A 104240-nucleotide genomic window follows, 5' to 3' on the forward strand; every position below is an offset into this window, starting at 1 on the left:
CGGGGGGGGGGGGGGGTTGGGTGGGGGGGGGGGGGGGGGCCGGGGGGGTGGGGGGGGGGGGGGGGGGGGGGGGCCCCCCGGGGGGGGGCGGCCCCCCCCACCACCGCGCACCACGTGCAACCTCCGCTGTCGGTGCTCCGGCCCCGGTGGCGAGGTGAGGGGCGTCGACGCGCCCGGCCACGGGCGGGGCTGCGGGGGCGTCACGGCACCGATTGCGGAGGCGCCGAAGTATCGGTGGCGGGCTGCCAGGCCGTGACGACTGCGGGCCGCTGGGGCGCCGAGCCACCGAGCCGCCGAGCCGCCGAGGTGTACCCCGCGCTGTCGAGCCACCGGGCCAGTCTTCAGCGGGTGGCGGTCCCGTCCATGGCGGGGGGAGAGGCGGTGCTGACCTGTTCCCGAGTCGTTCCCGTGGATGCAGTCCATGTGAACCCGGCGGGGGGAACGTACGTGCCCCAGGGGGGCGGACTCATGCGGTCTTGTGAGAGGCGGTGGCGCCGCGTCGCGGGGCAAGGACGCGGCGCCTGGGCGGAGGGCCCGGACCAGCGACACAGGACAGGTCTAAACCAATTTCGGATCGGGCCTTGTCACCGAGCCCCCTGGTCTGATGAGCTGTGGGCTGGGACACAACGGACACCCTGGGAAAGGGAGATGTCGTGAGCAACGAAAGCCTGGCCAACCTGCTGAAGGAAGAGCGCAGGTTCGCGCCGCCCGCCGACCTGGCGGCGAACGCCAATGTCACCGCGGAGGCGTATGAGCAGGCCAAGGCTGACAGGCTCGGCTTCTGGGCCGAGCAGGCCCGCCGGCTGACCTGGGCCACCGAGCCGACCGAGACGCTGGACTGGTCCAATCCGCCGTTCGCGAAGTGGTTCGCCGACGGAAAACTGAACGTCGCGTACAACTGCGTGGACCGGCACGTCGAGGCCGGGAACGGCGACCGCGTCGCCATCCACTTCGAGGGTGAGCCGGGCGACAGCCGGGCCATCACCTACGCCGAGCTCAAGGACGAGGTGTCGAGGGCCGCGAACGCCCTCACCGAGCTGGGCGTCGGCAAGGGCGACCGGGTCGCCGTCTACCTGCCGATGATTCCCGAGGCCGTCGTCGCGATGCTGGCCTGTGCCCGTATCGGCGCCGCGCACTCCGTGGTCTTCGGCGGGTTCTCCGCGGAGGCGATCGCCACCCGCATCCAGGACGCCGACGCCAAGCTGGTCATCACCTCCGACGGCGGCTACCGGCGCGGGAAGCCGTCCGCGCTCAAGCCCGCCGTCGACGAGGCCGTCAGCCGGGTCGACGGGGTCGACAAGGTGCTGGTGGTGCGCCGCACCGGCGAGGACGTCGCCTGGACCGAGGGCCGCGATGTGTGGTGGCACGACATCGTCGGACGGCAGTCGGCCGAGCACACGCCGGAGGCGTTCGAGGCCGAGCACCCGCTGTTCATCCTCTACACGTCCGGGACCACCGGGAAGCCGAAGGGCATCCTGCACACCTCGGGCGGCTACCTCACGCAGGCCTCGTACACCCACAACGCGGTCTTCGACCTCAAGCCGGAGACCGACGTGTACTGGTGCACGGCCGACATCGGCTGGGTCACCGGGCACTCGTACATCACCTACGGACCGCTCTCGAACGGTGCGACGCAGGTGATGTACGAGGGAACCCCCGACACGCCGCACCAGGGCCGGTTCTGGGAGATCGTCCAGAAGTACGGGGTGACGATCCTGTACACGGCACCCACGGCCATCCGTACGTTCATGAAGTGGGGCGACGACATCCCCGCGAAGTTCGATCTGTCGTCCCTGCGGGTGCTCGGGTCGGTCGGCGAGCCGATCAACCCCGAGGCATGGATCTGGTACCGCAAGCACATCGGCGGGGACCGCACGCCGATCGTCGACACCTGGTGGCAGACCGAGACCGGCGCGATGATGATCTCGCCGCTGCCCGGGGTCACCGAGACGAAGCCGGGATCGGCGCAGCGGGCGCTGCCCGGCATCGCGGCGACGGTGGTCGACGACGACGCGAACGAGGTGCCCGACGGCGGTGGCGGCTACCTCGTGCTGACCGAGCCCTGGCCGTCCATGCTGCGCACGATCTGGGGCGACGACCAGCGCTTCCTCGACACGTACTGGTCGCGCTTCGAGGGGAAGTACTTCGCCGGCGACGGGGCCAAGAAGGACGACGACGGCGACATCTGGCTCCTCGGGCGCGTCGACGACGTCATGCTCGTGTCCGGGCACAACATCTCCACCACCGAGGTCGAGTCGGCCCTCGTCTCCCACCCGGCGGTCGCCGAGGCGGCGGTCGTGGGCGCGGCGGACGAGACCACCGGGCAGGCGATCGTCGCCTTCGTCATCCTGCGCGGGACGGCTTCCGCCGACGACCCCGGACTGGTGGCCGACCTGCGCAACCACGTCGGCACCACCCTCGGCCCGATCGCCAAGCCCAAGCGGGTCCTGCCGGTCGCCGAGCTGCCGAAGACCCGGTCCGGGAAGATCATGCGCCGCCTGCTGCGCGACGTGGCCGAGAACCGCGAGCTCGGTGACGTCACGACGCTCACCGACTCCACGGTGATGGACCTGATCCAGGCCAAGCTGCCGGCCGCATCCAGCGAGGACTGAGACGGGCCCACCCCGTCGGCCCGACCCTGAGGGGTGCGGGAGCCCCCGCGCGCTCCCGCACCCCTCACGCAGTCCCGCACCCCGCACGCGGCCAGCAGGGTCACCGGGAAGCCCTCTCACGCAGCCCCCGGGGTTGCCGGGATGCCCCCTCATCCCAACCAGCACGCCTCACGCCCGGTTTGGCCGTAATGTGAAGATCCCGCACCGACCCGGCCTCATGTTAGGTAAAGTAAGCAAAGCGTCAAGGCGCGACAAGATCGTTCATGGTGTGCCGGGAAGTCTGGTCGGCGAGTGCTCAGTCCTGCCTGCTCGACCGGAGGTCCTCCTCGTGCCCGCGCTCCCCAGCACCACCACTCGTAAGTTCTTCGGCCGGATGTCCCTGCCCGAGCGGAACTTCGTGGCGGACGCGCTGCGCACCGAAACCGTGGGCGGAGTGCTGCTGCTGATCGCGGCGGTCGCGGCGCTGATCTGGGCGAACACCCTGCCGGACAGCTACGAGACCGTCTCGCACTACCACTTCGGGCCGGCGGCGCTCGGGCTCGACCTGTCCGTCGAGCACTGGGCGGCCGACGGACTGCTCGCCGTGTTCTTCTTCGTCGCCGGGATCGAGCTGAAGCGCGAGCTGGTGGCCGGGGATCTGCGGGACCCGAAGGCCGCGGTGCTGCCCGTGGTCGCCGCTGTCTGCGGCATGGTCGTTCCCGCGGTCGTCTACGTCCTGACCAACGTGTTCGGCGGAGGCTCGCTCCAAGGATGGGCCGTCCCCACCGCCACCGACATCGCCTTCGCGCTCGCCGTGCTCGCCGTCATCGGGACGTCGCTGCCGTCCGCCCTGCGCGCCTTCCTGCTGACCCTCGCCGTCGTCGACGACCTGTTCGCGATCCTGATCATCGCGGTCTTCTTCACCGACTCCATCAACCTCGCGGCGCTCGGCGGGGCCGTCGTGGGCCTCGGCGTCTTCTGGCTGCTGCTGCGCAAGGGCGTGCGCGGCTGGTACGTGTACGTCCCGCTCGCGCTGGTCATCTGGGGCCTGATGTACAACAGCGGCATCCACGCCACCATCGCCGGTGTGGCGATGGGTCTGATGCTGCGCTGCCATCCGCTCGAAGGCGAGGAGCACTCCCCCGGCGAGCACATCGAGCATCTGGTGCGCCCGGTGTCGGCGGGACTGGCGGTTCCGCTGTTCGCCCTGTTCAGCGCGGGCGTCTCGATCTCCGGCGGAGCGGTCCACGATGTGTTCACCCGGCCCGAGACACTCGGCGTGGTGCTCGGACTCGTCGTCGGCAAGGCGGTCGGCATCTTCGGCGGTACGTGGCTGACGGCCCGGTTCACCAGGGCCTCGCTCAGTGACGAACTGGAATGGGCCGATGTCGCCGCCGTGGCCACCCTCGCCGGCATCGGATTCACCGTCTCCCTGCTCATCGGCGAACTCGCCTTCGAAGGCAATACGAGCCTCACCGACGAGACCAAGGCCGCCGTCCTGATCGGCTCGTTCATCGCGGCCGTGCTCGCCACGGCGCTGCTGAAGATGCGCAACGCCCAGTACCGCGCGCTGTGCGAGGCCGAGGAGCGCGACGAGGACCTCGACGGCATCCCCGACATCTACGAGCAGGACAAGCCGGAGTACCACCTGCGCATGGCCGCGATCTATGAGCGGAAGGCCGCGGAACACCGCAGGCTTGCCGAAGTGGCGGGTGGGGCAAGCGAGGGGGACGACGGTCCGGCATGATCTGACAGGACCGTACAAACACATGCAGAAGAGGGAGACAGCGATGAGCGCACCCGACGGCAGCCCGGTCGGCGCCGAACGCAGTATCGGCGAGCTGGTCGCCTCGGCGACGACCGAGATGTCCGCACTGGTGCACGACGAAATCGCACTGGCGAAGGCGCAGCTCAAGCAGGACGTCAAGCGCGGCGCGGTGAGCGGCGGCGCGTTCGGGGCGGCCGGCGCGGTGCTGATCTTCTCCCTGCCGATGCTCAGTTTCGCCCTCGCGTACGGCATCCGGACCTGGAGCGACTGGAATCTCGCGATCTGCTTCCTGCTGTCGTTCGCGGCGAACGTGCTGGTCGCGGCCGTACTCGCGTTGATCGGCCAGATCTTCGCGAAGAAGGTCAAGAAGAGCCAGGGCCCGCAGAAGGTGGCCGCCTCCGTGAAGGAGACGGCGGGTGTTCTGCCGAACGCCAAGCCGCACCCCCGGCCCGAACCGGTCGAGGACGCCGTCAAGGCTGTGGCACGCTCATCCTCATGACGGACCCCGCCACACCTTCGGCGCAACCCACCTCGGTCGTACGGATCGACCTTCCCGGCGGACAAAAAGTGACGCACCGGGACGTGGCCGCCAACGGCGCGCGCTTCCACATCGCCGAGCTCGGCGACGGGCCGCTCGTCCTGCTGCTGCACGGCTTCCCGCAGTTCTGGTGGACCTGGCGGCACCAGCTCGTCGCGCTCGCCGACGCCGGGTTCCGGGCCGTGGCCATGGACCTGCGGGGCGTCGGGGGCAGCGACCGCACCCCGCGCGGCTACGACCCCGCCAACCTCGCGCTCGACATCACCGGGGTCGTACGGTCCCTCGGCGAGCCCGACGCCGCGCTGGTCGGGCACGACCTCGGCGGCTATCTGGCGTGGACGGCGGCCGCCATGCGGCCCAAGCTCGTCCGCCGGCTCGCGGTGTCGTCCATGCCGCATCCGCGGCGCTGGCGTTCCGCCATGCTCTCCGACGTCAAGCAGACGGCGGCGGGCTCGTACATCTGGGGATTCCAGCGCCCCTGGATCCCGGAGCGCCAACTCCTCGCCGACGACGGCGCCCTGGTGGGCCGTCTGGTACGCGACTGGTCGGGGCCCCGGCAGCCGGACGAGGACACCCTGGAGACGTACCGCCGGGCCATGCGCATCCCGTCGACCGCGCACTGCTCCATCGAGCCGTACCGGTGGATGGTGCGGTCCATGGCGCGCCCGGACGGCATCCAGTTCAACCGGCGCATGAAGCGGCCGGTGCGGGTGCCGACGCTGCATCTGCACGGCTCACTCGATCCGGTGATGCGGACGCGGAGCGCGGCGGGCTCCGGCGAGTACGTCGAAGCGCCGTACCGCTGGCGGCTGTTCGACGGGCTCGGCCACTTCCCGCACGAAGAGGATCCGGTCGCCTTTTCCACCGAACTGATCAACTGGCTGAAGGATCCGGAACCCGACCGGTGACGATCCGGAACCCGGCCGGGACATCGGTGGTCACCATCGAGTGACCGCCCGGACGCACCCGGTGCCGCGCCCGGAATGCGGACCGTGAACGCCTGTCCTACGAACAGCCAATTGCCTGACGCATAGGCCAATTGAAGGGCTGGGGCGAGGTTATCGACCTTGGGGCAGGGGCAGACGTCGGGGTATGGGCTGGACGCACGACTACAGTGACGCAGCACGCAATCGCCGCTCGGCCACGGGTCTGAGCTCCCATCAGAGGGGCACCCCGCAGCTGACGGGCACGGATCCTCGCGTGGGGATTCCGCACATTCTGCGCCGCCGGGCCCGCTGGGTCTCCGTGCGGCTGCGCCATCCACGCGGCTGAGGCCCCGCCCACCGGTCAGAGCGCGCAGCTGTCGCTGTCCACCTGCTGGTTGGCCGTACGCCCCTTGGCGATGTCCGGCCGGACCTCGTCGGCGGTGAGCGCGTAGCCGGTCTCGGCGTCGTCCAGCGACTTCGCGAAGACCACGCCGTACACCTTGCCCTCGGGTGTCAGCAGCGGTCCGCCGGAGTTGCCCTGACGGACCGTCGCGTAGAGCGAGTAGACATCGCGGCGCACCGTCTTGCGGTGGTAGATGTCCGGGCCGTTGGCCGTGATGCGGCCCCGCACGCGCGCGGGCTGGACGTTGTACGAGCCGTTCTGCGGGAACCCCGCGACGATCGCGCTGTCACTGCTGCTCGCGTCCTTCGGGCTGAACCGCAGGGCGGGCGCCTTCAGGTCCGGTACGTCGAGCACGGCGATGTCGCGCTCCCAGTCGTACAGGACGACCTTGGCGTCGTACTTCTTGCCTTCGCCGCCTATCTGGACGGTGGGTTCGTCGACCCCGCCGACCACATGCGCGTTGGTCATGACGCGGCGGTCGCTGAAGACGAAACCGGTGCCTTCGAGGACCTTGCCGCAACTCTGGGCGGTGCCCATGACCTTGACGATGGAGTTCTGCGAGCGGGTGGCGACGGGGCTGCCGGCGAGCTGCGGGTCGGGCGGCTGGACCTCTGTGATGGGCTCGTTGGCGAACGGGCTGAAGACCTGCGGGAAGCCGTTCTGAGCAAGGACCGAGGAGAAGTCGGCGAACCAGGTGTTGGCCTCGGAGGGCAGCGCGCGGGAAACCCCGAGCAGCACCTTGGAGTTGCGGACCTCCTTGCCGAGCGTCGGCAGCGTCGTACCGGCGAGGGCCGAGCCGATCAACCAGGCGACGAGCAGCATCGCCACGACGTTCACGAGGGCGCCGCCGGTCGCGTCCAGGGCTCTGGCCGGGGACCAAGTGATGTACCGGCGCAGCTTGTTGCCGAGGTGGGTGGTGAGGGCCTGGCCCACGGAGGCGCAGACGATCACGACAACCACAGCGACGACGGCGGCGGTCGTACTCACCTTGCTGTCGTCGGTCGTCCAACTCCAGATGATCGGGAGCAGGTAGACGGCGACGAGACCACCGCCCAGGAAACCGATCACCGACAGGATGCCGACGACGAAGCCCTGGCGATAGCCCACGATCGCGAACCACACGGCGGCGACCAGCAACAGGATGTCCAGCACATTCACGAAGGTCACCTTGTCACGCGCGCCAGTCGAGCGGGACCTGGTTCTCGCGGTCCCACGGGCGCTCCCAGCCCGCGAAATGCAGGATCTTGTCGATCACTCCGGCCGTGAAGCCCCAGACCAGGGCAGATTCGACCAGAAACGCCGGACCTCGGTGACCGCTGGGGTGCACGGTGGTCGCACGGTTGGCCGGATCCGTGAGATCCACCACGGGCACCGTGAAGACCCGGGCGGTCTCGCCCGGGTCGACGACGCCGACAGGAGTCGGGCGGCGCCACCACCCGAGGACCGGGGTGACCACGAAGCCGCTGACCGGGATGTACAGCTTGGGCAGCACGCCGAAGAGCTGGACGCCGCTCGGGTCGAGGCCGGTCTCCTCCTCAGCCTCGCGCAGGGCCGCCCGCAGCGGCCCGTCCGCCTTCGGGTCGCCGTCGGCGGGGTCGAGCGCGCCACCTGGGAACGACGGCTGCCCGGCGTGCGATCTGAGGGTGCCGGCGCGCTCCATGAGCAACAGCTCGGGGCCCCGGTCGCCCTCGCCGAAGAGGATGAGCACCGCGGACTGCCGGCCCGTGCCGTTCGCCGGCGGCAAAAAGCGGCTCAGCTGGAGCGGTTCCACCGTCTCCGCGGCGTGCGCGACCGGGCCCAGCCAGTCGGGCAGACCGTCCTTGCTGAGCACCGGCCCGCCCTGTGTGTTGCTCTCGTCCTGTGTGTTGCCTGCGCGCTTCATCGCCACCCCCGTTCTGCTGTTCCCAACGCCCGCCGGGGCCGTGTTCGTTCCGTCATCCGGCGCCCAGTGGGGGTGCGGGGATGCCGCCCGCGTCCAGATAGGCCTGCGGCGGGTTGAGTCGCTGGCCGGGGAAGCCGCCCTTCTCGTACTTCAGGAGCTTCTTCGCCTTCTCGGGGTCGGTCTCGCCCTCCCCGTACGCCGGGCAGAGCGGGGCGATGGGGCAGGCGCCGCAGGCGGGCTTGCGGGCGTGACAGATGCGGCGTCCATGGAAGATCACGTGGTGCGACAGCATGGTCCACTCGCTCTTCGGGAAGAGCCCGCCGACAGCCGCCTCGATCTTGTCCGGCTCGCTCTCCGCCGTCCACTGCCAGCGCCGCACGAGCCGCTGGAAGTGGGTGTCCACGGTGATCCCGGGCCGCCCGAAGGCGTTGCCGAGCACGACGAAGGCGGTCTTGCGGCCCACTCCGGGCAGTTTGACGAGGTCTTCGAGGCGTCCGGGCACCTCGCCCCCGAAGTCGTCCCGCAGGGCCTTGGAGAGCCCTATGACGGACTTGGTCTTGGCCCGGAAGAACCCGGTCGGGCGCAGGATCTCCTCGACCTCCTCCGGGTTGGCCTCGGCGAGGTCCTCGGGGGTCGGGTACCTGGCGAAGAGCGCCGGTGTCGTCTGGTTCACCCGCAGGTCGGTGGTCTGGGCGGACAGGACCGTGGCGACGACCAGCTGGAAGGGGTTCTCGAAGTCCAGCTCCGGGTGGGCGTACGGGTACACCTCGGCGAGCTCGCGGTTGATACGGCGGGCCCGGCGGACGAGGGCGGTGTGCGACTCGTTCCGCGGCGGCTCGGGGACGACGGGCTGCACGGGTGCCACCTTCTTGGCGGCGGCCTCATCGGACGCCGCCTTCTTGGAAGCCGCCTTCGTTGAGACGGCCTTCTTCGAGACGCCCTGCTTGGGGGCGGCCTTCTTCGAGACCGCCTTCTTGGAGACCGCCTTCACCGGCGTCACCTTCTTGGCGGCCGTTTTCGCGGGTGTCGCCTTTTTGGCGGTCTGACGGGCGGTCTTCTTCGCGCTCTTCCCGCCGACCGTCTTCGATGCGGTCTTCGTTGCCGCCTTCGACGCGGTCTTCGGTACCGCCTTCACCGGCGTCGACTTTGTCGCTTTTGTCGATTCTTTGGTTCCGTCGGGGGCCTGTTCGCCCACAGCGGAATCGCGACGTACAACCACCCGCCCAGCCCCCTTGGCCTGTGCTCTCACCGGCGTTTTGGACACCCGGCCAGCCTAAAGCCCGACACCGACATCCGCCCCGGACCCCGAAGATCGGCCCCCAATTGGCCCCCTGCCGCACTCGTTGGGACGCCAGTGCGGCAGACTTGTGACTGATCACACTGTTTGGACGGTCCGGCAAGATGGGGAACACGGTCCCCTGGTACCAAGGGGGAGCAAGATCCCCTGAGCAGGTCGACAAGGAGAGAACTCGTGGACGACGTTCTGCGGCGCGCCCCGCTCTTCGCGGCGCTCGATGACGAGCAGGCCGCGGAGCTCCGCGCCTCCATGAGTGAGGTGACCCTCGCGCGAGGCGATGCCCTCTTCCATGAGGGCGACCCCGGCGACCGCCTCTATGTGGTCACCGAGGGCAAGGTGAAGCTCCACCGCACCTCCCCCGACGGGCGCGAGAACATGCTGGCCGTCCTCGGCCCCGGTGAGCTGATCGGCGAGCTGTCGCTGTTCGACCCGGGCCCGCGCACGGCGACCGCCACCGCACTCACCGAGGTCAAGCTGCTCGGCCTCGGCCACGGCGACCTCCAGCCGTGGCTGAACGCGCGGCCCGAGGTGGCCGCCGCCCTGCTGCGCGCCGTCGCACGGCGCCTGCGCAAGACCAACGACCAGATGTCCGACCTGGTCTTCTCCGACGTGCCCGGCCGTGTAGCGCGCGCCCTGCTCGACCTGTCGCGCCGCTTCGGCGTGCAGTCCGAAGAGGGCATCCACGTCGTGCACGACCTCACGCAGGAGGAGTTGGCCCAGCTGGTCGGCGCCTCCCGCGAGACCGTCAACAAGGCGCTCGCCGACTTCGCGGGCCGCGGCTGGCTCCGGCTGGAGGCTCGCGCGGTGATCCTCCTGGACGTGGAGAGGCTCGCCAAGCGCTCGCGCTGACACATTTGGCCGTACGTCGACGGGGTCCCGCCTTCTTCCGAGGCGGGGCCCCGTCGTCGTAACCCTTCCGAGGCGCGACCCCGGTGCCGTAACCCTTCCGAAGCGCGACCCCAGTGCCGTAACCCTTCGGAGGCCGGACCCGGTGTCGTGACCCTTCCGAAGCGGGACCCGTCCTCGGAACCGCCCTCCGGGGCCGGACCCGGCCGATACAGCCGCCCGCGGTTCTCCTCGCCTCGGCCCGTTGTGCCTCGAAGGGCAGCCGTAAATGATCTGCGCCAGGGCTGACCTTCGGGGCACAGTGGGCGTCATGGCCGCTCAGGGACACCGCAGAGGGCTCGACGCCCAGGGGTACATCGAGCGCGAGGGATCGCCCGCGCGCGTCCCGTACGCCTTCAGGCCGGTCGTCGCGGCGGCCCGTGACCGCGTCCTGGACGTCTTCGGGGCCCGGCTGAACGGCGCGTACCTCTACGGCTCGATCCCGCGCGGCACCGCGCGCGTGGGACGCTCCGACCTCGACCTGCTGCTGTCCCTGCGCGACGAGCCGACGGACGCGGACCGCGCCGACGCCCGCGCGCTCGAAGAGGCGCTCGACAAGGAGTTCGCCGAGATCGACGGGGTGGGGACGCTGCTGTTCAGCCGTACACGGCTGCTGAGCGACCTGGAGACGTACGACCTCGGCTGGTTCGTCGCCTGCCTCTGTACGCCCCTCCTGGGCGAGGATCTGGCCGAACACCTGCCGCGCTACCGCCCCGACGGGCTGCTGGCCCGCGAGACGAACGGCGACCTCGCCCTGATGCTGCCGCGCTGGCGCGAGCGGATCGCCGCCGCGGACACCGACGAGGCCAGGCGCCCGCTGGTCCGCTCGATGTCGCGGCACCTCGTCCGCACCGGCTTCACACTCGTCATGCCGCGCTGGAACGGCTGGACCAGCGACCTCGGGGAGATGGCCGAGGCGTTCGGCGCGTACTACCCGGAGCGGGCCGACGACGTACGGAACGCGGCCGTCCGCGGATACGAGCCGACCGGCGAACCGGCCGTGCTCCGCTCGTACGTGGACGACCTGGGGCCATGGCTCGCCGGGGAGTACGCGCGCGTGCACGGCATCAAGGCGCCCCGCCCGTGAAGGCCTCCTCCAGGACCCCGGAAAACGCCGCCGCGACCGGAGCCTGCCCCGGTGCCCGGGGTCTGTCCTAGATGAGCCCGTGCTCCCGCAGATAGTCCATCTGCGCCAGCACCGACAGCTCGGCCGCGGGCCACAACGACCGGTCCACATCCGCGTAGACGCGCGCGACGACCTCGTCCGGCGACCGGTAACCGTTCTCGACGGCGGTCTCGACCTGGGCGAGCCGGTGGGCGCGATGGGCGAGATAGAACTCGACCGCGCCCTGTGCGTCCTCGAGGACGGGCCCGTGACCGGGCAGGACGGTGTGCACGCCGTCGTCGACCGTCAGGGAGCGGAGCCGGCGCAGGGAGTCCAGATAGTCGCCCAGACGCCCGTCGGGATGGGCCACCACGGTCGTACCGCGCCCCAGGACGGTGTCCCCGGTCAGGACCGCCCGATCGGCCGGGAGATGGAAGCACAGCGAGTCGGCGGTGTGCCCCGGGGTCGACACGACGCGCAGCTCGAGCCCACCGACGCTGATCACCTCTCCGGCGGCCAGCCCCTCGTCCCCCAGCCGCAGCGCGGGGTCCAGAGCCCGGACCTTGGTCCCCGTCAGCTCGGCGAACCGTGATGCGCCCTCCGCGTGATCGGGATGCCCGTGTGTCAGCAGGGTCAGCGCGACACGCTTCCCGGCCTTCTCGGCCGTGTCCAGGACCGTGCGCAGATGTACGTCGTCCAGGGGCCCCGGGTCGATGACGACCGCGAGCTCGGAGTCCGGCTCGGACACGATCCACGTGTTCGTGCCGTCCAGGGTCATCGCGGAGGCGTTGGGGGCGAGGACGTTCACCGCGCGCGCGGTGGCGGGGCCGGAGAGGACCGTGCCTCGCGGCCGGCCGGGGAGGGCTGCTGCGTCGGTCATGCGGATGCTCCGCCGGTCGGGATGTGCTTGGTGAACTCGTCGTGTCCCGGCCAGGAGAGGACGACCTCGCCCTCCTCCAGGCGCGCCTTGGCCAGGACGGGGGTCAGATCACGGGCGGGCGCGGCGGCGAGGGCGTCGGCGGCCCTCTCGTACTCCACGATCCCGCGCAGGGTCGCGATGGTGGGCGGCATCATCAGCAGCTCGCCCTTGTCGTAGCCGACGGCCGCGTCGGCCGGACGGATCCACACCGTGCGGTCGGCCTCCGTGGAGGCGTTCCGCGTGCGCTGGCCCTCCGGGAGGACGGCCACGAAGAACCACGTGTCGTAGCGGCGGGACTCGAACTCCGGGGTGATCCAGCGGGCCCAGGCCCCGAGCAGGTCCGAGCGGAGCACGAGCCCCCTGCGGTCGAGGAACTCCGCGAAGGACAGGTCCCTGGCGACCAGGGCCGCCCGGTCCGCCTCCCAGTCGTCCCCCGTCGTGTCGCCGACCACGGTGTCCGGGCTGGGGCCGGCGAGCAGGACGCCCGCCTCCTCGTACGTCTCCCGTACGGCCGCGCAGACGACGGCCTGCGCGGAGGTCTCGTCCACGCCGAGCCTCTGCGCCCACCACGCGCGCGTGGGCCCCGCCCAGCGGATCTGGTGCTCGTCGTCGCGCGGGTCCACGCCGCCGCCCGGATACGCGTACGCGCCTCCGGCGAAGGCCATGGAGGCACGTCTGCGCAGCATGTGGACCACGGGGCCGGCCTCGCTGTCCTTCACCAGCATCACCGTGGCGGCGCGCCGGGGCGTGACCGGCGTCAGCGTGCCCTCGGCGAGCGCCCGAATCCGCTCCGGCCACTCCGCCGGAAACCATTGCCCATTCCCCATGGCCGGAGGCTATCCCGAGCCGGGCGGATGTTCGAGGCCTCACCGCCCCCACAAGCGCTCCTCGGCCCCTCCGTCCTGCCCTTCCCGTCCCTGGGGCTCCGCCCCGGACCCGCTCCTCAAACGCCGGAGAGGCTGAGACGTACGTACGGAAGGGGCCGTGGGGGGGGGGGGGGGGGGGGCCACCACCCCCCCCCCCCCCCCCCCCCCACCCCCCCCCCCCCAAACCCCCCCCCCCCCCCCCCCCCCCCCCCCCCCCCCCCCCGCCCCCCCCCCCCCCCGCGGGGGGGGGGGGGGGCGCGCCGGGGGGCGGGGGGGGGGCGCCCCCCCCGCCCCCCCCCCCCCACGGCCCCGACCCACGACGAACCAGGCACCCGGAAACTCAGCCGGGCACGACGCACGCAAGACGCCCGGAGGCTACGCGTGCGTCAGCTCCACCTGGATCTCGACCTCGACCGGCGCGTCCAGCGGCAGCACGGCCACACCGACCGCGCTGCGGGCGTGCACGCCCTTGTCACCCAGCACGGCGCCCAGCAGCTCGCTCGCGCCGTTCAGCACACCCGGCTGCCCGGTGAAGTCCGACGCCGAGGCCACGAAGCCCACGACCTTCACGACACGCGCGATGCGGTCGAGGTCGCCCACGACCGACTTCACCGCCGCCAGGGCGTTCAGCGCGCATGTACGGGCCAGCTCCTTGGCCTCCTCGGCGGTGACCTCGGCCCCCACCTTGCCGGTGACCGGAAGCTTCCCGTCCACCATCGGAAGCTGCCCGGCGGTGTACACGTACACGCCCGACTGCACGGCGGGCTGGTACGCGGCCAGCGGCGGAACGACACCCGGAAGGGTCAGCCCGAGTTCGGCGAGCTTCGCCTCGACCGCCCCGCTCATGCGGACTTCTCGCGCTTCAGGTAGGCCACCAGCTGCTCGGGGTTGTTCGGTCCGGGCACGACCTGGACGAGCTCCCAGCCGTCCTCGCCCCAGGTGTCCAGAATCTGCTTCGTGGCATGGACGAGCAGCGGCACGGTTGAGTATTCCCACTTGGTCATGTGGCCGACTGTAGCCGCTGAGGACCACCATCTCCCGCCCGAGCCACCCGCTGTCCCACCCTCGAAAGCGCGGCTTGTCCACAGCCTCCTGCTTACTCCGGCGGCGGACTGGTTAGGCTCGAATACGTGAGCAGGCTCCAGGTCGTCAGCGGCAAGGGCGGTACCGGCAAGACCACGGTAGCCGCGGCCCTCGCGCTCGCCCTCGCGACCGAGGGCAAGCGCGCCCTCCTCGTCGAGGTCGAGGGCAGACAGGGCATCGCGCAGCTCTTCGAGACAGAAGCGCTGCCCTACGAGGAGCGGAAGATCGCCGTCGCTCCGGGGGGCGGGGAGGTGTACGCCCTCGCCATCGACCCCGAACTGGCGCTGCTGGACTACCTCCAGATGTTCTACAAACTGGGCGGCGCCGGCCGCGCCCTGAAGAAACTCGGCGCGATCGACTTCGCGACCACCATCGCGCCCGGACTGCGGGACGTGCTCCTCACCGGCAAGGCCTGCGAGGCGGTGCGGCGCAAGGAGAAGAGCGGCCGCTTCACATACGACTACGTGGTGATGGACGCACCCCCCACCGGTCGCATCACCCGCTTCCTGAACGTCAACGACGAGGTCGCAGGCCTCGCGAAGATCGGCCCGATACACAATCAGGCCCAGGCCGTCATGCGTGTCCTCAAGTCCCCGGAGACGGAGGTCCACTTGGTGACGCTGCTGGAGGAGATGCCCGTACAGGAGACCGCGGACGGGATCGCGGAGCTGCGCGCCGCGAAGCTTCCCGTGGGCCGGATCATCGTGAACATGGTGCGCCCGGCACTCCTCGACGACACCGACCTGGCACTCGTGGAGGCCGCTCCCCGTACGGCGATCGCCAAATCGCTCTCCGCGGCCGGCCTCGGCGGCGCGCGGCGCGGCGGACTGGCCGAGCGGCTGGTGGGGCCGCTCCTCCAGCAGGCCGAGGAGTACGCCGAGCGGTACGCCCTGGAGACCGAGCAGCGGAGCGTACTGGCCGAACTGGGCCTGCCACTGCACGAACTCCCGCTGCTCGCCGAGGGCCTGGATCTGGCGGGCCTGTACGAACTGGCCGCACAGCTGCGTAAGCAAGGGATGTCATGAGTCTGGACCCCGCCCGCGTCCTCGATCTCGACCCGCTGCTCGACGACCCGAAGACCCGCATCGTGGTGTGCTGCGGCTCCGGCGGCGTCGGCAAGACGACCACGGCCGCGGCCCTCGGGCTGCGCGCCGCGGAGCGCGGCCGCAAGGTGGTCGTGCTCACCATCGACCCCGCGCGCAGGCTGGCGCAGTCCATGGGCATCGACTCGCTCGACAACACTCCGCGCCGGGTGAAGGGCGTCGAGGGGAGCGGCGAGCTGCACGCCATGATGCTCGACATGAAGCGCACGTTCGACGAGATCGTCGAGGCGCACGCGGACGGCGACCGGGCGGCCGCCATCCTCAACAACCCCTTCTACCAGTCGCTTTCGGCGGGCTTCGCGGGCACGCAGGAGTACATGGCGATGGAGAAGCTGGGCCAGTTGCGGGCGCGCGACGAGTGGGACCTGATCGTGGTCGACACGCCGCCGTCCCGCTCGGCACTGGACTTCCTGGACGCCCCGAAGCGGCTCGGGTCCTTCCTCGACGGGCGGCTGATCCGGCTGCTGACGGCGCCGGCGAAGCTGGGCGGCCGGGCGGGCATGAAGTTCCTCAGCGTCGGGATGTCGATGATGACCGGCACCCTGGGCAAGCTGCTCGGGGGTCAGCTCCTCAAGGACGTCCAGACGTTCGTCGCGGCCATGGACACCACCTTCGGCGGTTTCCGCACCCGGGCCGACGCCACGTACAAGCTGCTCCAGGCGCCCGGCACCGCGTTCCTCGTGGTGGCGGCGCCCGAGCGGGACGCGCTGCGCGAGGCCGCGTACTTCGTGCAGCGGCTGGCCGCTGAGGACATGCCGTTCGCCGGGCTGGTGCTCAACCGGGTGCACGGCAGCGGGGCCACCCAGCTGTCCGCCGAACGGGCGCTCGCCGCCGCGGAGGATCTTGATTCCGTCGACGCGGAAAATCCTGAATCCGTCGCCGCAGAAAATCTTGACGAGCCCGGCATTGTGGATCAGGGGGACGGGAAAGCTGGACTTCGTAACTCTCCCGACACGTACGGCAGTTCAGGATCACCGGCTTCCGAGACATCAGCTCCTGACGAAGGCTCCCCCGCCGCCACGGACAGGACAGCCACCACGGACCGCACCACCGCTACGGACAGGACCGCCGCCACGGACCCCGAGCGATCCATCGACCAACTCACCGCAGGTTTGTTGAGGCTCCACGCCGAGCGCATGCAGTTGCTCTCCCGCGAGCAGCGCACGCGTGACCGCTTCGCCGCGCGCCACCCGGAGGTGCCGGTGGCCGAAGTGGCCGCGCTGCCCGGTGACGTACACGATCTCGCGGGGCTGCGGGACATCGGGAACCGGCTCGCGGCCCACCGGCCGGAGCTGCCCGAAGGCTGAGCGTGCGGGAGCGGCCCTGAGGGGACGCCCTCAGCCCTGCCGGCCTCCGCGGCACCGGACGGGCCCTGGAAGGGCTCGGACGGGCCTGAGAGGCCCGAGGGTGGCGTCCTGTCCCGAAGGGCGAACTCCCCTCAGCCCACCGCCGCGTAGCGCTCGTACACCTCTTCCTCGTCGAGGGGCAGCAGGCCCGCGCCGCGCTCGTACTCCGTACGCGCGGTCTCGAGCAGGCGACGCCACGAGGTGACGGTCGGCCGCCGGCGCAGCAATGCACGGCGCTCGCGCTCGGTCATGCCACCCCACACGCCGAATTCGACGCGGTTGTCGAGCGCGTCGGCGAGGCACTCCGTGCGAACCGGACATCCGGTGCACACTGCCTTTGCCCTGTTCTGCGCTGCTCCTTGAACGAACAGTTCATCTGGATCGGTAGTGCGGCAGGCCGCCTGCGCACTCCAGTCGGTTACCCAGCCCATACCGGCGCCGTCCTCTCCCGAATCGAGGCTCCCCCACGGCGGCAGCGGCATATTCACCGCCGCCAGTTGAGGACGTTACGGAAGGTGGGCACAGCGCAACACCCCCTTCGGGCCCAATCTTGAATGGCCCGAACGGACTATGCGTAAGCGGCAGATCACCCGGGGGAGTGAGCCGAGGACATGTGCGACCATCCCGGCAAACCCGGACAGTTCAGTCGAGTCACAAGGGACGCCATGTGACACACAAGGCTGATTCGGACACGTGCTCCACAGGGACGCGGAATCTCCGGAACGATTCGGGGTCGCCGGACGTATTGATACGTGGCCGCACTGCTGTGACAGTTGAGAGCAGCTTAGGCCAAGGCATATACGCGTGTCCGGCGAATGAGAACGTAGGCTGCCCTCATGCCAAAGAAGCGCTCGGGCGGTGGTCTGTCCCCTACGCAGCAGGCCGCCAAGTTCCTCGGTGTCAGCGTGCTCGCGGGCGCCGTCATGGCCGGAATCGCGCTGCCCGCCGCGGGCGCGCTCGGCCTGGCGGCCAAGGGGTCGGTCCAGGGGTTTGATGACATTCCGGACAATCTGAAAAGTCCGTCGCTGAGTCAGCGGACCACGATCCTGGACAGCAAGGGCGGTCAGATCGCGACGGTCTACTCGCGCGACCGCACAGTGATCGACCTCAAGAACATCTCGCCCTACATGCAGAAGGCGATCGTCGCGATCGAGGACTCGCGCTACTACCAGCACGGCGCGATCGACCTGAAGGGCATCCTGCGCGCGGTCAACCAGAACGCGCAGAACGGCGGGGTGGCCCAGGGCGCCTCCACCCTGACCCAGCAGCTGGTGAAGAACTACTTCGTGGAAGAGGCCGGCGACGACCCGACCAAGGTCGCCCAGGCCACCCAGCAGACCATCGGCCGCAAGATCCGCGAGCTCAAGTACGCGATCCAGCTGGAAGAGAAGCTGGGCAAGAAGAAGATCCTCGAGAACTACCTGAACATCACGTTCTTCGGGGAGCAGGCGTACGGCGTCGAGGCCGCCTCCCAGCGCTACTTCTCCAAGCCCGCCAAGGCCCTGAACCTCCAGGAGTCGGCGCTGCTCGCGGGCATCGTCCAGTCGCCGAGCCGGTACGACCCGGTCAACGACGAGGAGGAGGCCACCAAGCGCCGCAACACCGTGCTGCAGCGCATGGCCGAGGTGCACGACATCTCCCAGGAGCAGGCCGACGCCGCCAAGGAGACGAAGCTCGGGCTGCACGTCAGCGAGCCGAAGAACGGCTGCATCACGGCGATCAAGGGCGCCAGCTTCTTCTGCAAGTACGTGGAGAACGTCTTCCTGAGCGACCCGGTCTTCGGCAAGACCAAGGAGGATCGGGCGAAGGTCTGGAACCAGGGCGGCCTGACCATCCGTACGACGCTCGACCCGCAGTCCCAGGCGTCGATCCAGGCGTCGATAAAGGATCACGTCTACAAGTCCGACAAGGTCGCGGCGGCAGCCACCCTGGTCGAGCCCGGCACCGGGAAGATCCTCGGGATGGGCCAGTCGAAGCCGTACGGCTACGGAAAGAACGAGACCGAGTACAACTACTCGGTGAACTACGACATGGGCGGCTCGAACTTCGGCTTCCCGACCGGTTCGACGTTCAAGCCGTTCGTGGCCGCGGCCGCGCTGGAGCAGGGCCGGCCGGCGACGCAGGAATACTCCTCGCCGAACTCGATGCCGTACCCCAGCCCCGTGCAGACCTGCGGCAGCAAGCCGTGGACGAACCAGGCGAACGAGCAGGTCCCGAACGAGAGCGCGTCGGAGAAGGGCCCGTATCAGCTGAAGGAGGCGATGGCCAAGTCGGTCAACACCTACTTCGTGCAGATGATCTCCGACATCGGCCTCTGCCCGGTGATGAACCAGATCGACAAGCTCGGCGTGGTCCAGGGCAACGGCGACAAGCTCCCCCAGGTACCCTCCATCGCCCTGGGCGCCAAGGGCATCTCGCCGCTCACCATGGCCACGGCCTACGCCGCCTTCGCCTCCCGCGGCATGTACTGCACCCCGATCGCCATCGAGTCGATCAGCCAGCAGATCGGCGGGCGCGAGAAGTCCCTGGACGTACCCAAGTCGACCTGCTCGCGGGCCATGTCCGAGCAGACCGCGGACACCGTCAACAGCCTGCTGAGCGGCGTGATCGACTCCGGTACGGGCCAGCAGGCCGGTCTCACCGACCGCGCCAACGCCGGTAAGACGGGTACCACCGACGAGCGCAAGAACGCCTGGTTCGTCGGCTACACGCCGAACCTCGCCGGCGCGGTCTGGGTCGGCAGCGCCACCCAGCGGGTCCACATGACCAACATCCAGATCGGCGGCGTCTACCACGACAAGGTGTACGGCGGTCAGGTCCCCGGCCCGATCTGGCGGGACCTGATGACGGGCGCTCTCGTGGGCAAGGACGCCCCGTCCTTCAACCTGGTCAACATTCCCGACCCCATAAAGGACAAGGGCAAGGGCGACGGCCAGGACGACGGGAACAACGGCCGCCACGGCGGAAACGGGAACGGCGGGAACGGAAACACCATCACCGGCCAGACCGACGGTGGAGTGGTCTTCCCGACGCCCTCCTTCTCCATTCCCCAGGGATGGATCCAGGGCAACACGAACAGCGGCAACGGGAACGGCGGCCAGCGCAACTGACCCGTACGCCGGGAACGGGCGCGTGAGCGCCTGAACGCTGAACGCCCCGTGGGCCAGGAGTCGATCCTGGCCCACGGGGCGTTCAGCGTGCGGGGTGTTGCACGGCGGGGGTTCCACGGCGGGGCGCTTGTCCGTGACTCGTCGTCCGCGGGACCGGCAGTGGCGTCAGCCGGCCCAGGAACGGGCCGCGGCCTGCCCGGTGACCGGCAGTGGCGTCAGCCCGCGAGCAACTGCTTCACGACGGCGGCGACGCGGCCGCCCTCGGCCAGGCCGGCCACCTTCGGGTTCACGATCTTCATGACCTGGCCCATGGCGCGCGGGCCTTCGGCACCCGCCGCCCTCGCCTCCTCGACGGCCTGGGCGACGATCTGCTGAAGCTCCTCGTCGGACAGTTGCTTGGGCAGATACGTGGCGAGCAACTCGCCCTCCGCCCGCTCCCGCTCGGCCGACTCGGGGCGCCCGCCCTGCGCGAAGGCCTCGGCCGCCTCACGACGCTTCTTCGCCTCGCGGGCGATCACCTTCTGCACCTCGTCGTCGGAGAGCTCGCGCTTGGTCTTGCCCGCGACCTCCTCGTTGGTGATCGCGGAGAGGGTCAGCCGGATCGTCGAGGAGCGGAGCTCGTCGCGCCCCTTGATCGCGGCGTTGAGGTCTTCCTGCAACTTCGACTTGAGCGTGGTCATGCCGTCCAGTGTCGCAGGTGCGGTGATGCGGACGCCTGTTGATTTCGCAGCGCGCCTGACGGGCACCCAGAGGCCGCCCGAGGCCCACCCCACGGTTTCGCGCGAAGGCCTCCCGGGACCCTCCCCTCCCAGCGGTTTCGCTGCGGGTTTCCGGGTTGTCCACAGGCGGGTACGAGGGCTCGTCGGGGTCTGACACGATGGACGTATGCGCGCGCGATACGGAGTACCCCTGGGAATCACGGCGGTGGGCGCCGCCGGTCTGCTGTACTCGGCGGGGTTCGAGGCCCGTTCCTTCCGCCTGCGGCGGATCACGGTCCCGGTCCTGCCGCCGGGGATGCGGCCGCTGCGCGTCCTGCAGGTCTCGGACATCCACATGGTGAGCGGACAGCGCAAGAAGCAGCGCTGGCTGCGCTCCCTGGCCGGTCTGCGCCCCGACTTCGTGATCAACACCGGGGACAACCTCTCGGACCCGGAGGGCGTGCCCGAGGTGCTGGACGCGCTCGGACCCCTGATGGACTTCCCGGGCGCCTACGTATTCGGTTCGAACGACTACTACGGCCCCAAACTCCGCAACCCCGCCCGCTACTTGCTCGAGAAGGCACACGGCCGTCACGGGCTGAACGGCAACAAGCCAGTTGTGGGAGCCATTCACAACCCGTGGCGGGACCTGCGTGACGGCTTCGACACCGCGGGCTGGCTGAACCTGACGAACGCCCGGGGGACGCTGAAGATCGAGGGCGCGGAGATCGAGCTGACCGGTCTCGACGACCCGCACATCAAGCGCGACCGCTACGCGCGCGTCGCCGGCGGCCCATCCGAGTCCGCCGACTTCTCGATGGGTGTGGTGCACGCCCCGTACCTGCGCACCCTGGACGCCTTCACGGCCGACGGCTACCCCCTGATCCTGGCGGGCCACACGCACGGCGGCCAGCTCTGCCTCCCGTTCTACGGCGCCTTCGTCACCAACTGCGACCTTGACGCGGACCGCGTAAAGGGCCTCTCCAGGCATACGGCGGAGGGCCGGACGTCGTACATGCACGTCTCGGCGGGCTGCGGCACGAACCGCTACACACCGGTCCGCTTCGCCTGCCCGCCGGAGGCATCGCTGCTGACGCTGGTGGAACGGAAGTAGAGGTCCTCCGGGCCGCCCCTGGGGCGATATCCGGGTGCGATGCCCGGGTGCGATACCCGGGTGCGATACCGGGGGTGGTGATCTCTCACGGGTAGGCCCAGGGACACGTACGAAGTTCCGCCGACGCGGGCCGGAGGACCGGGCGAAGCTCTGCCCGACGCCGACCGGAGACCAGGCGACGTTCCTCCGAAGCGGGCCGTCACCGCTGCCGGAGTAACCCACCCAGTCGACTCATATCGCCCAAAACGCGCAATCCGCTTAGCGTGGGGCCATGATCACCCCTATGCCCAGGGACATACCCGATCTCCCCGCGATACCGGGCATCCTCCCGTCGACCCGCTCCTTCGTCCCCGCGACGGCGGTGGTGGCTCCCGCGCGTCGCCCGGCCACTGCGGCGTACCGCGTCCTGGTGGCCCTCGCGGCGGCAGCGGGCGTGGCCATCGACATCAAGCTGGGCAACCCGGCCCGGGCGCTGAGCTACTTCACGATCCAGACCAACCTGCTCGTAGCCGCGGTGTTCGCGGTGTCGGCGCGCAGGGCCTGGTCGGCCCGCCGGCCCCTGCCCGGGGTGCTGACGGGCGGCACACTGATCTACATCTTGATCACGGGCCTGGTCTATCACCTGATCCTGGCGAACGAGCCGACCCCGTTCTCCATGACCGGAGGCAACGACACGCTCTCCGGCTGGCACGCGGTCGCCAACATGCTCCTCCACACGGTCACACCGACCGCCGTGGTCCTCGACTGGCTGCTGCTGACCCGCCCCACCCCACTGGCGCTCCGCAACGCGGCGACCTGGCTTCTCTACCCCCTCGCCTACCTGGCCTTCTGTCTGGCCCGCGGTGCGATGCTGTCGCCCGGGACCCCGGCGCGCTATCTCTACCCCTTCGTCGACGTGGACCGGCACGGCTACGGGGGCGTCCTCGGCAACACCGCCATCCTCGGCGTCGCCTTCTACGCCCTGGCCCTCCTCATCGTCGTCCTCGACCACGTGCGCCCCGACCCGGTCCGACGGCGCCTTCGACGCCGCCTCCGACGCCCCGAAAACCGGATTTCGTCTCCGGCCACCAGTGGGCTAAAGTAAACGACGTCGCCGCGAGAGCAGCGACAATCGGGGTGTAGCGCAGCTTGGCAGCGCGCTTCGTTCGGGACGAAGAGGTCGTGGGTTCAAATCCCGCCACCCCGACAGCTAAAACAGCAGGTCAGGGCCGGTTTCCCTTTACGGGAAACCGGCCCTGACTCGTTTCTCGGGGCCTCTGGGGAGTGACCGGGGAGTGGATCAAGGAAATCCACTCCCGGGCTTCACTCCTGGCGCGCTCTCAGCAAGGCATCGAGTGCGCGCACGGGTGACCGCGGGTGCATGGCGGACCGGGCCGCCAACGACTCCTCCCACTGCTCGGTCAGTTCATCCATGAGCCGGTTCCTCATCCGCGCGGTGATGTGCGAGTAGCGCGCCTGTACCGAACCGTCCTCGTGCCCGAGGCGCTCGTCCATGAGCTTGGGCGGGATTCCGAGTTCCTCCATGACCGTCTTGTGAGAGTGCCTGAGCCCATGCGGAGTGAGGCCTCGCGCGATCGGAAGCCAGCACGGCCGGAGTCTCTTTTGCATACCTCGTCTGCCTCGCGGGCTCTCAGCATAGAGGCGTAGTCACATCCGCTGAAGTTCACGCTGGTTCATGGCCGTGGTTGGCGAAGACGGCTCACAGGCCCTGAACGGGCCTGAACCTCCAGAAACGGCGACCAGCAGAATTGGAAAGCGTGTTGGGGGCAACCCCTCACGAGTTCGAATCTCGTATCCTCCGCACCCGCCCACCAGGGCAGAGGAGGGCCCCGACCGCGCAGCGGCCGGGGCCCTCGTCATTCTCGTGGTGGTGGTCATGGCTGCCGTCCCAGAGATCGTGTGTACGTACGCGGAAGCATCACGATCGATAGCCGGACATCGGCCGGTATCCCGTCTGGCAGGACACCCGGACGGTCCGCTCGCGCCACGGACCCCATGGACCGGAACGCCACCCGATTGATAACGGTGAACTGCGCCGCGCGAGTGGAATGTCGCCGGGCTGCCACCAAAATCCCCGCTGGTGAGGACACAGTGACGGGGTGAAGGTTGGCCGCGGCGTTTCGTGGAGGAAACAGGGAGCCTACGACCGGGCTCGGAGGTGGCGAGTCCGCAAGGGCGGGTGGTACGTGCCGTTGCTGGCGCTGACCTTCGCAGGGGCGCTGGTCATGCTCTTCCTGGCGGTGGACGCCATCGTCACGCTGTGGGGCAAGAACGGCGTGAACGACACCCACTTCCGTTCACCCATGGTCTGGATCGACGAGCAGTGCGGCGAGAACAACTTTTCGTGTGGCGTCCTGCAGAACGTCTTCATGCCCTTCCTCACACTCGCCCTGGTCACCGTCGCCTACCTCTTCTTCCGGTTCAGCCGGGTGCGCAGGGCGTATCTGAAGAAGGCCCGGGAGAACCCGCACGAGCTCGTGGAAACAGCGGGCGACGTCTTCGGCGAGGTGGTGGGCCGGGACCAGCTCTGCGCTGTCCTCACGGGGGATCTGCAGGACAGCCGGTTTCGCCGTACGCACGTCGTCGTCGGAGGTATCGGAACGGGCAAGACGGCACTGATCGTGCTGCTGACGCAGCAACTCGCCCGGTACGACGCCGTCCCCATCCCGTTGCGCCTGCGCGGGGTCGATGGAGACCTGGACTTCCACCAGTTGGCGTTCGAGCGGTTTTCCCGGGAGGTGGATGGCAACGTCCGCTCCGGCGCCGAGGCTGAGAAGGTGTGGCGGCGGTTGTGCCAGCAGGGACGGATCGTCGTACTCGCGGACGGGCTGGAAGAGGTGCTGACCGGTGAGGCGCTGGCCGAGGAACGCGACAACATCATCCGGCTGGCCATCCGCCGGGCCAATGAAGAGCGGCTACCGCTCATCATCACCTCACGGCCGCACGACTCGCTTCGGGGATTGGAGGCGTCCCTCACTGACCTGGAGCCGCTGAGCGAAGAGGCGGCCCTGAGGTACATCTCCTCCGGCAACAGATGGGAGGACCGGCAGCGGCTGGACTGGATCGTCGAGAAGGCCGGCATCACCGAGGCGCCCACCTATCTGCAGATCGCCCGCGAACTCCACGAGGCGGGGCTCCTGGAACACGCCCTGTCCGGGCGCTCCGAGGAGGAGGCTGTGGAGACTCGCGGCGGGGACCGGGCCACGCTCCGCTTACATCTGCTCGACGCGTGGCTCAACGCTCTGATCAGCGGCTGTCTCCATCCGGAACTGCCGCTCGGCCCGGACGAGCGGCGGTCGACCATCAACTATCTTTCAGCACTGGCATGCGCAGGACTGGCGTCGGACTCCTCCGAGGTGCGATTCGCCGAGGTGGTCGACGAGCACGACCTCTTGCGGCCCCGCTACCCCGAGATCGTCCGGGAACTGGCGAAAAGGGTCGAGGACAGCCCACTCGACATTCGCCTCGCCGCGCAGTGGGGCTCGCGGATGGGCCTGGCGGAACTCGTCGGGGACCGCGTCCGCTTCCAGCACAGCGTCCTCCAGGCCCATCTCGGATCCCGGTTCATGAACGCGGTGATCCACCCGGGTCTCCCGGCCGAGCCGACGGAAGGGTCCTTCTTCCCCGCAGCGCTGGAGAAGCCGGGGCGCGAGCTGCTGATCGCGATGGTGCTCCACTCCCGCACGCTCGAGGGCTTGTGCATGCACGGGGAAGCGGACGCTGGCCAGGACCCCTGGTGCCCGGCGTCGGCCGCGCGGGATCTGCTCCTGAACGCCGCCTGCCGGGCGCAGACGACCATGGGCGAGCGGCTGGGATCGCCCGACGATGCGCAGGCTCCCGGCGCCGGGGAATCCGTCGCCCGAGCCCGGGCGGTCTTCGGGCGCCTCCCCCATACGAACACACTCGAGCTGTACGCGGCGGCCCTGGATATCGACAGCATCGACGCCGAACCGCAGCAGCACCTCGTCGCGATGCGGCTGTGCACCTCCTGGCCGGACCTGGTGGCCCGGGATCCCCACACCCTGGAGGAGGCCAAGGCGCTGCTCGTGTCTCGTTTCGGCGAGGCGATGCGCAGCGTCGTCCGCAGACAGACCCTGCAACCCGCCTATCTCGAACTGTTCGACATCGCGTGCCAAGAGCCGGCGTATCCCATCCGTGTCGCCATTGCACAGGAGATCGGGGCCGGCGGCGACGCGGCCTTCGCCGCGCTCCAGCCCCGACTGCGCGGACCGCAGGTCATCCGGGGCCGGCGGGTGCAACGCGAGAACGAGAGGGATCTGGTTTTGGAACTGTACGACGGCCAGCAGCCGGAACTCGTCGCCGAACAGGAAACAAGGCGACACCGGCAGGTGGAAGGCGGCGTCGGTCGGATGAAGCGGGAGCTGCGAGAGCGAGAGGAGCAACGGCACGACGAGCGCCGACGGGAGGCGGAGGAACGGGAGGCAGAGGAGAAGAACTGGCGGGACAACACCATGTGCGCGTGGCTGGTCCCTCTGCTCGTGGGTTCGGTCACCACCCATCGCCATCAGGGCACCCCTTACGCATTTCTCGAGAGCTGGGTGCGGCGTGTGGGCGTGCCGGACGAGGACGGGTCCCCCGCTCTCGACCTCACCGTGGAAGTGGCCCTTGCACAGGGCTTCAAGTACGCGGCCAACCGCAGGCAACGTCATCCGCACGCCCGGCCCGAGGCGCGGGAGTATCTGGCCGAGCAGGCCTGGGACATGCTCAAGCGCACCCGGTTCTGGTTCACCCGGCTCACGCTGCTGCACGCGCTGACCCTCTGGAACCTCCCCGACGGCGCCGACGCGACGCGCCCCGTTCGTGGACACGGCTCCGATCCCGCGGAAAAGCTGCGTCAGTGGCTCGCCCTCCCCAGTGGGGAACGGCAGCATCCCTTCGTGGCGGCCGCCGCCGAACTGTGTGTCCAAGCACTGGAATCCCGTCAGCCCGAGCGATTCCTGTGGATCGACGAGTGCGGCATCGCCGCTCATGTCGGCTCGCAGACCGCCCCGCACGGCGAAGCCCGCAAACACCAGCTATGGATCCCGCCTTCGACCGGCTGGAGCACGTTGCACGAGCGCGCCCAGCAACTCCTCGCCGACGTGATCTTGCTGCTCAACCTCGCCGAGCGCGCCGACTGGCCGGAAAGCCGACTCCGCCGCCTTCAGCGCACCAGCCGGTCCGATCTGCCTCCATGTCTCACCCGGGACCGTGGCCCGCTCGACCCGAGCCGCTTCGGCGTCCGTACGGCGGCCTCGCAGCCGGGCTCCAACTGCCTGGACGACTGCGCCTTTGAACTGTGCCCGTACCCGCCCAAAGGCCTCGGCGGACACCGGGTGGAGTTGAGCCAGGCCTTCTGCCGTGCACAGTCCACCTTGCTGTCGCGATCCCGCTCTCCGCTCCGCCCCGAGGCGAGATGGCAGCGGAGCACAAAGACAGGCCAGCTCAGGCAGTTCTGGGAACAGATGGGACAGCGGGCGCAGGACAACACCCGCCCACGATGACGCTCGTGCCTGCGGGGATCGAAGACCGGGCCGGCGCGACCCGGGGGTTTACGCGATCCGGTCCGCCTTCGAGTCACAATTGGGCCCACGAAACAGAACCCTGGACCCTCGCACTCCGGACCGATCGACTCAGCCCAACCGAGTCGGCCAACGCCATCATCGACGTCGTCGCGTCCTCCGCCTCAGCCGAGATCCGGAACGTCCGAGAGTTCGTCGGATGACCGCGCCGCGCACCCCGCCCGACCTGCCGCGTGAACCTCCGTGAACGCCCCCGTACGGCCACGCGGACAGTTGGAAAGCGTGTGGGGGGCGACGCCTCACAGTTCGCGGTGAGGGTTCTTCTGCGCCTCAGCCTTCGTCGTCCTGACGGGTCAGCCCTGGGGAGTGAGCGGGGAGTGGATCAAGAAAACCGTGCGGACAGCCGCCCACGGGAACCAACTCATACCAGCGCCCTGACCTGCGCAGGAGTCAAGTGCACCTGGTCAGCGATCTTTCCGCACACTATTCGGGACGAAGAGGTCGTAGGTTCAAATCCCGCCACCCCGACATTGGGCAGAGGCCGCTTACGGGTATCCGTGAGCGGCCTCTGTCGTGCTCGGGGGCCAAACAGGGGGCCACCGGAACAGAAGACCAGCCGTCATGACTGCGGGTTCGTCCGGGCTCGTCCTCTGCTGGTCTCCCGAGGACCGCGGCGCTTCGGTGATTCCTATGGCTGCGGTCAGGTGGTCACTGCCAGCCGACTGCACTGATCACGGACAGAGCGATGTCAGTAACGGAGCCCGTGCCGGTGTCGCCGCGTGCCACGGATCGACTACGAGCCGCTGGCCGTTCCCGGGTCTGGTACGCCTTGTGGGCTGCAGAAGCACCGGGCGTCGGCCGGGCGTCGGTGACGGGCTCGGCGGATGCCCGTGCCTCGGCAGCTGCCAGGCCATGCTCTATGTTCCGGTCAGGATGCCCAGCAAGGTGAGGGTGACGAAGGCTGCGCTCCAGGCCATCGCGTGGCGGATGCAGCGGTACTTGATCCAGACCGTTCGGGACAGGATCGTCAGTTGGCTGAGGTCACGGTCCAGTGGGGTGGTGCGGCGTACGGCTTCCTCCAGGTCGGGGACGGAGGCCGTCGCACTCGCGTCGCCGAAGTAGTGGGCTCGGAGGATGCGGGGCCGGCCGACGCGGGGAGCCACTGCCAGACCGAGCAGGACCAGGGCCATGAGGCAGGTGCCGCAGCCGCCCCAGAGCAGGACCTGTGAGATCACGGCATGGCGGCGTGGTTCGATGACGCCGCTGCACATCGTCCCGAGCAGCGCGGTGAGCATGGCGCCCAGGGTCGCCAGAAGGAAACCGGCCTTGTTGTCGGCCTTCAGCAGTTCCTCGCGCGCCTCGACCAGCAAGATGCGGGCGAGCTCTGCGTCACGAACGGGCCCCGCCGTGCCCTCTCCTGTCCCCATGGTTTCCCTTTTCGACTGTCGCTGCGATTGCCGTCGCCGGGCCGCCCCGGTCTGGGACCGGGGCGGCCGCTGCGCCGTTGGCGTACTCCTGTGGCCGGCTGACCGGCCGTCTCGTGGTCAGACGCCGGCCGTGCGACGGAGTTCGTCCTCCAGCGCGTTCACCGCCTGGCGCACGCGGATGTTCATCGCGGCCGTGTGTTCCCGCAGGGCCGCCTCCGACTCCGCGCGGTTGCGGCGGATCTCCTGCTCGATCGCGTCCTGGGCGATCTCGAAGTCGGCCAGGGCGCGCCGTTCGTCGAGGCGGACCTGCTCACCGTAGACACGGACCGCGCTGTTGCTGTGGATGGTGAGCATCTGCTCGTAGGAGTTCTCGCGGCTGAGGAACTTCACCATCACCGGAAGCATGTCGAGCAGGACGAAGAGCAGGCGGATCATCCAGATGCCCACGCGAACAACGGTGTTGCCGCCGGCGAGGTCGTCCAGTGCCTGGATGCGCTCCAGGACGCCGATCTCCTTCTGCTTGGCGCGTTCGTCGGAGATCCGCTTCTCGATCGCCGTGTCACGGGCCTTGGAGAAGTCGTCCCGCGCGGAGGTCAGCCGGCCGCCGAGGCTCTCGATGCGGCTGTTCATGCCTGCCAGCCGGGTCTCGTTCTGTTCGGTGTGGTGCGACGTGCGGTAGTCCTGCGCCTTCGCACGGAGCCGGAGGCATTCGGAGGTCCGCTGGTACAGGCCGGTGCCCGCGATACGGATCAGCTGTCGGCACTCGGCGCGCACCTCCGTGTCGATCGCCTCCAGCCTGTTCGTGTCCCGGTCCACCCGCTTCTGGAGCGTGGCCGCGTCCGACCTCAACGTGCCGAGTTCGTCGGCCTGTTGACCCGGTGCCTCGCTGAAGGAGAGTACGTACGCGGAGGCGCAGTTCTTCGGCGCGGTGACCGTGGTGGTGTCCGGCACGGGGTTGCAGCGGACCAGGTTCGACCTGAGCCGGTCGATGTCTCCGATGCGCTCCCCGGCGACGTGCTCCTCCACCGCTGTCGCGAAGATCCTCAGCACCAGGGGTTCGGCGATGACGACACCGAGCATCAGGGCGATCAGCAGGCGCAGAACAAGGGATCCGGCCTGGCGTCGCGCGTTCGGCTGCGGGGTGACCAGCAGACGGTCGAGGTTGAGGATGAACAGCATCCAGATCACGGTCGGGATCACTGCCAGGACGGACGCCCTGCCGAGCGCCTCCGTCGCGAAGTTCCACATCGAGAACGCCGCGATGACGGAGGTGCCGAACACCACTCCCCCGAGCGCCGTGTACTTGGCGCGTTCGTGCGGTGTCCGGTCCAGCAGCTCCTCGCTGACACCGCTCAGGGCGCGCAGCCGGACGGCGACATCGGCGGACCGGCGCGGGCCGGCGGGACGGGTGCGGTGCTCAGTCAAAGAGATCGTCCTCGTTCTGGACGAAGCCCTCGCGACGGTCCCGGGCTGCCCCGGGCCGGTCCCGCGGCACCGACGCCGGCCGTGCGGACGATGCCGGTTCCACCATGGGAACGTCCCCGGTACCGGAGCCGATGCCGGAGCCGATGCCGGGGCGCCTGCCGGTTTCGCGCAGAACCTGTTCGAGGACCTGCTGGTAGTCGACGAAGTCGTCGTGGGCGCCCATCTGCCGCAGCAGGGTGAGCACCATGTCACGCCGCATCTGCGACTCGGCCGTCTCCTGCGCCTGCGCGTGGGCCTGGGCGGCGGAAGCCGCGGCATGTCTGCGGGCCCCCTCCTCCTCGGCCGTCCGATGGATACGGGCCGCGGCCTGGGGGACGTCGATCTCCTGCCTCGCTATGCCGAAGGCGTCCACATGGTCGGACCCCTGGGACAGCAGATCGGCGATCACTGAAGCGTTCTTGGTCTCCAGGTCGATCTGGTACTGGCTGAGCCGGCCGTTGCGGTGCACGTCGCGCAGCTTCTCCTCCCAGGCGCGAAGGCTCTCCACCGGGCTCACCTCGGCGCTCACGAACTCGAGGCTCATCCCGGCGACCCGCGGCGGCACGACCGCACTGTAGGCGGTCATGCGGCGGGCGACCTCGGCCCGGACCGCGTTGATCTCCTCGACCCGGTGGTCGGCACTCGCCTTGGGAAGGTCGCTGTCGCCGAGCAGATAGGCGCGCAGAGGTTCGAGAACGTCGATGACACCCTGCCGGGCGATGACCGTCGGATCGGTCACCTGGCAGGTGAAGGAGGCGCGGACGGTGAATTGGTCGGCCTCGCTCACCGAGGGGAGCCTGCGTTCGACCTCCACCAGACGGGCCCTGGTGTCCACCAGGCTGACCGAGGAGGCGTCGAGCACGTCGGGATGGGACGGGTCGAAGACCATGCCCTCGGGGAAGCAGCGGTAGTTGCCGCCGACCCTGAAGACGTAGACCGCGCCGGGCGGCAGGGACGGTACATCGTCACGGCGACGGCGCCGTGACCACCAGCTGCCCTGGATCGTGTCCAGGACCTGCTCGGCGATGACTGGATAGTTCACTTGCTTCGGGCTCCTTGGACTGAAGACGGAGACAGAGAAAAGAGGCAGGGCGAGAGGAGAGCGACGCCCTGGGCGGATCTAGGACCTGTCCGAGTGGGGCGCGCCGCGCAGCGATCCGACCAGGACGACGGCCAGTTGACGGGTGCCGGGAACGGCGAAGTCGGGATCCCGCAGGGCGCCGGAGAGCGCGTGGGCCAGGGCGTTCCACTGCCGGTCGCCGGACGCGGCCCGCATCACCTCGCCGAGTCGACGCACGGCATCGATCGCGCCGGGATCCTCCCGCAGGTGCACCAGAGTGCGGCACAGGGCCCGGACCGCACGACGGCGGAAACTGCTGAACAGTACGGCCGCCCACAGCGCTCCCAGCTGCCGGGCGTTGTCGTCGCCCTGCCGCAGCAGCGTGGCGACGACCGGTCCGGGCTCCTCCAGCCTTTCGGCCTCGAGGAGCTGGACGACCGTCCGCAGCGCGTCGGTGTGCTCCTTGGAACGCTTCGCGGTGGCGGCGAGACGGGTACGCACATATCGCAGGGTGAGCAGGGCGCGTTCCGGTTCCTGTTCTGCCGTCTGGAGCAGCAGGACCAGTGAGCGGCGTGCGGCGAACGCGATGCGCTCGCCGCGCCCTGTCAGGAACCAGCACCAGTTGAGCGCCTCCAGGCGGTAGAGCGATCCGAGCTTTCCGGTCAGTGCCATGGCCGTCGTGACGGCCCGGCCGGGTCCGCTGTTGTCCGCCCAGCCGAGCGCGATGTTCAGCGCCTGCGGGGCGAGGTGTTCGGTCTCGCACATGAACTGCAGGGTGAGCGCGGCCGTGACCCGTTGGCTTGTGATCCCCTCGGCCCAGTTGCGCAGCAGGTGTTCCTCGACCTCGGTCAGCGCGTACTGGGCGAGGACCGCCGTGCCGCGGGCGACCTCGGTACGGGCGTCCAGGTCGGGCAGCCGGGACAGGTCGCCCAGCCACTGCCGCAGCGGATACCACAGCTTGTACCCGTACAGGCCGTGCAGTTCGCCGATGACGAGATCGCGGATGCGCGGGGAGGTGAAGACGAGGCGTCGTTCGCTGCGGGCGACGTCCTGGCCGGGGCCGGGACGGCGTTCCACATGTACGAGTCCGACCGCCCTGTCGTTCCAGCGGGCCCTGGACTGTTCGAAGCCCGCACCGTGCGGCGGCAGTGTGGTGACGGCCTCCGGTTCGACCGGCGTCTCACCGGTCAGCTCCCACGTCCGCATACGGGCGAGGAGCAGGGCGCATGCTCCCTCGAAGGTCCGCTCCGGGACCCCTTCGAGAAAGGCGAGGGCAGCAATCGGCAGCAGGTCGTCCGCGGACGGCTTGGCGGCGAACCAATCCTGGACGATCTTGCTGTCCCCGTCCCGGAGCAGTTCGACAGCCTTCCGGGGGTTCTCGGCGAGCGCCTCCGCCGCGGCCACGACATCGGCCGGGCGGCGCTGTTCGGCGATGCCCTCCAGCAGTTCCTTCTCCGTGTCCGGGTCGATCTCGACAGGCGCCAGTCGCTCCCGGCAGTGGCGGAAGAGTTCCAAGGGGTCCGGTCCCCGCCACTGGACGCAGTAGTCGCTGAGCGCCAGGCGCCGAGAAGTCGTGCGGCCCGCGGTGATCACCAGGAACGCACCCTTGCGGCGCAGTTCATCACTCAGTCGCCCGACCCCGTACGCCTGGACCGCCTCGGCGTTCGTCTCGCCGACGTAGTCGCGGATGACGTACGCATGGCCCGCCTCGACGTCCAGAGTGGTGACCAGGTCGGCCAACGCGTTCGCGGGGGACAGACTGCGCAGACTCGCACCGTCGCCGGCGACCTCCCTGAGAAGTGCGAGAGCGCCTGCGCCGCGACCGCATCCATCCTGACCGGTGAGGACGACGAGGGAGTCGCTGGAGAGTCTGCCGAGCGCCTCGTCGAAGCAGGGCTGCGGGCGGACGTAGAAGCGCAGCGCCTGATCCACTGTCTCAGGCTCCACGATGCCCGGCGCGAGGCCGGTCCGCGCCCCCGCTGCGAACCCGAAGGCCGCCCCGGAGGCGTCCACGGACGCGTAGAAGTTGTTGTAGACGCGCTGCTGGACCAGCCGCAGGTCGTCGTATCCCTTCCCGTCCTTCTCCTTCTCGTCCTCTTCTGCCCTGCGTTCCTCATGGAGCCGGGCCTGGGCGTCCTGGTAGTGGGAGTCCTCCGCGGGATCGTCCGCCGCGCCGTCATCGGCCCCGTCGTGCGCCGGAGACGGGAATCCGTTCTCGTCGACGGGTGGAACCGGTGCGACCGGGGTCACGTCGAGGCTGTCGTCCGGGTCCGGCCGGCCGAGGCGGTCGGTGTGGTCGGTGTGGTCAGGCATCGGGGGCACCGAAGCCGAACACGGCCTTCCGCGCGTCCACAGGACCGGTCATGTTGGTGACGCTGATCCGGTCCGCTCGGTATTCGTTGCGCATGCCCGCACCGCTGTCGCTGTTCGCCGGCTCCTGGTCGGCGTCCGCCGCGGTGGCGGGCTCCGGCGGATCCGCGGGGGCGCGGTGCGGTCGGCCGTCGGATGCCCGACGTTCGTCGGCCGAGGACGGCGTGCCGAGCGTGGGCACGGTGAGCCAGGCGGTCGACTTGTACTCCTTGACCTCGACGGCGACCCGACTGAAGTCGGACGGCCGCAGCGTGGTGTGGCCACCGGCCACAAGGGAGCGATAGACCTCGTCGGACAGCATGAGCGCCAGGTCCGCCGTGTCATAGGTCTTCAACGCCTCATACAAAGGGGCGGAGTTGAGCAGTCGCGCGGTGACCACCACCGCGGTTCCGGCGAACCCGTTGTCCGCGAGTTCCACCAGCCCGTGGTGCACGACGGCGCGCAGCCGCATACGGGCCGCCCCTGTCCGCTGCCCGTTGTAATGACGCAGCTCGGACACCAGGTGCCGGAAGTAGTCGTCGACCAGGCGGGGTTCATCACCGTTCATGGGCAGGACGGCGAGTTGCTCATCGCCCTTCGGCTGAATCTGCCATTCCGAACGGTCCAGTCCAGCGCTCCTGGCTGCTCCGTCGAGAATTCTGGGCAGATCGTGTTGCAATTCAGACTGCATTCGATCGTTCTTGCTTCCGTATGACTGTGCGTCCACGGCTATACACGTACAGGGGTGGTACCCGGACCACTCGGCCACTGGATCTTCCTCTCTGAGCAGGCAAGGCCCGCATTGTGCTGCCCAGAGGCTAAGAGAGTCGGCCTGATCCGATCCCGTATCAGTACGGGATCTCACCATCGAGTTTGGCGAATTCCAGCAGCTTCGGAACGTCACAGATTGTAATGTTTCGGTAACTGCGCTGCACAAGTCCCTGCGCTGTCAGGGTGGCCAGGCACTTTTCGGCCGTCGGCAGGGCGAGGCCGGCGAGTGACGCCAGTTCCTTCTGGGTCAGCGTGAATCCGAGCACGCACCGCTTGCCGTCGTCGCCGGGGGCGGGTTGGGCGTACGCCTGACCCAACTCGGCCAGCACACGGGCGAATCGGGTAGGCGCGTCGTACGCCTTGTAGTCGATCCGCCGGCGATTGGCCCAGCGCAGCCGCGCGGACAGCATGCGCAGCATGGCCCTCATCGCATCCGGATGACGGGACAGAAGGCCTTCGAGCACGGGCAACTGAATGATCCGCACCGTCACTTCACTGCACGCCACCACCGTGCCGGACCGAGGCAATTCCTCGAAGGCCGCCATCTCTCCCACGAGATCACCCGCCAGACGGACGGCGAGGAGCACGTCGTATCCGCTCGCGGAACTGGCAGCCACCTTGACCACGCCACTGGTGATCAGCAATACATGACGGCTCGAGTCGCCCTGCTGCAGAAGTGGCTGGTGAGGTGAGTAGTTCTTCTTGATTCCCTGCTGGAGGAACTCGGCCCGGGTCTCACTCCGCAGTCTGCTGAGAAACGTGAAAGGCGGCCACTCGCCATCCATCTCGCACCCCCGAAGATCTCACTCACTCCGCGCGAAACACGCCATTCAGCGACCCGACCATGCTGCCGCTGTGCACCCGGCTGACAAGGCGTCCGACGGCAACATGGCCTGTTGTCGCGCACAAGAGCTCAAATCGATCGAACGCACGGCCTCGACCGGGCCGACGGTCAGCGAGGCGCGAGGCGCGAGGCGCGGGGCGCGGGGCGCGGGCAGGACCGGGGTTCCCGCGGTTCCCCACTGGAACCACCCGTACCCGTGGGGCAGTCTTCTCCTTCGTGGGGAATCTTCCGTCTCAGAGTGTGTCGAGTGACGCCGCCGAGCACATGGTGGTGGCCGGGGATGACGCCCTGGCCCATCGGCTGGCCGCCGAGTTGCGCGCGGTGTACGGCGAGCGGGTGACCCTCGTGGTGCCGCCCGCGCAGGGCGGTGTGCGGCCGCCGGTCGTCGGGCGGACGCGGGCCACGGCCCTGTTCGACCGGGTGTCCGCGGCGGTGAACCGGGCCTCCGGGAACGGGGTCGCCCCTGGGGAGTCCGGGGGTGGCCGAACCGATGAGACTCCCGGTTCCGAGCGGGTGGTGGAGGCCACCGAACTCACCGAGGGCGCGCTCGCCTACGCGGGTGTCGAACGGGCCGCCGCACTCGCGCTCGTGTACGACGACGACGAGACCAACATCCGTGCCGCGCTCACCGCCCGGCGGCTCAACCCGCGGATCCGGCTGGTCCTGCGGCTCTACAACCGGCGCCTCGGGCAGCACATCGAGGCCCTCCTCGACCAGGCCTCGGCACTGGCCGCCGCGGCCGACAGCGCGCTGAATGCCGGGGGCGGCGACTCGAACGCCGCCGGAGGCGCCTCAGGATCGGACGCCACCCGGGCGGGCAGGAGCGTCGAGGCGTACGACGCTTCCACCACCGTGCTGTCCGACGCCGATACGGCCGCGCCCGCGCTGGCCGCGACCGCCGTGGCCGGCACCAGCAAGGTCGTCCAGACCGACGGGCTGATGCTGCGCGCGGTGGAGCGGCCGCCGCCCGGTCCGGGTGAGGTCGCCGATCCGGGGCTCTGCACACTGGCGTTGCTGTCCGCCACGACCAACGACCCCGCCGGCGCCGACGGTTCGGAGAGCAGCGGCGCGCAGGGGCCCCAACTCCTGCCGGACGAGAGGGCGGTGGCCGCCGCGACCGGACGCGGCACCGTAGTCCTGGAGAACGTGTCGTACTCCGGTCCCGAACTGAACGCCGGGCGGGGCGTCGTCCCGTGGTTCGGCTCCCTGCTGTCCCGGCGGCTGCGCTGGTCGTTCGCGGGACTCGTCGCGTGTGTGGTCGGGCTCGCCGTGGCGTCGGTACTGGTCACCGGGGAACCCGCGCTCCAGGCGACGTATCTGACGCTGCTCGATCTCTTCGCCATCAACGATCCGGCCATCGGCAAGCCGCTCGGCCGGCAGATCCTCCAACTCTGCTCCGGGATGGTCGGGTTGCTGCTGCTGCCGGTACTGCTGGCCGCGGTGCTGGAGGCGCTCGGCACCTTCCGCAGCGGAACCGCTCTGCGGAAACCGCCACGCGGGCTGTCCGGGCACGTGGTGCTGCTCGGGGTCGGCAAGATCGGTACGCGAGTGCTGGCGCGGCTGCGGGAGCTGCGCATTCCCGTGGTGTGCGTCGAGGCCGATCCCGAGGCGCGGGGGCTCGCGCTGGCACGGAGGCTGCGGGTGCCTGTGGTGCTGGGGGACGTGACGCAGGAAGGGGTGCTGGAAGCCGCCAAGATCAATCGGGCGCACGCGCTGCTGGCGTTGACCAGCGCGGACACCATGAACCTGGAGGCCGTGCTCTCCGCGCGGACCCTACGGCCCGATCTGCGGGTCGTCCTGCGGCTGTACGACGACGACTTCGCGACCGCCGTGTACCGCACCCTGCGGGCCGCGCATCCCGACGCGCTCACCCGGAGCCGCAGCGTGTCCCATCTGGCCGCGCCCGCGTTCGCGGGCGCGATGATGGGGCGGCAGATCCTCGGGGCGATTCCCGTGGAGCGGCGGGTGCTGCTGTTCGCCGCGGTGGACGTGGGCGGGCATCCGCAGCTGGAGGGGCGCACGGTGGGGGAGGCGTTCCGGGCGGGGGCGTGGCGGGTGCTCGCGCTGGACACGGCGACGCCCGAGGAACGCCGGGCGGCATCGGCGTCGGCCTCGCGCGGCCCCCGGCTGGTGTGGGACCTGCCCTCCACCTATGTCCTGCGGCCCGAGGACCGCGTGGTGCTCGCCGCGACCCGGCGGGGGCTCGCGGAGCTGCTCGGCCGACGGCCCCGGCAGCGGGCCGGGACATAGCCGGCCCGCCGGAGGAGGACCGCCGGAGGAGGACCGCCGGAGGGAGCCCGGCGGAGGGAGCCCGGCGGAAGAGGACCGGCGGAAGAGGACCGGCGGAAGACGACCCGGCCCCTCCGCGTGGGTTGGGGGACCCGGCCCCTCCGCCGGGCCCCCTCCCGCGGGGTTCCGGAGTTACTTCCCCAGGTGCCGTTCCGCGAAGTCCAGTTCCAGGCGGACCTGCTTGATGCGTTCGTCGACGACCAGGGAGCCGTGACCCGCGTCGTAGCGGTAGACCTCGTGGACGGCATCGCGGGCGGCGAGGCGCGTGACGTAGTTGTCGATCTGCCGGATGGGGCAGCGGGGGTCGTTGACACCGGCCGAGATGTAGACGGGGACCTTGACCGCGTCGACGTAGGTCAGCGGGGAGGACGCCTCGAAGCGCTCGGGGACCTCCTCCGGAGTGCCGCCGAGGAGCGTGCGGTCCATGGCCTTCAGCGCCTCCATCTCGTCGTGGTACGCCGTGACGTAGTCGGCGACCGGGACGGCGGCGATGCCGAGGGCCCATGCGTCGGGCTGGGTGCCGACGCCGAGGAGGGTGAGGTAGCCGCCCCAGGAACCGCCGGTGAGGATCAGCCGGTCGGGGTCGGCCAGGCCGGACGTCACCGCCCACTCGCGGACCGCCGCGATGTCCTCCAGCTCGATGAGGCCGACGCGGTGCTTGAGCGCGTCGGTCCACGCGCGGCCGTAGCCCGTGGAACCGCGGTAGTTGACGCGGACCACCGCGTAGCCGTGGTCGACCCAGGCCGCCGGGCCCGCCGCGAACGAGTCGCTGTCGTGCCAGGTCGGGCCGCCGTGGATCTCGAAGACGGTGGGCAGCGGGCCGGTCGTGCCCGCCGGCTTCTGGATCAGGGCATGGATACGGCCGCCGGGTCCCTCGACCCAGACGTCCTCCACGGGGACCGATCCCGGAGACTTCTCGCCGGGCGGGTCCAGGACGATCTCACCGGTCGTCGAACGGACGGCAGACGGCTCGGCGGCCGACGACCACAGGTACTCCACCGTCCCGTCCGGGCGGGCCGTCGCCCCGGAGACCGAGCCGGGCGGGGTCGCGACCTCGGTCAGCTCGCCGGAGGCAAGGTCGTAGCGCCACAGGTCGCTACGCGCCTCGAAGCTGTGGGCGATCAGGAGGGCCGAGCCGTCCGGATACCACTCGGCGGCCACGTCACCGGGAAGGTCGAGGCCCAGGTCGGTCTGCTCGCCGGTGGTCACCTCCCACACCAGGGGCTCCCAGCGGCCGCGCCGCTGGTGCCCGATGAGCAGTCGGGTGTCCCCGTCGACGGGGGCGAAGCCCAGCACCTCGAGGCCCAGCTCGACCGTGCCGCCCTCGGTGTCGTCGAGCTCGGCGACCGTCGAACCGTCCGGGCGCAGCACTCTGAGTGCCGAGTGCATCGCGTCGCCGTGCTCGGTGTGCTCGACGGCGATCAGCGAGCCGTCGTGCGAGAGGTCGCCGACCCCGGCCGACTCGCGGTGCCGGTAGACCTCCACCGGGGCCTCGCCGGCGCGGGCCACATGGATCGTAGAACCGTCGTCGTCCGTCGAGCGGCCCACGATGGCCGTACGCCCGTCGCGGCCGATGGCCAGGCCCGACGGGTAGGAGGGGTCGAGGCCGGGGACCGCCGGCTCGTCGACGCCTCCCTCGACCAGGGCGGCGCCGAACGGGCGGCGCCGCCAGATGCCGAACTCGTCGCCGTCCTTGTCGTCGAACCACCAGATCCACTCGCCGTCGGGCGAGAGGACCCCGTCCGTCGTGCCGTTCGCCCGGTGGGTGACCTGGCGCTGCTCCCCCGTCGCGCGGTCCCATGCGTACAGCTCGTACGTCCCCGTCGCGTTCGACACGAACAGGGAGCGGTGCGGGGCGTCCTCCGCCCAGTCCGGCAGCGACACCCGCGGTGCCCGGAAGCGCTTCTCCCAGTCGGGCATGTCTGCCTGCTGCTGCTCGGTGGACCTGGTGCTCTCAGTCATGGCCCCATAGTGCCTGGCTCAGCCCGCCTCGCGCCGACGAGGTCCCCAGCCTGTGGACAACTTCATGCCCCCCGGCCCGTGTGCGCAGGTCAGGGACGTTGTCAGTGCCGGGGTGCAGACTTTTTCGCATGACCGATCTGCGCAAGACCGTCGAGAGCTACTGGGCCGCCGCGGACGCTCGGGAGTGGGCAGCGTTCGCGGAACTGCTCGCCGATGACGTCGTCTACACCCTGCCGCAGACGCGAGAGCGCATCAGCGGCAGGGAGCGGTACGTCGAGTTCAACCGTGAGTATCCGGGCGACTGGCACGTCCGGATCGAGCGCGTCATAGTCGAGCCCGGTCAGGCCGTCACCTGGACCCACTTCACGGTGGGCCTGGAGGAGATGCACGCGATCACGTTCTTCACGGCGGACGAGGAGGGCCGTATCAACACGGTGACCGACTTCTGGCCCGAGCCGTACGAGCCTCCGGCGGGCCGGGAGCTGCTGGCCGAGCGGTACTGAGCGGGCCCCACGGCCAAGTCCGGCTCGGCCGCCCCGTACCGTGGAAGGCGTGTACCGGTTCCTGCTGACGCCCCGCTGGTGGGGGATCAACGTCTTCGTGCTGTTGGCCATCCCCTTCTGCATCTTCATGGGGTCGTGGCAGTTGGGGCGGTTCGAGGACCGGGTGCAAGAGCACCGGAGGGCGGACGCGGCGGCCTCGACGGCCGAGACGGACCCCGCCCGGCCGCTGGCCGAGATGCTGCCCGTGACCACGGAGACGTCCGGCAAGCAGACCACCGCGAAGGGCCGGTACGGCAAGCAGCTTCTCGTGCCCGGCCGGGAACTGGACGGCAGGAGCGGGTACTTCGTGCTGACGCTCCTGCGGGTCGACGGCGGCAAGGCGCTGCCCGTCGTCCGGGGCTGGCTGCCCGGTGCCCCCGACCCGGCGAAGGTCCCGGCCGCACCCGGCGGCGAGGTCACCGTCACCGGTGCCCTCCAGGCGTCCGAGAGTCCCGGGTCCAACGGTGTCAGCACGGCTGGAGGACTTCCCCCGGGACAGACCGCCGCGATCAGCTCCGCGTCGCTGGTGAACCTCGTGCCGTACACCCCGTACGACGCGTGGATCACCCTCGACAAGGCCGACGCCGGGATGAAGGCGGTTCCTCCGACCGCGCCGGACAACACGGGCCTGGACCTCAAGGCGTTCCAGAACCTCGGCTACACGGGCGAGTGGTTCGTCTTCGCGGGTTTCGTCGTCTTCATGTGGTTCCGCCTCCTGCGCCGCGAGGTGGAGTTCGCCCGCGACGCCGAACTGGGGCTGGTCCCGGACGCCCTTGACGCCCCGGAGAAGCAGTCCGAGGACACCGACACCGGCGCCGCCACTCCGGCGACGCCGTCCGCCACGGCCTGACAGGGCGGGCCGACCGGGCGTCCGGGGCGAGCCCGGGCCGGAGCCCGCACCGCTCCACCCCAGCGCCGCGTACCGCTCCACCCGAGCGGTACGCACCGGCCGGAACGGACGTCGCGTACCGCCGCACCCGTGACCCGCGCCGCACGGCGTGCCCACGGCGGCTCGGGTCACAGGCGTCGCGTGTCCGTCAGGACGAAGCCAGGATCCCCGTGTGGTAGACCGTGCCCGCGCAGGCGTTGGACACCGTGACCGATGCCGTCGCGCCGCCCGTCCCCGCCGTGCTGGAGACGACGACGCTGCCGTCCTGCACACCGTCCGCGACGAAGAGCTGGGGCGAGGTGCCGGTGACCACCGCGTCGGTGGTCGTGCCGCCGCTGTCGGTGGCGCCCTGCGTCGGGGTCGGGTCCGGTGAGGGTTCCGCGGTGGCCGGACACGTCGACGAGGGCACCCAGGCGAACTTCACCACGTACGAGGCGCCCGGCTGGAGGACCAGGGAGGTGACCTCCGTGGAGGGATCGGGCAGCCCGGTGGCCGCGTCACCCGCCCCATGCGTCGCCACACCGATCTTGGTGGCGTCCGCCGCACCCTGGGCGAGCGCGCTGACGGTGCCGGGGCCGGCGACCGTACAGGCGGTGGTGGAGACGTTCGAGACGGTGAAGGAGCCGTAGACCGTGCCGGTGGAGTCCGGGGCGGCGGCGGCACCGGAGGCCCCGCCGAGCTGGTCCGCTGTGCACGTGGTGGCCACCGAGGCGGAGGCCGAGGGGTCGGTACCGCCCGTGGCGGCTCCGCTCGCACCCTTGTCCTTGCCGCCCGGTGTCTCCGTACTGCCGCCGGTGCCGTTGTCCTTGGACGTGCCGGCGGAGCCGCCCTCGTCCTTGCCCTCGCCGCCGTCCGAGCCCTTGCCCTGGCTCGCGCCGCCCTGGGCCTGCGAGCTGTTGGCCGCGATGGACGGGTCGGCGTTCGACCCGGAGGAGTTGGAGACATGGACGAAGGCCGGGATCGCCGTGCCGAGGAAGAGGGCCGCCGCCGCCATGCCGACCACGGCCTGGCGCTTGCGGGCCCGTCGGGCCGGTACCGCACGGCGCAGATGGTCCAGGGTGCCGTCGGTGGGTTCGATCTCCTGGACGGCCCGGTGCAGCAGCCTACGCAGTGCCAGCTCGTCGGAGCCGAGCCCTTCGGAGCCCAGTCCGTCCGTGCCCGGTGTGTCGGGCTGTTCGTCGGGGCCGTGGTTCACAGTTCCGTTCCCAGCGTGCGATTGCTTGTGCTCTTGCTCCGGACGCCCCTCGTCCTCGGGGCGCCGCCGATCCTCGTGCCCGCTCATGCCGAGGCCCCCATGGCGACGCGGAGCGCGGCGATGCCCCGCGAGCCGTACGCCTTCACCGAACCCAGGGAGACACCGAGCGTCTCGGCGACCTGGGCCTCCGTCATGTCCGCGAAGTAGCGCAGGACCAGGACCTCGCGCTGACGGCGCTGGAGTCCCTTCATCGCCTTGATCAGCGCGTCGCGCTCCAACTGGTCGTACGCGCCTTCCTCGGCGCTCGCCATGTCGGGCATCGGCTTCGAGAGGAGCTTGAGGCCGAGGATGCGCCGGCGCAGGGCCGAACGCGAGAGGTTGACGACGGTCTGGCGCAGATAGGCCAGCGTCTTCTCCGGGTCCCGGACGCGTTTGCGCGCCGAGTGCACCCGGATGAAGGCCTCCTGAACGACGTCCTCGCAGGAGGCGGTGTCGTCGAGAAGGAGCGCCGCGAGGCCGAGGAGCGACCGGTAGTGCGCCCGGTAGGTCTCGGTGAGATGGTCGACGGTCGTACCCGCCGCCAGGCTGTTCTCGGCGCCGTCGCGCTGATTCGGAATGCGGGCGGGCCGCGCTGAGGGCATGGGCGCGATCACCGGCATGCCGCCGGACGCGCCGGGGCTGCGGAGTCGGCGGGGTGGACGCAGGGCCACGCCCCTTGTCTGTACCGCGGTGAATTCGAGAACCTCTGCCACGCCAGTTGGACACACGTCCCCCCGGCAGGGTTGTACGCGACAGGCATCACATTTGCGCCGGGTGTCACATGGACGGGAGTCCCGTCCACCGGAACGCCCCCCAGGCCGCCCCCCGGGACGCCGCCGAGTGCGCGCGACAGTGCACTAGATGCCCTCATGCGTAACAGCTCTTCCCCTATGCCCAATGCTCTGCCGCCCCCTGGACGCCCCTGAATGGCGTCCGCAAAGACGCTCCCCGTCCTCCACGCGGTTGCGGAGAGCGGGGAACAAAATCTTCGAACGCCGATGGGGGTCTGTTCAAGTGGTCCGGACCATTAAGTTGATCACTGAACCGAGGAAGATCCTACAAACCCACCGCCCGCAGGGCACCAGGATTACGGCCGTCGCCCGCCGGGAGCGCAGAACATGCGGAACCGGCGGACATTCGGGGCCGGACCTAGCAAGTGGTACCGATGATCTCCGCCGCCACCAGCTCCGCGATCTGAGCGGTGTTCAGGGCGGCGCCCTTGCGCAGGTTGTCGCCGCACACGAACAGTTCGAGGGCCGACGAATCGTCCAGTGCCCGGCGGACCCGGCCCACCCAGGTCGGGTCGGTGCCGACCACGTCCGCGGGCGTGGGGAACTCCCCGGCGGCCGGGTTGTCGAAGAGCACGACGCCGGGCGCGGTGGCCAGGATCTCCCGCGCCTTGTCGACGGTCACCTCGTCCTGGAAGCGGGCGTGCACGGTCAGCGAGTGCGTGGTGACGACGGGGACGCGGACGCAGGTCACGGCGACCTTCAGCTGGGGCAGCCCGAGAATCTTGCGGGTCTCGTTGCGCACCTTCATCTCCTCCGAGGACCAGCCGTCCTCGGCGAGCGACCCGGCCCACGGCACCACGTTCAGGGCGACCGGCTCCGGGAACGGGCCCGTGTCGTCGCCCACCGCGCGGCGAACGTCACCGGGGCTGTTCCCCAGGTCCGTACCCGCGACGAGGGACATCTGCCGGCGCAGCGTGTCGACGCCCGCGCGGCCCGCGCCGCTGACGGCCTGGTACGAGGAGACGACGAGTTCGCGCAGCCCGAACTCGGCGTGCAGGGCGCCGAGCGCCACGATCATGGACAGGGTCGTGCAGTTCGGGTTGGAGACGATCCCGCGCGGCCGCACGCGGGCGGCGTGCGGATTGACCTCGGGGACGACGAGGGGCACTTCCGGGTCCATCCGGAAGGCGCCGGAGTTGTCCACGACGACCGCGCCCTTGGCGGCGGCGATCGGCGCCCACTGGGCGGCCACCTCGTCCGGAACGTCGAACATGGCGACGTCGACCCCGTCGAAGGCCTCCTCCGACAGGGCCACCACCTCGACCTCGACGCCGCGCACGGCCAGCTTGCGGCCGACCGAGCGCGGCGAGGCGATCAGACGGATCTCGCCCCAGATGTCCGCGTGCTGGGACAGGATCTGGAGCATCACCGTGCCGACGGCCCCGGTCGCTCCCACGACCGCGAGCGTCGGTCGTCCAGTCATCGCCCGGTGCCTCCGTAGACAACGGCTTCGTCGCTGTCGGAGTCGAGTCCGAAGGCGCTGTGCACGGCCCGTACCGCCTCGTTGACGTCGTCGGCGCGGGTGACGACGGAGATGCGGATCTCGGAGGTCGAGATCAGCTCGATGTTGACCCCCGCGTCGGTGAGCGCCTCGAAGAAGCCGGCCGTGACACCGGGGTTAGTCTTCATGCCGGCGCCGACGAGCGAGATCTTGCCGATCTGGTCGTCGTAGCGCAGCGACTCGAAGCCGATCACGGCCTTCGCCTTCTCCAGGGCGTCGATGGCCTTGCGGCCCTCGGTCTTCGGGAGGGTGAAGGAGATGTCCGTGAGGCCCGTGGTGGCCGCGGACACGTTCTGCACGATCATGTCGATGTTGATCTCGGCGTTGGCGATGGCGCGGAAGATCGCGGCGGCCTCACCCGGCTTGTCCGGGACACCGACGACCGTGACCTTGGCCTCGGAGGTGTCGTGAGCGACACCGGAAATGATGGCCTGCTCCACCTTCTGGTCCCCTTGCTGCTGTGTCTTTCGAACGAGTGGTGCGCTGCTGACCCAGGTGCCCTGAAGTCCGCTGAAGGACGAGCGCACATGGATCGGGATGTCGTAACGGCGGGCGTATTCCACACAGCGGTGGAGCAGCACCTTGGAGCCGGAGGCGGCGAGCTCCAGCATGTCCTCGAAGGCGATCCAGTCGATCTTCTTCGCCTTCTTCACCACGCGCGGGTCGGCGGTGAACACGCCGTCCACGTCGGTGTAGATCTCGCACACCTCGGCGTCGAGCGCCGCGGCCAGCGCGACGGCCGTGGTGTCGGACCCGCCGCGCCCCAGCGTGGTGATGTCCTTCTTGTCCTGCGAGACGCCCTGGAACCCGGCGACGATGGCGATGTTGCCCTCGTCGAGCGCCGTACGGATACGGCCCGGGGTGACGTCGATGATCCGCGCTTTGTTGTGGACCGAGTCGGTGATGACGCCTGCCTGGCTGCCGGTGAAGCTCTGGGCGCTGTGGCCCAGGTTTTTGATCGCCATCGCCAGCAGGGCCATGGAGATCCGCTCTCCGGCGGTCAGCAGCATGTCGAACTCTCGCCCGCTGGGCATCGGAGACACCTGCTCGGCGAGATCGATCAGCTCGTCCGTCGTGTCGCCCATCGCGGAAACGACCACGACCACCTGGTGGCCGTTCTTCTTCGCTTCCACGATCCGCTTGGCGACGCGCTTGATGCCCTCGGCATCGGCTACGGAGGAACCTCCGTACTTCTGCACGACAAGGCCCACGTGCGCTCCTCGGTCAATCCGTCTCTGCACCGCACAACTGCGGTCGGCTCAGTCTAACGAGCGGCCGGATTTCCCTTCCGAGGTATCACATCGTGAGATGTCCCGCTCACGACGTGATCACTCCGGGCTGTCAGGTCACTAAGGGACATCCGGCCGCTCCGAGACGGCACCTGCCCGCGCCGAAGCCCCGCCACTCCGAAAGTGCCCCGAGTCACACCGGGACCTCGCCGGAGCGCGGCCGACCCCACCGCGGATCTCCGCCGGAGCGCGGCCGGACCTCCGCCGGAACGCGGCCGACTACTTGACCGTGCGCAGGCCGAGCGGCCCCGCGATCTCCTCCGCCATCACCTTGCCGGCCTCCTCCGCGAGGGCTTCCTCGCCGATCTCCTGGTCGGTGTCGAGGCCGTCGAGCTCCTCCAGGGGCTGGTTCAGCCGGACATGGGCCACCACGGACTGCAGGGCACGCAGGGTCGCGGATGCGGTGGAGCCCCAGTTGGAGAAGTAGGAGAACTGCCACCACCACAGGGCTTCCGTGGTGCGGCCCGCACGATAGTGGGCCATGCCGTGGCGCAGGTCGGCCATGACGTCGGCCAGGTCGTCGGAGATACGGGCCGGGACGGGCGCCTTGCGGGGCTCGTAGGGATCGAAGACCTCGGAGTAGACGTCGATCGGCTCCAGCATCACGGCAAGACGCTCGCGGAGTTCGTCCACGTCCCCCTCCGGGCCGAGGTCCGGCTCGTAGCGCTCGTCGGGGACGATGTCCTCGTGCGCGCCGAGACGGCCGCCGGCCAGGAGGAGTTGGGAGACCTCCAGGAGGAGGAAGGGCACGGCCGAGTCCGGCTCGTCGCCCTTGGCCACCTCGGTGACGGCGACCAGGAAGCTCTCGACCTGGTCCGCGATCTGGACCACGAAGTCGTCGGGGTCCGGGCTGGTCTCGTGCAGCGTGGCGTCAGACATCTAGAAGTCGTCTCCCCTCGAAGGCGCGGCCGAGCGTGACCTCGTCCGCGTATTCCAGGTCGCCACCCACCGGGAGGCCGCTGGCCAGGCGGGTGACCTTGAGGCCCATGGGCTTGATCATGCGGGCGAGATACGTGGCCGTGGCCTCGCCCTCCAGGTTCGGGTCCGTGGCCAGGATGAGCTCGGTGACCGCGCCGTCGGCGAGGCGGGCCAGCAGTTCCCTTATCCGCAGGTCGTCCGGGCCGACGCCCTCGATCGGGCTGATCGCGCCGCCGAGCACGTGGTACTTGCCGCGGAACTCACGCGTGCGCTCGACCGCGACGACGTCCTTCGGCTCCTCCACCACACAGATCACCGAGAGGTCGCGGCGCGGGTCGCGGCAGATGTTGCACAACTCCTCCTGCGCCACATTGCCGCAGGTCGCGCAGAAGCGGACCTTCGCCTTGACCTCCAGGAGGGTCTGCGCGAGCCGGCGCACGTCCGTCGGCTCCGCCTGGAGGATGTGGAAGGCGATCCGCTGCGCGCTCTTGGGACCGACGCCGGGGAGCCGCCCCAGTTCGTCGATGAGGTCCTGAACCACGCCTTCGTACAACGGATTGCCTTTCCGAGTGTCCTGGTACCGCCTGGGTCCGTCTTACGTTTCTTCCTGGTGCGTACGGTAGTTGGCCGCCACCGGTCTTAGAAGGGCAGACCGGGAATGCCGCTGCCGCCGCCGAGCCCCTGAGTGAGCGGGCCGAGCGTCTGCTGCTGGAGCGCCTGCGCGTTCTCGTTCGCCGCCTGGACGGCCGCGACGATCAGGTCGGCGAGCGTCTCGGTGTCCTCGGGGTCGACCGCCTTCGGGTCGATCACCAGACCGCGGAGCTCTCCGGAACCCGTCACGGTCGCCTTCACCAGGCCGCCGCCCGACTGGCCCCCGACCTCCGTCCGCGCCAGCTCCTCCTGCGCGTTCGCCAGGTCCTGCTGCATCTTCTGGGCCTGCTGCAACAACTGCTGCATATTGGGCTGGCCACCACCGGGAATCACGATCAGCTCCTGGTTTCGAGTACGGCTGTGTGGACCGTTTTTCCTGTCCAGCACGAGCCTACGTGGTCGACGGGCCCGTCGCCCAAGCACTCTTTCGAGTGACACCGTCACAGCGCCTATACCTGATCAAGACCCTCTTCCAGGCGGAAAAGCCGGTAAACCCGGTCCATCGCCACCCATTGGGCGGTAGGAAGGGGGCGGCGCATTTGCACCACGCGTCACACGACATCACGCAGTGTCATCTGCGCCACCGTCGTCACCGTCGTCAGTCATCACCGTCCATCACCGTCGTCAACTAGGGAGTGCCGGGTGAGTCAGCCGGAGATGCAGCCGGAGGGGCCGCCCCAGGACGGGCGGAGCGAGGGCGCGGCGGGGCTGCGGCCGGGCGACCTGACCAGTCGGCCGTTTCCGCTCGGCGACTGGGGGGAGCCCGCCGAGCGGCTCCATGAGCTCTACCAGTGGGTGGAGCAAGGGGCGCTCGACACGGCCGCCTGGTACCTCTCCGACCGCGTGTGGAAGCGGCGGGGGGCGCGGCTGCTGCGGTGCGGGGCCTCGCTGGGAGCCGTCACCGGGGCCGCGCTGCCGCTGCTCGACCTCACCGGGTCCGTGCGAGGGGCGGCTCCCTGGGGATATCTGGCACTGCTGCTCGCGGTCTCCTGCGTCGCCGTCGACCGGTTCTTCGGAGTGACCTCCGGATGGATAAGGGATGTGGCCACCGCACAGGCCGTGCAGCGGCGGCTTCAGGCACTTCAGTTCGACTGGGCGTCCGAGAGCGTCCGGGAGGTCCTCGGGCCCGCGGACGGGACGGCCAGCGAGGCGGCGGACCGGTGCATCGGGGTGCTGCGCCGCTTCTCGGAGGACGTCACGGAACTGGTGCGCACCGAGACGGCGGACTGGATGGTGGAGTTCCGTACGGGGCCGACGCCGCTGGGGATCCAGTCGTCCTCGGCGGGAGCGCCCCGGCCCGACGGCTCACCCCTGAACGGGCGCGCCCCTCTGCCACCGGGAACCCGCCCGAACATGCCCCGCCAGCGCCCGCCCGAGCCCCGATAGCGGTCCCGCACGGCGCGTGTGCCGGGCTGGCGGGCTGGCGGGCTGGCGGGCTGGCGGGCTGGCGGGCTGCCGCAGCGTCACCCGGCCCCGCAGATCCTCAGCCCGACCGGCGTCCCGCACGGGAGATGGCCGTGGGTGCGGACGACGTCCTGGCCGCTGCCCCGGCTGACGTAGGAGAGGAAGCTGGAGGCGAGGGAGTCGGCGGGCGGCTGTCCATAGGTGTAGGCGTACTCGATCTCGCGGTACGGGTAGTCCGAGGTGCCGTGCTCCAGGTCCTCGACCGAGGCGGCGTGACCGCTGAGGCTGATCCGGTGCAGGCCCTTGTGCCCGGTGGCGTCGTTGAGTTCGCTGTAGCCGATCGCGCCGGGGAGCCTCGCGACCGTGTTCAGCACCTGCTCGGTGGAGTCGAGTTCGCAGCGCACGAGCGGTGCCGTCGCGTCGTCCTTGTGGACGCAGTCCAGCGAGGAGTTGGCGATCTCGCCGCGCCCGAGCACCCGGCACTGGAACACCTGCCGGGTACCGGAGTTGGCGTCCCGGCTGACGAGGAGGACGGGCCTGTCGGGTCCGCCGAGCCGCTTCCAGTTCTTGATCTCACCGCGGTACAGCCGTCGTACGTCGGTCAGCGACAGGTTCCTGACCGGGACGGAGTCGTTGACGACCAGCGTGAAGACCGAAACCGCGATCCGGTTCTCCCGCAGCTGCGGGAAGTCGCCCGGCTTGGGGCCGTCGGAGAGGGCGACGAGGGCCGGGGACCCTTTCTCCGACGCCTTCCCCGCCGTGTCGAGCTCGCGCACGCCGGCCGTGCTGCCGTGGGCGTCCACCGTGATCGTGGAGCCCTGGCAGTCGTGCTCGTACTTCCCGGCCAGTTCGCGCATCACGGGCTCGAAGGCCGTCGAGCCGGTGACGGTCAGCGTGCCCCGCTCGCAGCCGATCGGCGGCGGGGTGTCGTCGCGCAGGACGACGATCAGGGCGAGCGTGACGACGCACACCGTCAGCAGCACGGTGATCAGCCGGGCCGCGCGGCTGAACAGCGGCGGCTGGTCGTCCGGTGTCGTACTGCGGTTGGGCCGGACCTCGCCGTCCCGGATGCCGCCGACGATCCGTATCGGACATCCCACGTCGCCGCCCGACAGCAGGACGAGCAGCTTGAAGTGCTCGCCCCGGTTGAGCGGGACCCGCGGGATGCGCAGTGTGCCGTCCCCGTAGCCGAGCCCGGCGGCCGAGGTGAAATGGTCCATCAGATGGTCGGTGCCGGGCGGCTGGGTCACGGACACACCGCGGATGGTGCGGCCGGTGAACACCGCGGTCAGGCCGTGCCGTTCATGGCTCGTGTAGTCGTCCCCGGCGATGCTCTGCGAGCCGTCGTTCTCGATCCGCAGCAGCACGAGGGTGGCGTCGGACATGCCGGGGACCTCGTCGAACAGCCCGAGCCGTACGCTCGCGCGTCCGGAGCGGACGTCGTCGCCGATCGGATTGTCCATCTGGACGCGGTAGCCGACCTCCCCCACTGCCTCAAGGGCGTGGGGGTGCCCCCAGCGGCGCGGCACCCTTCGCTCGTACCAGACCATCACGGCGGAGGAGACGACACCGATGACGGCGGTCCCGACGGCCACGACGTTCTCTGCGCTCAGCCACTCCACGTGAGCCACTCCCCCGAGCACTGCGGTGCGGTGCGGTCACCGTACGGCTCCGGCCGGAAACAACCCACATACGGGAAGTGAACTTCAACAGCCCTGGACAGCGCGGCAGTCGGCGCCTTCCCCGGGGTCCCCCGGCCACTGCCCGCGGACCCCCGGGCGGGTCCCCCGGCGGGGTTCCGGGCTCAGCCGGTCTTCGTGTAGGTCAGCTCGGCCTCGGCTGCCGAGCCGGTCTTCGCCCGCCGCAGCCGGCCGTCCGGCAGGAGGGTGACCTCGGAGGCGTCACCCGGCTTGCAGGACGGCGGTTCACCGACGGTGACCTGGGAGGGGCCGATCTCCAGCGGCCCCCCGGGCCCCGGAGCCGCGGCGAGGGCGGCCTGGAAGACGCAGTGGTAGGTACTGCCGTCCGCGGTGACCGTCAGCACCGTGTCGCCGACCTCGCCCTGCTGGATGGTCAGGCGACGCGTGTGGTGGCCGGTGGCGTTGTCGATGGCGGCGTCCCAGGTGCCGAGGAACGCCTGCGGGACGGTGCCGCCCTGCGTCGTCCCGGCGCTGGGCAACCCGGAGTCGGCGGTCGGCGTCTGCGACGCGCTCTGCCCCGGTGTCGTCCCGCCGGAGGCCGGGGTGGACGCCTTGGGGTCGTCCTGGCCGCCCCCGCCCGCGCCGCCCTTCAACAGCGCGTACACGCTGCCGCCCGCGCCGAGCGCGACGACCAGGGCCACGACGACGAGGAGGGCGGTGGACCGGCCGCTCCTGCGCGGCGGCTCGGAGCCGAACGGGGCGGCCACGGGGCCGTACGGAGGGGTCGGGCCGTAGGGCGGAGGGGTCGCGCCACCGGGTCCGTACGGGCCCGCGGCGACACCCGGACCGTAGGGAGGCGTCGAGCCGTACGGCGGCTGGGGCGAGCCCCAGCCGGCCTGCGGATAGCCGTACGCGGGGTGGGCCGGGCCCTGGCCGGCGGCCTGCGGGTGCTGCTGCGGGTAGCCGTACGCGGGGTGCGGACCGGCCGGCGCCACCGGAGGAGGTGTCGCGCCCGAGCCCCCGATGACGGTGGGGAGATGGTTCACGGGGCCGGGCTGCCCGGGGGGAGGCGGGGTGGAGCCCTCCTCGGCGGGCGTGGGCGCGTGCTCCGGGGAGGCCTCGGCGGACGCGGCGGGCGCCGAGGAGGAGGCCGAGGGCGTCGAGGAGGCGGCGGAGGCCGAGGAAGCGGGCGAGCCGGCCGGCGGCTTGGAGAAGTCCGGGGCCGGGACCGGCGCCGCGGATGCGGGCGGCAGGGCCGGCCTCGCGGGAGCGGCACCGAGCGCCGGAGCACCGGACCGGGGCTGCGCCTGTCCGTCGTCGGGGTTCTCCCTGTCGAGCAACTGCACCGCGTGGCGCCCGAGCTGGGCCACCAGCGAGCCGGGCAGCCAGGGGTCGAGGGTGCGCCCTTCCGAGACGGTGTCCTCCGCGCCCGTGCGTTCCAGGATCTCGTCGAGACCGGGCCGGGCGCCGGGGTCCTTGCGCAGACAGTCCCGCACGAGGTCGGCGAGGCCCTCGGGCACACCCGTCAGGTCGGGGTCCTCCTGCGCGATACGGAACATCATGGCGTGCACACCGCTGTTGGCCGCCCCGAACGGAAGGGTTCCGGTGGCCGCGTACGACAGGACGGAGCCGAGGCAGAAGATGTCGCACGCGGGCGTGACACGGTCGCCGCGCACCTGCTCGGGGGCCATGAACCCGGGCGAGCCGACGAGCGCCCCGGTGTGGGTCAGGCCGCCGTCGGTCACCGTCTCCAGGGCGCGTGCGATGCCGAAGTCGATGACGCGGGGGCCGTCGATGGTGACGAGGACGTTCGAGGGCTTGAGGTCGCGGTGGATGAGGCCCGCGGCGTGGATGTCCTTCAGCGCGTGCGCGAGGCCCGCGGCGAGGATGCGCACGGAACGCTCGGGCAGTGCGCCGTGGTCGCGCCCGACGACGGCCTGGAGCGAGGGCCCCGCGACATAGCCGGTGGCCACCCAGGGGATCGCGGCCTCGGTGTCCGCGTCCAGCACGGGTGCGGTCCACAGCCCGCCGACCCGGCGCGCCGCCTGCACCTCCTGGCGGAAGCGTGCCCGGAACTCCTCCTGCTCGGCGAGTTCCGGCCGGACGAGTTTGACGGCGACCGTACGTCCCCGGTCGGACCGCGCGAGATAGACGTGGCCCATCCCTCCGGCACCGAGCCGCGCCAGCAGTCGGTACGCCCCGATCTGCTGCGGATCCCCTGCCCCCAAGTTCTCCATGGCCGCGCCCACCCTCCCCCATATGTGTGCAACAGACCGAGGATAGTGCGCCATACGGGGAGGTGGGTGGGGCGGTGTCTACGGTTCCGTCACGACTGATCCCGTTTTAGTAACAGGTCCCGCCGTCGCCTTGACGTCCGCCGCCGGGGGATCGACGAGATGGGGCCGCCGGACGCTCCGGAACGTGTGCCCAGTCCTCGGCCAAGCCCGACAGACTGTCGCGGAAAGCCCCGGACCACAGACAGGACGCCGATACCGCGCCCGGTCCGTGGACATTTACGCTTCGCCGCATGACCCCTCAGCCCAACCCCCAGGCCGGCGCCGCCGTGAAGGCCGCGGACCGCGCGCACGTGTTCCACTCCTGGTCCGCGCAGGAGCTCATCGACCCGCTCGCCGTCGCCGGCGCGGAGGGGTCGTACTTCTGGGACTACGAAGGCAAGCGGTATCTGGACTTCACCAGTGGGCTCGTCTTCACCAACATCGGGTACCAGCACCCGAAGGTCGTCGCCGCGATCCAGGAGCAGGCCGCGACCCTGTCCACGTTCGCGCCCGCCTTCGCCGTCGAGGCGCGTTCGGAGGCGGCCCGGCTGATCGCCGAGCGGACCCCGGGCGATCTGGACAAGATCTTCTTCACCAACGGCGGCGCCGAGGCCGTCGAGAACGCCACGCGGATGGCCCGGCTGCACACCGGCCGCCCCAAGGTGCTCTCCGCCTACCGCTCGTACCACGGTGCCACCTCCACCGCGATCAACCTCACCGGCGACCCGCGGCGCTGGCCGAACGACAGCGGAGCCGCCGGTGTCGTCCACTTCTGGGCGCCGTTCCTGTACCGCAGCCCCTTCCACTCCGACAGTGAGCGGCAGGAGTGCGAGCGCGCGCTCCAGCACCTGGAGGACACGATCGTCTTCGAGGGGCCCGCGACCATAGCGGCTCTCATCCTGGAGACGATCCCGGGCACCGCGGGGATCATGACGCCGCCGGCCGGCTACCTCGCCGGAGTGCGGGAGATCTGCGACCGGTACGGGATCGTCTTCGTCCTGGACGAGGTCATGGCCGGGTTCGGCCGGACCGGCAAGTGGTTCGCCGCCGACCACTACGAGGTGACGCCGGACCTGATGACCTTCGCCAAGGGCGTGAACTCCGGCTATGTGCCGCTGGGCGGAGTGGCGATCTCCGCCGCCATCGCCGAGACCTTCGCCAGGCGGCCCTACCCGGGCGGGCTCACCTACTCCGGGCACCCGCTGGCCTGCGCCGCCGCCGTCGCGACGATCAACGCCATGGAGGAGGAGGGGATCGTCGACCAGGCCGCGGTCATCGGCGAGACCGTCCTCGGACCGGGGCTGCGCGAGCTGGCCGAGCGGCACCCGAGTGTCGGCGAGGTGCGCGGCACCGGCGTCTTCTGGGCGCTGGAGCTGGTGAAGGACCGGGAGACCCGGGAACCACTGGTCCCGTACAACGCGACGGGCGAGGCGAACGCGCCGATGGCCGCGTTCGGTGCCGCGGCCAAGGCCCGCGGTCTGTGGCCCTTCATCAACATGAACCGCACCCACGTCGTACCGCCGTGCAACATCACCGAGGCCGAGGCCAAGGAGGGCCTCGCGGCCCTGGACGAGGCACTGTCGGTGGCGGACGAGCACACAGTGTGAGGCCGTAGGGGTTCCCGCCCTTGTGGGGGTCGGTCGCGCGGTTGTCCGGGCCCCTTCGGGGGTGCCGGAGAATCCGTCCGCCGACCCCCACGGCGTAAGGTGGCCTGCTCGAAGAGATACGCGAGTAGAACGCGCACCTACCCACGCGATGGGGGAGTGAGACCACCACCATGGCCCGCACCGGCGGCACGGGCGCCGTAACCCGCAGCACCCTGCGGCAGCAGATCGCGGACGCGCTCCGTGACGAGGTGCTCGGGGGTCGCCTCCGGCCGGGCCAGGAGTTCACGGTGAAGGAGATCGCCGAGCAGTACGGCGTCTCCGCCACCCCCGTCCGCGAGGCCCTGGTCGACCTGTCGGCCCAGGGGCTCCTGGACGCGGACCAGCACCGCGGCTTCCGGGTGCACGAGTACTCCGCCGCCGACTACCGCGGCATGGTCGAGGCGCGCAGCCTGATCACGGAGGGCATGTTCCAGAGCCTCGTGGCCGAGGGCATGCGGCAGGCCGACGACCCCCGCGCGCTCGCCGCCCTCGCGGGCGTCCGGCGCCGTGGCGAGGAGGCCCAGCGCGCGGCCTCCGCCGGCGACCTGAACATCCTCATCGGCTACGACCTGCGCTTCTGGCGCGAGCTCAGCAGCCTCTTCGGCAACACCTACCTCGGCGACTTCCTGCACCGGCTGCGGGTCCAGTCCTGGGTCTGCACGGTCCAGCACCTGCGCCGGGTCGCCGACCTCAGAGGCCAGCTGTGGTCCGGCCACACGGAACTGGTGGACGCGCTCGCGCGCCGCGACGCCGACACGGCGCGGGCGATCGTGGCGGCGTACAACGAGCACGCGCTCGCCCTCATCGAGCGCCTCGACTCCCCCTGAGACGCGGACCGGGACCCGGTTCCACCCGGTCCCGTGTTTGAGGACACCCCCTCCGGGCGATCGGGGGGATGGGGGCCCGGCCCCCAGGCGGCGGACCAACCCCGGCCAACCCGGGGACCTACTTGCGTACCGGCCTCTTCACAACACCGCCACGCGCACTACGCTGCCCTGACCACCCTGCACCCCAAGGAGCAAGAGGAGCCGTCTGTTGGCCTGTGACCTGTGGTTGGTCCCGCTCGTCGACGTGCTGTGCCACACCCCCGACAACCCCTTCGCCGAGGAACTCGCGCTCTACGACAAGGTGCTCGCCGAGGCCGGACTCCCCCCGGTGCCGGTGTACGCGTACATGCCGGGCCTGTCGGGTGACGTGGCCCCGGTCGCCGGCTTCGACTACGACGCGCTGCACTTCCTGCGCCGCGCGTACCTGCTCCAGATGTGCGGGCTCGCGGTCGCGCCGGTCGACGAACTGGGCGGCGACTACGAGCAGTTGCTGGAGATGTTCGAGACGAACGCCCAGCAGTCGCATCTGGTCTGGCACTACGACCACGCGGGGGCGTACGTGCCGGTCGAGTTCCCGCACCCGCTGGCCAACGACGAACTCCTCGCGGGCGGCGGGCCCCTGGGCTCCTCCCACGCCCTCCTGCGCGAACTCGAGTTCGTGGCCCCCTCGATCGGCATCGACCCGGCCAACCCCCCGACGCCACCGCAGCCTCCGAGCGCCCCCACGGAGCTGGAGGAGCCCGCCGCTCCGGCCCCGTACGACTCCAGCCCCTTCGCCCGCGAACGTCACGTCTGGCTGGGCCTGCACGCCGCGGCGACCCGGAGTCTCGCCCAGGGCTCAATGATCATCTTCAGCTGATCCGGATCTCACGGTGCGGGGCCCCGGCCGTACACGGCCCCGCACCGGCGGACACGACACCGGCCCGTCGGGCCAGACCTCCGGACGTCTGGCCGGATAGGGCGGCGCGCCCCGGCCCGGACACGCCTGCAAGTCCGGCCCGGATACGCCTGCGCACCCTGCTCCGCCGTCAGCCCAGCTGGGACAGGCCCTTCTGGAGGTCGTCGGCATTCATGACCGGGGAGAGCTCGATGCGGGCGCCGAGGCTCATGAAGAACGGCTCGGCGATCACCGGGATTTGGCTGCTGTCCTGCAGGTCGAAGACCAGGTAGCAGGCGCGGTTGCCGTCGTTGGTGGTGAAGTAGGCCGCCTCCGGCTTGAGCTTCTCCATCGTTTCCTGCATCAACTGCTGCAACTTCCCGCCGCGGATGAGCTCGTTGGCCTTTTCCGTGTCCATGGTGGCCCTGAGCATCACGCGCATCGCACTCACCTTCTCCATCGGTCGACGCACGCATAAGCACCCAAACGTGCAATTTCAGGCTATGCCCCTTGTCATCCGGGTGCCCGCTGGAACCCCTGGAGCGCCGGGCGCGGGCAGGGACCAGGTCAAAGGCGGGCGGCCCAGGCCTCACCGTCTCCGGTGAGGCCTGGGCCGCGTTCTGTGCGGGACAGGTGCGCCGAGCGCGCCGGATCAGAAGACGGGCGTGCCGTCCTGCGTCAGCTTCCAGTTGGCCACCGCGAAGTCCGCCGGGTTCAGCGTGCCCTTGGCCGTCACGTAGTCGATCATCAGCTGGCGGATCTCGTTGGTGGAGCTGTAGGCGATGTCGGCGGCCGCGATGTGCGGGTAGCCGCTGCCGCCGTTGGCCCGGTAGTTGTTGACGGCGACGACGAAGACCTGGTCGGCGGCGACCGCGGTGCCGTTGTAGGAGAGGTTCTTGATCCTCGACCCCTCCGGCTGCGCGATGTCGATCTCGTAGGAGACGCCCGCCGCCGTGTCGTACATGTAGTCCCAGAAGCTGTTGGCGTTGGTGAGGGTGGCGGTGTCCACCGCCGTGCCGGAGGGGACCTGGTGGTAGTACTTCGCCGCGTACTCCAGGTAGTCCTTGAGCTGGGCACCCGTCAACTTCTTGCCGTACAGGGTGTTGTCGTAGATGTAGAGCCCGGCGACGTCGCGGATGGTGACGTCGCCCTGCGGGATGTCGGCGGTGCGGCTGAAGGGCGCGGCGACGGAGATCAGCGGCAGGGCCGCGTCGGCCGTCGACAGACCGGTGGCGACGGCCGCCATCTGCACCTGGTGGATGAAGTCCATGACGGGGACGTCCTTCCAGCACGCCTCCGCCGCCGAGAGGTCGGCCGTACAGGTGCCGACAGGCGTGTTGACGTACTTGACCACCAGGTCGTGGTCCGCCTTGATCAGCCGGGTGATCTCGGCGTCCTCCTCGACGGTGTTGCTGTTGAGGGTCTGCGCCTTGGTGCTGGTGACCTTCCACTGGCCGCGGACGAGTTCGAGCTCGAAGTCGAAGACGGTCAGCCGCATGCCGTAGCAGTAGGGCTCGGAGAGGACGACGTCCTTGCCGGTCTCGGTGTTGGTGACCGTGTACGACGAGACCTCGGTGTGGGTGTGGCCCACGAGGATCGCGTCGATGCCGGGGACCTGCTGGGCGACGAGGTTGGAGGCGTTCTCCACGTAGGGGAGTTCGCTGCCGTACGACGAACTGCCGTCCAGGCCCGAGTGGTCGGTGAGGAACACGACGTCGCAGCCGAGAGCGCGCATCCGCGGGACGTACTTCTTCGCCTGCTCGACGAGCCCGGTGAACGCCATCTTCCCGGCGACGTTGTCCTTGTCCCACAGGGCGATTCCGGGGTTGGTCAGACCGAGGATGCCGACCTTGATGTCCGGGGCGCCGGGGACGCGGATGCGCTTCACGGTGTACGGCTGGAAGGCCGGGCGCAGGGTCTTCGCGTCCAGCGCGTTGGCGCCGAGCAACGGGAAGTGGCACTGCTGCTCGAATCTGCGCAGCGTCTCGATCCCGTAGTTGAACTCGTGGTTTCCGAGTGCGGCGGCGTCGTACCGCATGGCGTTCATCGCGATGGCCATGGGGTGCTTGGGGCCGCACTTGCCGTCGGCGGCGACGATGGGGTCGACGCGTGCGTAGTAGTACGCCAGCGAGGTGCCCTGGATGATGTCGCCGGCGTCGACGAGCAGGACGTGGTCCTCGCCCTTCGCGGCGCGCTGCTGCTTGACGAGGGTCGCGACGCGCGCGACGCCGACCGAGTTGCCCTTGCTGTCCTTGTACGCCGCGTCCGTGTAGTAGTCCCAGTCGAAGACGTGGCTGTGCAGGTCGGTGGTGCCCAGAATCGAGAACGACCAGGTGCGCGGCGGCTTCGGGGGCTTGCGGTCCGCCGCCTGCGCGGGGGCCGCCGCGACCACGCCGCCGACGGCCACGGCCGCACCGGTGACGGCCGACTTCTTCACGAACTCCCGGCGGTTCAGGGGATTGACGGGCATACGGACTCCTGGGACTGGGGTGACGGGGGCAGGGGGACGTGCCGTGTCGAGGCGTGCGGAACTACACGCGTAGAGCGTGGTCGCCCACCTATCCCCTCCGGAACCAGGAGAAGCCCATCTCCCGGTCAAGTAAAGGTCAGTTCGAGGTTCCCGGGACACAACGAACCGGGGTTTCGAACCGCGTTCACCCCGCCGTCACACCGCGCTGGGGACGACGTCGACCCCAACTGCTGCGCCACTCACCGCGGCACGCGACGCACGCCCGGAGCTGCCGGGAGGCCGGGAGGCCGGGAGGCCGGGAGGCCGGGAGGCCGGGAGGCCGGGAGGCCGGGAGGCCGGAGCCGGAAGGTCGGAGCCGGAAGGTCGGAAGGCCGGAAGCTGAGTCTCCTGTCAGAGTCTCCGATCAGCTCGACTCGCGAACCACCAGCCGGCACGGGACCGTGTGGACGCCCCCCGGCTCCGGCTCCGCGCCGACGGCGTCGATGGCTTCCAGGAGGCGCAGCGCGGCGATCCGGCCGATCTCGGTGAGGTCCATGTCGATGGTGGTGAGCGGCGGGCGGCAGGCCAGCGCCATGGTGTCCCAGTTGTCGTAGCCGACGACGGCGATGTCGCCGGGGACGTCCACGCCCCGCTCGCGCAGCGCGTCGGCGACCCCCCGCGCGATCTGGTCGTTGCCGCAGAAGAAACCGTCGGTGTCGGGGGCCGTGCGCAGCACCGCGTCGGCGGCCCGGCGCCCCCACGCCTCGCTCCACTCGCCGAAGTGCACGCGCCCGGTGGCCAGTCGCAGCGAGGAGCGCCCCAGGTGCTCGGCCGCGTGCCGGGCGCGGTCGCGGGCGGCCGCGTGGTGCTCCGGGCCGGTGACATGCGCGATCCGGGTCCGGCCCGCGGCCAGCAGATGTTCGACGGCGAGCTGGGCGCCGCCCCGGTCGTCGGAGACGACGGAGGTGTCGGCCGGGTCGATGGACGGCGAGAGCGCGTAGACGATGGGGATCGGGTCGACGCCGGTCAGCGGCGGGCGCGGGTCCGTGCGGCGGCCGGTGACGATGATGCCGTCCACCCTGCGGTCCATCAGATTGCGCAGATGGTGCTGCTCCCGGATCGAGTCGCCCCGGGTGTCGCACAGCAGCACGGAGATCTTCCCGGCGCCGAGCGCGTCCTCCGCGCCGAGCAGCACGGGGGTGGAGAAGCGGCCGATGCCGTCCGTCGTCATCAGACCGACCGTCCAGCTGCGACCGGTATGCAGGCTCTGCGCGTGCTGGTTGGGCCGGAAGCCGAGCGACTCCACGGCGTCGAGAACCCGCCGGCGGGTCTCGGGCCGCATCCGTCCGCCGCCGTTCAGCGCCTTCGACGCCGTACCCACACTGACCCCCGCGAGGGCGGCGACATCGGCGAGCTTGGCCCGGCCGGCGGAGGACGAGCGCGGAGCAGAAGTCACGGGCAATCCTTTTCCTTCGCGTCGACCGGGACGTCGTTGTCCCTCGCCGACGACATTAGCGACCCCATCGTGCCAGCGGCCAGAGGTACGGGCCAGAGCCGGAGCAGCGGAGAAAAATCTGCGTCGCGCCCCTTGACCCCTCCGGCCGTCTCCCCTCTACTTTCCGGCAGGAAAACGGTTGCTCAAACGAGTTCCACAGCAGCCGGCCGTACCGCCGTACCCGAGCAGCCGCCGTACCCGTAGCCGTAGTCGAGCGCCCCGCCGCACCCACATCCGAAGGCCCCGCCGCACTCGTTCCCGAAGGCCCCGCCGTACCCGTTCCCGAACGAGGTACGACCTGTCGAACGCGTTCCGACGAGAACCGGAGAACCATGCACCGCACACGCTCCGCCGCCCTCCCCGGCACGGGACCCGTCCACCCCACTCCCGGTGCCCTCGGCGCGCTGCGCCCCGCGCCCGTCACGATCGGCGCCGGTTTCTGGCACACCCGCCGCGAGGTCAACGCGCGCATCTCCATCCCCCAGGGACCTGGCCTGCTGGAGTCTGCGGGCAACCTGCACAACCTGCGGCTGGCGGCGGGCACGGCCGAGGGCGTGTTCCAGGGCGCGTACCCGTTCCTCGACACCGACGTCTACAAGTGGCTGGAGGCCGCCGCCTGGCAACTGGCCGAGAATCCCGCCGGGAGCCTGGCCGCCGACGTGGACCGGATCATCGCCCTGGTCGCGGCCGCCCAGCAGCCCGACGGCTATCTCAACACCTGGTTCCAGCTCCGGAGGAACGGCGAGCGCTACCAGGATCTGCGCTGGGGTCACGAGCTGTACTGCGCGGGCCACCTCATCCAGGCGGCCGTCGCCCACCACCGCACCACCGGACGCCCCGAACTCCTCGACGTGGCACGCCGTTTCGCCGACCATGTCGACTCGGTATTCGGCGCCCCCGGCAGCGGCAAGCCCCTCGACGGCATCGACGGCCACCCCGAGATCGAGACGGCCCTGGTCGAGCTCTACCGGGAGACCGGCGAACGCCGCTACCTCGACCTGGCCGGCTACTTCGTCGACCGGCACGGCCACGGCCTGCTCGGCGGCGAGGCCTACTGCCAGGACCGGGTCCCGCTGCGCGAGGCGACCACCGTGGAGGGCCACGCCGTACGGCAGTTGTATCTGCTGGCCGCGGCAGCCGACCTGGCCTCCGAGACGGCCGACGCCGAACTCCGCGCGGCCACCGAGCGGTTGTGGCAGGCCATGGTGGCGACGAAGACCCATCTCACCGGCGGGCTCGGCGCCCACCACGACGAGGAGGACTTCGGCGACCCGTACGAACTCCCCAACGAGCGCGCCTACTGCGAGACCTGCGCCGCCATCGCCTCCGTCCAGTGGAGCTGGCGCATGGCCCTGCTCACCGGCGAGGCCCGCTACGGCGACCTGATCGAACGCACGCTGTACAACGGCTTCCTGGCCGGAGTCTCCCTGGACGGCGAGCGCTGGCTGTACGTGAACCCGCTCCAGGTCCGCGACGGCCACACCGATCCCGGCGGCGACCAGTCGGCCCGCCGCACCCGCTGGTTCCGCTGCGCCTGCTGCCCGCCCAACGTCATGCGGCTGCTGGCCTCCCTGGAGCACTACCTCGCGTCCACCGACGCCGGTGGTCTCCAGATCCACCAGTACGTCACCGGCGAGTACCGCGCGGACCTGGCCGGCGCCCCCGTCGTCGTACGCGCCGAGACCGACTACCCGTGGCACGGCACGATCGCCCTGACCGTGGAGGAGACACCCGGGACCCCCTGGACCCTGTCCCTCCGCGTCCCGCAGTGGTGCGACGCGTTCCGGGTGCACGACGGCGACCGGACGTACGACGGCACGGACGCGCCCGTCGAGGACGGCTGGCTGCGTCTGGAGCGGACCTGGGCCCCCGGCGACCGGGTGATCCTCGAACTCGCCCTGGACGCCAGGCTCACCGCGGCCGACCCGCGCGTGGACGCCGTGCGCGGCTGCGCGGCGATCGAACGCGGCCCGCTCGTGTACTGCCTGGAACAGGCGGACCACCTCGGCGGCGGCCTGGACGACATCGTCCTCGACACCGCCCGCCCCCTCGCCGTCAAACAGCGCCCCGACCTGCTCGGCGGCGTCACCACCGTGCTGGCCGCCGGCCGCCGCCGCACCCTCGCCAACGACGGTTCCTGGTGGCCCTACCGTCCCGCCGCCGGTCACGACGCCCCGCCGGCCGGCGACCCCGTCGAACTCACCGCGATCCCCTACTACGCCTGGGCCAACCGCGCGGACGGCGGCATGCGTGTCTGGCTGCCCACGTCCTGAATCCGCGCGTCCCTCCGCGCGTCCCTCCGCACGTCCCTCCGCACGTCCCTCCGCACGTCCCTCCGTACGTCCCTCTCCCGACAACGAGGTACCCCGTGAGAAGCACCCGCCGCACCCTGACCGCAGCCATAGCCACCGCCTGTGCCCTCGCCACCGTCACCGCGTGCGGCGGCGGCTCCGGCTCCTCCTCGTCCGGTTCGTCCTCGACGTACACCTTCTGGGACCCCTACCCGCAGTTCGACGCCTCCTCCGACTGGGGCAAGCGCGTCACGGCGTGCGGCACCGAGGCCGGGGTCAAGGTCAAGCGCACCGCGTACGACACCACGGACCTGGGCAACAAGGCACTGCTGGCCGCCCAGCAGGGCAACGCGCCCGACGTGATGCTGGTCGACAACCCGGTCGTCTCCACCCTCGTGGAGGCCGGCATTCTCACCAGGACCAGCGACCTCGGCCTCGACACGGCCGCGATCCAGAAGAACATCATCGGCGCGGGCACCCTCGACAACGCGGCCTACGGCGTCCCCATCGGCGCCAACACCCTCGCCCTCTACTACAACAAGAAGGTCCTCTCCGCCGCGCACGTCGACCCGGCCGGCATCAAGGACTGGCCGTCCCTCACCACGGCCCTCAAGAAGATCAAGGCGGCGGGCAAGAAGGGCATCACCTTCTCGGCGATCAACACCGAGGAGGGCAGCTTCCAGTTCCTGCCGTGGTTCTGGGGCTCCGGCGGCGACCTCACCCAACTCGACTCCCCCAAGGGCGTGGCGGCCCTCACCCTGTGGAAGCAGTGGGTCGACGAGGGCTACGCCCCCAAGGACGTACTGAACAACACCCAGACCACCAGCTGGCAGGAGTTCGCCACCGGGGACTACGCCTTCGGAGAGAACGGCACCTGGCAGCTCGCCAACGCCGAGAAGGCCGGATTCCCGTACGGAATCGTCAACATCCCGGCACAGAACGGCGGTTCGGCACCGGTCCCCACCGGCGGCGAATTCGTCACCGTTCCCGTGCAGAAGGACACCGGCCGCTACGACACCAGCAAGAAGATCGTCGCCTGTCTGACCAGCGCCCGGAACCTGCTCGCGAGCGACACGACTCTGACCTATGTGGCACCCACCGCCGCGGTCCAGGCCCAGCAGGTCAAGGCGAACCCGAAGCTCAAGCCGTGGGTGGAAGCGGTGGCTGCGGCGCGTGGCCGTACCAGCGGTGGCCTGGGCACCAAGTACCCCACCATCTCCCAGCCGATGTGGACCGCCGTGCAGGCGGCCCTCTCCGGTGCCAAGAGCCCCGCCGCGGCCCTGGCCGACGCCCAGACCGCGGCCTCCAGGGGCTGACCTTCCCACCCCTGGGGTTCCGCCCCGGACCCCGCTCCTCAAACGCCGGAGGGGCTGAAATTCCCGCGCCCAGGAGCCCGCATGCTCACCCATCACCGCCGGAGCCAGCTGACGGCGCTCGCCTTCCTCGCCCCGCTGGCCGCCTACCTCGCCGCCTTCTACGCCTACCCGCTCTACCGCAACCTCGATCTGAGCCTGCGCGACTACACCGTCAGATCCTTCGTCGCGGGCGACGCCCCGTTCTCGGGCTGGGACAACTTCCGCACGGTCCTGAACGACCCGTCCTTCGCCCCGGCGATGCGGCACACCATGGTCTTCACCTTCGCGTCCATCGTCGTGCAGTACGCCGCCGGCCTCGCCCTCGCCGTCTTCTTCAACCGCCGGTTCCCGCTGGCCCCCACCCTCCGGGCCCTGTTCCTGATCCCCTGGCTGCTGCCGCTGATCGTGTCGGCGTCGACCTGGTCCTGGATGTTCAACAGCGAGTCCGGCGTGGTGAATTACGCCCTGCACCTGGTCGGCGTCGACCCCGTCGGCTGGCTCACCTCACCGCACTGGGCGCTGACGTCGGTCGTCATCGCCAACATCTGGATCGGCATCCCCTTCAACCTGGTCATCCTGTACAGCGGCCTCCAGAACATCCCGGCCGAGCTGTACGAGGCCGCCGCCCTGGACGGGGCCAACGCCTGGCAGCAGTTCCGCCGCATCACGTTCCCGCTGCTGCGCCCGGTCTCGGCGATCACGCTGCTGCTCGGCCTCGTCTACACCCTCAAGGTCTTCGACCTGATCTGGATCATGACGAAGGGCGGCCCCGGCGACTCCTCGTCCACCCTGGCGACCTGGTCCTACCAGCTCGGATTCGGCACCCTGCTGCCCAAGTTCGGCCCCGGCGCCGCCGTCGGCAACATCCTCATCGTCATCGCCCTCGCCTTCGGGCTGCTGCACGTCCGCGTCCAGAGGAGGCAGGAGTCGTGAAGTCCCGTACGGGCAAGCGCCGTCACACCGTGATCGGCACCGTCCTCATCGCGCTCATGCTCTTCCCGGTGTACTGGATGCTGAACGTGTCCCTCACGCCGCAGCGGAACATGCGCAAGAGCCCGCCCGACCTGTTCCCGCTGCACCCCACCTTCGAGGGCTACCGAGCCGTCCTGAACGATCAGTTGCCCTATCTCGGCACCAGCCTGCTCATCGGCCTCGGCACCGTCGCCCTCACCCTGGTCCTCGCCGCCCCGGCGGGCTACTCCCTCGCCAAGCTGCGCCCGCCCGGCGCGGGACCGCTCTCTCTCGCGCTCCTGGTCGCCCAGATGATCCCCGGCATCGTCATGGCGATGGGCTTCTACGGGTTCTTCCTCGACCTCGGACTGCTCAACTCCTGGTGGGGCCTGATCATCGCGGACTCCACCATCGCCGTGCCGTTCGGCGTCATGATCTTCGCCGCGTTCATGTCGGGCATCCCCGGCGAACTCATCTCCGCGGCCCGCATCGACGGCGCCGGCACCTGGCGGATCTTCCGCTCCGTCGTCCTGCCGGTGAGCCGCAACGCGATCGTCACGGTCTCGCTCTTCGGCTTCCTGTGGGCCTGGTCCGACTTCGTCTTCGCCAACACCCTCGACGGCGGCGGCGACATGCGCCCCATCACCCTCGGCATCTACCACTACATCGGCAACAACAACCAGGAATGGAACGCGATCATGGCCACCGCCGTCGTCGCGTCGATCCCCGCCACTGTCCTGCTCGTCCTCGCACAGCGCTACGTGGCCGCGGGCGTGACCGCGGGCGCGGTGAAGGACTGAGCAGGCGTCCCCCTCTCCCCACCTCCAGGAGGCTCCTCCATGAGCCGCACGAGCCGCACAAGACGCACGAACCACATGAGCCAGTTAGGCCGTACGAGTCGCCCGGACGACCCGGCCCGAACGCGACACGCCACCGCCGCCGGCCCCCGTCGTGCCCGCGCCGTGGCCGCCCTGGGGGCCATCGCCCTGGCCACCACCGCCCTCTTCACCGCATCTCCCGCCCAGGCCGCCCCCACCGCGGCCACCACCCTGGTCGTCAACGCCGACCAGACCCTCCGCTCCGTCACCCATGCGGCGAGCGGCAGCCTGTACGGCCTCGCCGACGCGAGCACCCCGGCCGACAGCCTGGTCACCCCGCTCAAGCCGAACACCTTCGTACAGATGGCACCGGGCGGTTCACAGCTCCCCAACGGCGAACCCGCGCCCGGGGGCGACGCGCTGACCGTGGCGTCCAAGGCCGCGCGGGCCGGCGCCGGGATCGTCGTCCGCATGCCCGACTGGTACCCGAACTTCCCCTACAAGTGGGTGAGCTGGAGCAACTGGCTGTCCGCCGTGGACACCCAGATCGCGTCGGTCAAGTCCTCGTCCGCCACCAACATCCGTGCCTACGAGCTGTGGAACGAACCCGACTGGACCTGGGACACCACCAACGCCGGTACGTTCGAAGCGGGTTGGACGCGCACCTACAAGGAGGTACGCGCCAAGGACGCCACCACCCCGATCCAGGGTCCCAGTCACTCGGCGTGGAACCAGAGCTGGATGAGCACGTTCCTCACGGCCGCCAAGGCAGCCGGGACCGTCCCCGACATCATCGCCTGGCACGAACTCCAGGGCTCCCAGGACATCGCGGCGCACGTCGCGGCGTACCGATCCCTGGAGAGCAGCCTCGGCATCAGCGCGCGCCCGATCTCCATCGAGGAGTACGGGACGCCCACCGAGGTGGGGGTGCCGGGTTCGCTCGTCGGTTACGTCGCCAAGTTCGAGCGGGCGGGCGTCCATGACGCCGAGCTCGCCTTCTGGAACCACTACGGCACCCTCGGCGACACCCTCACCGACACCGGCGGATCGCCCAATGGCTCGTACTGGCTGTACAAGTGGTACGGCGACATGTCGGGCAGCATGGTCCCCACCACGCCGCCGGCCCAGACCGGCATCGACGGAGCCGCGTCCCGTACCGGGGACGGCCGGCAGATCAGCGTCGTCTTCGGCGGCGGCACCGGTTCCACGGCCGTCACGGTGAAGGGCCTCGGCTCGCTGTCCGCGTTCGGCGGCACGGTGCACGCCAAACTGGAGTACACCCCGTCCAAAGGCCGCACCACGGCCGTATCAGCCCCGTACACGATCTCGGAGGCCGACTACACCGTCTCGAACGGGTCCGTCACCGTGCCCGTGGCCATGAACGCCTCGGACGGCTACCACCTGGTCATCACCCCCAGCGGCAGCTCCACCTCGCTCGCCGGGACCTACCGGATCACCAACAAGAACAGCGCCCTCGCCCTGGACACCCAGAACGCGGGCACGGCCCAGGGCACCGCGGTCGTCCAGGCGACGTCCTCCACCGGCACCAGCCAGTCCTGGACCCTCTCCTCCGCCGGATCCGGCCTCTACCGGATCACCAACAAGGCGAGCGGCCTGCTGCTCGGCATCACGAACGCGAGCACGGCGGCCGGCGGGACCGCGCTGATCTGGGCGGACAACGGCACCGCCGACCACCTCTGGCAGATCGTCCCGGCCGGTGACGGCTACTACAAGATCGCCAACTACAACAGCGGTCTGCTGCTCGGCGTGAACGGCATGAGCACCTCCACCGGCGCCCAGGTCCTGCAATGGGACGACAACGGCACCGCCGACCACCTGTGGAGACTGACCTCGCGCTGAGGCCGGCTCCCCAGGTACGGGTACGCCCCCGGATGTCGGCCGGGGGCGCACTCGTGGAAAGAACCGTTTCGGAAACGGCTTCGGAACCGGCTTCACCGCCGCGGAGATCGCCGCGGACATCTGCTGCCGATACCGCTCCGCGCTAGATGAACGAGTTGATCTCGATCGTCTCGTCGCGGCCCGGCCCGACGCCGATCGCGGAGATCGGCGCGCCCGACATCTCCTCCAGCGCCTTGACGTAGTCCTGCGCGTTCTTCGGGAGGTCCGCGAAGGTCTTCGCCTTGGTGATGTCCTCCGACCAGCCGGGGAGGTTCTCGTAGATCGGCTTCGCGTGGTGGAAGTCGGTCTGGGAGTACGGGAGTTCCTCGACGCGCTTGCCGTCGATCTCGTACGCCACGCAGACCGGGATCTCCTCCCAGCCGGTCAGGACGTCCAGCTTGGTGAGGAAGAAGTCGGTCAGACCGTTCACGCGGGTCGCGTAGCGGGCGATGACCGCGTCGAACCAGCCGCAGCGCCGGTCACGGCCGGTCGTCACGCCGCGCTCGTGGCCGATGCGCCGCAGCGCCTCGCCGTCCGCGTCGAAGAGCTCGGTCGGGAACGGGCCCGAGCCGACCCGGGTCGTGTACGCCTTGAGGATGCCGATGACCCGGCTGATCTTGGTCGGGCCGACGCCGGCACCCGTGCAGGCGCCGCCCGCGGTCGGGTTCGACGACGTCACGAACGGATACGTGCCGTGGTCGATGTCCAGCAGCGTGCCCTGGCCGCCCTCGAAGAGCACGACCTTGTCCTGCTCCAGCGCCTGATTCAGGATCAGGACGGTGTCCGCGACGTACGGCTTGAGCCGGTCCGCGTAGCCCAGCAGCTCCTCGACGACCTGGCCCGCCTCGATGGCGCGGCGGTTGTAGAGCTTCGTGAGCAGCTGGTTCTTGACCTCCAGGGCCGCTTCGACCTTCTGGGTGAGGATCGACTCGTCGTAGAGGTCCTGGACGCGGATGCCGACGCGGTTGATCTTGTCCGCGTAGGTCGGACCGATACCGCGTCCGGTGGTCCCGATCTTCCGCTTTCCGAGGAAGCGTTCCGTCACCTTGTCGACAGTGACGTTGTAAGGCGTGATGATATGAGCGTTTCCGCTGATCAGCAGCTTGGAGGTGTCGATGCCGCGCTCGTTCAGTCCGTTCAGCTCGGAGAACAGGACGGACGGGTCGACGACGACTCCGTTGCCGATCACCGGAGTGCACTCCGGCGTGAGGATTCCGGAAGGGAGGAGGTGGAGAGCGTATTTCTGGTCGCCCACGACTACCGTATGGCCGGCGTTGTTGCCGCCCTGGTAGCGCACCACATAGTCCACGGATCCACCGAGCAGGTCGGTGGCCTTTCCCTTGCCTTCGTCACCCCACTGAGCACCGAGCAGCACAAGTGCGGGCACAGGCGTACACCCCTTCCGGGCGGGGCATGTCCAAGGTCGGGGACGTACGCGGCTGGTTCTGCCTACGGCTGCGTACGCCGGCGACCACCATTGGCCGCGACCGTCGGACCGGATGCCCCGGAATAGACGAAGCCCCTGGCGCAAAGGCGCAAGGGGCTCTTGCACAAAGATGCTACCCGAGGAAGCGAGGCAGGACCGAGGTGGCGGCTTCCGACCAGCTCCTGGTGGTCATCGACCCGGTCGCCCGACGGACGGACGGCGAGTCCGTTCGGATCGCGAAAGACGTGCTCAGCGCGGGTGCGGCGACGAAAGTGTGCCTTCCGGAGGGGCCCGAGGAATTCGCTCGGGCACTGATCCGCCGGGGTGCGCGCCGACCCGTCGTCATCGGTGACGACGGTGCCCTGCTGCGGGCGGTGTCCCTGCTGCACCGGCAGCGGGAACTCGCCGCGTGCGCGCTGTCCTTCGTGCCCGTGGGCGGTGTGCTGTCGCTGTCCCGTTCGCTCGGGGTGCCGATGGGGGCCGTCGCGGCGGCCAGAGCGGTCCTCGACGGGGCCGAGCGACGGCTCGACCTGCTCGTGGACGACAGTGACGGCGTGGTGCTCGGCGCGCTGCGCATCCCCTCGCTGCCGTCCCGGCCGCCCGCTCCGGTGCACGCGGGAGCGCCCGGGGAGGTCGGCGCGCATCCCTGGCTCCGCACCTGCCAGTCCCTGGTACGGACCCTCGCCTCGCGGCCGTCCCGGCTCGCCTCCGCACCCGGACCCGGGCCCTCCCGGCTGCGGATCGAGGTCGACGGGGTGTGCGTGGTGGATCTCGACCAGCCCGTGGAAGCCGTGTCCGTGACACCCGGGGAATCGGGAACGGGAGCCGAGATCGAGGTCCGCGGGGTGTCCGTGGGGGCCGAGTCCTCGCCCCTGCGCCTGCTGGGACACAAGGTCACCGTCTCCGGCGCCGACTTCCGCTACCGCGCGGACTCCGTGGTGAGCGGCCCGGTCAGGACCCGGACCTGGACAGTACGGGAGTCGGCCTGGGGCCTGACCCTACCGACCACACACTGACGAGAGAGGCCGTCCCACCCTGGCAGCGCGGGACGCCGATCCAGCCAGGGCGGACGCCGGTCCACCCCGACGGGGAGAGGCCGGTCCATCCTGGCTGGGCGGGACGCCGGTCCAGCCGCACCGGGCGCGCTGGTCCATCCTGACGGGGAGAAGCCAGTCCCCCGCACAGGGCGGGACGCCAGTCCACCCTGACGGGGAGAGGCCGGTCCATCCTGGCTGGGCGGGACGCCTGTCCAGCCGCACGGGCGGGACGCCGGTCCACCCGTACCGGGCGCCGGCCCATCCTGGCAGGGCGGGACGCCCGTCCGCCCGCACCGGGCGCCGGTCCACCCTGACGGGGAGAGCCGGGCCACCCTGGCAGGGCCGGACGCCGGTCCAGCCGCACTGGCGGGACGCCGGTCCACCCAGACGGGGTGGGACGGAACGCGGGACCGGGGTGCCCGGTCCCGTTCGTCACTCGTCGCCGTACAGCGTCTGGCGGTGGGCGCGCCAGCGTTCCATCATCGCGGCGATCTCGCCGTCGATGAACTCGAAGAACGCGAGGGTCTCGGAGAGCCGGCGCCCGGCCGGGGTCGCGGAACCGAGGGAGTCGACGCCGGCGCGCAGGGCGAGTTCCCAGCGCTTGAGCACCGCGTCGCGGTTGGTCAGCGCCTCGTACCACTGGTTGCTGTGCACGCGGTACCGCTCGCGCCGCGAGCCGGGTTCGCGCTCGCGCGAGACCATGTGCTGCTGCGCGAGATAGCGCACCGCGCCGGACACGGCTGCGGGGCTGACCCGAAGCTGCTCGCCGAGTTCGGCGGAGCTCATGGCGCCGGAGTCGGAGGCCAGCAGCGCCGCGAAGACCCGGGCGGGCATCCGCTGCATCCCGGCCTCGACGAGCTGCGCCGCGAAGCCCTCGACGAACTTCGAGACCGCCTCCGGATCCCGCTCCGCCGTAGTCGGTTCCGCCATCTCTCGATCATCTCCCCAGCTCACGCGTCGCCGTCGAGTGTATCCAGGATTTACTTGTTTCCTTAACTTCACAAATTTCTGAAAGAAGCGTACGTTCTGGACCATGACGACGGCAATCAGCGTCGCCGGACTGCACAAGTCGTTCGGCAAGACGCACGCACTGGACGGCCTCGACCTGGAGGTCGAGGCCGGTGAAGTGCACGGCTTCCTCGGCCCCAACGGCTCCGGGAAGTCCACCACCATCCGGGTCCTGCTGGGCCTGCTGCGCGCCGACTCGGGCGCGGCACGGATGCTGGGCATGGACCCCTGGGCGGACGCGGTGGAACTGCACCGCCGGGTCGCCTACGTCCCCGGCGACGTGACCCTGTGGCGCAACCTCTCCGGCGGCGAGGTCATCGACCTCTACGGGCGGCTGCACAACGGGGGCCGAGCCCGGCGCGGCGGGCAGGACGGCGGACGGAAGGGCGGCCTCGACCCGGCGCGGCGCGCCGACCTGATCGAGCGCTTCGAGCTCGACCCCACCAAGAAGGGGCGCACCTACTCGAAGGGCAACCGCCAGAAGGTCGCCCTCGTCGCGGCCTTCGCCTCGGACGTCGACGTGCTCATCCTGGACGAGCCGACCTCGGGCCTCGACCCGCTGATGGAAGAGGTCTTCCAGCGGTGCGTCCGGGAGGAGCGCGACCGGGGCCGCACCATCCTGCTGTCCTCGCACATCCTGAGCGAGGTCGAGGAACTCTGCGACCGCGTCAGCATCATCCGCAAGGGCCAGACCGTCGAGAGCGGCTCCCTCGCCGACCTGCGCCACCTCACCCGCACCAGCGTCACCGCCGAACTCACCGGTCCGCCGAACGGACTGGCGTCCCTGCCCGGGGTCCACGAACTCGTCGTCGAGGACCTCGACGCCCACGACACCGGGGTCCGGCCGGACGGTGTCCGGTGCCGGGTCCGGCTCCACGTCGACACCGACAAACTGAACGCCGTCCTGCGGTCGCTGACCGACTCCGGCGTACGGTCCCTGACCTCGACCCCGCCGACCCTGGAGGAGCTGTTCCTGCGGCACTACCAGGAGGACGTCCGGGCGGACGGGTCCGAAGAGGCGATGGCACGATGACCGCCACGACCGCCGGCGCCTTCGCCGCACGCGTCGGCGGCTCCCGCCCGCTGGCCGGCACCGGAACCCTGCTGAGGTTCGCGCTGCGCCGCGACCGCGTGATGATGCCGCTGTGGATCGGCGTGAACGCTCTGCTGGTGCTCTCCCTGCCGGCCTCGCTGAAGACCGTCTACAGCACCCCGGCCGAACGGGCCACCCTGGCACGACAGATGCTCACCAACAGCTCCCTGCGCGCCACCTACGGGCCGGTGTTCAGCGACTCGCTCGGCGGGCTCACCGCCTGGCGCATCGGCGGCTACGCGGGAGTCCTCGCCGCCATCATGAGCCTGATCATCGTCGTACGGCACACCCGGGACGAGGAGGAGAGCGGACGGCAGGAACTCATCTCCGCCGCGATGGTCGGGCGGCGGGCTCCGCTGACCGCCGCTCTGCTCGCGGCCCTCGTCGCCAACGGCGTCCTCGCCCTGATCATCGCGGGCGGCCTCGCCGGACAGGGCGGTGCCGGGGCCCTGGCGCTGGGACTCGCGATCGGCGCGACCGGGATGGTCTTCGCGACCATGGCCGCGATCGTCGCCCAGCTGACGGAGAGCGCGCGGCTCGCCAAGGGGCTGACGGGCGGGCTGATCGGCGCCGCGTTCGTCCTCAGGGCGGCGGGCGACTCGGCGACCGACGACGGCTCGTCGGTGCTGACCTGGATCTCCCCGGTGGGCTGGCTGGAGAACCTCCGCGCCTTCGCGGACGAACGCTGGTGGGTCCTGCCGCTGTTCGTCGCGGCCGTCGCCGCACAGGGCGCCTCCGCCTACACACTCGCCGGGCGGCGGGATGTCGGCATGAGCTTCCTGCCCACGCGGCCGGGACCCGCGACCGGCCGCCTGGGCACCGCCGAAGCACTGGCCTGGCGACTGCAACGCGGCGCCGTGTTCGGCTGGAGCCTCGGCTTCCTCGCCGCGGGCGCCGCGTTCGGCGGCATCACGAAGGGGGCCGCCGACCTGGTCGGCGGCAACGCCAAGACCCGCGAGATCATCGAGCGGATGGGCGGGCAGGCCGGGATCACCGACGCGTTCCTCGCCGCCATGGTGAACATGCTGGGCATGGTCGCCGCCCTCTACATCGTCTCCTCCGTGCTCCGGCTGCACGGCGAGGAGACCTCGCAGCGCGCCGAACCCCTGCTCGCCGCCGCCGTCGGCCGGCTGCGCTGGGCCGGCGGACACCTCGTCCTCGCCTTCGGCGGCGCGGTCCTCATCATGCTGCTCGGCGGACTGGGCCTCGGTCTCGGCTACGGCTCCGAACTCGGCGCAATCCTCGGAGCCTGCCTGGTCCAGCTCCCGGCGATCTGGACCCTGGGCGGCGTCGCCGTCCTGCTGTACGGCCTCTCGCCCCGGCTTGCCCCCGGATCCTGGGCCGCGGCGGGCCTCGCCCTCCTCCTCGGCTGGATCGGCCCCGCCCTGAACATCCCCCAGGCCGTCATGGACCTCTCCCCCTTCGGCCACCTCCCGAAGCTGCCCGGCGGCACCATGGCCTGGACACCGGTCCTCGTCCTCACCGCAATCGCGGCCGCCTTGACGGCAGCAGGACTGACGTCCCTGCGCCGCCGCGACCTGACGACGTGAGGGGCCGCACGACCTGACGGATGCAGGCCGGGCGGCCTGACAGGGGTGGCAGGCGGCGCGGCCCGACGGGGTGACAGGCGGCGCGGCCCGACGGATGGCAGGCGGGGCAGGAAGAGGCGCGGCCCGGCGGCCGGAGGGGCCGCGCCGTCGTGCAGGTGGCGGCGATGTCCCTCAGACCTCGACCGACAGGCCCTCCAGTCCGCGGATCACGAAGTTCGGTTTGCGGACCGGCTCCTCGGTGAGCCGGAGAGCGGGGGCCCTGGTCAGGAGCGCGCTCATCGACGCCGCCAGTTCGAGCCGGGCCAGCGGAGCGCCGATGCAGTAGTGGATACCCGCGCTGAAGGAGATGTGCGGGTTCTCCGCCCGGGACAGGTCCAGCGTCTCGGGGTCCGCGAACACCTCGGCGTCACGGTTCGCGGACCCGAAGAGCATCGCGATCTCCGCACCCCGGGGGACCGTCGTACCGTCGATCTCGATGTCGTCCAGCACCCAGCGCTCGAACAGCTGGAGCGGGGTGTCGTAGCGCATCAGCTCCTCCACCGCCGTGGGGATCAGGGTGTGGTCCGCCCGCAGCTCCGCCAGCTGCCCGGGATGCCGGAACAGGGTCCACCAGCCGGTCACCGTCGAGTTGACCGTCGCCTCGTGCCCCGCGTTCAGCAGCAGCACGCAGGTGGAGATCATCTCCTGCTCGGTGAGCCGGTCGCCCTCGTCGTGCGCCGCGATGAGCCCCGAGATCAGATCGTCCGCCGGCTCCTTGCGACGGGCCTCGATCAGCCCTCGCAGGTACTCGGTGAACTCCACCGACGCCCGCACCGCCTTCCGCGCCACCTCCTCGGACGGATTCAGCTCGTACATCCCGCAGATGTCCGCCGACCAGGGCCGCAACGGCGCCCGTTCGGACTCCGGGACACCCAGCATCTCCGCGATCACCGACACCGGCAGCGGCTCCGCCACATCGGTCAGCAGATCCCCGCCACCCGCCTCCACCAGCCGGTCGACCAGCTCACCCGCCAGCCCCTCCACATACGGCTTCAGCCGCTCCACCGTCCGCGGCGTGAAGGCCTTCGACACCAACCGCCGGATCCGCGTGTGGTCCGGAGGCTCCAGATCGAGCATCCCGTGATCATTGAGCACATGGAACGGCTCGTGCTCCGGCGGCGGCGCGGTCCGCCCGAAGTCCTCGTGCGTGAATCGGTGCTGATACGTCCGGCCCAGCCGGCGGTCCCGCAGCAGTGCCGACACATCCGCGTGGTGCGCCACCAGCCACTGGTTCGTCGGCTCGTAGTAGTGCACCCGGCCCCGCGCACGCAGTTCCTCGTACGCCGGGTACGGGTCCGCCACGAACGCCGGATCCCACGGGTCGAAGGCCCGCGAACTCTCCAAAGCTGCCATGAACGGACGCTAGCCCGGCCCACCCCCCGCTGAACAGGGCCGTCCTGAACAGCGTGCCGCCGCCTCTCCCTCCCCATCACGCCGGTACGGCCGACTCCCACCAGCCCCTCCGCGCAACCCGCCGTGCCACGGTCACCTGAGTGCGACCCGCCATGTCACGGTCACCTGGGTGTGACCAGGCGCGCCTCGTACGCGAACACCGCCGCCTGTGTCCGGTCCCGCAGGCCCAGCTTCACCAGGATGCGGCTCACGTGGGTCTTGATCGTCGACTCCGCGACGACGAGCCGCGCTGCGATCTCCGCGTTCGACAGCCCCTGCGCGATCAGCACCAGCACCTCCGTCTCCCGATCCGTCAGATCCCCGTACGCCGCGTGCGCCATCGCCGACAGCCGGGGCACGTCCGCGAGCTTGGAGAACTCCGTGATCAGCCGCCTGGTGACCGAGGGGGCGAGCAGCGCCTCCCCGGCCGACACCACCCGCACCCCGTCGGCGAGCTGGCGGGCCGAGGCATCCTTGAGCAGGAAGCCGGACGCTCCTGCCCGCAGCGCCTGATACACGTACTCATCGAGATCGAACGTCGTCAGCACCAGCACCTTCGCGGCGCCGTCCGCGGCGACGATCTCCCGGGTCGCGTCGATCCCGTTCATCTCCGGCATGCGGATGTCCATCAGCACTACGTCCGGCTGCAGTTCACGGACCCGGTCGACCGCCTCCCGGCCGTTGACCGCCTCGCCGACCACCTCGATGTCCGGCATCGCGCCGAGCAGCACGGAGAAGCCCTCGCGGACCATCATCTGGTCGTCGGCGATCAGCACGCGGATCGCGCGGCTCGTGCCGCCCGTCATCCGGTCTCCTCCCCCGACGGCACCGGCAGGAACACCGCCACCTCATACCCTCCGTCGTCCATGACGCCCGTCGTCATCTCACCGTCCAGCATCGTGACCCGCTCGCGCATACCCGTGATGCCGTGCCCCGCGCCGTGCGTGGACTTCTTCAGGATCGTCACCGGCGCGGGGCCGTTGACTATGCGCAGGCCGAGCCCGCCGAGGACATAACCGATCTCGACGCGGGCCGACGCGCCCGGCGCGTGCCGCAGGGTGTTGCTCAGAGCCTCCTGGACTATCCGGTACGCCGACAGCTCGACGCCCTGCGGAAGTTCACGCACCGCACCGGTGACCGCCTTCTCCACGGTCAGACCCGCGTCCCGCACATTGGCGAGGAGCGCGTCGAGATCGGCGAGAGTGGGCTGCGGTGCGTCCGGGGCCTCGTAGTCCTCGGCCCTGACCACACCCAGCACACGGCGCAGTTCGGTCAGCGCCGCCACCGCGTTCTCCCGGATCGTCACGAAGGCCTGCTCCAGCTCCGGGGGCGGATTCTCCACCCGGTAGGGCGCCGCCTCCGCCTGGATGGCGACCACCGACATGTGGTGCGCGACCACATCGTGCAGCTCGCGGGCGATCGTCGTGCGCTCTTCGAGCAGCGTGCGCTTGGAACGCTCCTGTGCCGTCTCCGACTGGTGGGCCGTGACCTCCTGCTCGGCCTCCCTGCGTATGTTCAGGACGGTGACGACCAGGAGGGCCAGCGCGGAGAGGAAGAGCAGCGGGGAGGTGTTGATGCTGTAGTAGCCACCACCGAACAGGGTCTCGGCGAGCAGACTGTACGCCGCGGTCAGCAGCCACATCCACGCCGCGACGCGGGGGCGTGAGCGCAGCGCCACGACCGTGAGCACCGTGACATGCGCTATGAAACTGCCGGGCGCCCACGGCCAGTCGCTCCAGGCGCTGCCGAACACGGCGACGACCGGGGCCGCCGACATCGAGAACCAGAAGGCGCCGACCGGGCGGACCAGGGTCGCCAGGACCGGGAGCAGGGCCAGGAGCCCGCACAGGAGGGGGGCGAGCGTGCCGCCGCCGGCGCTGTAGCCCGCGGCCATGGCCACCAGGCCGGCGGCCGCCACCGTCCCGTGCGGGATCCAGGCCGCCTTTGCGCGCAGGGCTCCGGGGAGGCGGCGGGTGAGAGGGCCGTCCGTGCGCATCGGGGGGAGCGGACGGTAGGCGAAGGCGTCGTGGAACATGTCCTGCCGCAGGCCGCGCACGGCGTCCGCGGCGAGGCGGTACTCCGGGCTGCGGGGCTTGGCCCCGGCACCTCCGGGGGGCTGGGGTGTCGTCTGCGTCTGGGTCGTCTCGGTCACGTTCAAAACGGTAGGCCCGGGTGGGGGGTGTGGTCGTCACCTGCGAGGAGGGTCCTTGAGGGTCCGTCTCAGGTACTACGGGTAGGGCCGGGGTATGGACTCGGCGACGACCTGGACGCCCAGCGCTCGTTGCGGGTCTGGGCCGGGTGCGTTGCGGGTCAAGGGCCGGGTGATTTGCGGGACGGGTGCGGTGCGGGATGGAGCCATGCCAGTGCATCCCGGTCCGGCGCCGCTGGATCAGACGTCGGTTCAAGAGGGAGCCGCTGTTCGATCCGGACGTAGGCGACGGGCATCTGCCATTTCAGGGTGCGGGCGTGCGGGTCAGTAGCCCGTGGGGCGGATCAGGCCTGATTCGTAGGCGAAGACCGCTGCTTGGGTGCGGTCGCGCAGGCCCAGTTTGACGAGGATGCGGCCGACGTGGGTTTTCACGGTCTGCTCGGCCACCACCAGGCGTTGGGCGATCTCGGCGTTGGAGAGGCCCTGGGCGATGTGGGCCAGGACCTCGGTTTCGCGTTCGGTGAGGTCGCCGATGCGTTGCTTGAGCGGGGCGCGCGGGGTGGAACCGAGGCGGGAGAACTCGGCGATGAGGCGGCGGGTGATGCCGGGAGCGAGGAGGGCGTCGCCGGCCGCGACCACGCGGACCGCCTCCGCGAGTTGATCGGCCGAGGCGTCCTTGAGGAGGAAGCTGGAGGCGCCGGCGCGGAGAGCTTCGTAGACGTACTCGTCGAGGTCGAAGGTGGTGAGCACCAGAACCTTGATGTGCGGGGTGTCGGTGGTGATGCGGCGGGTCGCCTCGATGCCGCCGAGTTCGGGCATGCGGATGTCCATCAGGACGACGTCCGGGGCGAGTTCGGCGACCTTCAGGATCGCGTCGAGTCCGTCGACCGCCTGACCGACCACCTCGATGCCCGGGTGGGTGTTGAGCAGCACGGTGAATCCCTGCCGGACCATCTGCTGGTCGTCGGCGATCAGTACGCGGATGGTGCCGCTCACGGTCGTCATGGCGTCTCTTCTCCTGGGATGCCTGTGAAGGTGTCGTCTGGGAAGCCGGTCAAGGTGTCGTCGGTCAGGGCGGCGCCGTCGGTGGGCGCGGTGCCGTTGCCGGGGAGGAAGGCCGCCACCGCGAACCCGCCGCACGACGTCTCCGAGGTCACGAGGGTGCCACCCAGCATCGCGACGCGCTCCCGCATGCCGAGCAGTCCGTGTCCCGCGCCCGGGGACGGCGGAGCGGGGCGCTCGGGCCTCGAGTTGACGACTCTCACCTGGAGGCCCCGCGGGAAGTGCCAGAGTTCCACCTTCACAGCGGAACCCGGCGCATGGCGCAGGGCGTTGCTCAGCGCCTCCTGGATGATCCGGTACGCCGACAGCTCGACGCCCGGTGCCAGGGGAAGCTGTTCCCCGGCGATCTCCGTGGTCACGTCCAGTCCCGCGGCGCGGGTGTTCTCGACCAGGGCGTCGAGACGGCCCAGCGTGGGCTGCGGGGAGTCCGGCGCCACGCCCGCACCCGCACCGAGGCCGTACGGGTCCTCCGGGTTCTCCGAACGCAGCACTCCGAGCACCCGGCGCAGCTCGGTCAGGGCCTCCAGGGCGTTCTGCCGGATGCCTTCCAGGTTCTCCTTCAATTCCTCGGTCGGGTTCTCGACCAGGTGCGGGGCGACCTGTGCCTGAATGGAAATCACCGACATGTGGTGCGCAACCACGTCATGGAGCTCGCGCGCGATACGGCTGCGCTCCTCCAGGACTGTGCGGCGGGCACGCTCCTCCTCGGTCAGGGACGCCTGCTCGACCAGTTGGGTGCGGGCCTCGCGGCGACCGCGCAGCGCCGTGCCGAGAAGGACGACGGCGGCGAAGACGACGACCGCGAGCGCTCCCGTCGGGTAGTACGAGGGTCCCGGGTGATACGACGGTCCAGGGAGCATGCCCGTCGGAGGGTACGACGGTTCGCCGGCCATGCCCTGCAGCACATAAGTGGCCAGACAGGTCAGGGACAGCGCGCCGACGGCGACACGCGTGGGCAGCCGCAGGGCGAGCAGGAAGAGCACGAAGGCCTGCGCCGTCATCGTGGACGTGCTCCATGGCCAGTCCGGTCCCGGGCCCGGTCCCGGGCTGGCCGCCACTATGTCCGAGCGGGCAGCGGCGGCGGCGACCACAGTGGCGCCGAGCGACAGCCACCAGGCCGGCACGGGACGCCACAGCGCGAACACGATCGCCACGCCCGTCGCGAGGCCGCTCACCGTGCCCAGCGGGAATCCCAGTCGATAGCCGTCGCTCAGCTCGTCCATGGCCGCCAGCCCGAGACCGAGGGCGATCAGGCACACCACGACATGCGGCAGCCGACGCAGCCAACGGGGCCGGGACAACGGCGGCAGCGGCGCGGCCGCCGGCACCGCGAGCTCGGCCAGGATCCCGCGCAGGAACGGGAAAGGGGCCTGGGCCAGTGCCTGTACGCGGGTACCTCTGGGGGAACGCGGGCCACGGCTGGTGGGCAAGGAGGTGGTGTCACCCCGGAAGGGTGCGGTAGTGGGGTCACCGCTGATGGGTGCGCTGATGGGTGCGGCTGCGGTGGCGGCGGCGGAGGTCTCGGACACGGTGGCGGCGGCGGCGGAAGTCTCGGACACGGTGGCGGCGGCGGAGGTCTCGGGCACGCCGGTATGGGCAGGGGTCGCGGGCGGGTGTGAGGGGGCGTCAGGGAGCTTGGCGGGCTCGCTGTTCGGGGGCCGGTGCTCCTCGCTGGTCACGCCGTCAACCCTAGGCACGAGGCGCCGCCTCGGGTGTGGCCGGGCCGGAACCGCGGTGGACCCGGTGGACGCGGACGACTCGGGACGGGCGGCCGGTGGGACGACGGGGTCCCCGTTCGTGCGAGTTGAAGGCGCACCAGCACAGGGCGAGGGCGCAGACGAAGACGGGCAGCCAGGCGACCCTCGCGGCCACCCAGGCCAGGGAGTCGGGGCTGGTGTGCAGGCCAGGAAGCCGGCCCGCGAGAAGGCCGAGCGCGGTCACCGCCATCAGGGACGTCTGGTGCCAGAGGAATATCGTCATCGCGGAGAGGTTGGCGAAGGCCGTGCCCGCCCAGACCGCGGGGCGCCGCATCCCCCGGCGCAGCGGCTCGCGCAGCAGCAGGGCGAGTCCGCACTGGGCCAGGCCGAAGGTGACCGCGGCCAGCGTCGGCGGGTTGAGGTTGGAGACGGCGGCCCCCGGTATTCCGACCATGGACGCCGGGTAACCGGCCCACGTCACCAGCACCGCCGTCGCCACCGCGCCACCGCCGAACAGCACCCAGCCGGCGCGCCGGCGCTCCAGCTCGCCGCGTGTCCAGGCGGCGCCCAGGGCGTACGGCACCAGCCAGCCCGCCGCGAGGTTCACCCAGCCGAGCCACGCCGGGCCGCCGAAGCCGAAACGAATGACGTCCACGTGGAGGACGACGGCCAGCGGCCACAGCGGGTTGAGACGGGTCAGCAGTGGTGTCGCCGCGGTCAGTCCGGCGAAGACCACCAGGAACCAGAGCGGGGACAGCGCCAGCTTCACCAGCGTGCGCACGGTGCCGAAGTCCGCGCCGGACGCGAGCAGACAGGCCGTCGCCACCGCCCAGAGCGCCAGTACCGCCGCCACCGGCCTCAGGAGGCGGCCCATCCGGGCGCGGAGCCACTGACCGTACGTCGTGCCGCGCGCCTGTGCCGACACGTAGCTCTTCGTCGCCACATGGCCGCCCACCAGGAAGAACACGGCGAGCGTCTGGAAGACCCAGGAGATCGGGGTCAGCCAGGGCATGTGCTGCAACGGACTCGCCGTGTGCAGCGCGCCGCCGTCCGCGACCAGCGCGGTCACCAGCCAGTGGCCCAGGACGACGCCCAGGGTGGCGAGGGCGCGCAGGGCGTCGACGGCGCGGTCCCGCTCGACGGGGGTGGCGCGGTCGATGCGGTGGATCGCGGTCCGTACGCCGGTCAGCGCGGTCGTGCCGGTCAGGTCACGCACGGGTCACCTCCGAGGTGTCGCCGAGGACGATGCGGGCGAGGTTGGCCAGGGACACCGAGCCCGGTGCGAAGTAGTCGCTGTGGCCGCCGGCGCCCGCCCGGAAGACCTGGGCGCCGAAGGACGGGGACACCGGGTCGGGGCCGAAGCCGACGGTCGTACCGAAGAGGCCGACGCTCGCGTGCGGGACGTGCGCGATCCAGTCGGCGGAGCCGCGGGCGGCCCAGACGCGGGCCGAGGTGCGCATCGCGGCGGCGGAGGGCGCTCCGGTGCCCGGGCTGCCGATGACGACGATGTCGCTCACGTCCAGGCCCGGGGCCGCGCGGCCGCAGACCACCGTGCCGTACGAGTGGCACAGCAGGGACAGGTGCGCCGACCGGCCGACGACGCCGCGCAGTTGGCTCAGGAACGCCCGCAGGAGGTGGGCCGCCTGCTCCGCTCGGTCCGTCGTCAGGACCGTTGTGCTCACGGTGCCCGGCGTCTCGTAGCCGAGCCAGGCGAGGACGGCCCCGCGCGGGCCGAGTCGGTCCCGCAGGGCGACGGCGCCGGCGCGGAATCGGCCGTACGTCTCCAGCGTGGTGTCCGAACCCGGGACCAGGACGGCCACGCGGTCGGCGTGTGCGAGGTCGCCGAAGACCTCGACGGCCCGGCCGGGTCCCCTGCCGTCGAAGGAGAGGAAACGGCGGGAGGGGGCGGCCATGGCGCGGTCGGCGGCGGCCCTGGTGCGGTCGCCGTGGTCCGCGGCCATCCGGGCCGCCTCCGCGGCGTCGGCCCGGTTCGCCTCGTACGCCTTCTCCAGGGTCGACGCCGTCAGCGGTGCGAGGACCGCGGGTGCCGGCGCGGGGATCTCCGGGCGGGCGGCTGCGGACAGGGGGACGACGACCGCGGCCGTGACGAGCGCGGCGAGCAGCGTCCGGCGCAGCCGACGGGCGACCCCGCCTCCAGCACGGAGGCGCGGGGCTTCGGCGCGAGGGCGCGGAGCCTCGACACCAAGACACGGACCCTCGGCACGAGGACACGGAGCCTCGACACCAAGACACGGACCCTCGGCACGAGGACACGGAGCCTCGACACCAAGACACGGACCCTCGGCACGAGGGCGCGGACCCTCGGCACGAAGGCGCGGACCCTCGGCACGGAGGCACGGGACTTCGGTTGCCGCGGGTGGCGCGCTCGGGCTGTCCCGTGGCGGGGCCGCGGGGACGTCCGCTCTCCCTCTGGCGATCGGCTTCGCACGGAAATCCATGGTGTCCGTCCCTCCCCGTCCGCCCGTTCATCGGGCGTCGCTGGAAGGGAAATTACGGATCGTCACCTGTCGTCCGCGTCCCGCTGCGGACCCCATCCGAGAGGTAGCTCTCAGGTACTACGGGTATGACCGGGGTTCGGGAGAGGAGATCAAGAGGGGCCGAGAGGAGGCCAACTCACCAGATTTTCAAGGGACTTGGATGCTCCCGAATATCGAGTGAGCTGACCGGCTACCAGGCCAGTTGGGCGATCTCCTCCGCCACCACGGCACAGGCGTCGGCGGCCGGGTCGATCAGGGGGAAGTGGCCTACGTCATCCAGAAGGGTCAGGCCGACCACCTCGCCGGCCTTGGCGGCCGCGTCCGCGTACGACTCGGCGACCGCCTGCGGTACGACGATGTCGGTACGGCCCTGGACGAGCGTGGTGGCGATGCCGGTGGGGAGCAGCCGCACCGGGTCGGCGTACGGCAGGCGTTCCGCGAACGTGGCTTCCCCGCCCAGGAATTGGCGGGACGCTCCACCGCAGACAGCGAGCTTCTCCGCGACCTGGAAGTCCGCGATCGGGGCGAGGGCGACGACTCCGCGCAGTGACGCGGGACGGTCGGTGTGCCAGGGCGCGTCGGCGGGCAGGAGATGCCGGGCCGCGGCCCACAGGGCCAGGTGACCGCCCGCCGAGTGGCCGGTGATCACGATGCGCCGGGGGTCGGCCTGCGGAAGTGCCTCGCGTACGAGCGCGGGCAGCGCGTCGAGCGCGGCCGCCACGTCGTCGAAGGTGTCCGGCCACCGGCCGGCGACCGGAGTGCTGGTGGCGGTGCCGGTGGCGGTGCCGCTGCCTCCCCGGGCTCCGCCATCGCCTCGGTCGCCGGATCCGTCGGCCCCGGAAGAAGCCACGCCGTCCGGTCCGGAGACGGCGGGGCCGCCCTGTGCGGGGATCGCGAGCGCGCCCGGAGCCGGTGACGTCGCCTCGCCGCGGCGGTACTCGACGTTCGCCACGGCGAATCCGCGGCGGGTCAGGAAGTCGGCGAACGGGGTGATGTGGCGGCGGTCGTACGGGGCACGCCAGGCGCCACCGTGCAGTACGACCACCAGAGGGGTGGGGATCTCCGGGTCCGGCTCACGCGGGGCGTAGAAGTCGATCACCTGGTCGGGGTGGTCGCCGTACGCCATGGTGACGTCGGGGTCCACGGCCGGGTGCGAGAAGGCGGACGCCTCTTCGGCGGCGTCGCGCGCGACGGCCTCGCGCTCGGCGGCACCGTCCCGAGGTGCACCGTCCCGAGGTGCACCGTCCCGAGGTGCACCGTCCCGAGGTGCACCGTCGTGCCGCGCACCGTCGCGTTGTGCGTCCGCGCGGTGCTGCGCCGCGGCGTCGTCGCCGTCCCGGGATGCGGCGTCGTCCTGCATGCTCCGACCTCTCAGCGGTGAAACGGATTTGGCGGACGACACCCGACGGTACCGGGCGCCGCCAGACACCCGACGGTACCGGGCGGGGCCAGAGGGATTTCGCCCTCCGCCCCTGCCCTCCCCCAAAGTCTCGACTTCGCTCGACCGGGGGGACCCCCGTCGTCCCTGAGGCTCCGCCCCGGACCCGCTCCTCAAGCGCCGGAGGGGCTGAATCGGCCGGATCGGCCCCCGGTCAGTTCAAGGTCTCCGCCAGGACCCGTGCCGCCCTCTCCGTGTCCGCGAAGCCCACGTACAGGGGGGTGAAGCCGAAGCGGAGGATGTCCGGGTGACGGAAGTCGCCTACGACGCCGTTGTCGATCAGGCGCTTCATCACGGCGCCCGCGTCCGCGCAGCGCAGGGCCACCTGGCTGCCCCGTTCCGCGTGGGCGGAGGGAGTCACGGACTCGACGCGCCCCTCGGGGACGTACGCGGAGACGCATTCCAGGAAGAAGTCCGTCAGGGCGAGCGACTTGGCGCGGACGCTCTCGATCGACACGCCCTCCCACACCTCCAGCGCCGCTTCCAGCGCCAGCATGGACAGGATGTCCGGCGTGCCGACCCGCCCGCGCAGCGCGCCCGGCGCGGGTGCGTACGACGGGCTCATGCCGAAGGGGTCCGCGTGCGAGTTCCAGCCCGGGAGCGGGGAGTCGAAGCGGTCCTGGAGGTCGGCGCGGACGTAGAGGTACGCGGGCGAACCCGGGCCGCCGTTCAGATACTTGTAGGTGCAGCCGACCGCCAGGTCCACCCCGTGCTCGTCAAGACCGACCGGCAGGGCGCCCGCGGAATGGCACAGGTCCCACACCGATACGGCACCCGCCGCACGGATCGCGGAGGTCAGGGACGGGAGGTCGAAGCGCCGGCCCGTGCGGTAGTCGACGTGGTTGAGCAGCACCGCCGCCGTGCGGGAGCCGAGCGCCGAGGGCACCTCGTCCGGATCGACCGGGCGCAGCTCGCAGCCCGTCATACGGGCCGCCGACGCCGCGATGTACCCGTCCGTCGGGAACGTCGTCGCGTCGACGAGGATCTCGTCGCGCCCCTCGCCCGCCAGCCGTACCGCGCCCACCAGCGCCTTGAAGACGTTCACGCTGGTCGAGTCGCCGACCACGATCTGTCCGGCCGCCGCGCCGACCAGCGGGGCGATCAGGTCGCCGATCCGCTCGGGCGCGGTCCACCACCCGCTCTCCTCCCAGGAGCGGATGCGGAGTTCGCCCCACTGCCTGCGGACGACGTCCTCGACCCGGCCGGGGACTCCGGCCGACAGCGCGCCGAGCGAGTTCCCGTCCAGGTACACCACGTCGTCGAGTACGAACTGCTCGCGCAGTCCGGCGAGTTCGTCCGCCGCGTCCAGTTCCGCCGCCCGCGCGCCCAGCGCGGACTCAGGGGCTCGCTCAGACACTCGCTCAGACATAGGACCTCGCCGTCCACAGCTCGGGGAACACGTTCTTCTGCGCGCGCTTCTCCAGCCAGGCCACGCCGGCGGAGCCGCCCGTGCCGGTCTTCGAGCCCATCGCCCGCCGGGTGGCGACGAGATGGTCGTTGCGCCAGCGCCACACCAGCTCGGCGACATCCGTCAGCGCCTCGCCGAGACGCGCGAGCTCGTCGGTGTCGTCACCGGCGTACAGGGCCGTCCACGCGGCCTCGACCTCGGGCACGGGCTCGTAGCGCCGCGACACGTCACGCTCCAGCACGGCGGCCGGGATCGCGTGCCCGCGGCGCGCGAGCAGCCGCAGCACCTCGTCGTACAGGCTCGGCTCGTGCAGCGCCTTCTCCAGCTCGGCGTACACCCGCGACGCGCCCCGGTGCGGGACGAGCATGGAAGCGGACTTCTCGCCGAGCAGGAACTCCATGCGCCGGTACATCGCCGACTGGAAGCCGGAACCCTCGCCGAGGGCCGAGCGGTAGGAGTTGAACTGCGCGGGGGTGAGCTGTCCGAGCGGACGCCAGGACGCGTTGAGCGCCTCCAGCTGCCGTACGGACCGCTTCAGCGCGGCCACCGCGACGGGGACGTCGTCGGCGCGCAGCGCCTTGGCCGCCGTCTCCCACTCGTGGACGATGACCGTGAACCACAGCTCCATGACCTGGGTCGTCACCAGGAAGACCATCTCTCCGGGGTCGTCGGAGAGGGTGTGCTGGAGGTGGGTGAGCACGTCCGCCTGTACGTAGTCCTCGTACGGCGTCGTGCCCTGGAAGTCGAGATGCGGAGTCTCGGGCTCCTGAGCCTGCGTGGGCTGAGCCTGGTGGGACATCGCTGTCTCCTGCGTTGTGCTCCGGGTAGCGGTCCGCCCCTGCCGTTACCGACACGGGGGCCCCGGTCCCCACCGGGCATCCTCCACAATCGTCCCCCGAAACCGCAAGGTCCGCCTGGTCACACCAGGCGGACCCGCATCAGAGCCCCCGCAGGGGCGGCCCCTACTCGCCCAGCGTCTGGGCCGCCGTCGGCGAGGAGTCCTTCAGGAACTGGCTGCAGCGCTCGTACTCCTCTTGCTCGCCGATCACCTGCGCGGCGCGGGCGAGGGCGTGCAGGGCGCGCAGGAAGCCGCGGTTCGGCTCGTGCTCCCAGGGCACCGGTCCGTGGCCCTTCCAGCCGCTGCGGCGCAGGGCGTCCAGGCCGCGGTGGTAGCCGGTACGGGCGTAGGCGTACGACTCGACGACACTGCCCCGCTCGAACGCGTCGTCGGCGAGCTGCGCCCAGGCGAGCGAGGAGGTGGGGTACTTGGCGGCGACATCGGCGGGGGCCGCGCCGTTCGCGAGGAGCTCGCGCGGCTCCGGGTCGTCGGGGAGATGGGTCGGGGGCGGTCCCCCGAGGAGGTTCTCGTGAATCGTCATGGGTTCCAGTCTGCTGCATTGTCCGTGATCGCTGACGGTTGCCCACGGCGCTCAGGGAACGTTCCGTTCCGCGGCCACACTCGATCAGTACCTGTCGAACGTGTTCACGCCGGCGGGGGATCGATCATGTGTACGCCGACTGCTGCCCGGGTCCGCCGGGTCGGCGCCCTGGGCGCCCTCGCCGCCACCACGCCGCTCGCGACGACCGCCCGCGGACCGGAGGACGACACCGCCGTCGGCGCCTCTGGAACCTCCTCCCCGCCGACCTCTGCACTTCGCCTGCCGGATCGACACCGCCAGCACGATCACGAAGCCGGACCAGCGTCGGAAGGCCTGGCACCGGGGGAGCCGGGGGCGCCCGGGGCGCCGAGGACGCCACGGGACCGCTCCGGTTCCAGCGGGGGTGCAGTCAGCGAGCCGTGCCTGTGGCACTCGGGGCGGAGGCAGCCGGGCGGCGGGCGGCGTACGGTCGTGAAGGCCAGCACCGCGCCGACCACCAACACACCGGCGCACAGCGGCATCGCCCGGCGGAAGGCGGCGTCGAAGGCGTCCGCCGAGCGGTACGCCTCCTCTCCCATCCCGGTGAGCAGCGGCAGCGCGGCCACGGCGAGGAGCCCGGCCACCCGGGCCGCCGCGTTGTTGATCCCGCTGGCCAGGCCCGCCCGCCCGACGTCCACGGAGGCCAGGACGGTGGCGGTCAGCGGCGCGACCAGGGTCACCATGCCGAGGCCCATCACCAGCAGCGCGGGCAGTACGTCGGCCACGTACGACGCGTTCTCGCCGACCCGCAGCATCAGCAGCATGCCCGCCGCGCACAGCAGCGGTCCGACGGTCAGCGGGATGCGCGGGCCGATGCGCTGGGAGATCTCGCCGGAGCGGGCGGAGAAGAGCAGCATCAAGACCGTGGTCGGCAGCAGGGCCGTACCGGCCTGGAGCGCCGAGTAGCCCGCCACGACCTGGAGCTGGAGCGCGGTCAGGAAGAAGAAGCCGCCGAAGGCCGCGTAGACGCACAGGGTCACCAGGTTGACGGCCGTGAACTGGCGCGAGGCGAAGATGTCCAGCGGCATCATCGGATCGGGCCGCCGCTTCTCGACGTACACGAAGGCCACCCCCGCCGCCACGCCTCCGCCCGCCGCCACCCACACGAGCGGGGAACCGCTCGTGGCCTCGATCAGGGCGTACGTCACCAGGGCGAGGGAGAGCGCGCCGAGGACGGCGCCGAGGACGTCGAAGCCGCGGTGGGGCGTGTCTCCCCCGCTCTCGGCTCCGGTCGCGCGGGAGGTGCCGCCGGCCGACTCCGGAACGTGCAGCAGGGCGATCGGGGCGCACACCAGCGCCACGGGGATGTTCAGCAGGAAGACCCAGCGCCAGCCGGGCCCGTCCACCAGCCAGCCGCCCAGGAACGGTCCGACGGCCGCCCCGACACCCCCGAACCCCGACCACAGGCCGATGGCACGGGCCCGGTCGTCCGGGTGGAAGGAGGCCTGGATGATCGCCAGCGAGCCGGGGGTGAGCAGCGCACCGCCGACGCCCTGCAGGACACGGGCGGCGATGAGCACATCCACGTTCGGCGCGAGCCCGCACAGCAGCGAGGCGGCGGCGAACCACACCACGCCGATGACGAAGACCTTCCGGCGACCGAAACGGTCCCCGAGCGAGCCGCCCAGCAGGATCAGTCCGGCAAGCGACAGCATGTAGCCGTTCACGGTCCACTGGAGGGCGGCGAGGCTCGCGTCCAGGTCACGGCCGATGGTCGGCAGAGCCACATTGACGACCGTCGAGTCCAGCAGGGCCATGCTGGAGCCGAGGACGGTGGTCAGCAGGATCCACTTCCCCGTCGGGGAGGCGATCCGTACCGCGGGTCTGCCGTCCGACACGTCCGATGCGTCCCTCGCAGGCACAGCCATACCTCGGAGCATACGGAAGGGCCCGGCACCATGGCGGGTGCCGGACCCTTCCGGAGGTACGGGTACCGGAGGACCACCCGAGGACCTCCGAAGGACTACCAGAGGCCTACCGGCGGACCACCGGGCGACTACTTGAGGCGGGTGCCCGTGGAGCGCAGGGCGGCGCAGGCCTCGGTCACACGCTGGGCCATGCCGGCCTCGGCGAGCTTGCCCCAGGTGCGCGGGTCGTACTTCGACTTGGTGCCGACCTCGCCGTCGACCTTCAGCACACCGTCGTAGTTGCGGAACATGTGGTCCACGACCGGACGGGTGAATGCGTACTGGGTGTCGGTGTCGAGGTTCATCTTCACGACGCCGTTCTCCAGCGCCGTCGCGATCTCCTCGGCGGTGGAGCCGGAGCCGCCGTGGAAGACGAAGTCGAACGGGCTCGCCTTGCCGTACTTGGCGGCGACACCCTCCTGGAGGTCCTTGAGGAGCTCGGGGCGCAGGACGACGTTGCCCGGCTTGTACACACCGTGCACGTTGCCGAACGACGCGGCGAGCAGGTAGCGGCCCTTGTCGCCCAGGCCGAGGGCCTCGGCGGTGCGCAGGGCGTCGTCGACGGTCGTGTACAGCTCGTCGTTGATCTCGTGGCTGACGCCGTCCTCCTCGCCACCGGTCGGAGTGATCTCGACCTCGAGGATGATCTTCGCGGCGACGGCCTTGGCGAGCAGCTCCTGGCCGATGGCCAGGTTGTCGGCGAGGGTCTCGGCGGAACCGTCCCACATGTGGGACTGGAACAGCGGGTTCTCACCGCGGGCGACGCGCTCGGCGGAGATGTCGAGCAGCGGACGTACGTAGCCGTCCAGCTTGTCCTTGGGACAGTGGTCCGTGTGCAGCGCGACCGTGATGTCGTACTTCGCGGCGACGATGTGCGCGAACTCGGCGAGCGCGACGGCGCCCGTCACCATGTCCTTCTTGTGCTGACCGCCCAGGAACTCCGCACCACCGGTGGAGATCTGGATGATGCCGTCGCTCTCGGCCTCCGCGAAGCCGCGCAGCGCAGCGTGCAGGGTCTGGGACGAGGTCACGTTGATGGCCGGGTAGGCGAACTTGCCTGCCTTCGCCCGGTCGAGCATCTCGTTGTAGACCTCGGGGGTTGCGATGGGCATCTGTCCGCTCCTTGTATGTGCGGGTCTGCGTACTGCTGCTGCCGTACGACGGGACTGGTGCTTATGGCCCTGACCTAGGGGGGCGACGTCATCGTCGGCCCCATCTTTCCAGACATCGCCGGATGCTCCAGACCCCCATCCGACATGCGGGACCCGGCCGTCGGCGGGGCCCCGCGGGAGCTTCGTCAGTCGAGCCCCAACTCGCCCTTGGAGTAGGCGAAGAGGTACGGAACACCGGCGCCGGCCTCGATCTTCTCGGCGGCACCGGTCGCGCGGTCGACGATCGTGGCGACGCCGACGACCTCGGCTCCGGCCTCCCGGACGGCCTGGACGGCCTCCAGCGGGGAGCCGCCCGTCGTCGAGGTGTCCTCGACCACGAGAACGCGCCGGCCCTTGATCTCGGGACCCTCGACCCGGCGCTGCAGGCCGTGCGCCTTGGCGGCCTTGCGCACGACGAAGGCGTCGAGCCTGCGCCCGCTCGCGGCGGCGGCGTGCAGCATGGCCCCGGCGACCGGGTCGGCGCCCATGGTCAGCCCGCCGACCGCGTCGAAGTCCAGGTCGGCGGTGAGGTCGAGGAGGACCTGTCCGACGAGCGGGGCGGCCTCGCCGTCCAGCGTGATCCGGCGCAGGTCCACGTAATAGTCGGCCTCAAGACCCGAGGAGAGGGTCACCTTGCCGTGCACCACGGCCTTGTCCTTGATCTGCTGCAGCAGCGCGCCGCGTACGTCACTCATGGACGCCAGCTTAGAGCCGCCGCCAGCTCCAGGTCGTGGTGGCTTCGAGGGGCTCGATGGGTGTGACCAGGCGGGGGTAGGTGTTGAGCCCGTTCGGCGGACCGGTCTGCGGCTCCACGCACACGGCCGCCTCCTGCTCGTCGTACACGACGACCCACTGCTCACGGCTGCCGACCTTCAGCTCCAGCCGCCCCGGCCAGGTGAGCGTGACGTCGACGCCGTCCGGCATGCCGAAACAGTCGTCCCAGGGGCCGGGCTTCGGGTCGACGCGGCGGCCGGTGGGCAGATGGTCGTCGCCCCGCTCCTCCTGCCAGCCGGGCCGGAAGTCGACGAGGACGTCCTCGCCGCCGTCCCCGAGGTTCCTGTTGAACCAGGGGTGCCAGCCGATCTGGGCCGGGAACGAGTCCCCGTACGTCTCCACGGCCATGGTGATCGTCAGGGCGTCCTCGGTGAGGGAGAAGGCCTGGGTGACGCGGGCGGGATGCGGCCAGGGGTCCACCAGGGCGTACGTGATCACGGCCTCGTCCGTGGTGACGCGGGCCGTGGTCCAGACGCCGTCGCGGGCGGTGCCATGGATGGCGTGCGGCGGGGAGTTGAGCGGCATCTGGCGGACGGCGGCGCCGTCGAGGAACCGGCCGTCGCGGATCCGCCCGCACCACGGGACCATCGGGAAGCACCCGAACTTCGCGCCCTGCCGCAGCAGTTCGACGCCGCCGACCCGCAGACTCCCCACCCGTCCGCCGTTCCCCGGCGCCACGGTCACCTCCGCGTCACCCGCGGTCAGCGTGATGTCTTCGTTACTCACGGGGTCGACCCTACTGGGGCGGGAGGGCCCTGTGGTTTCCCGCCCTCACCGCTCCCTCAACGGCGCTTGCGCAGCGCCCGGGTCACGACGATCGCCGAGGCCAGCGCCAGGGCCGCGGCCGGGGCCGCCCAGCGGAGGGTGTCGCGGGCGGCGGTGGCCTCCGGGGGCGGGACGGGGGCGTAGCGGCCCCTCGGAGGAGCGTGGTCCACTTCCTCCGCGCTGCGCCCGATCATCGTCCGCCGCGCATGCGCCGCCTCGGCCATGGGGTCCGCACGCCCCGGCTCCCCGGCCTCCGCCCCGAAGTCCTCGCGGTCGAACTCGTCGTCCTCGGCCAGCGGTTCGGGCGAAGAGGGCGGCACGTCCGCCTCATAGAGAGAGGACGCGTCGGCTCCGGCACCGGAATCAGCACCGGCGCCGACTTCGGGTTCGGCTTCGGCTTCGGGTCCCGTTCCGTCTTCGGCCTCGGCCTCGGCCTCGGTTCCCGTTCCGGATTCGCTCCCGGTCCCGGTCCCAGTCGCGGTTTCGCTCCCGGTCCCGCTCCCGGTCCCGCTCCCGGTCGCGGTTTCGGCTCCGACCCCCGACTCAGCTCCAGTTGCATGCTCGGGTTCGGCCTCGGACGCCGCTTCGGGTTCCGCCTCGGGTTGGGTCTCGGCTCCGTGTCCGGACTCGGCTCCGGACACGGAGTCGGCCCTTGTCGTGAGGTCCGCTGTCAGGGTTTCTCCGAAGCGGGTCAGCAGGCGCTGTCCCGCCGAGGACACCGCGTCGTGCGGGAGTTCGGCCACGCGGCCGTCGCCGGAGGCCGTACCGCCGAACGCGAGGGTGGTACCGCCGTCGGCGGGGCGGAGCCGCAGGGTCAGCGCCAGTTTCACGGCGCCTCCGCCGCGTACCTCCGTGGCGTCGCCCTCGACGGCGTACGAGCCGTCGTCCTGGGCGGTGACACGGAACGCGCCGCGATAAGTGATTGTGTGACCGGCGACGCGGACCTTCAGGCGCCCGGCGACGCGCGCGGCCCCCGCGTCCCGCTCGCGCCGAGCCTGGGAGGACATCTCCGCGGCGCCCTGTCCCGTCCCGGAGACGGGCGGCTCGGTCCCGGAGACGGGCGGCGAGCCCGCGTCCGCCGCGCTCTCGAAGACGGCCGACGCGTCCTGCTGGAGACCCGGGATCGCTCGGGCGACCCGGACGGGATCGGCCAGCGCCTCCCTCAGCCGCCCGGCCGGAAACGGAACGAACACCTCATGCTCCATGTCAGCCGAGCCTACCCAGCACCACCCGGACCGCACCCGCGTATCCCGGGATTCCCGCGCCCGGGCCTCAATCGGTGTACCGCGGATGCACCAGCGTGGAGGGCGGCAGGGGGCGGAGGAAGCGGCTTCGGGAGGCGGCGCGTGCGTCCGCCGTCAGGGCCGCCTGGGTGAGGGTGCGCAGCCGCGGGCAGGAGGAGTCCAACCGCAGGGGTGCGGGTGTAAGGGAAGCCAGGATGAAACCCCAGTCGCCCGCCGAGCCCACAGCGCCCGCAGCACCCGCGGAGCCGCCGGCGATGCGGTCGCGACCTGCCGCGAAGCCGGAGTCCCGGCCGCCGACACGGTAGGGCCTCGTGAACAGCCCGGCGGCGCGGATCGTCGCGTCGACGGTCCAGAAGGCCCGGTGCCGGTCGGCCAGCGGGCCCGCGTGGACCACAAGGCGCCCGCCGGGGGCGAGCACGCGGCGCGCGAGGCCGTAGAACTCCTGCGAGTACAGCTTGGTGCTCGCGGTCATGCCCGGATCGGGCAGGTCCGAGATGACGACGTCGTACGTCGACCGGGCGCCGCGCAGCCGGGCGTCGCGCAGCCGGCTGAAGGCGTCCGCCGTCACCTCGTGCACCCGCGGGTCGTCGTACACATGGTGGTTGAGGGCGGAGAGCGCGGCGTCCTGGCGTGCCAGCCGGACGACGTCCGCATCGGGTTCGACGATGTCGATAAGGCGCACCCCGGAGTGGCGCAGCACCTCGCGGGCGGCGAGTCCGTCACCGCCGCCGAGGATGAGCACGCGGGCGTGCGGACCGTTCATCGCGGGGTGGACGAGCGCCTCGTGGTAGCGGTGCTCGTCGCGGCCGCTGAACCGCAGACGGCCGTCGAGGAAGAGGTGGAGCGGACGGCCGCGGGTGCCGCCGGTGAGGACGGCCTCCTGGACACCGGTGCGGAGCGCGACACGCACGTCCGCCCCGTACAGCGCGTGCCGTGCGGCCCGTTCGAAGTCGCCGACCAGTACCGCGGCCGAGGCGAGGAGGCCGAGGACGACGAGGTTGGCGACGACCAGGGTCCAGCGCGCGCGTCGGGTCAAGTCCCTTCGGAACAGGCCGAGTACGAGGGCTCCGCCGGCGACCGCATTCACCCCTCCGGTCAGCAGCGCGCCCGTCAGTTGGCCGAGCAGGGGCAGCAGCAGGAACGGGAAGGCGAGGCCTCCGACGAGGGCGCCCACGTAGTCCGCCGCGAACAGGTCCGCGACCGCGCCGCCGGGGTCCTGGCGGCGGATGCGTTGTATCAGCTCCATGAGGAGGGGGACCTCGGCGCCGATGAGCAGGCCGATGGTGAGCGAGAAGGCCACCAGCAGACAGCGGGGCCCGTCGGCCCACAGGCCGCCCCATGCGCCGGTCCAGGCGAACACCGCGTACAGGGCCATCGCGCTGGATCCGCCGACCAGGGCGAGCGCCGCCTCGACGGCGCCGAAACCGGCCGCGGCGCACGGCCGCAGCCGCTTAGCGGCGAGGGAGCCGACGCCCATGGCGAAGACCATGACGGAGAGCACGACGGATGTCTGGGTGACCGAGTCGCCGATCAAGTACGAGGCGAGGGCGACGAGTTCGAGTTCGTACACGAGTCCGCACGCCGCACAGACGAACACTCCCGCCAGGACGAGGAACCGGCCGATGCCCGGACGGACGGGCAGCCGCGCCTGGCCCTGGACGCCCCAGGGCCGCGGCACGCCGGGGGGAGCTGGCGCGTGCGGTTCGATCACGTCGTGAACGCTACGTCACGCCACCACTACGTCTCGTCACCCACACGTGTGGAAACTATTGCTCTTCCTGGTGCACAGAGTTGACCTGGGCATCTTCCCGGCACACAGCGCGCGAACCCCGCGTCCGCAACTACCGCGCCCCGCCGCACGTACGCCTCCCTCACGACGTCGGACACGGGACACGAGAAGGGGGAAGGGAGAAGGGGGAGGGAGAAGGGGGACGTGAAGGACTTCAGACGCCGGACGGGCTGAAGGCGTCCGTCCGTACGCCGACCCGCGTACGCGTCGCGACCAACTGGCCGTCCTGCGGGTACGCGTGCCACGTACGCCAATGGACCTGGCCCTCGTGGCGCTGGGCGAGCATCGCGGTGAACGCGTGCGGGCTGCCGGGGAAGACGCCGGCGAGACCCTGGGGGTGGTCGGAGACCAGGGCCAGCAACTCCTGGGCGCGGCCGGCGAAGGAGCCGGGGGACAGGATCTCGACGCGGGCCGCGAACTCGTACTCCCAGTCGTCGAACCGCTTCGCGACGCCGAGCGGCAGGGGTGTGCTGCTGCCGGCGATGCACGCGACGGTCTCCGAACAGCTGCCCCGCTCCTCCTCCAGGAGTACCTGGTGGGATGCGCCGAGCAGCCTCAACTGGAGTTTCGCCCCGGCAAGTTCGAGGTCGAGGGTGGCGAGGGCCGGCAGCGGTTCGCGGCCCAGGGTCCAGGCGAGATCGGCCGCGCGCGTGTCGGTGTACGAGGTTTTCAGGGTCGTGAGCATGGATCGGCTCCGCTAGCACGCAAAGGTGAGGTGGGGTTCCGGCGCACCCGGTCAACACCGGGGGAACGGCCCGGTCAGCCCGGCCGGAAGGGCATCCGAAGGACGCGTCCGATAGGACCATCCGATGGACTTCCGAGGCCTGTCGGCCCAGGGCTGCTTGGTGATTTACCAGGGCTGCTTTGGTGGTTTAGAGGGAATCATGAACTGTGGTGCCGCCACAGCGTTTTTACCCAACTTCGTGGGGTTTCCATCCCCCCGAGGGCTCCACAGCTCAACTGTTCAACAATGGCGTGCGCCCGGCGCACGGACGTGCCCGTCGGCAGTCGTCGGCCGACGGGCACGTCCGTGCGCCGGATGCGTTTCCGCAGGGAGCTCAGCTGCCCCGTGTCAGCTGCCTCCGCCGCATCCGCCCCCGCCGCAGGAGGACCCGCCTCCGCAGGACGAGCCTCCGCACGACGAGTGACCCCCGCAGGAGTGACCCCCATGCCCCCCGTGGTGCCCGCCCGACGAGTCGCCGGACGAACCGCACGAGGAGGCGCCGCCCGCCCCGCCGACCCACCAGCTTCCGGCACCGCCACCGCTGTTCCTGGAGCGGCGCCATCCCTTCCTGGCCCCGACGACGGCCCTCATGACGACAACGAGCACAACGACCGCCAGGATGATGCCGATGACCATGGCGTCACCCTCCTTCCGTTCCCCCGGAAGCAGCCCCCCGTGGGCCGTGCTTCTCGATTCCGGTCCTGCGTGACTGGGGGATGCCCTCACGCTCCGCGGCCCAAAGCAGAGTTGAGGAACTCCTGAGCATCGAAAAACGAGGAGCGTCCGTCCGTGGACGTCGGTTGAGGAACTCCCGGGCTTCGGAGCAGGATGACCGGCATGACCTCCAGCGCGCGCCCCTTTCTGAACCGCCGGCTCGCCGAGTTCGGGACGACGATCTTCGCCGAGATGTCCGCCCTCGCGATGAGCACCGGCTCGATCAACCTCGGACAGGGCTTCCCGGACACGGACGGCCCCGAGGAGATCCGGGAGGCGGCCGTCCGCGCGCTGCGGGACGGGCGCGGCAACCAGTACCCGCCGGGTCCGGGCGTCCCCGAGCTGCGCACCGCGATCGCCGCGCATCAAAAACGCCACTACGGACTGTCGTACGACCCCGACATCGAGGTCCTGGTGACGGCGGGCGCCACCGAGGCCATCGCCGCCGCCCTGCTCGCGCTCCTGGAGCCCGGCGACGAGGTGATCGCCCTGGAGCCGTACTACGACTCGTACGCGGCCTCCATCGCCATGGCGGGCGGGACACGCGTGCCCGTGACGCTGCGCCCCGAAGAGGGCACCCACGACGGGGTCGCCCACCGGCGCTTCCGGCTCGACCTCGACGAACTGCGCGACGCGGTCACCGAGCGGACCCGGCTGCTGCTGATCAACACCCCGCACAATCCGACCGGTACCGTCCTCACCCGCGCGGAGCTGACGGCGATCGCGCGGATCGCCGTCGAGCGGGATCTGCTCGTGGTGACGGACGAGGTCTACGAACACCTCGTCTTCGACGACGCCGAGCACGTACCACTGGCCGGCCTGCCGGGGATGCGCGAGCGGACGGTCACCATCGGCAGCGCGGGCAAGACGTTCTCGTTCACCGGCTGGAAGGTGGGCTGGGTGACGGGTACCGCACAACTCGTCACCGCCGTCCGCTCCGCGAAGCAGTTCCTGACCTATGTCGCCTCCGGCCCCTTCCAGTACGCCGTCGCCGAGGCCCTGCGGCTGCCCGACGCCTACTTCACAGCCTTCCGTGAGGACATGCTGGCCAAGCGGAACCTGCTGAGCGCGGGCCTCGCCGACGCGGGATTCGGGGTCTTCCGGCCGGCCGGCACGTACTTCGTCACCACCGACATCCGCCCACTCGGCGAGAGCGACGGCGTCGCCTTCTGCCGCTCCCTCCCGGAGCGCGCGGGCGTCGTCGCCATCCCCAACGCGGTCTTCTACGACCACAAAGAGGCGGGCGCCCCCTACGTCCGGTTCGCGTTCTGCAAACGCACCGAGGTGCTGATGGACGCGGCAGAACGGCTCCGCAAGGCATTCGCGCACTGACCCCCGCTCCATGGGGCCGGTCGTCCTTGGCACGGCCATCCTCCGGCTCCGGTCGGCCCGCCAGCTGCACCGCAAGAGCCCATCACGACCCGCGCTCCGGTTCGCTTTGCCTTCTGCACGGCGAGGCGCCGGAGGCTATTCGGTGTCCTTCGGGTGTCGCGGGGAGGCGTACACAAGGATCACAGTCGAGGTGTCCGGGCTGACCAGGTAGCGAACCCTGCCGCCGCTGGTGATTTCGTACTCCCACTGCTCCAGCTCAGAGCCCTTCCATTCCCTGGTGGCGTGTCTGCCCCGGAGCTGGTGCTGGCGGTTCCAGTTGGCCCGCGATAGCGGGTCTGCGCGAAGGGCTTCCAGGCAACGATGCGCGTTCGGCAACGCCACCCGGCACAGCTCCTCCCAACCGGTCGCGGCCTCCGTCGTCCCGTGGATGACGTTCCAGCCGCTCAGCGGAGGGACGCTGACCCGATCGCCTTTCTTCGGGCTCATTCGTGCACCTCGACCGGGCCGAGGTCGACGCCACCAAGCGGACGGAGCGCTTCCCTGAGCTGGTCAGGGTCGGCGTTGATGCGGGCGGTTGCCCGCCACGAGACGATCGCCCGGTGCACAGCCTCCCTGGCGCCCAGCTCAGCGGCGTCGGACAGCGCCTCCAGAAGCTCGACAGTGAATTCCCGGACTTCCTCAGCGTCCAGGTGGCGCACCCACGGGAACACCTCGGGCAGCGCGAGCAAAAGCGACTTGGCACCGTCATCCTGCTTCAACAGTGCAAGGAACAGCCGGGACGCCGTGGTCAGGTTTTCCTCGGCGCGCTCTGCGTATATGGCCGTGGTCAACACCATGTCGGGCGCGTCTCGGTGCGTGACACGCAGGCATCCCAGGGCGGCGGCCCTGGCAGCGACAGCCTTCGGGTTCCGCGACAGATCGGTGAACGAGACAGACTCCGATTCGAATGCCAAGGGCGCGATGCTCATACTCAGACTGTACTCTGATTGCGCTCTGATTTCTATCGCGCGAGGTGGGTAGCAGCTGAAAGCCCTACTTCTGCGACGGGACCCGCCCCATCCGACCCTGCTGCTGCGCCGGCAACGATTTCACGGGGGCACCGACCTGGCTCGACGCGGAGCCAGGAAACAAATGGGTGTATGAACACGGCGTGGCCTGGGTGACGGGTACCGCACAACTCGTCACCGCCGTCCGCTCCGCGAAGCAGTTCCTGACCTATGTCGCCTCCGGCCCCTTCCAGTACGCCGTCGCCGAGGCCCTGCGGCTGCCCGACGCCTACTTCACAGCCTTCCGTGAGGACATGCTGGCCAAGCGGAACCTGCTGAGCGCGGGCCTCGCCGACGCGGGATTCGGGGCCTTCCGGCCGGCCGGCACGTACTTCGTCACCACCGACATCCGCCCACTCGGCGAGAGCGACGGCGCCGCCTTCTGCCGCTCCCTCCCGGAGCGCGCGGGCGTCGTCGCGATCCCCAACGCGGTCTTCTACGACCACAAAGAGGCCGGCGCACCATACGTCCGGTTCGCGTTCTGCAAGCGCGTCGAGGTACTGGCAGACGCGGCGGAACGGCTCCGCAAGGCGTTCGCGCACTGACCGCCGCCACAGGGCCGGTCGTCGCATTTCCTCGCCGCCTGCCGCACATCACCCGCCCGGAGCTGTCGCAGTGGAGGCCGCCCCGTCCCGGCCGCGATTGCCGTGCTTGCCGCACCACAGGGATCGACGTACAATTTCTTGTACGTCGAGGGAGGTTCGATCGTGAAGACCATGACGTATTCCGAGTCGCGCGCGCGGTACGCCGAGGTACTCAACTCCGTCACCGACGACCGCGAAGAGGTCGTCATCACCCGGGCCGGACACGAACCGGTCGTCATCGTCTCCCTTGAGGACTACGAGTCCCTCAAGGAGACGGCGTACCTGCTGCGGAGTCCCGCGAACGCCCGGCGCCTGCTCGCCTCCATCGACGAGCTGGAAAACGGCGGCGGCACCGTACGCGAGCTGGCGACCGACGAATAAGGGCCGCGAATGAAGATCACCTTCTCCTCCCGCGCCTGGGAGGACTACCTGTGGTGGCAGCTGCAGGACCGGAAGATCCTGAAGCGCATCAACACGCTCATCGCGGACATCGCCCGGAAGGGCAACGAGGGGATCGGTAAACCGGAACCGCTCAAGCACGGATTCCAGGGCTACTGGTCGCGCCGCATCAACGACGAGCAGCGACTGATCTACAAGGCGACCGAGGACAGCGTCCTGATCGCTCAGTGCCGCTACCACTACGAGAACTGACCGGACCCAACCGGATCGAGCACAACTACTGCGGCACGTAAGGCGGCTGCGACCGCACATGTGTCGCAGCCGTCCGTGGTGGGTGGCGGTGACGTCTTCCCGCGCTGCTCCGAGTGAGTGAAGCACTCTCTGGCACGCACTGGCCGTCTGCGCGGATAGCCTTGACCCGCCGAGGGTCCGCGGGCAACCAGCACCCTCCCGAACTGTTGCAGAAACCGGTGCCAGGAGTGGGCGTAGTGGCGAAGGTCTACCCGTCGGCGGAGTCCGAATCGGCAGCTCCTGACCGGGAATGGATGTTCGCTTCGTTGCCGGAGCTCGCCTTGGGCGAGGCGGTGTTCCTTCCCGCCGATCCGCCCCGGATGGGACGGATGGCGTTCTGGACGCCCGGGGGTGAGCCGCCGGACCTCGGGGTGGAACCCGAGGAACTCACCGTGGTCCGCCCGCACGGTTCATCCGTGCGCCGGGCGCGGGTGGTCGCCGTACTGCTGCCCGTGGAGCAGGCGCTGCCGTTGCTGACCCGCTGCCGGGCACTCGGTGCGGATGGCAGCGGGCGGGCGTCGTCCGGTACCGCGTTCTGGGGCACCGCGGGCCTGCTGGGGCTGCGTCTGCTCGCCCGTGGCCGGCTGCTGCCCGGGGTGTCGCCGGAAGGGTTCGACGCGTGGCGGGTCGGTCCGTTGGACACCGAGGACCGCGAGCGGCTGGTTTCCCTGGCCCTCGCCATGCCTCCCCAGGCCCGCTCGGTCGCGGTTCCCGGAGTCTCCCCCCTCACGCTTCCGCCGGCCGAGCCACTGCTGCGGGCCTTCCTGGACGCCGTGGCCGATTCTCTCGCCCGCTCTCCCGCCGCCCGCCAGGTGACCGGCGGACCGGCGTTCGCGGTCCGGGCTCCGCAGTCGGTGCCCGAGCAGCGTGGGTGGGCGGCGGAGGTCGCCGCCGGCCGCGACGCGGGTCTGGCGGTGTCGCTGCGGCTGGAACTGGGCCGCGCGGACTCCTTCCGGGCCGTGGTCCAACTGCGCAGCCTCGCCGATCCCACGGTGCTCGCCGACGCCGCGGACCTGTGGTCCGGCCACGCCACCGCACCCGAACTGTTCGGCCCCCGGGCCAAGGTGGACACGCTGCTGACGCTGCGCCGGGCCGCCCGCGCCTGGCCCCCGGCCGCACGGATGCTGGACTCCGCCGCCCCGGCCGGTCTGGAGCTGTCCGACGAGGAGGCCCAGGCGCTGCTGGGCGACGCGGCCGAGAGCCTTGCCGCGGCCGGGGTCGCCGTGCACTGGCCCAAGGAGCTGGTCCGCGAACTGACCGCCGCCGGAGTCCTTGAACCCGCACGCCGCAAGGGGACCCAGTCCTCCGCCGAGTCCTTCCTGTCCTCCGGCGCGATGCTGGACTTCCGCTGGCGGGTCGCCCTCGGGGACCGGGAACTCACCGAGGAGGAGCTGGAACGACTGGTCCAGGCGCACCGGCCGATCGTACGGTTGCGCGACCAGTGGGTGGTCGTGGACCCGGAGCTGGTCCGCCGACTGCGACGGGCCGCGCAGCCCAGGACGGCCCCGGCCTCGCTGACCGCGATCGACGCTCTCGGCGCCGCGCTGACCGGCAGCGTCGAGGTGGACGGCGAACAGGTGGCGGTCACCGCGAACGGCGCACTGGAGGAGCTGCGCTCCCGGATCGCCGACCCCGAGGCCCGCGCCGGGCGTGAGCCCCAGGGGCCGCCCAAGGCCCTTGCCGCGACCCTGCGCGACTACCAGCTGCGCGGCCTGAACTGGCTGCACCGAATGACCTCACTCGGCCTGGGCGGCTGCCTCGCCGACGACATGGGTCTGGGCAAGACCGTCACCCTGATCGCTCTCCACCTGCGTCGCCAGGAACGGGAACCCACCGCCGGCCCCACCCTGGTGGTCTGCCCCGCCTCGCTGCTCGGCAACTGGGAGCGCGAGATCCAGCGCTTCGCACCGACCGCCCCGGTGCGCCGCTTCCACGGCCCCGGCCGCGACCTGTCCGGCCTCGACGGCGGAGCGGACGGCGGCTTCGTCCTGACCACCTACGGGACCATGCGCCGCGACGCCGAGCGCCTCTCCGGGCAGCCCTGGGGACTGCTCGTCGCCGACGAGGCCCAGCACGTCAAGAACCCGCACGCGCTCACCGCCCAGGCCCTGCGCCGGATCCCCTCGCGGGGGCGGGTCGCGCTGACCGGCACCCCGGTCGAGAACAACCTGTCCGAACTGTGGTCACTGCTCGACTGGACCACCCCCGGCCTGCTCGGCACGCTCACCTCCTTCCGCGACCGCTACGCAACGGCCGTCGAGGGCGACCGCGACGAACAGGCCGCCCGGCGGCTGGCCGCGCTGGTCCGACCCTTCCTGCTGCGCCGGCGCAAGTCCGACCCCGGCATCGCGCCCGAACTGCCGCCCAAGACCGAGACCGACCAGCCGGTGTCCCTGACGAAGGAACAGGTCTCGCTGTACGAGGCTCTGGTACGCGAGCTCATGGCCGAGATCGAGGAGAGGCAGGGCATGGCGCGGCGCGGCCTGGTGATGAAGCTGCTCACCGGTCTGAAGCAGGTCTGCAACCACCCCGCGCAGTTCCTGAAGGAACCCGCGGGTGCCAAGCTCCCGGGCCGCTCGGGGAAACTGGAACTCCTGGACGAACTCCTGGACACCGTCCTGGCCGAGGACGGGTCGGCCCTGGTCTTCACCCAGTACGTGGCCATGGGCGCGCTGATCGAGCGCCACCTGGCCGACCGCGGCGTGGACACCCTGTTCCTGCACGGAGGCACGACGGTCAAACGCCGCGAGGAGATGGTCGACGTCTTCCAGAGCGGTGCGAAGAAGGTGTTCCTGCTGTCCCTCAAGGCCGCCGGCACCGGTCTCAACCTGACCCGGGCCGGACACGTCATCCACTACGACCGCTGGTGGAACCCGGCCGTGGAGGACCAGGCCACCGACCGCGCCTACCGGATCGGACAGACCCAGCCGGTCCAGGTGCACAAGCTGATCGCCGAGGGCACCGTGGAGGACCGGGTCGCCGAGATGCTCCGCCAGAAGCGGGAACTGGCCGACTCGGTGCTCGGCTCGGGCGAGGCCGCCTTCAGCGAACTGAGCGACAGCGAACTGGCCGAGCTGGTCACACTCCGAAGGACGGGCCGATGACCAGGAGTAGCCGGCCTGGCAAGGCTGCCGCCCGTACCTTCGAGGCACTTCCGCCGACCAAGGGCAGCCGCGCACCCTTCGCCGAGTCCTGGTGGGGCCGCGCATGGCTGCGTTCCCTGGAGGAGTCCTCCCTGGATTCCGGGCGCCTCTCGCGCGGCCGGACGTACGCGCGCGGCGGCGCGGTCGGGCCGGTCACCGTCGCCCCCGGCTCGGTCGGCGCCCCGGTGCACGGCAGCCGCCGCACCCCGTACCGCTCCAAGGTCACGGTCGAGCAGCTGACGGACCGGCAGTGGGACCAGCTGCTCGACATGATCGCCGAGCGGGCCGCCAACATCGCCGCGCTGCTGGACGGCGAGATGCCCGCCGGGCTCGCCGACGACGCCGCAGCCGCCGGCGTCCCGTTGTTGCCCGGTCCCCGGGACCTCGACCCCGAGTGCAGCTGCCCCGACTGGGGCTACCCGTGCAAACACGCCGCCGCCCTCTGCTACCAGGTCGCCCGCCTCCTGGACCGCGACCCCTTCGTGCTGCTGCTCCTGCGGGGTCGCGGCGAGCGGGAGCTGATGGACGAGCTCGGCCGCCGCAACACCGCCCGCGCCTCCGCCGAAGCCGCCGTGTCCGCGACGACCGCAGGCGCGGGCCCGGCCCGGCCCGGTGATCCGGCCGGGCCCGCCTTCGTTTCCCGCACCGCGCTACCGCCCCTGCCCGGCCTGCCGACACTCCCCGATCGGCCCGGCCGCGGCCCCGCGCTGGTGGACTCGGCCGTCCCGGAGCCCGGCCTGGACCCGGCGGCTCTGGAACTGCTCGCCGTCGACACCGCGACGCGTGCCCACCACCTCCTCGCCCAGGCTCTCGGCGCACGGCACGCCGACTCCGCGCCACCTGCCCCGCTCACCGAATGGCAGGACGCCGCGCGCCTCACCGCCACTCACCCCTCCATGGACGTGTTCGCCAGGATCGCCGCGAACTGCGGCCGCACCCCCGGCGAACTCGCGGCCGCCACCCGGGCGTGGCGGCACGGCGGCGCAGCTTCCCTGGACGTACTGGAAAGCCCCTGGAACCCACCCGCTCCCCGCCTGGAGCGCGCCCGCGAGGCGCTGCGCGCGGACTGGTCCGACGGCACACCACCTCGGCTCCGCGCCTGGCGCAACCGGTGGACCGTCGAAGGCCGCGACGCTCAACTCCGCCTGGGCCGCGACTGGCTGTGGTACCCGTACACCAAGGACCAAGGCACCTGGTGGCCGGCCGGACCACCCGACGCCGACCCCGCCGTCGTCCTGACCGCCCTCCTCGCAACCTGACCCGCGCCGCCCGCGAATAGGTGCACGAACATGGAGTGGCCTGGGTGACCGCGCCGCCGGCCCTGGTCAGCGCCGTACGGTCGGCCAAGCAGTTCCTGACGTACGTGGCGTCGGGGCCGTTCCAGTACGCCGTCGCCGAGGCGCTCACGCTGCCGGACGCGTACTTCGAGACCTTCCGCGCGGACATGCTGCGCAAGCGGGACCTGCTGGCGACGGGACTCACCGAGGCGGGCTTCACGGTCTTCCGGCCGCAGGGCACGTACTTCATCACCACCGACATCCGCCCGCTCGGCGAGACGGACGGCTTCGCCTTCTGCCGCGCCCTGCCCGAGCGCGCCGGGGTCGTGGCCATCCCGAACGCGGTCTTCTACGACCACCGCGAGGCGGGCGCGCCCTTCGTCCGCTTCGCGTTCTGCAAGAAGGACGACGTTCTCACCGAGGCCACCGCCCGCCTCCAGCGCCTCGCCTCCTGAACTCCCACCACCCCGAGACGGACCGCGGCGAGAGAAAGCCGGTTCCCCCAAGCGCTCAGCGGAGTGCCCGGGCCCCCGCACGGCGCGGGCGAGGATGAGCAGACCGGGACGATCTACTGACCGGACCGTCCGACGGCCCGATGTCCCACTGGCCAGGCGGCCAGGTGGGCTGGTGGGCTGGTGGCCGAGTGGCCAGGCGGGCAGGCGGCCCCGGGACCGTGCGTCCCTGCGGCCCGGAGGCCGAACCGGACGTCCGGCCCAGGGCGGAGGCCGCGGGTCGGACCGCGCGCCGGCCCGGAGACCGGCGGCATGGCGGCCCGGTGTCCGGGCGGCCTGCGACCCAGTGGCCGAACCGGACGTCCGGC

83 protein-coding genes, 1 tRNA gene and 3 pseudogenes are annotated in these 104240 nt (G+C 70.7%); 36 read left to right on the forward strand and 51 right to left on the reverse strand.

Translation table 11 applies throughout. The annotated features are described in order from the left end of the window. The first annotated feature begins 611 nt into the window (after positions 1-611). The 5 genes from acs to ACFYR3_RS03555 all read left to right on the forward strand — a co-directional run bounded on the left by acs (position 612) and on the right by ACFYR3_RS03555 (position 6169). Positions 612-2612: an acetate--CoA ligase gene (gene acs, locus ACFYR3_RS03535; RefSeq protein ID WP_355842867.1), complete on the forward strand. Its 2001-nt coding sequence runs from the start codon at positions 612-614 to the stop codon at positions 2610-2612. A 373-nt stretch (positions 2613-2985) separates the two neighbouring features. Beyond that, positions 2986-4338, forward strand: a complete 1353-nt coding sequence (nhaA, locus tag ACFYR3_RS03540; RefSeq protein ID WP_389281596.1) for a Na+/H+ antiporter NhaA — start codon at positions 2986-2988, stop codon at positions 4336-4338. Positions 4339-4381: 43 nt separating this feature from the next. Then, entirely contained in the window at positions 4382-4858 is a 477-nt protein-coding gene (locus tag ACFYR3_RS03545; protein ID WP_356783832.1) for a phage holin family protein, read from the forward strand. Further along, entirely contained in the window at positions 4855-5805 is a 951-nt protein-coding gene (locus ACFYR3_RS03550; protein ID WP_355842873.1) for an alpha/beta hydrolase, read from the forward strand. The genes ACFYR3_RS03545 and ACFYR3_RS03550 overlap by 4 nt, the downstream gene beginning before the upstream one ends. A 184-nt stretch (positions 5806-5989) precedes the next feature. After that, on the forward strand, positions 5990-6169 hold the full coding sequence (locus ACFYR3_RS03555) for a hypothetical protein (RefSeq protein ID WP_261704743.1): 180 nt from the start codon (positions 5990-5992) through the stop codon (positions 6167-6169). A 15-nt stretch (positions 6170-6184) separates the two neighbouring features. Here the strand turns inward: ACFYR3_RS03555 and ACFYR3_RS03560 are convergent, their stop codons facing one another. From ACFYR3_RS03560 to nth, 3 genes are read right to left on the reverse strand one after another with little or no spacing between them, the layout of a single operon-like run. Then, complete coding sequence (locus tag ACFYR3_RS03560) at positions 6185-7384, reverse strand: MarP family serine protease (protein WP_389281323.1); 1200 nt, start codon at positions 7382-7384, stop codon at positions 6185-6187. A 13-nt stretch (positions 7385-7397) separates the two neighbouring features. Next, positions 7398-8108 (reverse strand): CoA pyrophosphatase, encoded by a 711-nt coding sequence (locus tag ACFYR3_RS03565; protein WP_355842879.1) that lies wholly within the window; start codon positions 8106-8108, stop codon positions 7398-7400. Positions 8109-8160: 52 nt separating this feature from the next. Then, on the reverse strand, positions 8161-9243 hold the full coding sequence (gene nth, locus ACFYR3_RS03570; RefSeq protein WP_355842882.1) for an endonuclease III: 1083 nt from the start codon (positions 9241-9243) through the stop codon (positions 8161-8163). Positions 9244-9579: 336 nt separating this feature from the next. Here nth and ACFYR3_RS03575 point away from each other — a divergent pair, with 336 nt between their 5' ends. Together ACFYR3_RS03575 and ACFYR3_RS03580 are read left to right on the forward strand one after the other, a co-directional pair. After that, entirely contained in the window at positions 9580-10254 is a 675-nt protein-coding gene (locus tag ACFYR3_RS03575; RefSeq protein WP_006382668.1) for a Crp/Fnr family transcriptional regulator, read from the forward strand. Between the two features lie 307 nt (positions 10255-10561). After that, positions 10562-11377 carry a nucleotidyltransferase gene (locus ACFYR3_RS03580; protein ID WP_355842885.1) on the forward strand — a complete coding sequence of 272 codons (816 nt, stop codon included), beginning with the start codon at positions 10562-10564 and terminating at the stop codon, positions 11375-11377. 67 nt (positions 11378-11444) lie between these two features. On the opposite strand, the gene ACFYR3_RS03585 is transcribed toward ACFYR3_RS03580, so the two are convergent. From ACFYR3_RS03585 to ACFYR3_RS03600, 4 genes are all read right to left on the reverse strand, one after another. Continuing rightward, on the reverse strand, positions 11445-12275 hold the full coding sequence (locus tag ACFYR3_RS03585; RefSeq protein ID WP_355842888.1) for an MBL fold metallo-hydrolase: 831 nt from the start codon (positions 12273-12275) through the stop codon (positions 11445-11447). Beyond that, entirely contained in the window at positions 12272-13141 is an 870-nt protein-coding gene (locus tag ACFYR3_RS03590) for an NUDIX hydrolase (protein ID WP_355842891.1), read from the reverse strand. The genes ACFYR3_RS03585 and ACFYR3_RS03590 overlap by 4 nt, the downstream gene beginning before the upstream one ends. A 414-nt stretch (positions 13142-13555) precedes the next feature. Then, positions 13556-14026, reverse strand: a complete 471-nt coding sequence (locus ACFYR3_RS03595) for a RidA family protein (protein WP_261704750.1) — start codon at positions 14024-14026, stop codon at positions 13556-13558. Continuing rightward, positions 14023-14184, reverse strand: coding sequence for a DUF4177 domain-containing protein (locus tag ACFYR3_RS03600; RefSeq protein WP_261704751.1), 162 nt, complete (start codon positions 14182-14184; stop codon positions 14023-14025). Before ACFYR3_RS03600 ends, ACFYR3_RS03595 begins: the two co-directional genes overlap by 4 nt. 126 nt (positions 14185-14310) lie before the next feature. Here ACFYR3_RS03600 and ACFYR3_RS03605 point away from each other — a divergent pair, with 126 nt between their 5' ends. Together ACFYR3_RS03605 and ACFYR3_RS03610 are read left to right on the forward strand one after the other, a co-directional pair. Then, positions 14311-15288, forward strand: coding sequence for an ArsA-related P-loop ATPase (locus tag ACFYR3_RS03605; RefSeq protein ID WP_355842896.1), 978 nt, complete (start codon positions 14311-14313; stop codon positions 15286-15288). After that, entirely contained in the window at positions 15285-16673 is a 1389-nt protein-coding gene (locus ACFYR3_RS03610) for an ArsA family ATPase (RefSeq protein WP_355842899.1), read from the forward strand. Before ACFYR3_RS03605 ends, ACFYR3_RS03610 begins: the two co-directional genes overlap by 4 nt. Before the next feature lie 131 nt (positions 16674-16804). Here ACFYR3_RS03610 and wblA read toward each other — a convergent pair whose 3' ends face one another. Continuing rightward, a complete protein-coding gene (wblA, locus tag ACFYR3_RS03615; protein ID WP_028799159.1) occupies positions 16805-17143 on the reverse strand; it encodes a transcriptional regulator WblA in 339 nt (112 codons plus the stop codon). A 405-nt stretch (positions 17144-17548) separates the two neighbouring features. Between wblA and ACFYR3_RS03620 the strand changes: the two genes are divergently transcribed. Next, positions 17549-19822, forward strand: coding sequence for a transglycosylase domain-containing protein (locus tag ACFYR3_RS03620; protein ID WP_355842902.1), 2274 nt, complete (start codon positions 17549-17551; stop codon positions 19820-19822). A gap of 215 nt (positions 19823-20037) precedes the next feature. Here the strand turns inward: ACFYR3_RS03620 and ACFYR3_RS03625 are convergent, their stop codons facing one another. Next, positions 20038-20502, reverse strand: a complete 465-nt coding sequence (locus tag ACFYR3_RS03625) for a GatB/YqeY domain-containing protein (RefSeq protein ID WP_356783841.1) — start codon at positions 20500-20502, stop codon at positions 20038-20040. A gap of 205 nt (positions 20503-20707) precedes the next feature. On the opposite strand from ACFYR3_RS03625, the gene ACFYR3_RS03630 reads away from it, so the two are divergent. The 3 genes from ACFYR3_RS03630 (at position 20708) to ACFYR3_RS03640 (ending at position 22820) form a co-directional block, all read left to right on the forward strand. After that, the gene (locus ACFYR3_RS03630; protein WP_355842908.1) at positions 20708-21634 is read left to right on the forward strand and encodes a metallophosphoesterase; all 927 of its coding nucleotides are present in this window, start codon (positions 20708-20710) and stop codon (positions 21632-21634) included. Between the two features lie 283 nt (positions 21635-21917). Further along, positions 21918-22718 carry a Pr6Pr family membrane protein gene (locus ACFYR3_RS03635; RefSeq protein ID WP_355842911.1) on the forward strand — a complete coding sequence of 267 codons (801 nt, stop codon included), beginning with the start codon at positions 21918-21920 and terminating at the stop codon, positions 22716-22718. Positions 22719-22746: 28 nt separating this feature from the next. Further along, positions 22747-22820, forward strand: a tRNA-Pro gene (locus tag ACFYR3_RS03640). Between the two features lie 116 nt (positions 22821-22936). Here the strand turns inward: ACFYR3_RS03640 and ACFYR3_RS03645 are convergent. Beyond that, positions 22937-23260, reverse strand: a pseudogene (locus tag ACFYR3_RS03645) (tyrosine-type recombinase/integrase); the annotation flags it as partial. Between the two features lie 560 nt (positions 23261-23820). Between ACFYR3_RS03645 and ACFYR3_RS03650 the strand changes: the two are divergent. Continuing rightward, entirely contained in the window at positions 23821-27138 is a 3318-nt protein-coding gene (locus ACFYR3_RS03650; protein ID WP_355842917.1) for a hypothetical protein, read from the forward strand. A 935-nt stretch (positions 27139-28073) separates the two neighbouring features. Here ACFYR3_RS03650 and ACFYR3_RS03655 read toward each other — a convergent pair. The 6 genes from ACFYR3_RS03655 to ACFYR3_RS03680 form a co-directional block, all read right to left on the reverse strand. Further along, positions 28074-28583, reverse strand: a complete 510-nt coding sequence (locus ACFYR3_RS03655) for a Pycsar system effector family protein (RefSeq protein ID WP_355842920.1) — start codon at positions 28581-28583, stop codon at positions 28074-28076. Between the two features lie 117 nt (positions 28584-28700). Further along, positions 28701-30008, reverse strand: coding sequence for a DUF4407 domain-containing protein (locus ACFYR3_RS03660; RefSeq protein ID WP_389281329.1), 1308 nt, complete (start codon positions 30006-30008; stop codon positions 28701-28703). Continuing rightward, positions 30001-31089, reverse strand: a complete 1089-nt coding sequence (locus tag ACFYR3_RS03665; protein WP_389281331.1) for a hypothetical protein — start codon at positions 31087-31089, stop codon at positions 30001-30003. Before ACFYR3_RS03665 ends, ACFYR3_RS03660 begins: the two co-directional genes overlap by 8 nt. 78 nt (positions 31090-31167) lie before the next feature. Then, complete coding sequence (locus ACFYR3_RS03670) at positions 31168-33420, reverse strand: hypothetical protein (protein WP_355842929.1); 2253 nt, start codon at positions 33418-33420, stop codon at positions 31168-31170. Next, complete coding sequence (locus tag ACFYR3_RS03675; protein WP_355842932.1) at positions 33413-34147, reverse strand: hypothetical protein; 735 nt, start codon at positions 34145-34147, stop codon at positions 33413-33415. The genes ACFYR3_RS03670 and ACFYR3_RS03675 overlap by 8 nt, the downstream gene beginning before the upstream one ends. Positions 34148-34304: 157 nt before the next feature. After that, positions 34305-35012, reverse strand: a complete 708-nt coding sequence (locus tag ACFYR3_RS03680; protein ID WP_355842935.1) for a Crp/Fnr family transcriptional regulator — start codon at positions 35010-35012, stop codon at positions 34305-34307. Positions 35013-35335: 323 nt separating this feature from the next. Here ACFYR3_RS03680 and ACFYR3_RS03685 point away from each other — a divergent pair, with 323 nt between their 5' ends. Next, positions 35336-37321: an NAD-binding protein gene (locus ACFYR3_RS03685; RefSeq protein WP_389281597.1), complete on the forward strand. Its 1986-nt coding sequence runs from the start codon at positions 35336-35338 to the stop codon at positions 37319-37321. Positions 37322-37492: 171 nt separating this feature from the next. On the opposite strand, the gene ACFYR3_RS03690 is transcribed toward ACFYR3_RS03685, so the two are convergent. Next, the gene (locus ACFYR3_RS03690; protein WP_355842938.1) at positions 37493-39322 is read right to left on the reverse strand and encodes a prolyl oligopeptidase family serine peptidase; all 1830 of its coding nucleotides are present in this window, start codon (positions 39320-39322) and stop codon (positions 37493-37495) included. A 128-nt stretch (positions 39323-39450) separates the two neighbouring features. Between ACFYR3_RS03690 and ACFYR3_RS03695 the strand changes: the two genes are divergently transcribed. Together ACFYR3_RS03695 and ACFYR3_RS03700 are read left to right on the forward strand one after the other, a co-directional pair. Continuing rightward, positions 39451-39825 (forward strand): nuclear transport factor 2 family protein, encoded by a 375-nt coding sequence (locus ACFYR3_RS03695; RefSeq protein ID WP_355842941.1) that lies wholly within the window; start codon positions 39451-39453, stop codon positions 39823-39825. Between the two features lie 49 nt (positions 39826-39874). Then, positions 39875-40714 carry an SURF1 family protein gene (locus tag ACFYR3_RS03700; protein ID WP_389281334.1) on the forward strand — a complete coding sequence of 280 codons (840 nt, stop codon included), beginning with the start codon at positions 39875-39877 and terminating at the stop codon, positions 40712-40714. A gap of 187 nt (positions 40715-40901) precedes the next feature. Here the strand turns inward: ACFYR3_RS03700 and ACFYR3_RS03705 are convergent, their stop codons facing one another. From ACFYR3_RS03705 to ACFYR3_RS03735, 7 genes are all read right to left on the reverse strand, one after another. Further along, a complete protein-coding gene (locus ACFYR3_RS03705) occupies positions 40902-41948 on the reverse strand; it encodes a hypothetical protein (protein ID WP_356783853.1) in 1047 nt (348 codons plus the stop codon). Between the two features lie 83 nt (positions 41949-42031). Then, a complete protein-coding gene (locus tag ACFYR3_RS03710) occupies positions 42032-42700 on the reverse strand; it encodes a SigE family RNA polymerase sigma factor (RefSeq protein ID WP_389281336.1) in 669 nt (222 codons plus the stop codon). A 436-nt stretch (positions 42701-43136) separates the two neighbouring features. After that, the gene (locus tag ACFYR3_RS03715) at positions 43137-44201 is read right to left on the reverse strand and encodes an aspartate-semialdehyde dehydrogenase (RefSeq protein WP_355842950.1); all 1065 of its coding nucleotides are present in this window, start codon (positions 44199-44201) and stop codon (positions 43137-43139) included. Continuing rightward, positions 44198-45490 (reverse strand): aspartate kinase, encoded by a 1293-nt coding sequence (locus tag ACFYR3_RS03720; protein WP_355842953.1) that lies wholly within the window; start codon positions 45488-45490, stop codon positions 44198-44200. Before ACFYR3_RS03720 ends, ACFYR3_RS03715 begins: the two co-directional genes overlap by 4 nt. A 297-nt stretch (positions 45491-45787) precedes the next feature. After that, the gene (locus ACFYR3_RS03725; RefSeq protein WP_355842956.1) at positions 45788-46447 is read right to left on the reverse strand and encodes a DUF5063 domain-containing protein; all 660 of its coding nucleotides are present in this window, start codon (positions 46445-46447) and stop codon (positions 45788-45790) included. Then, complete coding sequence (gene recR / locus ACFYR3_RS03730) at positions 46440-47039, reverse strand: recombination mediator RecR (RefSeq protein WP_328554338.1); 600 nt, start codon at positions 47037-47039, stop codon at positions 46440-46442. The genes ACFYR3_RS03725 and recR overlap by 8 nt, the downstream gene beginning before the upstream one ends. A gap of 86 nt (positions 47040-47125) precedes the next feature. After that, the gene (locus tag ACFYR3_RS03735; RefSeq protein ID WP_266765781.1) at positions 47126-47470 is read right to left on the reverse strand and encodes a YbaB/EbfC family nucleoid-associated protein; all 345 of its coding nucleotides are present in this window, start codon (positions 47468-47470) and stop codon (positions 47126-47128) included. 309 nt (positions 47471-47779) lie between these two features. Between ACFYR3_RS03735 and ACFYR3_RS03740 the strand changes: the two genes are divergently transcribed. Then, positions 47780-48523 carry an SLATT domain-containing protein gene (locus tag ACFYR3_RS03740; RefSeq protein ID WP_355842961.1) on the forward strand — a complete coding sequence of 248 codons (744 nt, stop codon included), beginning with the start codon at positions 47780-47782 and terminating at the stop codon, positions 48521-48523. Positions 48524-48600: 77 nt separating this feature from the next. On the opposite strand, the gene ACFYR3_RS03745 is transcribed toward ACFYR3_RS03740, so the two are convergent. Together ACFYR3_RS03745 and ACFYR3_RS03750 are read right to left on the reverse strand one after the other, a co-directional pair. Beyond that, a complete protein-coding gene (locus tag ACFYR3_RS03745; protein WP_389281340.1) occupies positions 48601-50163 on the reverse strand; it encodes a substrate-binding domain-containing protein in 1563 nt (520 codons plus the stop codon). Positions 50164-50345: 182 nt separating this feature from the next. After that, on the reverse strand, positions 50346-52418 hold the full coding sequence (locus ACFYR3_RS03750; protein WP_389281342.1) for a protein kinase: 2073 nt from the start codon (positions 52416-52418) through the stop codon (positions 50346-50348). A gap of 290 nt (positions 52419-52708) precedes the next feature. Between ACFYR3_RS03750 and ACFYR3_RS03755 the strand changes: the two genes are divergently transcribed. The 3 genes from ACFYR3_RS03755 (at position 52709) to ACFYR3_RS03765 (ending at position 55789) form a co-directional block, all read left to right on the forward strand. Further along, complete coding sequence (locus ACFYR3_RS03755; RefSeq protein ID WP_355856096.1) at positions 52709-54064, forward strand: aspartate aminotransferase family protein; 1356 nt, start codon at positions 52709-52711, stop codon at positions 54062-54064. Between the two features lie 170 nt (positions 54065-54234). After that, complete coding sequence (locus ACFYR3_RS03760; protein WP_355856093.1) at positions 54235-54930, forward strand: GntR family transcriptional regulator; 696 nt, start codon at positions 54235-54237, stop codon at positions 54928-54930. A gap of 208 nt (positions 54931-55138) precedes the next feature. Beyond that, positions 55139-55789: a hypothetical protein gene (locus ACFYR3_RS03765; protein ID WP_355856090.1), complete on the forward strand. Its 651-nt coding sequence runs from the start codon at positions 55139-55141 to the stop codon at positions 55787-55789. A 169-nt stretch (positions 55790-55958) separates the two neighbouring features. Here the strand turns inward: ACFYR3_RS03765 and ACFYR3_RS03770 are convergent, their stop codons facing one another. The 3 genes from ACFYR3_RS03770 to ACFYR3_RS03780 form a co-directional block, all read right to left on the reverse strand. After that, positions 55959-56249, reverse strand: coding sequence for a DUF3303 family protein (locus ACFYR3_RS03770; protein WP_355856087.1), 291 nt, complete (start codon positions 56247-56249; stop codon positions 55959-55961). A 210-nt stretch (positions 56250-56459) separates the two neighbouring features. Next, positions 56460-58277 (reverse strand): 5'-nucleotidase C-terminal domain-containing protein, encoded by a 1818-nt coding sequence (locus ACFYR3_RS03775; protein WP_355856084.1) that lies wholly within the window; start codon positions 58275-58277, stop codon positions 56460-56462. A 403-nt stretch (positions 58278-58680) separates the two neighbouring features. After that, the gene (locus tag ACFYR3_RS03780; RefSeq protein WP_355856081.1) at positions 58681-59712 is read right to left on the reverse strand and encodes a LacI family DNA-binding transcriptional regulator; all 1032 of its coding nucleotides are present in this window, start codon (positions 59710-59712) and stop codon (positions 58681-58683) included. Positions 59713-60083: 371 nt separating this feature from the next. Between ACFYR3_RS03780 and ACFYR3_RS03785 the strand changes: the two genes are divergently transcribed. From ACFYR3_RS03785 to ACFYR3_RS03805, 5 genes are all read left to right on the forward strand, one after another. Further along, complete coding sequence (locus tag ACFYR3_RS03785; RefSeq protein WP_389281346.1) at positions 60084-62024, forward strand: glycoside hydrolase family 127 protein; 1941 nt, start codon at positions 60084-60086, stop codon at positions 62022-62024. A 95-nt stretch (positions 62025-62119) separates the two neighbouring features. After that, positions 62120-63358 carry an extracellular solute-binding protein gene (locus tag ACFYR3_RS03790; RefSeq protein WP_355856075.1) on the forward strand — a complete coding sequence of 413 codons (1239 nt, stop codon included), beginning with the start codon at positions 62120-62122 and terminating at the stop codon, positions 63356-63358. Positions 63359-63439: 81 nt separating this feature from the next. Further along, entirely contained in the window at positions 63440-64330 is an 891-nt protein-coding gene (locus ACFYR3_RS03795; RefSeq protein WP_355856072.1) for a sugar ABC transporter permease, read from the forward strand. Next, the gene (locus tag ACFYR3_RS03800; protein ID WP_355856069.1) at positions 64327-65148 is read left to right on the forward strand and encodes a carbohydrate ABC transporter permease; all 822 of its coding nucleotides are present in this window, start codon (positions 64327-64329) and stop codon (positions 65146-65148) included. Before ACFYR3_RS03795 ends, ACFYR3_RS03800 begins: the two co-directional genes overlap by 4 nt. A 39-nt stretch (positions 65149-65187) precedes the next feature. After that, positions 65188-67026, forward strand: coding sequence for an RICIN domain-containing protein (locus tag ACFYR3_RS03805; RefSeq protein ID WP_355856066.1), 1839 nt, complete (start codon positions 65188-65190; stop codon positions 67024-67026). Between the two features lie 142 nt (positions 67027-67168). On the opposite strand, the gene ACFYR3_RS03810 is transcribed toward ACFYR3_RS03805, so the two are convergent. Further along, complete coding sequence (locus ACFYR3_RS03810; protein ID WP_355856063.1) at positions 67169-68452, reverse strand: adenylosuccinate synthase; 1284 nt, start codon at positions 68450-68452, stop codon at positions 67169-67171. A 200-nt stretch (positions 68453-68652) separates the two neighbouring features. Here ACFYR3_RS03810 and ACFYR3_RS03815 point away from each other — a divergent pair, with 200 nt between their 5' ends. Next, positions 68653-69507: a diacylglycerol kinase family protein gene (locus ACFYR3_RS03815; protein ID WP_355856060.1), complete on the forward strand. Its 855-nt coding sequence runs from the start codon at positions 68653-68655 to the stop codon at positions 69505-69507. A gap of 453 nt (positions 69508-69960) precedes the next feature. On the opposite strand, the gene ACFYR3_RS03820 is transcribed toward ACFYR3_RS03815, so the two are convergent. After that, positions 69961-70458: a helix-turn-helix domain-containing protein gene (locus ACFYR3_RS03820; RefSeq protein WP_355856057.1), complete on the reverse strand. Its 498-nt coding sequence runs from the start codon at positions 70456-70458 to the stop codon at positions 69961-69963. Positions 70459-70561: 103 nt separating this feature from the next. On the opposite strand from ACFYR3_RS03820, the gene ACFYR3_RS03825 reads away from it, so the two are divergent. Further along, positions 70562-71569 carry an ABC transporter ATP-binding protein gene (locus ACFYR3_RS03825; RefSeq protein WP_356783869.1) on the forward strand — a complete coding sequence of 336 codons (1008 nt, stop codon included), beginning with the start codon at positions 70562-70564 and terminating at the stop codon, positions 71567-71569. Beyond that, positions 71566-73179 carry an ABC transporter permease gene (locus tag ACFYR3_RS03830; protein ID WP_355856051.1) on the forward strand — a complete coding sequence of 538 codons (1614 nt, stop codon included), beginning with the start codon at positions 71566-71568 and terminating at the stop codon, positions 73177-73179. Before ACFYR3_RS03825 ends, ACFYR3_RS03830 begins: the two co-directional genes overlap by 4 nt. 171 nt (positions 73180-73350) lie before the next feature. On the opposite strand, the gene ACFYR3_RS03835 is transcribed toward ACFYR3_RS03830, so the two are convergent. The 18 genes from ACFYR3_RS03835 to ACFYR3_RS03920 form a co-directional block, all read right to left on the reverse strand. Further along, positions 73351-74571: a cytochrome P450 gene (locus tag ACFYR3_RS03835; RefSeq protein WP_389281351.1), complete on the reverse strand. Its 1221-nt coding sequence runs from the start codon at positions 74569-74571 to the stop codon at positions 73351-73353. A 161-nt stretch (positions 74572-74732) separates the two neighbouring features. Continuing rightward, a complete protein-coding gene (locus ACFYR3_RS03840) occupies positions 74733-75416 on the reverse strand; it encodes a response regulator transcription factor (protein ID WP_355856046.1) in 684 nt (227 codons plus the stop codon). After that, positions 75413-76762, reverse strand: coding sequence for a histidine kinase (locus ACFYR3_RS03845; protein WP_355856043.1), 1350 nt, complete (start codon positions 76760-76762; stop codon positions 75413-75415). Before ACFYR3_RS03845 ends, ACFYR3_RS03840 begins: the two co-directional genes overlap by 4 nt. Before the next feature lie 321 nt (positions 76763-77083). Beyond that, entirely contained in the window at positions 77084-77764 is a 681-nt protein-coding gene (locus ACFYR3_RS03850) for a response regulator (RefSeq protein WP_389281354.1), read from the reverse strand. Then, the gene (locus ACFYR3_RS03855) at positions 77761-79149 is read right to left on the reverse strand and encodes a sensor histidine kinase (protein ID WP_355856111.1); all 1389 of its coding nucleotides are present in this window, start codon (positions 79147-79149) and stop codon (positions 77761-77763) included. Before ACFYR3_RS03855 ends, ACFYR3_RS03850 begins: the two co-directional genes overlap by 4 nt. A 361-nt stretch (positions 79150-79510) precedes the next feature. Then, the gene (locus ACFYR3_RS03860; protein ID WP_389281356.1) at positions 79511-80734 is read right to left on the reverse strand and encodes an acyltransferase; all 1224 of its coding nucleotides are present in this window, start codon (positions 80732-80734) and stop codon (positions 79511-79513) included. After that, positions 80727-81653 carry an alpha/beta hydrolase gene (locus ACFYR3_RS03865; protein ID WP_355856105.1) on the reverse strand — a complete coding sequence of 309 codons (927 nt, stop codon included), beginning with the start codon at positions 81651-81653 and terminating at the stop codon, positions 80727-80729. Before ACFYR3_RS03865 ends, ACFYR3_RS03860 begins: the two co-directional genes overlap by 8 nt. A 553-nt stretch (positions 81654-82206) precedes the next feature. Then, positions 82207-83376, reverse strand: a complete 1170-nt coding sequence (locus ACFYR3_RS03870; protein ID WP_389281358.1) for an alpha/beta hydrolase family protein — start codon at positions 83374-83376, stop codon at positions 82207-82209. Positions 83377-83608: 232 nt separating this feature from the next. Next, a complete protein-coding gene (kynU, locus tag ACFYR3_RS03875; protein WP_355856034.1) occupies positions 83609-84823 on the reverse strand; it encodes a kynureninase in 1215 nt (404 codons plus the stop codon). Further along, the gene (locus ACFYR3_RS03880) at positions 84816-85661 is read right to left on the reverse strand and encodes a tryptophan 2,3-dioxygenase family protein (protein ID WP_355856031.1); all 846 of its coding nucleotides are present in this window, start codon (positions 85659-85661) and stop codon (positions 84816-84818) included. The genes kynU and ACFYR3_RS03880 overlap by 8 nt, the downstream gene beginning before the upstream one ends. A 163-nt stretch (positions 85662-85824) precedes the next feature. Next, positions 85825-86241, reverse strand: a complete 417-nt coding sequence (locus ACFYR3_RS03885; protein WP_355856028.1) for a DUF3151 domain-containing protein — start codon at positions 86239-86241, stop codon at positions 85825-85827. 305 nt (positions 86242-86546) lie between these two features. Then, positions 86547-88148 (reverse strand): MFS transporter, encoded by a 1602-nt coding sequence (locus tag ACFYR3_RS03890; protein WP_389281361.1) that lies wholly within the window; start codon positions 88146-88148, stop codon positions 86547-86549. A gap of 128 nt (positions 88149-88276) precedes the next feature. Next, a complete protein-coding gene (fbaA, locus tag ACFYR3_RS03895) occupies positions 88277-89299 on the reverse strand; it encodes a class II fructose-bisphosphate aldolase (RefSeq protein WP_355856022.1) in 1023 nt (340 codons plus the stop codon). Positions 89300-89484: 185 nt separating this feature from the next. Beyond that, the gene (gene pyrE, locus ACFYR3_RS03900; RefSeq protein ID WP_328554371.1) at positions 89485-90033 is read right to left on the reverse strand and encodes an orotate phosphoribosyltransferase; all 549 of its coding nucleotides are present in this window, start codon (positions 90031-90033) and stop codon (positions 89485-89487) included. Between the two features lie 10 nt (positions 90034-90043). After that, positions 90044-90838 carry an aldose 1-epimerase gene (locus tag ACFYR3_RS03905; protein WP_389281363.1) on the reverse strand — a complete coding sequence of 265 codons (795 nt, stop codon included), beginning with the start codon at positions 90836-90838 and terminating at the stop codon, positions 90044-90046. A gap of 56 nt (positions 90839-90894) precedes the next feature. Continuing rightward, positions 90895-92082 carry a carbon monoxide dehydrogenase gene (locus ACFYR3_RS03910; RefSeq protein WP_389281365.1) on the reverse strand — a complete coding sequence of 396 codons (1188 nt, stop codon included), beginning with the start codon at positions 92080-92082 and terminating at the stop codon, positions 90895-90897. A gap of 67 nt (positions 92083-92149) precedes the next feature. Beyond that, entirely contained in the window at positions 92150-93832 is a 1683-nt protein-coding gene (locus ACFYR3_RS03915; RefSeq protein WP_355856013.1) for a polyamine aminopropyltransferase, read from the reverse strand. A gap of 232 nt (positions 93833-94064) precedes the next feature. Next, positions 94065-94595: a DUF2617 family protein gene (locus ACFYR3_RS03920; RefSeq protein WP_355856011.1), complete on the reverse strand. Its 531-nt coding sequence runs from the start codon at positions 94593-94595 to the stop codon at positions 94065-94067. Positions 94596-95462: 867 nt separating this feature from the next. Between ACFYR3_RS03920 and ACFYR3_RS03925 the strand changes: the two genes are divergently transcribed. Then, the gene (locus ACFYR3_RS03925; protein ID WP_389281368.1) at positions 95463-96680 is read left to right on the forward strand and encodes a pyridoxal phosphate-dependent aminotransferase; all 1218 of its coding nucleotides are present in this window, start codon (positions 95463-95465) and stop codon (positions 96678-96680) included. 135 nt (positions 96681-96815) lie between these two features. On the opposite strand, the gene ACFYR3_RS03930 is transcribed toward ACFYR3_RS03925, so the two are convergent. Together ACFYR3_RS03930 and ACFYR3_RS03935 are read right to left on the reverse strand one after the other, a co-directional pair. Next, positions 96816-97166 (reverse strand): hypothetical protein, encoded by a 351-nt coding sequence (locus ACFYR3_RS03930; RefSeq protein ID WP_355858933.1) that lies wholly within the window; start codon positions 97164-97166, stop codon positions 96816-96818. Beyond that, positions 97163-97648 (reverse strand): prevent-host-death family protein, encoded by a 486-nt coding sequence (locus ACFYR3_RS03935; RefSeq protein ID WP_355858936.1) that lies wholly within the window; start codon positions 97646-97648, stop codon positions 97163-97165. Before ACFYR3_RS03935 ends, ACFYR3_RS03930 begins: the two co-directional genes overlap by 4 nt. Positions 97649-97830: 182 nt before the next feature. Between ACFYR3_RS03935 and ACFYR3_RS03940 the strand changes: the two are divergent. The 6 genes and pseudogenes from ACFYR3_RS03940 to ACFYR3_RS03965 all read left to right on the forward strand — a co-directional run. Next, positions 97831-98271 (forward strand): annotated as a pseudogene (locus ACFYR3_RS03940) (aminotransferase class I/II-fold pyridoxal phosphate-dependent enzyme); the annotation flags it as partial. Between the two features lie 162 nt (positions 98272-98433). Further along, positions 98434-98691 carry a type II toxin-antitoxin system Phd/YefM family antitoxin gene (locus tag ACFYR3_RS03945; RefSeq protein WP_037676836.1) on the forward strand — a complete coding sequence of 86 codons (258 nt, stop codon included), beginning with the start codon at positions 98434-98436 and terminating at the stop codon, positions 98689-98691. 9 nt (positions 98692-98700) lie between these two features. Next, positions 98701-98961, forward strand: coding sequence for a Txe/YoeB family addiction module toxin (locus tag ACFYR3_RS03950; RefSeq protein WP_355846465.1), 261 nt, complete (start codon positions 98701-98703; stop codon positions 98959-98961). 293 nt (positions 98962-99254) lie between these two features. Then, the gene (locus tag ACFYR3_RS03955) at positions 99255-102104 is read left to right on the forward strand and encodes a DEAD/DEAH box helicase (RefSeq protein ID WP_389281599.1); all 2850 of its coding nucleotides are present in this window, start codon (positions 99255-99257) and stop codon (positions 102102-102104) included. Continuing rightward, a complete protein-coding gene (locus tag ACFYR3_RS03960) occupies positions 102101-103402 on the forward strand; it encodes an SWIM zinc finger family protein (RefSeq protein ID WP_355846471.1) in 1302 nt (433 codons plus the stop codon). Before ACFYR3_RS03955 ends, ACFYR3_RS03960 begins: the two co-directional genes overlap by 4 nt. Positions 103403-103437: 35 nt before the next feature. Beyond that, positions 103438-103875 (forward strand): annotated as a pseudogene (locus ACFYR3_RS03965) (aminotransferase class I/II-fold pyridoxal phosphate-dependent enzyme); the annotation flags it as partial. Positions 103876-104240 lie beyond the last annotated feature (365 nt).

The sequence above is a fragment of the Streptomyces sp. NPDC005784 genome (assembly GCF_042871525.1).
In the GTDB taxonomy this organism is placed as follows: Bacteria; Actinomycetota; Actinomycetes; order Streptomycetales; family Streptomycetaceae; genus Streptomyces.

Excerpts from the sequence above, each read along its gene's own strand:
- nhaA (WP_389281596.1), top strand. The coding sequence starts at position 2,986 with ATGTCCCTGCCCGAGCGGAACTTCGTGGCGGACGCGCTGCGCACCGAA.
- ACFYR3_RS03545 (WP_356783832.1), top strand. The coding sequence starts at position 4,382 with ATGAGCGCACCCGACGGCAGCCCGGTCGGCGCCGAACGCAGTATCGGC.
- ACFYR3_RS03550 (WP_355842873.1), top strand. The coding sequence starts at position 4,855 with ATGACGGACCCCGCCACACCTTCGGCGCAACCCACCTCGGTCGTACGG.
- ACFYR3_RS03555 (WP_261704743.1), top strand. The coding sequence starts at position 5,990 with ATGGGCTGGACGCACGACTACAGTGACGCAGCACGCAATCGCCGCTCG.
- ACFYR3_RS03565 (WP_355842879.1), bottom strand. The coding sequence starts at position 8,108 with ATGAAGCGCGCAGGCAACACACAGGACGAGAGCAACACACAGGGCGGG.
- ACFYR3_RS03580 (WP_355842885.1), top strand. The coding sequence starts at position 10,562 with ATGGCCGCTCAGGGACACCGCAGAGGGCTCGACGCCCAGGGGTACATC.
- ACFYR3_RS03585 (WP_355842888.1), bottom strand. The coding sequence starts at position 12,275 with ATGACCGACGCAGCAGCCCTCCCCGGCCGGCCGCGAGGCACGGTCCTC.
- ACFYR3_RS03590 (WP_355842891.1), bottom strand. The coding sequence starts at position 13,141 with ATGGGGAATGGGCAATGGTTTCCGGCGGAGTGGCCGGAGCGGATTCGG.
- ACFYR3_RS03595 (WP_261704750.1), bottom strand. The coding sequence starts at position 14,026 with ATGAGCGGGGCGGTCGAGGCGAAGCTCGCCGAACTCGGGCTGACCCTT.
- ACFYR3_RS03600 (WP_261704751.1), bottom strand. The coding sequence starts at position 14,184 with ATGACCAAGTGGGAATACTCAACCGTGCCGCTGCTCGTCCATGCCACG.
- ACFYR3_RS03610 (WP_355842899.1), top strand. The coding sequence starts at position 15,285 with ATGAGTCTGGACCCCGCCCGCGTCCTCGATCTCGACCCGCTGCTCGAC.
- wblA (WP_028799159.1), bottom strand. The coding sequence starts at position 17,143 with ATGGGCTGGGTAACCGACTGGAGTGCGCAGGCGGCCTGCCGCACTACC.
- ACFYR3_RS03620 (WP_355842902.1), top strand. The coding sequence starts at position 17,549 with ATGCCAAAGAAGCGCTCGGGCGGTGGTCTGTCCCCTACGCAGCAGGCC.
- ACFYR3_RS03625 (WP_356783841.1), bottom strand. The coding sequence starts at position 20,502 with ATGACCACGCTCAAGTCGAAGTTGCAGGAAGACCTCAACGCCGCGATC.
- ACFYR3_RS03630 (WP_355842908.1), top strand. The coding sequence starts at position 20,708 with ATGCGCGCGCGATACGGAGTACCCCTGGGAATCACGGCGGTGGGCGCC.
- ACFYR3_RS03635 (WP_355842911.1), top strand. The coding sequence starts at position 21,918 with ATGCCCAGGGACATACCCGATCTCCCCGCGATACCGGGCATCCTCCCG.
- ACFYR3_RS03655 (WP_355842920.1), bottom strand. The coding sequence starts at position 28,583 with ATGGGGACAGGAGAGGGCACGGCGGGGCCCGTTCGTGACGCAGAGCTC.
- ACFYR3_RS03670 (WP_355842929.1), bottom strand. The coding sequence starts at position 33,420 with ATGCCTGACCACACCGACCACACCGACCGCCTCGGCCGGCCGGACCCG.
- ACFYR3_RS03675 (WP_355842932.1), bottom strand. The coding sequence starts at position 34,147 with ATGCAGTCTGAATTGCAACACGATCTGCCCAGAATTCTCGACGGAGCA.
- ACFYR3_RS03680 (WP_355842935.1), bottom strand. The coding sequence starts at position 35,012 with ATGGATGGCGAGTGGCCGCCTTTCACGTTTCTCAGCAGACTGCGGAGT.
- ACFYR3_RS03685 (WP_389281597.1), top strand. The coding sequence starts at position 35,336 with ATGGTGGTGGCCGGGGATGACGCCCTGGCCCATCGGCTGGCCGCCGAG.
- ACFYR3_RS03690 (WP_355842938.1), bottom strand. The coding sequence starts at position 39,322 with ATGACTGAGAGCACCAGGTCCACCGAGCAGCAGCAGGCAGACATGCCC.
- ACFYR3_RS03695 (WP_355842941.1), top strand. The coding sequence starts at position 39,451 with ATGACCGATCTGCGCAAGACCGTCGAGAGCTACTGGGCCGCCGCGGAC.
- ACFYR3_RS03715 (WP_355842950.1), bottom strand. The coding sequence starts at position 44,201 with ATGACTGGACGACCGACGCTCGCGGTCGTGGGAGCGACCGGGGCCGTC.
- ACFYR3_RS03725 (WP_355842956.1), bottom strand. The coding sequence starts at position 46,447 with ATGTCTGACGCCACGCTGCACGAGACCAGCCCGGACCCCGACGACTTC.
- ACFYR3_RS03750 (WP_389281342.1), bottom strand. The coding sequence starts at position 52,418 with ATGGAGAACTTGGGGGCAGGGGATCCGCAGCAGATCGGGGCGTACCGA.
- ACFYR3_RS03755 (WP_355856096.1), top strand. The coding sequence starts at position 52,709 with ATGACCCCTCAGCCCAACCCCCAGGCCGGCGCCGCCGTGAAGGCCGCG.
- ACFYR3_RS03760 (WP_355856093.1), top strand. The coding sequence starts at position 54,235 with ATGGCCCGCACCGGCGGCACGGGCGCCGTAACCCGCAGCACCCTGCGG.
- ACFYR3_RS03770 (WP_355856087.1), bottom strand. The coding sequence starts at position 56,249 with ATGCGCGTGATGCTCAGGGCCACCATGGACACGGAAAAGGCCAACGAG.
- ACFYR3_RS03775 (WP_355856084.1), bottom strand. The coding sequence starts at position 58,277 with ATGCCCGTCAATCCCCTGAACCGCCGGGAGTTCGTGAAGAAGTCGGCC.
- ACFYR3_RS03785 (WP_389281346.1), top strand. The coding sequence starts at position 60,084 with ATGCACCGCACACGCTCCGCCGCCCTCCCCGGCACGGGACCCGTCCAC.
- ACFYR3_RS03795 (WP_355856072.1), top strand. The coding sequence starts at position 63,440 with ATGCTCACCCATCACCGCCGGAGCCAGCTGACGGCGCTCGCCTTCCTC.
- ACFYR3_RS03805 (WP_355856066.1), top strand. The coding sequence starts at position 65,188 with ATGAGCCGCACGAGCCGCACAAGACGCACGAACCACATGAGCCAGTTA.
- ACFYR3_RS03820 (WP_355856057.1), bottom strand. The coding sequence starts at position 70,458 with ATGGCGGAACCGACTACGGCGGAGCGGGATCCGGAGGCGGTCTCGAAG.
- ACFYR3_RS03825 (WP_356783869.1), top strand. The coding sequence starts at position 70,562 with ATGACGACGGCAATCAGCGTCGCCGGACTGCACAAGTCGTTCGGCAAG.
- ACFYR3_RS03830 (WP_355856051.1), top strand. The coding sequence starts at position 71,566 with ATGACCGCCACGACCGCCGGCGCCTTCGCCGCACGCGTCGGCGGCTCC.
- ACFYR3_RS03835 (WP_389281351.1), bottom strand. The coding sequence starts at position 74,571 with ATGGCAGCTTTGGAGAGTTCGCGGGCCTTCGACCCGTGGGATCCGGCG.
- ACFYR3_RS03840 (WP_355856046.1), bottom strand. The coding sequence starts at position 75,416 with ATGACGGGCGGCACGAGCCGCGCGATCCGCGTGCTGATCGCCGACGAC.
- ACFYR3_RS03850 (WP_389281354.1), bottom strand. The coding sequence starts at position 77,764 with ATGACGACCGTGAGCGGCACCATCCGCGTACTGATCGCCGACGACCAG.
- ACFYR3_RS03870 (WP_389281358.1), bottom strand. The coding sequence starts at position 83,376 with ATGCAGGACGACGCCGCATCCCGGGACGGCGACGACGCCGCGGCGCAG.
- kynU (WP_355856034.1), bottom strand. The coding sequence starts at position 84,823 with ATGTCTGAGCGAGTGTCTGAGCGAGCCCCTGAGTCCGCGCTGGGCGCG.
- ACFYR3_RS03880 (WP_355856031.1), bottom strand. The coding sequence starts at position 85,661 with ATGTCCCACCAGGCTCAGCCCACGCAGGCTCAGGAGCCCGAGACTCCG.
- ACFYR3_RS03885 (WP_355856028.1), bottom strand. The coding sequence starts at position 86,241 with ATGACGATTCACGAGAACCTCCTCGGGGGACCGCCCCCGACCCATCTC.
- ACFYR3_RS03890 (WP_389281361.1), bottom strand. The coding sequence starts at position 88,148 with ATGGCTGTGCCTGCGAGGGACGCATCGGACGTGTCGGACGGCAGACCC.
- fbaA (WP_355856022.1), bottom strand. The coding sequence starts at position 89,299 with ATGCCCATCGCAACCCCCGAGGTCTACAACGAGATGCTCGACCGGGCG.
- pyrE (WP_328554371.1), bottom strand. The coding sequence starts at position 90,033 with ATGAGTGACGTACGCGGCGCGCTGCTGCAGCAGATCAAGGACAAGGCC.
- ACFYR3_RS03910 (WP_389281365.1), bottom strand. The coding sequence starts at position 92,082 with ATGGAGCATGAGGTGTTCGTTCCGTTTCCGGCCGGGCGGCTGAGGGAG.
- ACFYR3_RS03920 (WP_355856011.1), bottom strand. The coding sequence starts at position 94,595 with ATGCTCACGACCCTGAAAACCTCGTACACCGACACGCGCGCGGCCGAT.
- ACFYR3_RS03925 (WP_389281368.1), top strand. The coding sequence starts at position 95,463 with ATGACCGGCATGACCTCCAGCGCGCGCCCCTTTCTGAACCGCCGGCTC.
- ACFYR3_RS03930 (WP_355858933.1), bottom strand. The coding sequence starts at position 97,166 with ATGAGCCCGAAGAAAGGCGATCGGGTCAGCGTCCCTCCGCTGAGCGGC.
- ACFYR3_RS03935 (WP_355858936.1), bottom strand. The coding sequence starts at position 97,648 with ATGAGCATCGCGCCCTTGGCATTCGAATCGGAGTCTGTCTCGTTCACC.
- ACFYR3_RS03950 (WP_355846465.1), top strand. The coding sequence starts at position 98,701 with ATGAAGATCACCTTCTCCTCCCGCGCCTGGGAGGACTACCTGTGGTGG.
- ACFYR3_RS03955 (WP_389281599.1), top strand. The coding sequence starts at position 99,255 with ATGTTCGCTTCGTTGCCGGAGCTCGCCTTGGGCGAGGCGGTGTTCCTT.
- ACFYR3_RS03960 (WP_355846471.1), top strand. The coding sequence starts at position 102,101 with ATGACCAGGAGTAGCCGGCCTGGCAAGGCTGCCGCCCGTACCTTCGAG.